The sequence below is a fragment of the Micromonospora parva genome (genome assembly GCF_040649675.1).
Taxonomy (GTDB): Bacteria; Actinomycetota; Actinomycetes; order Mycobacteriales; family Micromonosporaceae; genus Micromonospora; species Micromonospora parva.
Map to the genome: position 1 here is coordinate 170,570 of NZ_JBEZFX010000009.1, position 114,794 is coordinate 285,363.

General features: G+C 71.4%; 101 protein-coding genes, 1 tRNA gene and 3 pseudogenes (1 of these 105 cut by a window edge). 38 read left to right on the forward strand and 67 right to left on the reverse strand.

Going from position 1 to position 114,794, the window contains the following annotated elements; genetic code table 11:
- Positions 1-44: 44 nt before the first annotated feature.
- The 7 genes and pseudogenes from AB0C03_RS23160 to AB0C03_RS23190 form a co-directional block, all read right to left on the reverse strand.
- Positions 45-1,070 (reverse strand): annotated as a pseudogene (locus tag AB0C03_RS23160) (arginase family protein); the annotation flags it as partial.
- Between the two features lie 66 nt (positions 1,071-1,136).
- A complete protein-coding gene (locus tag AB0C03_RS23165; protein WP_030333248.1) occupies positions 1,137-2,060 on the reverse strand; it encodes a tetratricopeptide repeat protein in 924 nt (307 codons plus the stop codon).
- A 196-nt stretch (positions 2,061-2,256) separates the two neighbouring features.
- Positions 2,257-3,945, reverse strand: coding sequence for a coenzyme B12-dependent isobutyryl-CoA mutase large subunit (gene icmA, locus AB0C03_RS23170; RefSeq protein WP_030333245.1), 1,689 nt, complete (start codon positions 3,943-3,945; stop codon positions 2,257-2,259).
- A 122-nt stretch (positions 3,946-4,067) separates the two neighbouring features.
- The gene (locus tag AB0C03_RS23175) at positions 4,068-4,481 is read right to left on the reverse strand and encodes an Asp23/Gls24 family envelope stress response protein (RefSeq protein WP_030333243.1); all 414 of its coding nucleotides are present in this window, start codon (positions 4,479-4,481) and stop codon (positions 4,068-4,070) included.
- 161 nt (positions 4,482-4,642) lie between these two features.
- Positions 4,643-5,062 carry an Asp23/Gls24 family envelope stress response protein gene (locus AB0C03_RS23180; RefSeq protein WP_030333240.1) on the reverse strand — a complete coding sequence of 140 codons (420 nt, stop codon included), beginning with the start codon at positions 5,060-5,062 and terminating at the stop codon, positions 4,643-4,645.
- Positions 5,063-5,210: 148 nt separating this feature from the next.
- Positions 5,211-6,215: a methylmalonyl Co-A mutase-associated GTPase MeaB gene (meaB, locus tag AB0C03_RS23185; protein WP_030333239.1), complete on the reverse strand. Its 1,005-nt coding sequence runs from the start codon at positions 6,213-6,215 to the stop codon at positions 5,211-5,213.
- Positions 6,212-7,396 (reverse strand): acetyl-CoA C-acetyltransferase, encoded by a 1,185-nt coding sequence (locus tag AB0C03_RS23190; RefSeq protein ID WP_030333237.1) that lies wholly within the window; start codon positions 7,394-7,396, stop codon positions 6,212-6,214. Before AB0C03_RS23190 ends, meaB begins: the two co-directional genes overlap by 4 nt.
- A 62-nt stretch (positions 7,397-7,458) precedes the next feature.
- On the opposite strand from AB0C03_RS23190, the gene mce reads away from it, so the two are divergent.
- The 4 genes from mce (at position 7,459) to AB0C03_RS23210 (ending at position 13,630) form a co-directional block, all read left to right on the forward strand.
- Positions 7,459-7,932 carry a methylmalonyl-CoA epimerase gene (gene mce, locus AB0C03_RS23195; protein WP_030333235.1) on the forward strand — a complete coding sequence of 158 codons (474 nt, stop codon included), beginning with the start codon at positions 7,459-7,461 and terminating at the stop codon, positions 7,930-7,932.
- A 519-nt stretch (positions 7,933-8,451) separates the two neighbouring features.
- On the forward strand, positions 8,452-9,807 hold the full coding sequence (gene ccrA, locus AB0C03_RS23200; RefSeq protein ID WP_030333233.1) for a crotonyl-CoA carboxylase/reductase: 1,356 nt from the start codon (positions 8,452-8,454) through the stop codon (positions 9,805-9,807).
- Between the two features lie 277 nt (positions 9,808-10,084).
- On the forward strand, positions 10,085-11,347 hold the full coding sequence (locus AB0C03_RS23205) for a DivIVA domain-containing protein (RefSeq protein WP_357638798.1): 1,263 nt from the start codon (positions 10,085-10,087) through the stop codon (positions 11,345-11,347).
- Between the two features lie 177 nt (positions 11,348-11,524).
- Entirely contained in the window at positions 11,525-13,630 is a 2,106-nt protein-coding gene (locus AB0C03_RS23210) for a coiled-coil domain-containing protein (protein ID WP_210866393.1), read from the forward strand.
- A gap of 116 nt (positions 13,631-13,746) precedes the next feature.
- On the opposite strand, the gene AB0C03_RS23215 is transcribed toward AB0C03_RS23210, so the two are convergent.
- The gene (locus AB0C03_RS23215; RefSeq protein WP_357638800.1) at positions 13,747-14,223 is read right to left on the reverse strand and encodes a putative endonuclease domain-containing protein; all 477 of its coding nucleotides are present in this window, start codon (positions 14,221-14,223) and stop codon (positions 13,747-13,749) included.
- A 200-nt stretch (positions 14,224-14,423) separates the two neighbouring features.
- Here AB0C03_RS23215 and AB0C03_RS23220 point away from each other — a divergent pair, with 200 nt between their 5' ends.
- Together AB0C03_RS23220 and AB0C03_RS23225 are read left to right on the forward strand one after the other, a co-directional pair.
- On the forward strand, positions 14,424-14,546 hold the full coding sequence (locus AB0C03_RS23220; protein WP_256443421.1) for a hypothetical protein: 123 nt from the start codon (positions 14,424-14,426) through the stop codon (positions 14,544-14,546).
- Positions 14,547-14,836: 290 nt separating this feature from the next.
- Complete coding sequence (locus AB0C03_RS23225) at positions 14,837-15,916, forward strand: AI-2E family transporter (protein WP_357638928.1); 1,080 nt, start codon at positions 14,837-14,839, stop codon at positions 15,914-15,916.
- A gap of 325 nt (positions 15,917-16,241) precedes the next feature.
- On the opposite strand, the gene AB0C03_RS23230 is transcribed toward AB0C03_RS23225, so the two are convergent.
- From AB0C03_RS23230 to AB0C03_RS23260, 7 genes and pseudogenes are all read right to left on the reverse strand, one after another.
- Entirely contained in the window at positions 16,242-17,051 is an 810-nt protein-coding gene (locus AB0C03_RS23230; RefSeq protein WP_030333223.1) for an alpha/beta hydrolase, read from the reverse strand.
- Positions 17,052-17,153: 102 nt separating this feature from the next.
- Positions 17,154-17,477, reverse strand: coding sequence for an Rv1322 family protein (locus AB0C03_RS23235; RefSeq protein WP_244236068.1), 324 nt, complete (start codon positions 17,475-17,477; stop codon positions 17,154-17,156).
- A gap of 43 nt (positions 17,478-17,520) precedes the next feature.
- On the reverse strand, positions 17,521-18,192 hold the full coding sequence (locus tag AB0C03_RS23240) for a hypothetical protein (protein ID WP_357638803.1): 672 nt from the start codon (positions 18,190-18,192) through the stop codon (positions 17,521-17,523).
- Positions 18,129-18,401: pseudogene (locus tag AB0C03_RS23245) on the reverse strand (sigma factor); the annotation flags it as partial. The gene AB0C03_RS23240 and the pseudogene AB0C03_RS23245, both read right to left, overlap by 64 nt.
- A 31-nt stretch (positions 18,402-18,432) precedes the next feature.
- Complete coding sequence (locus tag AB0C03_RS23250) at positions 18,433-20,223, reverse strand: 3-hydroxyacyl-CoA dehydrogenase family protein (protein ID WP_210866395.1); 1,791 nt, start codon at positions 20,221-20,223, stop codon at positions 18,433-18,435.
- A gap of 150 nt (positions 20,224-20,373) precedes the next feature.
- Entirely contained in the window at positions 20,374-21,444 is a 1,071-nt protein-coding gene (locus AB0C03_RS23255; RefSeq protein ID WP_209444570.1) for an alpha/beta hydrolase, read from the reverse strand.
- Between the two features lie 80 nt (positions 21,445-21,524).
- Positions 21,525-21,941 (reverse strand): FHA domain-containing protein, encoded by a 417-nt coding sequence (locus tag AB0C03_RS23260; RefSeq protein WP_210861176.1) that lies wholly within the window; start codon positions 21,939-21,941, stop codon positions 21,525-21,527.
- Positions 21,942-22,198: 257 nt separating this feature from the next.
- Between AB0C03_RS23260 and AB0C03_RS23265 the strand changes: the two genes are divergently transcribed.
- On the forward strand, positions 22,199-23,695 hold the full coding sequence (locus AB0C03_RS23265; RefSeq protein ID WP_210861178.1) for an aldehyde dehydrogenase family protein: 1,497 nt from the start codon (positions 22,199-22,201) through the stop codon (positions 23,693-23,695).
- An 80-nt stretch (positions 23,696-23,775) separates the two neighbouring features.
- A complete protein-coding gene (locus tag AB0C03_RS23270) occupies positions 23,776-24,432 on the forward strand; it encodes a methyltransferase domain-containing protein (RefSeq protein WP_030333206.1) in 657 nt (218 codons plus the stop codon).
- Positions 24,433-24,608: 176 nt separating this feature from the next.
- On the opposite strand, the gene nucS is transcribed toward AB0C03_RS23270, so the two are convergent.
- Positions 24,609-25,268 (reverse strand): endonuclease NucS, encoded by a 660-nt coding sequence (nucS, locus tag AB0C03_RS23275; RefSeq protein ID WP_030333204.1) that lies wholly within the window; start codon positions 25,266-25,268, stop codon positions 24,609-24,611.
- A gap of 71 nt (positions 25,269-25,339) precedes the next feature.
- Between nucS and AB0C03_RS23280 the strand changes: the two genes are divergently transcribed.
- Both AB0C03_RS23280 and AB0C03_RS23285 read left to right on the forward strand, forming a co-directional pair.
- The gene (locus AB0C03_RS23280) at positions 25,340-25,957 is read left to right on the forward strand and encodes a DUF4126 domain-containing protein (RefSeq protein WP_030333202.1); all 618 of its coding nucleotides are present in this window, start codon (positions 25,340-25,342) and stop codon (positions 25,955-25,957) included.
- An 80-nt stretch (positions 25,958-26,037) separates the two neighbouring features.
- Complete coding sequence (locus AB0C03_RS23285; RefSeq protein WP_357638806.1) at positions 26,038-26,334, forward strand: DUF1540 domain-containing protein; 297 nt, start codon at positions 26,038-26,040, stop codon at positions 26,332-26,334.
- 30 nt (positions 26,335-26,364) lie between these two features.
- On the opposite strand, the gene AB0C03_RS23290 is transcribed toward AB0C03_RS23285, so the two are convergent.
- The gene (locus tag AB0C03_RS23290) at positions 26,365-28,371 is read right to left on the reverse strand and encodes a protein meaA (protein ID WP_030333199.1); all 2,007 of its coding nucleotides are present in this window, start codon (positions 28,369-28,371) and stop codon (positions 26,365-26,367) included.
- Between the two features lie 151 nt (positions 28,372-28,522).
- Here AB0C03_RS23290 and AB0C03_RS23295 point away from each other — a divergent pair, with 151 nt between their 5' ends.
- Entirely contained in the window at positions 28,523-29,374 is an 852-nt protein-coding gene (locus AB0C03_RS23295) for an ABC transporter ATP-binding protein (RefSeq protein ID WP_030333197.1), read from the forward strand.
- Positions 29,371-30,216, forward strand: coding sequence for an ABC transporter permease (locus AB0C03_RS23300; protein WP_030333195.1), 846 nt, complete (start codon positions 29,371-29,373; stop codon positions 30,214-30,216). The genes AB0C03_RS23295 and AB0C03_RS23300 overlap by 4 nt, the downstream gene beginning before the upstream one ends.
- 40 nt (positions 30,217-30,256) lie before the next feature.
- On the opposite strand, the gene AB0C03_RS23305 is transcribed toward AB0C03_RS23300, so the two are convergent.
- Together AB0C03_RS23305 and murA are read right to left on the reverse strand one after the other, a co-directional pair.
- On the reverse strand, positions 30,257-31,105 hold the full coding sequence (locus AB0C03_RS23305) for a 3-hydroxyacyl-CoA dehydrogenase family protein (protein ID WP_030333194.1): 849 nt from the start codon (positions 31,103-31,105) through the stop codon (positions 30,257-30,259).
- A 100-nt stretch (positions 31,106-31,205) separates the two neighbouring features.
- Complete coding sequence (gene murA, locus AB0C03_RS23310) at positions 31,206-32,648, reverse strand: UDP-N-acetylglucosamine 1-carboxyvinyltransferase (protein ID WP_030333192.1); 1,443 nt, start codon at positions 32,646-32,648, stop codon at positions 31,206-31,208.
- On the opposite strand from murA, the gene AB0C03_RS23315 reads away from it, so the two are divergent.
- Positions 32,647-33,219, forward strand: a complete 573-nt coding sequence (locus tag AB0C03_RS23315) for a cob(I)yrinic acid a,c-diamide adenosyltransferase (RefSeq protein ID WP_279519245.1) — start codon at positions 32,647-32,649, stop codon at positions 33,217-33,219. The genes murA and AB0C03_RS23315 overlap by 2 nt on opposite strands.
- Before the next feature lie 400 nt (positions 33,220-33,619).
- Here the strand turns inward: AB0C03_RS23315 and AB0C03_RS23320 are convergent, their stop codons facing one another.
- From AB0C03_RS23320 to glyA, 13 genes are all read right to left on the reverse strand, one after another.
- Entirely contained in the window at positions 33,620-34,075 is a 456-nt protein-coding gene (locus AB0C03_RS23320; RefSeq protein WP_030333188.1) for a DUF2550 domain-containing protein, read from the reverse strand.
- 12 nt (positions 34,076-34,087) lie between these two features.
- Positions 34,088-34,369 (reverse strand): F0F1 ATP synthase subunit epsilon, encoded by a 282-nt coding sequence (locus AB0C03_RS23325; protein WP_030333186.1) that lies wholly within the window; start codon positions 34,367-34,369, stop codon positions 34,088-34,090.
- Between the two features lie 88 nt (positions 34,370-34,457).
- Positions 34,458-35,600 (reverse strand): LCP family protein, encoded by a 1,143-nt coding sequence (locus AB0C03_RS23330; protein WP_357638810.1) that lies wholly within the window; start codon positions 35,598-35,600, stop codon positions 34,458-34,460.
- A gap of 224 nt (positions 35,601-35,824) precedes the next feature.
- On the reverse strand, positions 35,825-37,261 hold the full coding sequence (gene atpD, locus AB0C03_RS23335; protein ID WP_030333183.1) for a F0F1 ATP synthase subunit beta: 1,437 nt from the start codon (positions 37,259-37,261) through the stop codon (positions 35,825-35,827).
- Positions 37,261-38,190 (reverse strand): F0F1 ATP synthase subunit gamma, encoded by a 930-nt coding sequence (locus AB0C03_RS23340; protein WP_030333181.1) that lies wholly within the window; start codon positions 38,188-38,190, stop codon positions 37,261-37,263. Before AB0C03_RS23340 ends, atpD begins: the two co-directional genes overlap by 1 nt.
- Positions 38,191-38,194: 4 nt before the next feature.
- The gene (atpA, locus tag AB0C03_RS23345) at positions 38,195-39,847 is read right to left on the reverse strand and encodes a F0F1 ATP synthase subunit alpha (RefSeq protein ID WP_030333179.1); all 1,653 of its coding nucleotides are present in this window, start codon (positions 39,845-39,847) and stop codon (positions 38,195-38,197) included.
- A 141-nt stretch (positions 39,848-39,988) separates the two neighbouring features.
- Complete coding sequence (locus AB0C03_RS23350) at positions 39,989-40,810, reverse strand: F0F1 ATP synthase subunit delta (RefSeq protein ID WP_357638813.1); 822 nt, start codon at positions 40,808-40,810, stop codon at positions 39,989-39,991.
- The gene (locus tag AB0C03_RS23355; RefSeq protein WP_030333175.1) at positions 40,810-41,349 is read right to left on the reverse strand and encodes a F0F1 ATP synthase subunit B; all 540 of its coding nucleotides are present in this window, start codon (positions 41,347-41,349) and stop codon (positions 40,810-40,812) included. The genes AB0C03_RS23350 and AB0C03_RS23355 overlap by 1 nt, the downstream gene beginning before the upstream one ends.
- Positions 41,350-41,375: 26 nt before the next feature.
- Entirely contained in the window at positions 41,376-41,618 is a 243-nt protein-coding gene (locus AB0C03_RS23360; protein ID WP_030333173.1) for an ATP synthase subunit C-like protein, read from the reverse strand.
- A gap of 66 nt (positions 41,619-41,684) precedes the next feature.
- Positions 41,685-42,479: a F0F1 ATP synthase subunit A gene (atpB, locus tag AB0C03_RS23365; RefSeq protein ID WP_030333171.1), complete on the reverse strand. Its 795-nt coding sequence runs from the start codon at positions 42,477-42,479 to the stop codon at positions 41,685-41,687.
- 11 nt (positions 42,480-42,490) lie between these two features.
- Entirely contained in the window at positions 42,491-42,727 is a 237-nt protein-coding gene (locus AB0C03_RS23370) for an AtpZ/AtpI family protein (RefSeq protein WP_030333169.1), read from the reverse strand.
- Between the two features lie 181 nt (positions 42,728-42,908).
- A complete protein-coding gene (locus tag AB0C03_RS23375) occupies positions 42,909-43,334 on the reverse strand; it encodes a hypothetical protein (RefSeq protein WP_030333167.1) in 426 nt (141 codons plus the stop codon).
- Entirely contained in the window at positions 43,327-44,616 is a 1,290-nt protein-coding gene (glyA, locus tag AB0C03_RS23380) for a serine hydroxymethyltransferase (RefSeq protein WP_030333165.1), read from the reverse strand. Before glyA ends, AB0C03_RS23375 begins: the two co-directional genes overlap by 8 nt.
- 35 nt (positions 44,617-44,651) lie before the next feature.
- Between glyA and AB0C03_RS23385 the strand changes: the two genes are divergently transcribed.
- Positions 44,652-46,115 (forward strand): SDR family oxidoreductase, encoded by a 1,464-nt coding sequence (locus AB0C03_RS23385; protein WP_030333163.1) that lies wholly within the window; start codon positions 44,652-44,654, stop codon positions 46,113-46,115.
- Between the two features lie 121 nt (positions 46,116-46,236).
- Here the strand turns inward: AB0C03_RS23385 and AB0C03_RS23390 are convergent, their stop codons facing one another.
- From AB0C03_RS23390 to prmC, 4 genes and pseudogenes are all read right to left on the reverse strand, one after another.
- Positions 46,237-48,348, reverse strand: a complete 2,112-nt coding sequence (locus tag AB0C03_RS23390; protein ID WP_030333161.1) for a transglycosylase domain-containing protein — start codon at positions 48,346-48,348, stop codon at positions 46,237-46,239.
- A gap of 129 nt (positions 48,349-48,477) precedes the next feature.
- Positions 48,478-49,089: an arsenate reductase/protein-tyrosine-phosphatase family protein gene (locus tag AB0C03_RS23395; protein ID WP_030333159.1), complete on the reverse strand. Its 612-nt coding sequence runs from the start codon at positions 49,087-49,089 to the stop codon at positions 48,478-48,480.
- A pseudogene (locus AB0C03_RS23400) lies at positions 49,090-49,804 on the reverse strand (L-threonylcarbamoyladenylate synthase).
- Positions 49,770-50,684, reverse strand: a complete 915-nt coding sequence (prmC, locus tag AB0C03_RS23405; protein ID WP_030333155.1) for a peptide chain release factor N(5)-glutamine methyltransferase — start codon at positions 50,682-50,684, stop codon at positions 49,770-49,772. The pseudogene AB0C03_RS23400 and the gene prmC overlap by 35 nt, the downstream one beginning before the upstream one ends.
- A 73-nt stretch (positions 50,685-50,757) precedes the next feature.
- On the opposite strand from prmC, the gene AB0C03_RS23410 reads away from it, so the two are divergent.
- Entirely contained in the window at positions 50,758-52,302 is a 1,545-nt protein-coding gene (locus AB0C03_RS23410) for a GGDEF domain-containing protein (protein WP_030333154.1), read from the forward strand.
- Between the two features lie 60 nt (positions 52,303-52,362).
- Here the strand turns inward: AB0C03_RS23410 and prfA are convergent, their stop codons facing one another.
- Both prfA and rpmE read right to left on the reverse strand, forming a co-directional pair.
- The gene (gene prfA / locus AB0C03_RS23415; RefSeq protein ID WP_030333152.1) at positions 52,363-53,451 is read right to left on the reverse strand and encodes a peptide chain release factor 1; all 1,089 of its coding nucleotides are present in this window, start codon (positions 53,449-53,451) and stop codon (positions 52,363-52,365) included.
- Positions 53,452-53,584: 133 nt separating this feature from the next.
- Positions 53,585-53,809 (reverse strand): 50S ribosomal protein L31, encoded by a 225-nt coding sequence (gene rpmE, locus AB0C03_RS23420; RefSeq protein ID WP_030333150.1) that lies wholly within the window; start codon positions 53,807-53,809, stop codon positions 53,585-53,587.
- Positions 53,810-54,084: 275 nt separating this feature from the next.
- On the opposite strand from rpmE, the gene AB0C03_RS23425 reads away from it, so the two are divergent.
- Positions 54,085-54,981, forward strand: a complete 897-nt coding sequence (locus tag AB0C03_RS23425) for a phosphatase domain-containing protein (RefSeq protein WP_030333148.1) — start codon at positions 54,085-54,087, stop codon at positions 54,979-54,981.
- A gap of 45 nt (positions 54,982-55,026) precedes the next feature.
- On the opposite strand, the gene AB0C03_RS23430 is transcribed toward AB0C03_RS23425, so the two are convergent.
- The 10 genes from AB0C03_RS23430 to argS all read right to left on the reverse strand — a co-directional run bounded on the left by AB0C03_RS23430 (position 55,027) and on the right by argS (position 73,368).
- Positions 55,027-58,500, reverse strand: a complete 3,474-nt coding sequence (locus AB0C03_RS23430) for a phosphodiester glycosidase family protein (protein WP_357638821.1) — start codon at positions 58,498-58,500, stop codon at positions 55,027-55,029.
- Positions 58,501-58,658: 158 nt separating this feature from the next.
- A complete protein-coding gene (gene rho, locus AB0C03_RS23435; RefSeq protein WP_357638823.1) occupies positions 58,659-60,851 on the reverse strand; it encodes a transcription termination factor Rho in 2,193 nt (730 codons plus the stop codon).
- Positions 60,852-61,147: 296 nt separating this feature from the next.
- A complete protein-coding gene (gene thrB / locus AB0C03_RS23440; RefSeq protein ID WP_357638825.1) occupies positions 61,148-62,092 on the reverse strand; it encodes a homoserine kinase in 945 nt (314 codons plus the stop codon).
- A gap of 64 nt (positions 62,093-62,156) precedes the next feature.
- Positions 62,157-63,401 carry an MFS transporter gene (locus AB0C03_RS23445; protein WP_210866400.1) on the reverse strand — a complete coding sequence of 415 codons (1,245 nt, stop codon included), beginning with the start codon at positions 63,399-63,401 and terminating at the stop codon, positions 62,157-62,159.
- An 11-nt stretch (positions 63,402-63,412) separates the two neighbouring features.
- The gene (locus AB0C03_RS23450) at positions 63,413-64,261 is read right to left on the reverse strand and encodes a polysaccharide deacetylase family protein (RefSeq protein WP_247680972.1); all 849 of its coding nucleotides are present in this window, start codon (positions 64,259-64,261) and stop codon (positions 63,413-63,415) included.
- 126 nt (positions 64,262-64,387) lie between these two features.
- Complete coding sequence (locus AB0C03_RS23455; protein WP_210866401.1) at positions 64,388-67,675, reverse strand: efflux RND transporter permease subunit; 3,288 nt, start codon at positions 67,673-67,675, stop codon at positions 64,388-64,390.
- A gap of 129 nt (positions 67,676-67,804) precedes the next feature.
- Complete coding sequence (gene thrC / locus AB0C03_RS23460) at positions 67,805-68,854, reverse strand: threonine synthase (RefSeq protein ID WP_030333136.1); 1,050 nt, start codon at positions 68,852-68,854, stop codon at positions 67,805-67,807.
- 140 nt (positions 68,855-68,994) lie between these two features.
- Positions 68,995-70,305, reverse strand: a complete 1,311-nt coding sequence (locus AB0C03_RS23465; protein ID WP_030333133.1) for a homoserine dehydrogenase — start codon at positions 70,303-70,305, stop codon at positions 68,995-68,997.
- 8 nt (positions 70,306-70,313) lie between these two features.
- Positions 70,314-71,699: a diaminopimelate decarboxylase gene (gene lysA / locus AB0C03_RS23470; protein ID WP_210858010.1), complete on the reverse strand. Its 1,386-nt coding sequence runs from the start codon at positions 71,697-71,699 to the stop codon at positions 70,314-70,316.
- A gap of 1 nt (position 71,700) precedes the next feature.
- The gene (argS, locus tag AB0C03_RS23475; protein ID WP_030333129.1) at positions 71,701-73,368 is read right to left on the reverse strand and encodes an arginine--tRNA ligase; all 1,668 of its coding nucleotides are present in this window, start codon (positions 73,366-73,368) and stop codon (positions 71,701-71,703) included.
- A gap of 97 nt (positions 73,369-73,465) precedes the next feature.
- Between argS and AB0C03_RS23480 the strand changes: the two genes are divergently transcribed.
- The 4 genes from AB0C03_RS23480 (at position 73,466) to AB0C03_RS23495 (ending at position 76,171) form a co-directional block, all read left to right on the forward strand.
- Positions 73,466-74,275, forward strand: coding sequence for a thioredoxin-like domain-containing protein (locus AB0C03_RS23480; RefSeq protein WP_030333127.1), 810 nt, complete (start codon positions 73,466-73,468; stop codon positions 74,273-74,275).
- A gap of 8 nt (positions 74,276-74,283) precedes the next feature.
- Positions 74,284-74,958 (forward strand): DUF305 domain-containing protein, encoded by a 675-nt coding sequence (locus AB0C03_RS23485; RefSeq protein ID WP_210858012.1) that lies wholly within the window; start codon positions 74,284-74,286, stop codon positions 74,956-74,958.
- Positions 74,959-75,308: 350 nt separating this feature from the next.
- Positions 75,309-76,004 carry a winged helix-turn-helix domain-containing protein gene (locus AB0C03_RS23490; protein WP_030333124.1) on the forward strand — a complete coding sequence of 232 codons (696 nt, stop codon included), beginning with the start codon at positions 75,309-75,311 and terminating at the stop codon, positions 76,002-76,004.
- A 92-nt stretch (positions 76,005-76,096) separates the two neighbouring features.
- Positions 76,097-76,171: transfer RNA gene (locus tag AB0C03_RS23495), tRNA-Arg, on the forward strand.
- 340 nt (positions 76,172-76,511) lie between these two features.
- Here the strand turns inward: AB0C03_RS23495 and AB0C03_RS23500 are convergent.
- Positions 76,512-77,486 (reverse strand): helix-turn-helix transcriptional regulator, encoded by a 975-nt coding sequence (locus tag AB0C03_RS23500; protein ID WP_210866403.1) that lies wholly within the window; start codon positions 77,484-77,486, stop codon positions 76,512-76,514.
- Positions 77,487-77,593: 107 nt separating this feature from the next.
- Here AB0C03_RS23500 and AB0C03_RS23505 point away from each other — a divergent pair, with 107 nt between their 5' ends.
- Positions 77,594-78,019, forward strand: coding sequence for a VOC family protein (locus AB0C03_RS23505; protein ID WP_210866404.1), 426 nt, complete (start codon positions 77,594-77,596; stop codon positions 78,017-78,019).
- Positions 78,020-78,076: 57 nt separating this feature from the next.
- On the opposite strand, the gene AB0C03_RS23510 is transcribed toward AB0C03_RS23505, so the two are convergent.
- Positions 78,077-80,203 carry an ABC transporter permease gene (locus AB0C03_RS23510; RefSeq protein ID WP_210866405.1) on the reverse strand — a complete coding sequence of 709 codons (2,127 nt, stop codon included), beginning with the start codon at positions 80,201-80,203 and terminating at the stop codon, positions 78,077-78,079.
- Positions 80,204-80,325: 122 nt separating this feature from the next.
- Between AB0C03_RS23510 and AB0C03_RS23515 the strand changes: the two genes are divergently transcribed.
- A complete protein-coding gene (locus tag AB0C03_RS23515; RefSeq protein ID WP_030333116.1) occupies positions 80,326-80,952 on the forward strand; it encodes a TetR/AcrR family transcriptional regulator in 627 nt (208 codons plus the stop codon).
- A 63-nt stretch (positions 80,953-81,015) separates the two neighbouring features.
- Here the strand turns inward: AB0C03_RS23515 and AB0C03_RS23520 are convergent, their stop codons facing one another.
- The 5 genes from AB0C03_RS23520 to AB0C03_RS23540 are packed head-to-tail and all read right to left on the reverse strand — an operon-like array spanning position 81,016 to position 86,828.
- Positions 81,016-83,397: an ATP-binding cassette domain-containing protein gene (locus AB0C03_RS23520; RefSeq protein ID WP_357638832.1), complete on the reverse strand. Its 2,382-nt coding sequence runs from the start codon at positions 83,395-83,397 to the stop codon at positions 81,016-81,018.
- A 29-nt stretch (positions 83,398-83,426) separates the two neighbouring features.
- Positions 83,427-83,837, reverse strand: a complete 411-nt coding sequence (locus AB0C03_RS23525) for a VOC family protein (protein WP_030333113.1) — start codon at positions 83,835-83,837, stop codon at positions 83,427-83,429.
- Positions 83,838-83,842: 5 nt separating this feature from the next.
- Entirely contained in the window at positions 83,843-84,292 is a 450-nt protein-coding gene (locus AB0C03_RS23530) for a helix-turn-helix transcriptional regulator (protein ID WP_030333111.1), read from the reverse strand.
- A gap of 60 nt (positions 84,293-84,352) precedes the next feature.
- On the reverse strand, positions 84,353-85,312 hold the full coding sequence (gene ligD / locus AB0C03_RS23535; protein ID WP_210866407.1) for a non-homologous end-joining DNA ligase: 960 nt from the start codon (positions 85,310-85,312) through the stop codon (positions 84,353-84,355).
- 31 nt (positions 85,313-85,343) lie between these two features.
- Positions 85,344-86,828, reverse strand: coding sequence for an MFS transporter (locus AB0C03_RS23540; protein WP_307857886.1), 1,485 nt, complete (start codon positions 86,826-86,828; stop codon positions 85,344-85,346).
- Between the two features lie 122 nt (positions 86,829-86,950).
- On the opposite strand from AB0C03_RS23540, the gene AB0C03_RS23545 reads away from it, so the two are divergent.
- The 3 genes from AB0C03_RS23545 to AB0C03_RS23555 all read left to right on the forward strand — a co-directional run bounded on the left by AB0C03_RS23545 (position 86,951) and on the right by AB0C03_RS23555 (position 90,263).
- Positions 86,951-87,337 carry a winged helix-turn-helix transcriptional regulator gene (locus AB0C03_RS23545; RefSeq protein WP_051708596.1) on the forward strand — a complete coding sequence of 129 codons (387 nt, stop codon included), beginning with the start codon at positions 86,951-86,953 and terminating at the stop codon, positions 87,335-87,337.
- 101 nt (positions 87,338-87,438) lie between these two features.
- Positions 87,439-88,026: a TetR/AcrR family transcriptional regulator gene (locus tag AB0C03_RS23550; protein ID WP_051708568.1), complete on the forward strand. Its 588-nt coding sequence runs from the start codon at positions 87,439-87,441 to the stop codon at positions 88,024-88,026.
- On the forward strand, positions 88,026-90,263 hold the full coding sequence (locus tag AB0C03_RS23555; protein WP_357638836.1) for an MMPL family transporter: 2,238 nt from the start codon (positions 88,026-88,028) through the stop codon (positions 90,261-90,263). The genes AB0C03_RS23550 and AB0C03_RS23555 overlap by 1 nt, the downstream gene beginning before the upstream one ends.
- Positions 90,264-90,326: 63 nt before the next feature.
- Here AB0C03_RS23555 and AB0C03_RS23560 read toward each other — a convergent pair whose 3' ends face one another.
- The gene (locus tag AB0C03_RS23560) at positions 90,327-91,583 is read right to left on the reverse strand and encodes an erythromycin esterase family protein (protein ID WP_210860104.1); all 1,257 of its coding nucleotides are present in this window, start codon (positions 91,581-91,583) and stop codon (positions 90,327-90,329) included.
- 128 nt (positions 91,584-91,711) lie between these two features.
- On the opposite strand from AB0C03_RS23560, the gene AB0C03_RS23565 reads away from it, so the two are divergent.
- Positions 91,712-91,903, forward strand: a complete 192-nt coding sequence (locus AB0C03_RS23565) for a DUF2795 domain-containing protein (protein ID WP_030333097.1) — start codon at positions 91,712-91,714, stop codon at positions 91,901-91,903.
- Positions 91,904-92,052: 149 nt separating this feature from the next.
- Here the strand turns inward: AB0C03_RS23565 and AB0C03_RS23570 are convergent, their stop codons facing one another.
- Positions 92,053-92,952 carry a Gfo/Idh/MocA family protein gene (locus AB0C03_RS23570; protein WP_210866411.1) on the reverse strand — a complete coding sequence of 300 codons (900 nt, stop codon included), beginning with the start codon at positions 92,950-92,952 and terminating at the stop codon, positions 92,053-92,055.
- A 315-nt stretch (positions 92,953-93,267) separates the two neighbouring features.
- On the opposite strand from AB0C03_RS23570, the gene AB0C03_RS23575 reads away from it, so the two are divergent.
- From AB0C03_RS23575 to AB0C03_RS23585, 3 genes are all read left to right on the forward strand, one after another.
- Positions 93,268-93,630: a cupin domain-containing protein gene (locus AB0C03_RS23575; RefSeq protein ID WP_210866412.1), complete on the forward strand. Its 363-nt coding sequence runs from the start codon at positions 93,268-93,270 to the stop codon at positions 93,628-93,630.
- 139 nt (positions 93,631-93,769) lie between these two features.
- Complete coding sequence (locus tag AB0C03_RS23580) at positions 93,770-94,147, forward strand: hypothetical protein (RefSeq protein WP_374224321.1); 378 nt, start codon at positions 93,770-93,772, stop codon at positions 94,145-94,147.
- Positions 94,140-94,556 carry a hypothetical protein gene (locus AB0C03_RS23585; protein WP_210866413.1) on the forward strand — a complete coding sequence of 139 codons (417 nt, stop codon included), beginning with the start codon at positions 94,140-94,142 and terminating at the stop codon, positions 94,554-94,556. The genes AB0C03_RS23580 and AB0C03_RS23585 overlap by 8 nt, the downstream gene beginning before the upstream one ends.
- Positions 94,557-94,608: 52 nt before the next feature.
- On the opposite strand, the gene fabG is transcribed toward AB0C03_RS23585, so the two are convergent.
- Positions 94,609-95,367: a 3-oxoacyl-ACP reductase FabG gene (gene fabG / locus AB0C03_RS23590; RefSeq protein ID WP_210866414.1), complete on the reverse strand. Its 759-nt coding sequence runs from the start codon at positions 95,365-95,367 to the stop codon at positions 94,609-94,611.
- 105 nt (positions 95,368-95,472) lie between these two features.
- Positions 95,473-97,125 carry an alpha-amylase family protein gene (locus AB0C03_RS23595; protein WP_210866424.1) on the reverse strand — a complete coding sequence of 551 codons (1,653 nt, stop codon included), beginning with the start codon at positions 97,123-97,125 and terminating at the stop codon, positions 95,473-95,475.
- 57 nt (positions 97,126-97,182) lie between these two features.
- Here AB0C03_RS23595 and AB0C03_RS23600 point away from each other — a divergent pair, with 57 nt between their 5' ends.
- Entirely contained in the window at positions 97,183-97,797 is a 615-nt protein-coding gene (locus AB0C03_RS23600; protein WP_210866415.1) for a DUF1349 domain-containing protein, read from the forward strand.
- A 57-nt stretch (positions 97,798-97,854) separates the two neighbouring features.
- On the forward strand, positions 97,855-98,526 hold the full coding sequence (locus AB0C03_RS23605; protein ID WP_030333084.1) for a DedA family protein: 672 nt from the start codon (positions 97,855-97,857) through the stop codon (positions 98,524-98,526).
- Between the two features lie 50 nt (positions 98,527-98,576).
- On the opposite strand, the gene AB0C03_RS23610 is transcribed toward AB0C03_RS23605, so the two are convergent.
- From AB0C03_RS23610 to AB0C03_RS23625, 4 genes are all read right to left on the reverse strand, one after another.
- The gene (locus tag AB0C03_RS23610; protein ID WP_357638841.1) at positions 98,577-99,992 is read right to left on the reverse strand and encodes a chitinase; all 1,416 of its coding nucleotides are present in this window, start codon (positions 99,990-99,992) and stop codon (positions 98,577-98,579) included.
- A 148-nt stretch (positions 99,993-100,140) separates the two neighbouring features.
- Entirely contained in the window at positions 100,141-101,550 is a 1,410-nt protein-coding gene (locus tag AB0C03_RS23615) for a carbohydrate-binding protein (RefSeq protein ID WP_030333081.1), read from the reverse strand.
- A 72-nt stretch (positions 101,551-101,622) separates the two neighbouring features.
- Positions 101,623-102,375 carry a YidC/Oxa1 family membrane protein insertase gene (locus tag AB0C03_RS23620; RefSeq protein ID WP_357638843.1) on the reverse strand — a complete coding sequence of 251 codons (753 nt, stop codon included), beginning with the start codon at positions 102,373-102,375 and terminating at the stop codon, positions 101,623-101,625.
- A 102-nt stretch (positions 102,376-102,477) separates the two neighbouring features.
- The gene (locus tag AB0C03_RS23625) at positions 102,478-102,771 is read right to left on the reverse strand and encodes a DUF6412 domain-containing protein (protein WP_245233654.1); all 294 of its coding nucleotides are present in this window, start codon (positions 102,769-102,771) and stop codon (positions 102,478-102,480) included.
- A 162-nt stretch (positions 102,772-102,933) separates the two neighbouring features.
- Between AB0C03_RS23625 and AB0C03_RS23630 the strand changes: the two genes are divergently transcribed.
- From AB0C03_RS23630 to AB0C03_RS23640, 3 genes are read left to right on the forward strand one after another with little or no spacing between them, the layout of a single operon-like run.
- Entirely contained in the window at positions 102,934-104,070 is a 1,137-nt protein-coding gene (locus AB0C03_RS23630) for a carboxylate-amine ligase (RefSeq protein ID WP_209444569.1), read from the forward strand.
- A gap of 23 nt (positions 104,071-104,093) precedes the next feature.
- Entirely contained in the window at positions 104,094-105,473 is a 1,380-nt protein-coding gene (locus AB0C03_RS23635) for an FAD-dependent oxidoreductase (protein ID WP_030333073.1), read from the forward strand.
- A gap of 27 nt (positions 105,474-105,500) precedes the next feature.
- Positions 105,501-106,514 (forward strand): LacI family DNA-binding transcriptional regulator, encoded by a 1,014-nt coding sequence (locus tag AB0C03_RS23640; RefSeq protein WP_030333071.1) that lies wholly within the window; start codon positions 105,501-105,503, stop codon positions 106,512-106,514.
- 160 nt (positions 106,515-106,674) lie between these two features.
- Here AB0C03_RS23640 and AB0C03_RS23645 read toward each other — a convergent pair whose 3' ends face one another.
- From AB0C03_RS23645 to AB0C03_RS23655, 3 genes are all read right to left on the reverse strand, one after another.
- Complete coding sequence (locus AB0C03_RS23645) at positions 106,675-107,631, reverse strand: carbohydrate kinase family protein (RefSeq protein WP_357638846.1); 957 nt, start codon at positions 107,629-107,631, stop codon at positions 106,675-106,677.
- On the reverse strand, positions 107,628-108,893 hold the full coding sequence (locus AB0C03_RS23650; protein WP_357638848.1) for an AGE family epimerase/isomerase: 1,266 nt from the start codon (positions 108,891-108,893) through the stop codon (positions 107,628-107,630). Before AB0C03_RS23650 ends, AB0C03_RS23645 begins: the two co-directional genes overlap by 4 nt.
- 235 nt (positions 108,894-109,128) lie before the next feature.
- Complete coding sequence (locus AB0C03_RS23655; protein WP_030333066.1) at positions 109,129-109,554, reverse strand: nucleoside deaminase; 426 nt, start codon at positions 109,552-109,554, stop codon at positions 109,129-109,131.
- 83 nt (positions 109,555-109,637) lie between these two features.
- Here AB0C03_RS23655 and AB0C03_RS23660 point away from each other — a divergent pair, with 83 nt between their 5' ends.
- Positions 109,638-110,519: an aminoglycoside phosphotransferase family protein gene (locus tag AB0C03_RS23660; protein ID WP_210861435.1), complete on the forward strand. Its 882-nt coding sequence runs from the start codon at positions 109,638-109,640 to the stop codon at positions 110,517-110,519.
- A 26-nt stretch (positions 110,520-110,545) separates the two neighbouring features.
- Here the strand turns inward: AB0C03_RS23660 and AB0C03_RS23665 are convergent, their stop codons facing one another.
- A complete protein-coding gene (locus AB0C03_RS23665; RefSeq protein ID WP_357638850.1) occupies positions 110,546-111,355 on the reverse strand; it encodes an Fpg/Nei family DNA glycosylase in 810 nt (269 codons plus the stop codon).
- A 182-nt stretch (positions 111,356-111,537) separates the two neighbouring features.
- On the opposite strand from AB0C03_RS23665, the gene AB0C03_RS23670 reads away from it, so the two are divergent.
- The 3 genes from AB0C03_RS23670 to rocD all read left to right on the forward strand — a co-directional run.
- The gene (locus tag AB0C03_RS23670) at positions 111,538-112,434 is read left to right on the forward strand and encodes a thrombospondin (protein WP_307857887.1); all 897 of its coding nucleotides are present in this window, start codon (positions 111,538-111,540) and stop codon (positions 112,432-112,434) included.
- Between the two features lie 421 nt (positions 112,435-112,855).
- On the forward strand, positions 112,856-113,671 hold the full coding sequence (ddaH, locus tag AB0C03_RS23675) for a dimethylargininase (protein ID WP_030333058.1): 816 nt from the start codon (positions 112,856-112,858) through the stop codon (positions 113,669-113,671).
- A protein-coding gene (gene rocD, locus AB0C03_RS23680) for an ornithine--oxo-acid transaminase (RefSeq protein ID WP_357638931.1) crosses the window boundary here: on the forward strand, positions 113,671-114,794 show its 5' portion. Its footprint extends 91 nt past the window's final position; only the first 1,124 of its 1,215 coding nucleotides appear in the window; it begins with the start codon at positions 113,671-113,673; its stop codon lies off the right edge, out of view. The genes ddaH and rocD overlap by 1 nt, the downstream gene beginning before the upstream one ends.

The following is a 114,794-nucleotide window of genomic DNA, read 5'->3' on the forward strand; positions in this document are numbered from 1 at the left end:
CCATCAAGCCGCTTGGCATCATCCAGCCGCGCCACGCCGCCAAGCCGCTCGGCACCGTCCCGCCGCTCCATGCCGCCAACCCGCTCCACCCGGTCGCTGGTGCGCCGAGGGCTGGGCGTCGGCCGGGCCGACAGCAGTCGGGGCGGCACCGCTTCCGGGGCTGTCACCGGCGCCAGACCGGCGACCACCGTGTTGACGATCTCGGCCGCGTACGAGCCGTCCGGGTCGTAGTCCGGGTCGAAGACGGTCAGCTCCACGCCGAGGCAGTGCGGGGTGTCGACCAGGCCGGCGAGCAGGATCTCCAGTTCGGCGAAGGCGATCCCACCCGGGTCGGGGGCGTCCACGGCGGGCATCACCGCCGGGTCGAGCACGTCCACGTCGATGTGCACCCAGTAGCCCGCGCAGTCGGCGAGCTGCTCGTGCGCCCACTGGGCCGTCCGGGCGGCACCTTCGGCCCGCAGTGCCGGCACCGGTCGGGTGGTGATCCCGGCGGCCTGGAGGTCGAGCCGGTACTCGTCCTGGGCGCGGATGCCGAGCACCACCACGTCGATGTCGCGGAAGTAGGGCCGACGACCCTCCAGCGCGGCCAGGTCCGCCTGCCCCCGCCCAGTGACCAGGGCCAGGTCCTCACCGGCGGCGGCACCGACGTAGGAAGCGTTGCCGGGGTGCCGGAAGTCGGAGTGCCCGTCGACGAAGACCAGCCCGATCCGCCCGCCGACGGCCTCACCGAGGCGGTGCATGGCCAGGGCCGAGCCGAGCAGCACGGAGCAGTCGCCGCCCAGCACCACCGGGAACTCGCCCCGGTCGATGATCGAGCCGATGCGTTCGGCGAGGGCCAGCGAGTAGTCGGCGATCTCGCGGGCGTGACACACCCCGTCGCCGGGCCGCCAGTCGCCCGGGTCGTACCGGGCGGGGGTGACGCAGCCGGCGTCGCGGGCCCGGAGCCGGGCCAGCAGGTCGTGGTCGCGCAGCGCCCCGGGCGCCTTGGCGCAACCCGGGACCGACGTGGGCGTCGGCGGCCGTAGACCGAGATTTGTCGGCGCGTCGAGGACGGCGATCCGGCGCATCATGAGCTCCCGTCCTCGGTGGTCGGGCGGGCCGGCCGGAACGCCGGCCCGCGCTGGCGTGCTACGAACTCAGAACAGGGCGCTGGCGAGGGCCCGACGCGCCGAGGCGACCGCCGGATCGTCCGGGCCGGCGATCGAAAAGAGCGAGACCAGGTGCTGGCGGGCCGTCTCACGATCCTCACCGGCGGTGCGCCGGACCAGGGCGACGAGCCGCGCGTACGCCTGCTCGGCCAGGCCGCTGAGCACCTCGATGTCGGCGGCCAGCAGTTGGGCGGCGACATCGTCGGGGGCGCTCTCGGCGGCGGCCAGCGCGGCGGACGGGTCGGCGCCGGCCACCCGCCGGGCCACCCCGACCTGGGCCAGTCCCGCGGTGGCGGCGGCGTCCGCCGGGGCGTCGGCGAGGATCTTGCGGTACGCCTGCTCGGCGGCGTCCAGATCGCCGCTCATCAACGCGTCGTCGGCCTCGTCGAGGCGCGGGTCCTCCGGCTCGGCGACTGTCACGCCGCCGGCCTTGAGCACGGCCTGGATCCACTGCCGCAACTGCGGCTCGGGCACCACTCCGGAGAAGGCGTCGACCGGCTGACCACCGACGACCGCGTAGACCATGGGAATGCCCTGCACCCGGAACATCTGGGCGATTCGGGGATTTTCCTGCACGTCGACCCGGGCCAGCACCCAGGCGCCGCCACCCTCGGCGTTCAGCCGCTCCAGGACCGGGGCGAACTCGTCGCTCTCCGGGAAGCCGGCCGCGCCGAAGAACACGACGACGGGCGTGGTCATCGAGCGTTCGAGCACGTCGGACTGGATGGTCGCCTCGGTGACGTCCACGATGGCGGTGTCACCGCCAGCGGAGGGCGCACCGGGTGTGCCGTTGGACGGGCCGCCCTGAGGGGGCGTGCCGGGGCGGGTACCTGCTGGTGCGGGGCCACGCAGCGTGCTGAGGTCGACCGCGCCGCGGGTGAAGATCGACGAGGTGATCCGTGGGTCGCTCATGGTTACCTAGTCTCGCACGTGAGCCCCCGATCTCAGCTCACCCGCAACCCCGACGTTGCAACTCTCACGCCCCCACCCGCACCCCCGCCCTCACCCCCGCGATCTTGCACATTCTGTCGCCGATACGCCACATTCACGCCTTATGACGGCACCGAAACCGCAAGATCGACGCGGGTGAGGGAGGGAGGAGGGAGGGTTAGAAGCGTGCTGGCTCTCGGTAGGTGCCCCACTCGGCGCGCAGGGCGTCGCAGATCTCGCCCAACGTCGCCTCGGCGCGGACCGCGTCGAGCATGGCGGGGATCATGTTCTCGTCGGTACGGCTCGCCTCGATCATCCGGGTCACCGCCGCGCGGACCGCCGACTCGTCCCGCGCGCTCTTGCGCTCGGCGAGCACCCGACGCTGCTCCAGCTCCACCTCGTGCGAGATGCGCAGGATCTCCAGCTCCTTGGCGACGGTGCCGGTGTGGCAGTTGACCCCGACGATCTTCTTGTCGCCCTTTTCGAGGGCCTGCTGGTAGACGAAGGCCGACTCGGCGATGTGCCCGGTGAACCAGCCGTCCTCGATGCCGCGCAGGATGCCCGAGGTCATCGGACCGATCTGGTGCGGCCCGTCCCCGCCGAGCTGCCGGATCCGGGCGAAGATCTCCTCCGCCTCGGCCTCGATCTTGTCGGTCAGCGCCTCGACGTACCAGGAGCCGCCGAGCGGGTCGGCCACGTTGACCACACCGGTCTCCTCCATCAGCACCTGCTGGGTACGCAGGGCGATCTCGGCGGACTCGTCGGTGGGCAGCGCCAGGGTCTCGTCCAGCGCGTTGGTGTGCAGCGAGTTCGTGCCGCCGAGCACCGCCGCGAGCGCCTCGACGGCGGTGCGTACCACGTTGTTGACCGGCTGCTGGGCGGTCAGCGACACCCCGGCGGTCTGCGTGTGGAACCGCAGCCACAGGGCCTTCTCACTGGTCGCGCCGTACACGTCACGCAGCCAGCGGGCCCAGATCCGGCGGGCGGCCCGGAACTTGGCGATCTCCTCGAAGAAGTCGAGGTGCGAATCGAAGAAGAAGCTCAGCCCCGGGGCGAAGACGTTCACGTCCAGCCCGCGCGACAGACCCAGCTCGACGTAGCCGAAGCCGTCCGCCAGGGTGTACGCCAACTCCTGCGCGGCGGTCGAGCCGGCCTCGCGGATGTGGTAGCCGGAGACCGACAGCGGCTTGTAGCGCGGGATCTCCCGGGCGCAGTACTCCATCAGGTCGCCGATCAGGCGCAGGTGCGGCTCCGGGTCGAAGAGCCACTCCTTCTGCGCGATGTACTCCTTGAAGATGTCCGTCTGCAGGGTGCCGTCCAGCTTGGACAGGTCGGCGCCCTGCCGCTCGGCGGCGACCAGGTACATGCAGAACACCGGCACGGCCGGGCCGGAGATGGTCATCGAGGTGGTGACGCCGGACAGGTCGATGCCGTCGAAGAGTGCCTGCATGTCGGTGGCGGTGTCGATGGCCACGCCGCAGTGGCCGACCTCGCCGAGCGCCTGCGGGTCGTCCGAGTCGCGGCCCATCAGCGTCGGCATGTCGAACGCGACCGACAGGCCGCCGCCACCGGCGCCCAGGATCATCTTGTAACGCTCGTTGGTCTGCTGGGCGTTGCCGAAGCCGGCGAACTGCCGGATCGTCCAGGTCCGCCCGCGGTAGCCGGTCGGATACAGACCCCTGGTGTACGGGTACTCGCCCGGCCAGCCGATCCGTTCGAAGCCCGGGTACGCGCTGCCCTCGGGTGGCCCGTAGACGGGCTCCACCGGCATCCCGGAGAGCGTGGTGAAGTCCGCGTCCCGCTTGCGCGCGGCGTCGTACCGGGCCTGCCAGCGCGCCCGGCCGGCGTCGATCTCGTCGGCGTCCATGAGCAGGGCTCCTCCTCGGGTCCTCGACTGCACGTCGAGTGTAAGGCCCCCACCTGAACGATCGCTAAGTCGTGTCGTACCGGCAAGTAACACCCCGCCGCACGGGACGGCCGCAACCCGACTCAGACCGTCGGCGACCCCACGGACCCGCCCATCGCCACGTCGTCGACCCGGATGTTGACCTCGTCCACCCGCAGCCCGTACGCCTCGACCGCCTCGGTCACCTGGGCGCGTACCTGACCGGTGATCTCCGGCACCGGCCGACCTGCCTCGATCACCAACACCAGGTTGACCACGGCGGCGTCCCCTGTCACATGGGCCGAGCAACCCCGCCGGGCGTCACCCACCTGGTCCAGCCCGACCCGGTCGAGAACCGCGTTGAAGAACCGGGCGACGTCCCCGCCCAGGTCGGCCACGCCGGGCACCGCGCGGGCAGCCGCGACGGCGATCTTCTCGATCACCTCGTCCGCGACCTGGGTCGTGCCACCGGCCGGCACCGACGCCCTGGTCAGCTTCTGCGTTGCTTCCAGGTCCACAGTCGCTCCCTGCTCCTCGCACCACCGTGTCTGGGGCACGTCCTGCCCTCCGACGACGGTGGGCGGTGCGAGCCTACTGCGACGGTGCGGCCCCGGGCTGTCCCCGGTGGATGGTCAACGGACGGCCCACCAGCCGTCACCGGCCGCCGGGCAGGTACGCCTCAGGCCCCGGCAGTCGCCCCGGGCTGGTTCAGCTCGATGTCGTCCACAGTGACGTTGACCTGGGTGACAGTGAGGCCGTACTTCTCCACCGCCTCGATCACTGCGGCCCGCACCGCCTCGGTCACGTCGGTCACGACGTGCCCGGCGTCGATCACCAGGACCACGTTGATGACGACGGAGCCGCCCTTCACGTCGGCCGACACGCCCCGCCGAGCGTCGCCCACCTGGTCCAGGCCGACCTTGTCCAACACGCTGTTGAAGAACCGGGACACGTCACCACCGAGATCGGCGACACCGGGCACGGTACGAGCGGCCGCACCGGCGATCTTCTCCACGACCTCGTCGGAAACCGACGTGGCACCCCGGGCCGCGCCCGTCGCGGGCGACACCGCACCGGCGTTCTCCACCGCGTCCGTCATGATCACATCTCCCCTGGTCCCGGTGCGATGTGGACCGACCGTCTCGTCAGCCCGCCGCGCGGCGGCCGACCGCCGGCCACGCGCCGCGAGCCTACTAAAACCGGAGCCAGCTTCGCGTCCGGGCGCTCGGTGCCGGCGCGCCTGCCGGTCAGCGGGCGAGCTGGGCGAGCAACTCGTCCGCCGCCGTGTACGGGTCGGTCGCGCCCTCGGCCACCCGGGCGGCGAGAGTGGACAACTGCGTACCGTCGCGAAGGGACCCGATCCGGGCGCGGAGGGTGCCGAGCGCGATCGCCTCGATCTCGGCGGCGGCCCGCGCCTCCTGGCGGCGGCGCAGCTCGCCGTGCTCGACCAGCCAGCCCCGGTGCTTGTCGATGGCGGCGGCGATGTCGTCGATGCCCTCGCCGCGCGCGGCGACCGACCGGACCACCTGCGGCCGCCACTGCCCCGGGCCGCGCTCACCGAGAGCGATCATGCCCTGGATGTCCCGGACGGTGGCGTCGACGCCGTCCCGGTCCGCCTTGTTGACCACGAACACGTCGGCGATCTCCAGGATGCCGGCCTTGACCGCCTGGATCGCGTCACCCATCCCCGGTGCGAGCAGCACCAGCGTCGTGTCGGCCAGCGAGGCGACCTCCACCTCGGCCTGCCCGACGCCGACGGTCTCCACCAGCACCACGTCGCAGCCGGCGCCCTCCAGCACCCGGACCGCCTGCGGCGTCGCCGCTGCCAACCCGCCGAGGTGTCCCCGACTGGACATCGACCGGATGTAGACGCCCGGATCGGTGGCGTGGTCCTGCATCCGCACCCGGTCACCGAGGATCGCCCCACCCGTGAACGGGCTGGACGGGTCGACCGCCAGCACACCGACCCGGTGCCCCTGCGCCCGCAGCGCCCGGACCAGCTCGTTCGTGGTGGTCGACTTGCCCACCCCGGGTGAACCGGTCAGCCCGACCACCTGCGCCTGCCCCGCGTACGGCGCCAGCGCCGCGGCGATCGCCGGGAGCAGCTCGTCGCCGTTCTCCACCAGGGTGATCAGGCGGGCCACCGCGCGGGGGTCACCCGCGCGGGCCCGCTCGACCAGCAGCGGTACGTCCCGACTACGGCGCACCGACGTGCTGCCCGCCGCCGGGACGGGCTCGGCCGCTCCGCTCACTGGCCCGGCACGTGGATGATCAGCGCGTCGCCCTGCCCACCGCCGCCGCAGAGCGCCGCCGCGCCGGTGCCACCACCGCGCCGCTTCAGCTCCAGGGCGAGGGTGAGGACGAGACGCGCGCCGGACATGCCGATCGGGTGGCCGAGCGCGATCGCGCCACCGTTGACGTTCACCTTGTCCGGGCTGATCCCGAGGTCCCGGGTGGACTGGATGCCGACCTGGGCGAACGCCTCGTTGATCTCGATGAGGTCCAGGTCCGCGACGCTCAGGCCGCCCTTCTTCAGGGCGTGGTTGATCGCGTTGGACGGCTGCGAGTGCAGGGAGTTGTCCGGGCCCGCCACGTTGCCGTGCGCGCCGATCTCGGCCAGCCAGGTCAGCCCCAGCTCCTTCGCCTTGGCCTTGCTCATGACGAGCACCGCGGCGGCGCCGTCGGAGATCGGCGACGAGCTGCCCGCGGTGATGGTGCCGTCCTTCGCGAAGGCGGGGCGCAGCTTGGCCAGCGACTCGACGGTAGTGTCCGGGCGGATGCCCTCGTCCTCGCTGATCACCAGCGGGTCACCCTTGCGCTGCGGGATGACCACCGGGGTGATCTCGTCGGCGAAGTGGCCGTTCTTCTGCGCGGCGGCGGCCCGCTGGTGGCTGGCGGCGGCGAAGGCGTCCTGCTCCGTGCGGGAGATGCCGTGCTTGACGCCGAGCCGCTCGGTCGACTCGCCCATCGAGCAGCAGTCCCAGGCGTCGCTGAGCCCGTCGTGCGCCATGTGGTCCTTGACCACCACGTCGCCGTACTTGTAGCCGGTGCGCTGGCCCATCAGCAGGTGCGGGGCGTTGGTCATCGACTCCATGCCGCCGGCCACCACGATGTCGAACTCGCCAGCCCGGATCAGCTGGTCGGCCAGGGCGATCGCGTCCAGGCCGGAGAGGCAGACCTTGTTGATGGTCAGCGCCGGCACCGACATCGGTACGCCGGCCTCGACCGCCGCCTGCCGGGCCGGGATCTGACCGGCGCCGGCCTGCAACACCTGCCCCATGATCACGTACTGGACCTGGTCCGGGCTGACGCCGGCCCGCTCCAGCGCCGCCTTGATGGCGATCCCGCCGAGCTTGGTGGCGGGAAGGTCCTTGAGGTTGCCCAGCAGCCGGCCCATCGGGGTCCGCGCGCCGCTGACGATCACCGAAGCCATGCCTGCCTCCGAGGGGGGTGCCGAGCTGTACGCCTTAACGATTGTTCGGCCAGACTAGCGCCATGGCAGAGAACTCCCCCGTCGAGCCCGGTGCGGACTACGTCACAGACATCGGGCTTCGCAAGATTGACCACGTCGGGATAGCCGTGGCCGACCTGGACGCCGCGATCGACTTCTACCAGCGGACGTTCGGGATGCGCTGCGTACACGTGGAGACCAACGCCGAGCAGGGCGTCCGGGAAGCGATGCTGGCCGTCGGGCCGACCACCGAGGGCGGCTGCGTGCAGTTGCTCGCCCCGCTCACCCCGGAGTCGACGATCGCGAAGTTCCTGGACCGCAACGGGCCGGGCGTGCAGCAGGTCGCGTACACCGTGGTGGACATCGACGCGGCCTGCGCGGCACTGCGCGAGCGCGGCATGCGGCTTCTCTACGACGCCCCGAGGCGCGGCACTGCGGACAGCCGGATCAACTTCGTCCACCCGAAGGACGCCGGCGGCGTCCTCGTCGAACTGGTCGAGCCCGCCGCAGCCCACTAGCCCTGCGCCCCGCCCCGCCCCCTGCCGCCCCACCCCGCGCCGCACTGCTGCGCACCACGTGCGACACGGCGACACCGCACGCCGCACGCCGTGATCGCGCTGCAACAGGGATCTAGTGGTCTCCCACCGCCGTGACACCACTACATCAAGGATCGAGCACGATCTTGACGAGTCGGCGGGCCGGGGGGCGGGTCGAGGGCGGGCGCGGGTCGAGGGCGGGCGCGGGTCGAGGGCGGGCGCGGGTCGAGGGCGGGCGCGGGTCGAGGGCGGGCTGGGGATCGCGGGGGCTGCGCGCGCACGTCAGTGCGCGGTTGGCGGGGTGGCCGGACACCTTCACGCATCGGTGGATGCAGTTTTTCACAGAGGACTTCCCGGCCTAGCTACCGTTCAGTAACGTCCGGCCCCACAGGAGCGCGACCGGTGCCGGATGTGTCGAATGCCGACATGGCGGTCGTGCCCACCGGCGCCGACGATGGCAGCACCCGGGCCCGTGCGGGTGCGGACGAACCGGAGGTCACCGTGCAGGACATCCTCGAAGCGATCATGGCGGCGGAGGAATCGAACGATCCGGACCGCGAACTCGCCGGCGTCGCCGGACTGCCCGTACCGGAGAGCTACCGGGGCGTGGTCGTCCGCGCCGAGGAAGCCCGGATGTTCGACGGCATGGCCACCCGGGACAAGGACCCGCGCAAGGCACTGCACGTGCAGGAGGTGCCGACACCGCAGCTGGCGCCGGGTGAGGCGCTGATCGCGGTGATGGCCAGCGCGATCAACTACAACACGGTGTGGACAAGCATCTTCGAACCGGTGTCCACCTTCAGGTTCCTGGAGCGCTACGGCCGGGTCTCCGAGCTGACCCGCCGGCACGACCTGCCGTACCACGTGGTCGGCTCGGACGCGGCCGGCGTGGTGCTGCGCACCGGCCCCGGGGTGACCCGCTGGGCGCCCGGCGACGAGGTGGTCGCGCACTGCCTCTCCGTCGAGCTGGAGGACGCGGCCGGCCACGACGACACCATGCTCGACCCGCAGCAGCGGATCTGGGGCTTCGAGACCAACTTCGGCGGGCTCGCCGAGCTGGCCATCGTCAAGGCCAACCAGCTGATGCCCAAGCCACGGCACCTGAGCTGGGAGGAGGCGGCCAGCCCCGGGCTGGTCAACTCCACCGCGTACCGGCAGCTCGTCTCGCACCACGGCGCCAACATGAAACAGGGCGACGTGGTGCTGATCTGGGGCGCCTCCGGCGGCCTCGGCGGGTACGCCACGCAGATGGCGCTCAACGGCGGCGCGATCCCGGTCTGCGTGGTGTCCTCACCGGAGAAGGCCGAGCTGTGCCGCCGGATGGGCGCGGATCTCGTCATCGACCGGGCCGCTGAGGGCTTCCGCTTCTGGAAGGACGAGGAGACCCAGGACCCGGACGAGTGGCGGCGCTTCGGCGAGCGGATCCGCGAGCTGACCGGCGGCGAGGACCCGGACATCGTGTTCGAGCACCCGGGACGGGAGACGTTCGGCGCCAGCGTCTACGTGGCCCGACGCGGCGGGACCATCGTCACCTGCGCCTCCACGAGCGGCTTCCAGCACCAGTACGACAACCGCTACCTGTGGATGCACCTCAAGCGGATCGTCGGCAGCCACTTCGCCAACTACCACGAGGCGTGGCAGGCCAACCGCCTGGTGGCGCTCGGCAAGGTGCACCCGACGGTGTCCCGCACCTACCCGTTGGAGCAGACCGGCCAGGCCGCGTACGAGGTGCACCGCAACGCTCACCAGGGCAAGGTCGGCGTGCGCTGCCTCGCGCCCGCCGACGGGCTGGGCGTACGCGACGGGGAGCTGCGGGCCCGGCACGAGGACGCGATCAACCGGTTCCGCGGTCACTGACCGGCCGGACGGGGGAACGCGGGATGACCATTGCGATGATCGCTCATTGTTCTTCCGCCCTCATTAGCGGATAACCCGCCCGGATCGAACAAAGGGCCTCGGGGCAACCCCGGGGCCCTTTTCCGCGTCACGCTGCGTGGCGTCCGACAGGCCGGGACCTGCCAAGATCGCCGATTGGTCCGACCTCGTCGACACCAGGAGTTGACCATGTAAAGAGGGCACGAAAGCTTCCCACCGCTCTTGCGAAGCACCCTGGGGCGTCTGCCAGTATGTCCCAATGCCCCAGCAGCAGTCCTCCCCTCTCGCGTTCTTCGATAACGCGAACTCGCAGCCAGATTTCACCGTTGGCCTGCGCGGATACAACACTCATCAGGTCGACGACTTCCTCGGCCGGATGACCGCCGCGCTGACCCAGTCCGAGCAGGCCCGTGCCGAGGCCGAGCAGCGGATGAACGACGCCCAGCGTCGGCTCCGCCAGGCCGAGCAGCGCATGAGTGCGCTGGAGCAGAAGCTCACCGACACGAACAAGCAGCTCGAAGAGAACAGCCGGCCCACCCTCTCCGGGCTCGGCACCCGCGTCGAGCAGATCCTGCGGCTCGCCGAGGAGCAGGCCAACGACCACCGCAACGAGGCCAAGCGCGAGTCGGAGGGCATCCTCTCCGCCGCCCGCCTCGAGGCCCGCGAGATCACCGACAAGGCCCGCGCCGAGGCCGCTGCCATGAAGGCGAGCGCCGAGCGCGAGGCGGGCAACCTGCGCACGGCCGCCGAGCGTGAGGCCGCCGAGGTCCGGGTGCAGGCCCGCCGCGAGGCTGACACGCTGCGCGCCGACGCCGACCGTGAGACCAAGCAGCTGCGTACCGTCACCGCGCACGAGGTGGCCGAGCTGAAGTCGACTGTCGAGCGGGAGGTCGCGACCCTGCGGGCCACCGCCGAGCGGGAGATCACCCAGCAGCGGGCGAAGGCCGCCCGCGAAGCTGAGGAGAAGCGCGCCGAGGCGACTAAGCTGCTCACCGACGCGCGGGACAAGCGCGACAAGGACCTGCAGGCCCTGGAGCTTCAGCTGGCCGAGCGGCGGGAGAAGGCCGAGCGCGAGGAGTCCGAGCGCCACGCCGCCCAGGTCGCGCAGACCCAGAAGTTGGTCAGCGAGGCCGAGCAGCGGGCCCGGGCCGCGCAGGAGCGGGCCAAGGAGATCGAGCAGCGCGCCGAGGCGCGGCGGATCGAGTCGGAGCGCAACGCCGCCGAGACGATCGACAAGGCCAAGGCCCACTCGGAGAAGACCCTCAACGAGGCGAAGGCCGAGTCGCAGCGTCTGCTCACCGAGGCTCGCACCGAGGCGGAGCTGACCACGCAGGCCGCCCGCCGCGAGGTCGAGGACCTCACCCGGCAGAAGGACGCTGTCACCTCTCAGCTGGGTCAGATGCTCTCCGGGCTCGCCGGCATCGTTCCGGGAATGCCGGCGCAGGCCGCTCCGGCTGCCAAGCCGGACGCCAAGAAGAACGACGACGGTCAGGAGCGGGTGCCCGCGGAGACCGCCGGCTGACGCGAGGCGTCAGGTCGGGGCATCGACGGCGCGAGGTGACACCGGGTAACCGGTGCCACCTCGCGCCGTATGCGTTTCCCTACCCGTGGTATCCGTCAGCCGCGACGGAGTGAAGTAGCTCCCACAAGGCCCGTCCGTATCGCCCCAGCAGGGCCCGTTGCGTGTGAGGATGGGGGCATGTCGCACGGCGAGGAACTGTTCGCCCTTGGCGGGGACGTGACGACGGAGCCCAGCTTCGAGTCCGCTCTGCGGGGGTACGAGAAGAAACAGGTCGACCGTTATGTCGCGCGTGCTGAGCACGAGATAGCGACCCTCGCCTCCGAACGGGAACAGGCGTACACACAGATCCACAAGCTCGCCGGCCAGGTCGAGGTTCTGCAGCGTGACCTGACCCAGGTGCGCAAGCAGATGAACGTGGTCGACCGGGCGTCGTTCCGCCATCTCGGCCCGCGGGTCGAGTCGATCCTCACTCTCGCCGAGGAGCAGGCCGAGCAGATCCTCGCCGACGCCAACGGGGAGCTCGATGCCCGCCGCGCCGCCGCCGAGCACATCATCGAGGAGGCCCGCGAGCAGGCCGCGCGGGCGCTGAAGGACTTCGAGATCGCTCTCGCCGCCCGGCGCGCGGAGGAGGAGCGGCACAGCGCCGCCCGGCGGGCCGAGGCGGAGGAAACCCTGCGGTCGGCCAAGGACGAGTCGGCGCAGTTGCGCAAGGCGGCGCAGGACGCGCTGGCGAAGGCCCAGCAGGAGGCCACCCAGCTGCGGGATTCCGCCAAGGAGATCCACACCCGGGCCCAGCAGGAAGCCACCAAGCTGCGCGAGACGGCCCGCGAGACGCTGGCCAACGCCCGGCAGGAGGCCAGCGATCTGCGCGATGCGGCCAAGGAGGTGCATGCCAAGGCGCTCCAGGAGGCCAAACGGCTCACCGACACCGCGACCGAGGCCGGGCGGGCCACCCACGCCAAGGCGCAGCAGGAGGCCAAGCAGATCATCGACGACGCGTCGATGGCCGGGCGGGCCACCCGCGCCAAGGCGCAGCAGGAGGCCGAGCGGCTGACGACGCAGGCCACCGAGTCGGCGAAGCGCAGCCGCGCCGAGACCGAGGCGTACGTGCAGCGGATGCGCACCGAGACCGAGGCGTACGTGCAGCAGACCCGGGCGCAGACCCAGCAGGAACTGGGCGCGTGGCGGGCCGGGGTGGAACAGGAGGTCAACTCCCGTCGGGAGGCGGCCGACCGGGAGCTGGCGCAGCGACGGTCCGCGGCCGAGCAGGAGTTCGCCAAGCGCCGCGACGAGTTGGACAAGCAGCACGCGGCACGCCAGCAGGAGCTGGAAGCGGCGTTCACCAGCCGTCAGCAGGAGCTGGAGAGCGGCCTCACCACCCGCCGCGACGAGTTGGAGACGGAGTACTCCACCCGCAAGAACGAGCTGGAGACCGCGTACACCGCCCGCAAGAACGAGATCGAACAGGGTGCGGCCGGCATCCGTCAGGCGGCCGAGCAGGACGCGGCGGCGCTGCGCCAGCGGTCCGAGGCGGAGGCCACCGAGCTGCTGAGCCGGGCCGAGACCGAGGCCGGCGACAAGCGCCGCAAGGCCGACGAGCATGTCGCGGCGTCCCGGCGGCAGTTCGAGGAGTACGCGGCCACCACGCAGCAGCACCTGGCCACCACCCAGCAGCACCTGGCGGCGACGCAGCAGGAGGCGGCGGCGGGCCGGCAGCAGTTGGCCCAGGTGATGCTGGAGATCGCCCAGGCCCAGCAGCAGCTCGCGGATCTGCGGCAGGAGACCTGGAAGGCCCGGCAGGAGTCCGACGAGCTCCAGCGTCAGATGTCCGAGCTGCGGTTGCAGAGTGTCGCCGGCCCGATCGACGGCCCGACCGCACCGGACGCGGCGTCCGACGCGAGCGCGGACCTGTCCGGTGGTGGGGACGACGGCGTGAGCGTTTCCGCCGGCACCGGCGCCCGGTCGGGTCCGGGCGAGTCGGGTACGGGCACCGGGCTGAAGGCGGAGCCCGCCGACACCCGGCAGCCGGTGAACGCGAGTGCGGACGAGTCGGGGCAGCCCACGACGCGGCCGGTGGCCGAGCCGGTGACCACCGTGGACGGTGGGACGGCGAGCGCCGGGGTGGACGGGGAGCCGACAGTGGCCGCCGTTCCGGGCGAGGGTGGCCGGGGCGCCAAGCCCACCAAGATCACTAGCACCGGCGAGAACGGCAAGCGACCCAGTAAGCCGACCACCGACGAGCGCAGCGCCAAGCCCAGCAAGGTCACCCTCGACAAGGACTGACCGCCCCATCCAGGCTTCGAGATCTTGGACACTTTCCGTCAGGTGTTGACGGAAAGTGTCCAAGATTCACTTTGCCGTTGGGTGGCGCAGCGGTGGGGTGGTGGTCCAGCCGGCCGCTACGAAAGCGCGGCGGACGGTGTCGGCGACCTCGTCCGGCGGGCACGGACCAGCCAGGCCGGGAAGCGCAGGATCCGGTCGCCGCTGGTCCAGACGTCGTTCTGCCGACGCATGTCCGCCGCCCACTGCCTGGCGTCCATGTGGTGCGCCCCGTCGACCTCCACCTGCACCCGCCACTTCCGCCAGTACGCGTCCAGCCAGCGGTTGCGGCCGGCCGCGTCAACCCGGTGTTCCTGGAGATCGGGTGCGGGCAGCCAGTGCCGGCGGCACAGCCGCAGAAAATCGATCTCGGAGAGCGCCTGTGCGCCGCCCGCGATGTCGCCGACCGTCTGCCCGATCGACCGCCATCGGCCGGTGCGAATCCGGCCCCGCACCGCCCCCTCGCTGAGCAGCCCGGCGACCTGCGCGGTGGTCAGCACGCCCGCCTGCTCGAAGGCGAGCCAGTCGAGGGCGTCGGCGTCGTCGGCGGGCAGCATCCGAACAGCCTTCACCGCCGGGACGCCGCCTCACCACCAGATCTTGGACAGTTTCCGTCAGGACGTGACGGAAACTGTCCAAGATCTACGAGCCTGGTCGACGTCCGGGGTGTCGTCGGCCTTTCCGGACCGTTCAATCCGGCCGGGGGCGCTGACGGTGGTTGGGTGGGGCACATGGGGCACACCGGATTGACGGTCGCGTGGTCGATGGCGACCATGAGGTGGCTACGCTGCTGGCGCGTGGCGAGATGATCAGAAACGGTGCGTTGTCCCGCCGCCAGTCGATCGAACTGATGAAGGAAGTCGTGACCTCATGGACCTGACCGGCCCGGTGCTGGTGTTCGCGCCTGCCGCGTGGCGGGCGTTCGTGGTCGTCGCCCGTCGTCCGACGGCCTGAGCCGGGAGGTCCCTGGTGCCACAGCACGACCCGGCTGGCGACGACCCGGACGTGACCGCCGGTCCCCCGCCAGCGCAAACACCGCAGCCGGCGCAAACACCCGAGCCGGCGGAAACACCGCACCCAGCGGAAACTCCGCAGGCAGCGCAAGCACAGCGGGCGGCAAGTCCGCAGCCGGTGCAGACGCCACCGCCGGTGCCGGTTCCCGCCCCGGGGATCGACCCGGACGAGCCGCCCGCGGTCCCGTCCGGAAAGTTCGGCACGCCGGGGCGGCCACTGCGCCGCAGCAGTTTCCTGATCGGTTTCACCGGCGCGCTGGGCGTGCTGCTGGCGTACACCCTCTATCTGGGGATTCGCAATGCCGGCGGCATCCTGGTGCTGGTGGTGATCGCGCTCTTCCTCGCTGTCGGTCTCAACCCGGCGGTGGTCCGGCTGGGCCGCTGGGGTGTGCCGCACGGCCTGGCGGTGGCCGCGGTGGCGTTGACAGTGGTGTTGCTGCTCTGCGGCGGCGTGGTGGCGCTGGTCCCGCCGATCGTCACCCAGTCGGGGCAGTTCATCGATCAGATCCCGAGCCTGCTCGACGAGCTGCGCCGCAACCCGACGGTCAATGACCTGGTGGAGCGGTACGACGTGGTGGAGCGGGTGCAGAACGCCGCCAACGCCCAGACGGTCGGGCGGGCGCTCGGCGGGGTGCTGGGCGGCGCACAACTGATCTTCGGCACGGTGTTCCGGACGCTGACCGTGCTGGTGCTGACGATCTACTTCCTGGCCTATTTCGACCGGCTGCGCTCGCTGGGCTACTCGTTGGTGCCCCGGTCGCGCAGGGAACGGGTGCAGCTGATCGGTGACGAAATTTTGGCAAAGGTCGGCTCCTACATGGTCGGCGCGCTGAGCATCGCGGTGCTGGCCGGCGCGACCACCTTCGTCTTCGCGCTGATCGTCGACCTGCCGTACCCGTTCGCGCTGGCCGTGGTCGTCGCGGTGACCGACCTGATCCCGCAGATCGGCGCGACCCTCGGCGCGGTGATCGTGAGCCTGGTCGGCTTCGCCGCCGACCTGCCCACCGGCATCGCCTGCGCGATCTTCTTCCTCATCTACCAGCAGGTGGAGAACTACCTCATCTACCCGAAGGTGATGCGGCGCTCGGTGGAGGTCAACGAGGTGGCCGCCCTGCTGGCCGCGCTGCTCGGGGTGTCACTGCTGGGCGTGGTGGGCGCGCTGATCGCCATCCCCACGGTGGCCGCCCTGCAACTGATCCTGCGCGAGGTGGTGCTGCCCCGCCAGCAACGCCGCTGAGGTCGCACCCCGCGCCAGCCCGCCGCGCCCCGCGCTGCCCGCACCGCCCCGTCCCGCGCCGCCCAGGTCCCACGCCGCCCAGGTCCCGCGCCGGCCCGCGCCGCCCCGCCAAGATCGTGCTCGATCCCGGAAGTAGTGGCCTCGCCATCTTCTGATGCCACTACAACCAGGATCGAGCACGATCTCGGTGCGGGCACGCGAGGATGCGCGGGACCGGGACCGGGACCGGGACCGGGACCGGGACCGGGACCGGGACCGGGACCGGGACCGGGACCGGGACCGGGACCGGGACCGGGACCGGAAGCGGAAGCGGGAGACGTCCGGGTCAGTCGGCCTGACCGGCGGCCGGGCCGGGGACGGGCGTGTCGGCGAAGGCAGCCACCGTACGGTCGGCGTACGCGCTGACGTCGCCGGCCTCCATCGGGCCGTCCCAGGTCGTCGGCAGCGGCACCTCGACGGCCGGGTTGACCCGCCGGACGATCTCATCGAGGACCGTCTCCGCGTCGCCCACCCAGAGGTGCTTGGCACCCGGCACCCCGACCACCTCGGCCTGCGGCACGGCGGCGAACCGCTCCCCCGCCTCGGTGGGGCGCAGGTAGTCGTCGAACTCCGGCACCAGCGCCACCAGCGGCCGACCCGAACTGGCCCAGGTGGCCAGGTCCTCCGGGGCGGAGAAGCGCAGCGGCGGGGAGAGCAGGATCGCCCCGGCGATCGCCGGGTCGCAGCCGTACTTCAGCGCCAGGTCGGTGCCGAACGACCAGCCGACGAGCCAGATGTTGGGCAGTTCGGCGAACTCCGCGTACTCGATGGCGGCGGCCACGTCGTACCGCTCGCCCACCGCGCCGTCGAAGGCTCCCTCGCTGGTGCCGCGCACGCTGCTGGTGCCCCGGGTGTTGAACCGCAGCACCGCCAGGTCGGCCAGCGCGGGCAGCCGCCAGGCCGCCTTGCGGAACACATGGCTGTCCATCATTCCGCCGTGGGTGGGCAGCGGGTGCAGGCAGACCAGGGTGGCCACCGGCGGCCGGTCGGCCGGCAGGGCCAGCTCACCGACCAGCCGCAGACCGTCGGCGGTGTGCAGCTCGATGTCCTCCCGGCGGCCGGGCAGGATCGACGACGCGCGGATCGCTGTGCTCACCGCCCAAGTCTGTCGCGAAGTCGCCGCCGCCGCCCGCCCAGGCGGGAAGAGGGTGACCCAGGTCGCTCGGGCCGCACGCGCGAGGCGTCCCGGTGGGCCAGCTCAGTAGCGCGGGGTGCCCCGGCCGCGCTGCACCGCCGGGCCGCGCCGGTCCCGGGCCCGCCAGCAGCCGCTGTGCCAGTGCCGCCGGTCGGTCAGGTCACCCAGGCCGTCCGCCGGCCAGGCCACCAGGTGCGCCACCCCGGGTCGGATCTCCTGGTCACAACCGGGGCAACGGTACGTCTTGACCGACGCGCCGGCGCCGATGCCGCGTACCTGCCAGGCGCCGTCGGTCCATTGCTGCACCGAGGCGACGCCCTGCCGGACCCGGTCGGCGTCCAGGTTGGCGTTCTCGTCCCGGCGAGGGCGATTGCGACGGGGGCTCACAGTCACCAAGCGTACGTCCGGCGGGTGCGGCCGCCCGGGGCGGTCACCAGGTCGTGGGTCGGTCCAGGTGCTCGGCGACCTGCACCCCGCCCAGCACCGTCGCCGCGTCCTCCTCGGTGAAACCCTCGTTCGGCCGGCCCCAACCGGCGGTGACTTGGGCCTTCGGTACGTCGAGCAACTCCATCGTCTCGCCCTGCGGGTCGACGTAGACCGGCCGCCCGGCCGCCGTCGCGTTGGGTTCTGGGCGGTCACCGACGATGCTGTGCGGGGAGCGGAGCCGCACCTCCATCGAGCGGAACCCGCTCCCGTTGACGACCAGCGAGACGTCCAGCGCGGCCGGGAGGTTGGCCACGGTGACCTCGCATCCGGCACTCCACGCCCCGGCCGGCATCGCGGCGAGCCGCATCGGGGCGCTGCACCGGTGCGCCACATCCAGCCGCAGCGCGCTCCTGGCCGCCTTCAGCGCCGCGTCGGTGGGCGCCACCGTGCGCAGGCGGGCGAAGAGGCCGGGCACCGGCTGCCACCGCAGCACCCAGATCGGATCGGCGCCGCCCGCGGAGAGCCGCTCCAGCTGACCGTCGTAAGGCGGGTCCGCCGGTTGCGGGACGTACCTGTCGCCCTCCAGGTGGACCTCCTCGGCGACGGCGGCGCGCCCCGGTGCGCCCGCTCGGCGAAGGTGTCGACGACCAGTTCCCGGCTGGACCGTCGCCTCCACCAGGAGATGTTGGCGTTGACCAGCATCCGGCGCACGTACACGTCCGGACGGTCGGCACGGGCGATCCGGCGCCACTGCACGTACGCCTGGGACAGCACGTCCTGGGCAAGGTCCTCGGCCCGGTGCTCGTCACCGGTCAGCAGCCGGGCGAGCCGGACCAGCGCCGGACCCCGGCTGCTGACGTACTCCTCGAAGGTCGCACCCTGCAGACGCGCCCAGCGCCCACGGGCGTTGACCCGGTCAGCGGTGTGAGTGGTCGCGGAAGCCGCGGCGGGTCTTGCGGCCCAGATAGCCGGCGGTGACCAGGTGCTCCAGCAGCGGCGCGGGCGCGAAGCCCGGCTCGCGCAGCTCCAGGTACAGCTCGCGCTGGATGGCCAGCGAGACGTCCAGCCCCACCACGTCGAGCAGCTCGAACGGGCCCATCGGGTAGCCGCAGCCCAGCTTCATGGCGTGGTCGATGTCGTCGGCCGTGGAGTAGCTGGCCTCCAGCATCTTCACCGCGTCGTTCAGGTACGGGAAGAGCAGCGCGTTGACGATGAACCCGGACCGGTCGCCGCAGACCACGCCGGTCTTGCCGAGGGCGGCGCAGACGGCGCGGGCGGTGGCGGTGGCCTCCGGGGAGGTGCGGATGGTGCGGACGACCTCGACCAGCGGCATGACCGGCGCCGGGTTGAAGAAGTGCAGCCCCACCACGTCGGCCGGCCGCTGGGTGGCCATCGCCACGTCGATCACCGGCAGCGACGAGGTGGTGGTGGCCAGCACGACGCCCGGCTTGCAGATCTCGTCGAGGCTGGCGAAGAGGGCCTTCTTGACGCTCAACTCCTCGACGACCGCCTCGACCACCAGGTCGACGTCGGCGAGGTGGTCGAGCGTGGCGGACCAGCTGATCCGGCCCAGCGCGGCGTCCCGGTCGGCCTCGGCGAGCTTGCCGCGCACCACGCCCTTGTTCAGCGAGGTCTTCACCGCCTCGCAGACCTTCGCGGACTTCTCCGCGCCGCGGGTGACCGAGACGACCTCGTAGCCGGCCTTCGCGAACACCTCGATGATCCCGGTGGCCATCGTCCCGGAACCCACCACGCCCACCTTCGCGATGGCGCGAGCCCCGTCGGCGAGCGCCGACTCCGTGGCCAGCGGCGTCGCCTCATCCGGTACGACCACCGGGGAGCCGGGCCGCTCGTAGGTGTAGAAGCCCCGGCCGGACTTCCGGCCGAGCAGTCCCGCCGTCACCATCTGCTTGAGCAGCGGCACCGGGGCGTGCCGGCGGTCCCGCCCGCCGCGCCGGTACATGGTGTCGAGGATCTCGTACGCGGTGTCCAGACCGATGAGGTCCATCAGCGCCAGCGGGCCCATCGGCAGGCCGCAGCCGAGCTTCATCGCGGCGTCGATGTCCTCCCGGGTCGCGTAGTGCGACTCGAACATGCCGACGGCGTGGTTGAGGTAGCCGAAGAGCAGCGCGTTGGCGATGAAGCCGGCCCGGTCGTTGATGGTGACGTCGACCTTGCCGAGCCGGGCGCAGAGCGCCTCCACGTCGGCGACCACCTCGGGCGCGGTGACGACGGTGCGGACCACCTCGACCAGCTTCATCACCGGGGCCGGGTTGAAGAAGTGGATGCCGATCACCTGGTTGGGTCGGCTGGTGGCCACCGAGATCTCGGTGACGCTCAGCGACGAGGTGTTGGTGGCGAGGATCGTGTCGGGGCGGCAGACCCGGTCCAGCTCCGCGAAGATCCGCTGCTTGAGGTCCAGGTGCTCGGGCACCGCCTCGATGACCAGGTCGACGGAGTGCAGCGCGTCCAGCCCGACCGCGAAGTGCACCCGCTCGTGCAGGGCGTCGCGGTCCGCCTCGGCGAGCTTGCCCTTGGCGACCGCCCGGTCGGTGGAGCCCTTCAGGGTGGCCCGGCCGCGTTCCAGGGCGGGTGCGGAGATCTCCACGGCCACCACGTCGATGCCGTTGCGGGCGAAGACCTCGACGATGCCGGCACCCATGGTGCCCAGCCCGACCACGCCTACGGTGCTGAACTCGCGCGCCACGACCGGCCTCCCCAGAGACTCCGCACGACCACTGAACGGCCGCTAAGGTTATGCGCGCGAGTCTGCCACGTGACGGTGAGTTGTCGAGACGCCGTGGCATATTTCACCCACGGCACGGCGCTGCTTTCCGGCCGACCGTCGGGCCGTCGGTCAGGCGGTCGACCCGCTGGTCAGGGCCAACAACTCGGCGACGAACTCCGCCGGGCGCTCCAGGTGCGGGCTGTGTCCGCAGGCGGGCAGCACCACCTCGTGGTACGCCCCGCCGGCCGCCGCGTACCGGTCGAGCACCGCCCGGGTCTGGCCGACCATCGGCTGCGGCGGGCAGGCGTCCGCGCCGGGCCAGCCGGGCACCAGGTCCAGCGACCCGAGGTACGCCAGGTCGAACAGCGAGGTGTCCGAGACGATGACGTCGGCGTCGCCGCGTACCCAGGTGACCGGCGGTTTCTCGGCGACGGCCACCAGGTCGTCGGCGAGCCGGAACCAGGTCGGCGCGAGCGCGTTGAGCACGCCGCGCTCCCCCGGCGCGGTGCCCGGCCAGTTCTCCGACGACACTGCCGTGCCCGGGTAGTTGTCGTCCCCGGTCGCTGTGGAGAGCACGGTGTCCAGCAGCAGTTCCTCGTCCGCGCCGAGCGAGGCGGGATCGGCCACATAGGTGCTTCGCAGGACGGCGCGCGGGCTGGCCGGCGCGTCGGCGCTCCGGTCACGGGCGGCGAGTCGGGCCACGAAATCCCGGTTCGCGGTGCCCGCGCCGGTGCCGGCGAAGTCGGGGGTGGTCGGCGTGCCGGTCAGGTCGCGGGTGCCGCCGAAGCCGTACGGGGAGACCGGCGCGGCGAGCAGCAACGCCCCCACCCGGTGCGGGTGGTCGACCAGCAGGCTCATCGCCACCCCGCCGCCGAGGGAGTGCCCGACCACCACCGGGCGCGCGTCGGCGGCGAAGAGCGTGGGGTCGGCCAGCAGGGCGGCGACGTCGTCGGCGAAGTCCCGCAGGCCCCGGGTGGCGTCCACCGGAGCGGTCGCGGAGTCGCCGTACCCCCGCAGGTCGGGGGCGACCACCCGTAGCGTCGATGGCAGCCGGCGGACCAGCGGCTCCCAGAACAGCGCGGACGAGCAGTTGCCGTGGATCAGCAGCACCGGCGCGCCGTCCGGCGGACCGGCCACCCGTACCGCCTGGGTGATGCCGTTCGCCGTCACGATCCGCTGCTCGGTTTCCATCCGCGGCATGCTGCCACGGGTGTTCGCGCCGGTCCAGGTGTCGGACCGCCATCCAGCGCGGCAGCCCGGTGTGGCTGACCGCCAGGCGGTCAGCGGCGGGTGCCCGGCGGTGTGGCCAGGGGCAGCGGCACTGTCGGCCGGACGTCGCGCCGGGACGGGCCGAAGCTGAGCCCCACCGGGTCGGTGAGCGCCACCCCGGGGTCGAACAGGCGCAGTTCGGTACGGCCCAGCCGGATCACGTCACCGTCGGAGAGTCGTTCCACCTCGGTGATCCGCCGGTCGTTGAGCCAGGTGCCGTTTGTCGAGCCGAGGTCCCGCAGGGACGGCCCTTCCGGCGCCAGCCACACCTCGGCGTGGCGACGGCTCAGGTGCGGGTCGTTGATGACCACCTGGCCGGTCGGCGCTCGGCCGATCACCTGTATCTCGGCTCGCATACGAAAACTCGCGCCGCGCATCGGCCCACCCGCGACCGTCAACAGCGGCATCAGTTCCGGATGTTCCTCCATGGACAGTCAGCCCTCCACCCCACACCGTCACTCCGCGCGTCAGCTTGCCATCAGACGGTAGTCGTCAATACCGACCGGCCGGTCAGCCTCTCGTCACCTCCCGGCCACCTGCCGTTCGACGATTCGGGCGGGCCGCGTTCGCCACCACCACGCTGACCTGCACTGATCAACGATCGGCCGGGTTGGTGCGACGCCGGCCCCCCGGCCCCGAATCGGCGACCCTACCGGTGAGTAATCCTCGGGTCTAGACTTCCGCCATGACGGCAGTGCATATCCCGGGCGTTCCGGTCATCGAAGCGGGTCAGTTGGTCTCCACCAGCCCGGCGACCGGCGTCGAGGCCGGTCGCTTCCCGGTCGCCACCGACGCCGACGTACGGCAGGCCGTCGCCCGCACCCGCGCCGCCGGCGAGTGGTGGGCCAGCCTGGGCTTCACCGGCCGCCGTCAGCGGATGCTGCGCTGGCGCGCCCTGCTCGCCACGCGCATCGAGCAGTTGGCCGAGTTGGTGCACGTCGAGGGCGGAAAGCCGGTCGCCGACGCCATCGTCGAGATCGTCACCGCGATCGAGCACATCGACTGGGCCGCCCGTAACGCCGGGCGCGTGCTCGGCCCACGCCGGGTGCGGTCCCGGCTCATCCTCGCCGAGTTCTCCGGGCACCTCGAGTACCAGCCGTACGGGGTGGTCGGCGTCATCGGGCCGTGGAACTATCCGGTCTTCACGCCCATCGGCTCCGCCGCGTACGCCCTCGCCGCCGGTAACGGCGTGGTGCTCAAGCCGAGCGAGTACACCCCGGCCGTCGGCCAGTGGCTGGTGGACAGCTTCGCCGAGGTGGTGCCCGAGCAGCCGGTGTTCACCGCCGTGCACGGGCAGGGCGACGTGGGCGCCGCGTTGTGCCGCTCCGGCGTCGACAAGCTGGCCTTCACCGGCTCCACCGCCACCGCCCGCAAGGTGATGGCCGCCTGCGCCGAGTCGCTGACCCCGGTGCTCATCGAGGGCGGCGGCAAGGACGCCATGATCGTCGACAGCGACGCCGACCTGGACGCCGCCGCCGAGGCGTGCGTCTGGGGCGGCATGACCAACGCGGGGCAGACCTGCATCGGCATCGAGCGGGTGTACGCGGTCGACGCCGTCTTCGACACCTTCGTCGACAAGGTGGTGGCCCGCGCCGGTCGGCTTACGGTCGGGCCGCAGGGCACCGACATCGGCCCGATCACCATGCCCCAGCAGATCGACGTGATCCGTCGGCACATCGACGCCGCGATCACGTCCGGTGGGCGCGCCGTGCTCGGCGGCCCGAGCGCCGTGCAGCCGCCGTACGTCCACCCCACAGTGCTGGTGGACGTCCCGGAGGACTCGGCCGCGGTCCGCGAGGAGACCTTCGGCCCCACGCTGACCATCAGCCGGGTCCGCGACGCCGACGAGGCCGTCACCCGCGCCAACGCCCTGTCGTACGGCCTCGGTGGTTCGGTCTTCGGCCGGCGGCGCGCGGTGTCCATCGCCCGGCGGCTGCGCTCCGGGATGGCGTCGATCAACTCCACGCTGACCTTCGCCGGCATGTCCACCCTGCCGTTCGGCGGTGTCGGTGACTCCGGTTTCGGCCGGATCCACGGGGAGGACGGCCTGCGTGAGTTCGGTCGGACCAAGGCGATCACCCGACGCCGCGCCCGGTCGCTGCTGCCGTCGATGACCTTCGACCGCACCCCCACCGACGTGGCCCGGCTCGTCAAGGCCATCAAGGTCATGTACGGGAGGTAAGTGTCGGATAACCGATCATCAAGAAGGATCGGCGTATCCACATGTTTATACGCCGTGGTCGCGGCGGTACATTGCGTTAAATGGGCCCCAATCGATTGCGCTACCGCCTTGTCGACAGTGACCAGTCGTGGAGCGCCCGACGGCGTCGGCACCGCTCGGACTGGCTGGCGCGCACCTTCCCGGACATCGGCGACATGCACGTCGTCGATCTCGGTGGCCGGCTCGGCACCTGGCACCGTGCCACCGTCCGGCCGGCCCGCGTGACAGTCGTCAACCTGGAGTCGCCGCCCACCGTCGTCCCGGACTGGGCCCACGTCGAGCAGGCCGACGCCTGCGACCTGCCCCCGCACCTCGTCAAGGGCAGCTACGACCTGGTCTTCTCGAACTCCGTGCTGGAGCACGTGGGCGGGCACGAACGCCGGATCCGCTTCGCCGCCGCCGCCCGCTCCCTTGCCGACCGGCACTGGGTGCAGACGCCCTACCGCTACTTCCCCATCGAGCCACACTGGATCGCGCCGGGCATGCAGTTCCTGCCGGTCCGGCTGCGCACCGCGTTCGCCCGCCGCTGGCCGTTGGGGCACAAGCCCACCCGCAGCCACGACGCCGCCATCCACCAGGTGCTCTGGACCGAGTTGTTGGACCGCTCGCAGATGCGGCACTACTTCCCCGACTCCACCATGCTGGTGGAGCGGGTGTTCGGCCTGCCGAAGTCGCTGATCGCGGTGCGCAACGGGTAGGGCCTGTTTCGTAGGGGCGGTCGAGCCGAGGCGGAGTCCGGGCGGCGATCCGGCAAGGCGGGGTTTCGTCCGGATACCGGTGTTGTATCCGGACGAAACCGCAACGCCGCCGGTCGTCGTCCGGGCCCGCCGCAGGCCGGCCAGTTCCTACGAAACAGGCCCTAAGGCGCCGAGGGTCAGAAGAGGGTCAGCTCGTCCTTCACGATGCCGCGCAGCTTGTCGTAGTCCACCACCACACAGCGGATGCCCCGGTCGGTGGCGAGCACCCGGGCCTGCGGCTTGATCTCCTGAGCGGCGAAGACCCCGACGACCGGGCTGAGCAGCGGGTCGCGGTTCATCAACTCCAGATAGCGGGTCAGCTGCTCCACCCCGTCGATGTCGCCACGCCGCTTGACCTCGACGGCCACCGAACCGGAGTTGGCGTCCCGGCAGAGCAGGTCCACCGGGCCGATCGCCGTCATGTACTCGCGGCGGACCAGGGTGAACCCCTCACCCAGGGCACTCGGGTTGGCGGCCAGCAACTCCTGCAGGTGCGCCTCCACCCCGTCCTTGCGCAGACCCGGATCCACCCCCAACTCGTACGAGGTGTCCTGGAAGATCTCCTCCAGGGTGATCCGCAGTTCCTCGCCGGCCTTGTTGACGACCCGCCACACCCCGGGGGCCTCCTCCAGCCGGCAGGGTGGGCTCATCCAGTTCAACGGCTTGTACGCCCGGTCGTCGGCGTGAATGGACACCGACCCGTCCGCCTTCACCATCAGCAACCGGGTGGCCAGCGGCAGGTGAGCCGAGAGCCGTCCGACGTAGTCCACCGAGCACTTCGCAATGACCAACCGCACCCGACGAGGGTAGCCGAGCACCCACCGGTCGCCAGCGAGCGGCACTGGCGCGTCGATGCGATGCTGAGATCGTGTTCGAAGTCCTCACCGGCACCGGTCTCGCCGCCTCGGCGGGGCTGAACGCCTACATACCCCTGCTCATCCTCGGTCTGCTCGGCCGCTACACCGACCTGATCGACCTGCCCAGCGGCTGGACCTGGCTCGGCAACGGCTGGGTCATCGTCATCATGGCCGTACTGCTCGCCGTGGAGGTGGTGGCGGACAAGGTGCCAGTGGTCGACCACATCAACGACGTGGTGCAGACAGTGGTCCGACCCACCGCCGGTGGCCTGGCCTTCGGTGCCGGCTCCTCGTCGGAGACGGTGACGGTCAGCGACCCGGGCAGCTTCTTCTCGTCCCACCAGTGGGTGCCGGTCGTCACGGGCGTACTGCTGGCGCTGGGCGTGCACCTGCTCAAGTCGGCGGCCCGGCCCGTCGTCAACGCGGCCACCGCCGGTTTCGGCGCCCCGGTGGCCAGCACCGCCGAGGACGCCACCAGTGTGGTGGTTTCCCTGGTGGCGATCATCCTGCCGGTGCTGGTGCTCGTCTTCCTGGTCGGCCTGGCCTTCTTCATCTTCTGGTTCATCCGCCGACGTGGCGAACGACGTCGTGAACGGGAGGCTGCCCGCGCCGCCGGCTTCCGCGTCTGACGGCGGGCGGGCTCGCCGTACCGGGGTTCGCCAGGCCGACAAAAGCCTAGTATCGGGGCAGGAGCCCAGAGGAGGTCGGCATGACCGCAGCGTTGGAGATGCCCCGAGTCCAGGAATGCGTGGTCGCCGCCTGCGCGTACAACAGGTCAGGTGACTGCCACGCCTTCGCGATCACGATCGGCAGCATGGATCACGCGCACTGCCACACCTTCGTCGAGTCGCCGGTGCAGGGCGGTGTGGAGAGCCTGATCGCGCAGGTCGGCGCCTGCCAGCGCGCCGACTGCCGGCACAACGAGCAGTTGGAGTGCCACGCGGCGTCGATCAGGGTCGGCCCGGACAACGACATGGCCGACTGCATGACGTACGCCGGCCGCTGACCCGCGCCGGCCCGCCGGGGTGACGAGTGATCAGGGCAGGTCGTTGGCGCGACGGATGACCGTCACCAGGTCGTCGATGATGCCGGTGAGGGCGAAGTCCTTCGGCGTGAAGACCCGGGCGACCCCGGCCGCCCGCAGGGTGTCCGCGTCACCGGCCGGGATGATGCCGCCCACCACCACCGGCAGGTCCGCCCGTCCGGCGGCGCGCAGCCCGTCGAGCACCGCGGGCACGGCGGCCAGGTGCGACCCGGAGAGCACGGAGAGCCCGACCAGGTCGACGTCCTCCTCCACCGCGGCGGCCACAATCTGCCCCGCGGTCAACCGGATGCCCTGGTAGACCACCTCGAAGCCGGCGTCGCGGGCACGTACCGCGATCTGTTCCGCACCGTTGGAGTGCCCGTCCAGACCGGGCTTGCCGACCAGCAGCCGCAGCCGGCCGCTGCCCAGCTCCCGAGCAGTGGCGGTGACCCGCTCACGGACCGCCGCGAGACCCGGCTCCCCGCCGCCACCGGTCGCACCGGCCAGGCCGGTCGGTGCCCGGTACTCGCCGAAGACCTGGCGCAGCGCGCCGGCCCACTCGCCGGTGGTCACCCCGGCCCGCACGCACTCCACTGTCGCCGGCATCAGGTTGGCGGTGGTCGCGGCGTCCGCGCGGAGCCGGGTCAGCGCCGCGTCGACCACTGCCGCCTCCCGGTCGGCCCGCCACCGGCGTACGCCATCCACGGCGGCCGCCTCGACGGCGGGATCGACCTGTTCGACGGCGCCCGCACCAGCGGCGGTCAGCGGCGAGGGTTCGGTCTCGGTGTACCTGTTGACCCCGACCACCACGTCGGCGCCGGACTCCATCCGGCGACGACGGTCGGCCAGCGAGGCGACCAGCGCGCTCTTGAGGTAGCCGGTCTCCACGGCGGCGACGACACCGCCCAGTTCCAGCACCTTGTCCAGCTCGGTCCGCGCCCCGGTGACGATGTCGTCGACCAGCGCGGTCATCACGTGCGAGCCGGCGAAGAGGTCGGGATATTCGAGCAGATCCGACTCGTACGCCAGGACCTGCTGCATCCGCAGCGACCACTGCTGGTCCCAGGGGCGGGGCAGGCCGAGCGCCTCGTTCCAGGCGGGCAGTTGGACCGCCCGGGCCCGGGCGTCACGGGACATCGTCACGCCGAGCATCTCCAGCACGATGCGCTGGATGTTGTTCTCCGGCTGCGCCTCGGTGAGGCCGAGCGAGTTGACCTGCACGCCGTAGCGGAACCGCCGCTGTCGGGCGTCGGTGACCCCGTACCGGTCCCGGGTGATCTCGTCCCAGAGCACGCCGAACGCGCGCATCTTGGCGATCTCCTCGACGAAGCGCACCCCGGCGTTGACGAAGAACGAGATCCGCTGGACCACGTCGCCCATCCGTTCGGCGGGCACCTGGCCGGAGTCGCGAACCGCGTCGAGCACGGCGACCGCGGTGGCCAGCGCGAAGCCGACCTCCTGCACGGGCGTGGCGCCGGCCTCCTGCAGGTGGTACGAGCAGATGTTGACCGGGTTCCACCGGGGCATCTCGCGCAGCGTGTACGCCACCACGTCGGCGGTGAGCCGCAGCGACGCCGCCGGCGGAAAGATGTAGGTGCCCCGGGACAGGTACTCCTTGATGATGTCGTTCTGGGTGGTGCCGGCGCAGCGGGTCAGGTCGGCGCCCTGCTCCAGCCCGACGGTGCCGTACAGGGCGAGCAGCCACATCGCCGGGGCGTTGATGGTCATCGAGGTGTTCGTGTCGGCGAGCGGGAGACCGTCGAAGAGCGCCCGCATGTCGCCGAGGTGGGCCACCGGCACACCGACCCGTCCGACCTCACCGGCGGCGAGTTCGTGGTCCGGGTCGTACCCGGTCTGGGTGGGCAGGTCGAAGGCGACCGAGAGCCCGGTCTGCCCCTTCGCCAGGTTGCGGCGGAAGAGGGCGTTGGTCGCCGCTGCCGACGAGTGGCCGGCGTAGGTGCGCATCACCCACGGGCGGTCCCGCTCGGGCAGCCGCCCCGGGAATGCCGTCTCATCCATGGCCGGAGTCTAAGTTACCGTTCAGTAAAAAGGGCTGTGCAAAACCACACAGGTCCATGTCGGGGACGTCCGGGTGTCAAGTTCCCGCAGTGGCGCGGACCGCCACACCCCGGGCACCATGCGGGCCGGGTCAGGACGCACACTGGACGGCATGGATGACGAGCTGGCCATCTCCGTACGTGGGCTGCGCAAGGCGTACGGCGACAACGTAGCGGTGGCGGGCGTGGATCTCGACGTGCACCGCGGCGAGGTGTTCGCGTTGCTCGGCCCGAACGGCGCCGGCAAGACCACCACCGTGGAGATCCTGGAGGGTTACCGGCACCGGGATGCCGGCGAGGTCTCCGTGCTCGGCGCGGACCCGGCCCACCCGGACATCGACTGGCGCTCCCGGGTCGGCATCGTGCTCCAGGGCACCGGCGAGTTCGACGAGCTGACAGTGGCCGAGGTGATTCGGCACTTCTCCGGCTTCTATGCCGACGCCGACGACCCGGCGAAGGTGATCGAGCGGGTCGGGTTGGCCGGCAAGGCGAAGGCCCGGACGCACACCCTCTCCGGCGGGCAGAAGCGCCGCCTGGACGTGGCGCTGGGCATCATCGGCCGACCGGAGCTGCTCTTCCTCGACGAGCCGACCACCGGCTTCGACCCGGAGGCCCGCCGCGAGTTCTGGGAGCTGATCCGCGACCTCGCCGCCGCCGGCACCACCATCGTGCTCACCACCCACTACCTGGACGAGGCCGAGGCCCTCGCCGACCGGGTCGGCGTGATCGCCGGCGGTCGACTGGTGGAGGTGGCCGCTCCCAACCGGCTGGGCAATCGACAGGAGGCCCTCGCCACGGTCTCCTGGCGTACCCCAGAAGGGACAGTGGAGAGCGCGCAGACCGCGACGCCGACGGCCTTCGTGGCCGACCTCGCCGCGCGCCACGGCGGTGAGGTCCCCGGTCTCACGGTGACCCGGCCGACCCTGGAGGACGTCTACCTCACGATGATCGGACACTCGCGATGACGACCACGACGAAGCCGGCGACGCCGGTCACCGCGACCCGCGGCCGGCGGCCGGGCGCCGGCGCGCTCGCCCTGCGCCAGGGCCGACTGGAGATCACCCAGTTCCTGCGCAGCCGGGAGTCCGTCGTCTTCACGATGGGGTTCCCGGTCATCATGATCCTGATCTTCGCGTCGATCTTCGACGGGACGATCGGCGGCGGAGTGAAGTTCACCCAGTACTTCATCACCGGCATGATCGCGACCGGCCTGATGACGGTGAGCTTCCAGAACCTCGGTATCTGGATCCCCGTCGAACGGGATCGGGGCGTGCTCAAGCGCTACCGGGGCACGCCGATGCCGAAGTGGGTCTGGTTCGCCGGCAAGGTGATCATGGTGATCGTGATCGGCATCGCCGAGACGGCGCTGCTGCTGGCCTTCGCGGTGGCGCTGTTCGACCTCGACCTGCCGGGCACCGCCGGGAAGTGGCTTACCTTCGGCTGGGTCGCCGTGCTCGGGGTGACCGCGTGCACCCTGTCCGGCATCGCCATCTCGTCGCTGGCCCGCACCGCCCGCAGCGGCTCGGCGGTGGTCACCCCGGTCTCGCTGATCCTTCAGTTCATCTCCGGGGTGTTCTTCGTCTTCACCGACCTGCCCACCTGGATGCAGCAGGTGGCGGCGCTCTTCCCGCTCAAGTGGATGTGCCAGGGGCTGCGGGCGGTCTTCCTGCCGGAAAGCTTCGGCGCCCAGGAGCCGGGCGGGTCGTTCGAGCTGGGCCGGGTGGCGCTGGTGCTCGCCCTGTGGTGCGTGATCGGCCTGGTGGTCTGCCTGACCACCTTCCGCTGGACCACCAAGCGCGACGGCTGAGCGGCCGGCCGGGGCGGTTGACCGCCCCGGCCGCCACACCTCAGTACGTGTAGAAGCCCTTGCCGGTCTTGCGGCCCAGGTCGCCGGCGGTGACCATCCGCTGGAGCAGCTCCGGCGGGAAGAACTTCTCGTCGGCCGTGTCGGTGTAGATGTTCTTCGAGGCGTGCAGCAGCACGTCCACGCCGGTCAGGTCGGTGGTGGCCAGCGGACCCATGGCGTGCCCGAAGCCCAGCCGGCAGGCGGTGTCCAGGTCCTCCGCCGACACCACGCCGGACTCGACCAGCTTGACCGCCTCCATCACCAGGGCGGAGATCAGCCGGGTGGTGACGAAACCGGCGATGTCCCGGTTGACCACCACGACCGTCTTGCCGATCTCCTCGGCGAAGGCCCGCGCGGTGTCCAGGGTGGCGTCGGTGGTCTTGTAGCCGCGAACCAGCTCGCAGAGCTGCATCATCGGCACCGGGGAGAAGAAGTGGGTGCCGACGACCGCCTCGGGCCGCTCGGTCACCGCGGCGATCTGGGTGACCGGAATGGCCGACGTGTTGGTGGCGAGCACCGCGTCCGACTTGCAGATCTTGTCCAGGGCGCGGAACACCTCGTGCTTGATCTCCAGGCGCTCGAAGACCGCCTCGACCACGATGTCCGCGTCCGCCGCCGCCTCCAGGTCGGTGGTCGGGGTGATCCGCGCCAGCGTCGCCTCGACCTCGGACGCCTCGATCTTGCCCTTCTCGGCGAACTTCTCCAGTGACTTCCGAATGCCGCCCAGACCCCGGGTGGTGGCCGCGTCGTCCAGGTCGCGCAGCGTCACCTGCCAGCCCGCCTGCGCCGCCACCTGGGCGATGCCGGAACCCATCAACCCGGCCCCGACGACCGCGAGTCGACCCGCCATCTGTTTCTCCCTCGCTGCGATTGAGTGCCTGCCTGCACCCTAGTCGGCGAGCCTGAACGATGGCTAAGTGGCGGTCGGGACGGGTCGCTGAGAGCCGACCTCAGATCTCCAGCGCCGGCTCCTCCGGCGTGGTGCCCCGCTCGACAGCCACCCCGAGCGCCCGCAGGTCGGCCACGAAGTCCGGGTAGCCCCGGTCGACGTGATGCACGTGGGAGACCTCGGTGACCCCGTCCGCGCAGAGCCCGGCGATGATCAGCCCCGCGCCGGCACGGATGTCGGTGGCCCGCACCGGGGCGCCGGAGAGCCGGTCCCGTCCCCGGACCACGGCGTGATGCCCGTCGGTCTTGATGTCCGCGCCGAGCCGCATCATCTCGTTGGCGAACATGAACCGGCCGTCGAAGATGTTCTCGGTGATCAGCGACGCGCCGTCACTGACCGCCGCCAGCCCGATCGCCATCGGCAGCAGGTCGGTGGCGAAGCCGGGGTACGGCAGCGTCACCACGTCCACCGCCCGGGGCCGCTCGTCCATCCGTACCCGGAAGCCGTCCCCCCGCGTCTCCACCAGCCCGCCGGCGGCGACCACCTTGTCCAGCGCGACCTCCAGGAAGGCCGGGTCCAGCCCGGTCACCGTCACGTCGCCCCGGGTCATCGCCGCGCCGAACGCCCAGGTGCCGGCAACGATCCGGTCCCCCACCGTGGCGTGGCGCACCGGGCGCAGACCGGGCACACCGGTGATCCGCAACGTGGACGTGCCCGCGCCGGCGATGCGCGCGCCCATCTGGTTGAGCATCGTGCAGATGTCGACGATCTCCGGCTCCCGCGCCGCGTTGTCGATCATCGTGGTGCCCTGGGCCAGCACCGCCGCCATCACCAGGTTCTCGGTGGCGCCGACGCTGGGAAAGTCCAGCATGATGTCCGCGCCACGCAGCCCGTGCGGGGCGGACGCGATGACGAACCCGTGCTCACCGGAGATCTCGGCGCCCATCCGGGTCAGCCCGGAGATGTGCATGTCCAACCCCCGCGACCCGATCGCGTCGCCGCCGGGATGGGCCACCCGCACGTACCCCCGGCGCGCCAGCAGCGGGCCGAGCACGCAGATCGACGCGCGCAACCGGCGGACCAGGTCGTAGTCGGCCTCCGCGCCCGGCTGCTCGGGTACGTCGATCGTCACCGACCGGGACCGGGCCACGCCACCACGAGCGACCATCGGGTCGACCGGGTCGTCCGCGTCGAACTGGACGTCGCAGCCCAGTCGGCGCAGCACCTCCCCCATGATCGCGATGTCGGTGATCCGGGGCACGTTGGTGATCACGCTGCGGCCGGGGGCGAGCAGCGCCGCCGCCATCAGCTTCAACGCCGAGTTCTTGGCACCGACCACGTGCACGGTGCCGGCCAGTCGGGCGTCACCGCGGACCCGGATGACGTCGACGTCGTTGACCGCCGGATCGCCGGCGTCGCCGGGGCCCACCACCACCGGCCAGCCGGCGGTGCTGTCCGGCCGCGCCGGGATCGTCAGGTCGGGTATCCGTAGGCTGTGCGTCATGGCCGTCCACCTCACGCGCATCTACACCAAGGCCGGCGATGCCGGCATGACCAGGCTGAGCAACAACGAGCAGGTGCCGAAGACCGATCCGCGGATCGCCGCGTACGCGGATGTCGACGAGTGCAACGCGGCGATCGGCGTCGCGCTCGCGCTGGGAAACCTCGACGAGGAGCTTCGCGGCGTGCTGGGGTCGGTGCAGAACGACCTGTTCGACGTCGGCGCCGACCTGTCCACCCCGGTCGAGCCGGAGCCGAAGTACCCGCCGCTGCGGGTGACCGAGGAGTACGTCGAGCGCCTGGAGGGCTGGTGCGACGAGTACAACGCGCGCCTGAGCAAGCTCGACTCCTTCATCCTCCCCGGCGGCACCGCAGGCGCGGCGCTGCTGCACGTGGCGCGGACCGTCGCCCGGCGTGCCGAACGGGCGGCGTGGGCGCTGGTCGCCCACGATCCGGACCGAACCAGCACGCTCCCGGCAAAGTATCTCAACCGGCTCTCCGATCTGCTCTTTATCCTGTCAAGAACGGCAAATCCGGCAGGAGATGTGCTATGGGTGCCGGGCGGCAAGCGCTGAACGTCGGCACTCCGCACCACGTCAAGAGGGGGATTCCCCGATCTGACCGCTGCCACGCGTCGCCAAGGCCGACTCGTCCTCCGGCGCCCCGCCACGGCCAGGGCTGACCTCCTGACGGTTCAGTGTCTAGATCGACTCGGGTTCCATGAAGTCGGGCCATCCTGGCCACCAGGACACCACGGTTTCAAGAAACCCGAGTCGATCACCGCGCCCGGCCACTGAACAGGCGAGACTCGACTTTCTCAGGCAACGGCAGGGGATTGATAACCACGCCGGAACGACGCACGGCGTGGCGGACGGGTTTCCGGGGCAGCCCGCCCGGCGCAGGGATCAAGCCTGACCGCCCGGAGCCGGGCGGGCTGCCCCGGAAACCCGAAAGAGCAACCGGCCGAAGAGCAGCTCAGGCAGCAGGCCAGTCCTGGGAGGCCATACGCGGCGAGACCGCCCCCGGAGGGGCGGCCTCGAGCCAAGAGAGAAAACCGGTAACTGTCGATCGCGCCATGGCAATCTCCACCGGTGCGTGGTGACTGGTACAGCGGAGAATCACCCAGTCGGCCGGCATGGAGAACCGTTCCTGACCTTCGGGCAACCGGCGGCGCTCCACGGCCAGCCCTTTACGGGAGAGCACCCGCTTGGGCCGGATGGCGAAGCTGAACATGCGGTACCAGCGCAGCTCGTCACCGACGAACCGACCGAAGCCGGGCGACCAGCCACGGCCGTCGAGCATGGTGGAGACCCGGACGCTGAGCCGGATGATGCCACCGCTGCGGGTGACCAGAGCTCGCCGGACGAAGAGGATCAGAAGCGCGCCGAGGATGACGACAACGCCGATTCCGAAACCTTCGACGATCTCCATCCCCGGTGTGGCTCAGCGGCTCTGCGCGGAGACCGGGGTTGCGCTCTCGGCCAACACGGTGACACCGTCGGCGCTCACCGAGAGGAAGCCACCGGCCACCTCGTAGGCGACCTGCTCACCGCCGGCGAGCTTGATGCGCACCTGGCCGGGCTCGGCGAGCTGGCCGAGAAGCGGCGCGTGCCCCGGCAGGACACCGAGCTCGCCCTCGGTCGTCCGGGCGACGACCATCTCGGCGTCACCGGACCAGACCTTCTCCTCGACGGCGACGAGCTCGACGTGAAGCTGCTGTGCCACGCTGTCTCCTTGCTGCGGCTACGGATTGCCGAAAGTCTAGCCTGACGGCGCGGCGCGCCCAACGCGGGTGGGGACAACGACGCCGGGACTACTTGGCCTTGTTGACGAATTCCGGGTGCTCGAGCAGGAACGGGTCGAGTTGCTCGTTGTGCAGGGCGGTGAAGAAGTCCGGGACCCCTTCCTTGAACTGCTCACCCAGGTACTTCTTACCGTCGAAGACGCCACCACCGGGCAGCTTGATCATCTCGATGGTGTTCGGGCGGATGTCCTTCAGGGCGATCCCGAAGTCGACCACGCTGTTTCCCCGACCGTTGAAGATCAGCGACTGCCCGGCGGCGCGGAGCACCTTGTCCAGCTTGATGGGATTGGACACCACGTCGGCGCTGAACGCCTGGCCGACCATGGCCTTGACGAACTGCTGCTGGTGGCGCTGCCGCCCGTAGTCGGAGTCCGGAACGCCGTTCTTCGGGTAGCGCTGCCGGACGTAGTCCAACGCCTGCCACCCACTCAGGTGCTGGTTGCCCTTCTTGTAGACCGCCTGCGGGCCGACGTAGCCCTCACCACGGGTGTTGCCCGGACGCGGCGTGCCGTCCGGCTTCTTGTGCTCGGACCTCACGTCGCGCTCGATGTACATGTCGACGCCACCCATGGCGTCGACGATCTTCTGGAAGCCGGTGAAGTTGATGATCGCGCCAGCGTCGAAGCGCTTGATGCCGGTCACCTTCTGCACTGTGGTGGCCAGCAGCTCGAAACCCCGTGCCGCGTCGGGGTTGGCCCCCGGCACCCTGCTGCCGAACGACATGGCAGCGTTGATCTTCGTGGTCTCGCCCGGGAACTCGGCCTTCTTGAACGCTGGGATCTGCACGTAGAGGTCGCGCGGCAGCGAGAACAGGTAGGCCCGGTCCATCGACGCCGGCACGTGCAGCACCATGATCGAGTCGGCCAGTGGCGCGGCCGTCGGCGTACGCGGGTCGATGCCGACGAGCAGGATGTTGAGCGGACCCTTGATCTCGCTCTTCTTCGCCTGGGCACCCGCCGCCTGGTCGCCGAACAGGTCGGCCTTGCCGACGGCCCCCTCGTAGCGGGCCATGAGCACCTCGGTGCCAACCAGCACCGCACCGCTGAGCACTGTCAGCACGGCGCCGAACACCGTGCAGATCCTGGCCCACCGTGGCACACCTCGCCAGATGGACGGCTTGCGGCCACTCTTGCCGGCCTTACCCACGAGCATCTCCGTTCGTTACGCCCACGACGAGAAAGACGGGCGCACGTCCTCGAAAGGTTGCAAAGATCAACGCTCGTTCAGGTGAGCGCGCGGAACGAACCGTAGCTCGGCAGTCGCGGAAGTGCCGACCATGAGTAACGGACCGCGACGATGGTAGGACGCGAACATGAACAAAAGACTGCCCCGGCATTGCCGGGGCAGTCTTTTTGTTGCGGATCAGATGGGGCTGGTCAGCCCTTCATCAGCTCCTCAGCCTTCTTCTCCAGGTCGTCGAGACCGCCGCACATGAAGAACGCCTGCTCGGGGAAGTGATCGTACTCACCCTCGCTGATCTTGCGGAACGCCTCGATGGTCTCCTTGATCGGGACCGTCGAGCCCGGCACGCCGGTGAACTGCTCCGCCGCGTACGTGTTCTGCGACAGGAAGCGCTCGATCCGCCGGGCCCGGGCCACGGTGATCTTGTCTTCCTCGGAGAGCTCCTCGATACCGAGGATGGCGATGATGTCCTGCAGGTCCTTGTAGCGCTGCAGGATCCGCTTCACCTCGGTGGCGACCTGGAAGTGCTCCTGGCCGACGAACTCCGGGGCGAGGATCCGGGACGAGGACGCCAGCGGGTCCACTGCCGGGTAGATGCCCTTGTCGGAGATCGACCGCTCCAGGTTGGTGGTCGCGTCCAGGTGGGCGAACGTGGTGGCCGGGGCGGGGTCGGTGTAGTCGTCCGCCGGCACGTAGATCGCCTGCATCGAGGTGATGGCCTGGCCCCGGACGGAGGTGATCCGCTCCTGGAGCTCGCCCATCTCGTCGGCCAGGGTCGGCTGGTAACCGACGGCGCTCGGCATCCGGCCGAGCAGGGTGGACACCTCCGAACCGGCCTGGGTGAAGCGGAAGATGTTGTCGATGAAGAGCAGCACCTCCTGCTTCTTCACGTCCCGGAAGTACTCCGCCATGGTCAGCGCGGAGAGCGCCACCCGCAGACGGGTGCCCGGCGGCTCGTCCATCTGGCCGTAGACCAGCGCGGTCTTGTCGATGACGCCGGACTCGGTCATCTCGGCGATGAGGTCGTTGCCCTCACGGGTGCGCTCACCCACGCCGGCGAAGACCGAGGTACCACCGAAGTTACGGGCAACACGGGTGATCATCTCCTGGATGAGCACCGTCTTGCCCACGCCCGCGCCGCCGAACAGGCCGATCTTGCCGCCCTTGACGTACGGGGCGAGCAGGTCGATCACCTTGATGCCGGTCTCCAGCATCTCGGTCTTCGGCTCCAGGTCCGCGAAGGCCGGGGCCTTGCGGTGGATACCCCAGCGGTCGTCCGGGGTGAGGGTCTCGCCCTCCTTGAGGTTGAGCACCTCGCCGATCGCGTTGAACACGTGGCCCTTGACCGCGTCGCCCACCGGAACGGTGATCGGCTCGCCGCGGTCACGAACCTCCGCGCCGCGGACCAGGCCGTCCGTCGGCTGCATCGAGATGGCGCGGACCAGGTTGTCACCCAGGTGCTGGGCGACCTCCAGGGTCAGCGTCTTCTCACCGCCGGACAGGTCCACGGTGACGTTCAGGGCGTTGAACAGGGCAGGCATGGCGTCGCGCGGGAACTCGGCGTCGACGACCGGGCCGATGACCCGGACCACGCGACCCGTGGCCGTCTTGGTCTCTACTGGGGCAGTCATCACACTTCACTTCCCGACGCGGCCAGCGCGTTGGCGCCGCCGACGATCTCGCTGATCTCCTGGGTGATCCCGGCCTGGCGAGCCGAGTTCATCTCACGCGTGTACTTCTCGATCATGTCTTCGGCGTTGTCGGTGGCGCTCTTCATCGCCCGCCGCCGTGCCGCCGACTCACTCGCCGCCGACTCGATCAACGCCGCGTAGATCCGCGTGTTGATGTACCTCGGCAGGAGCGCGTCGAGCAGCGCCTCCGCCTCCGGCTCGAACTCGTACGCCGGCAGCAGCCCCTCGGAGCGCGGCCGGTCCTCCACCTGCATCGGACCAATGATCTTGGTAACCGGGTTCTGCGTCATGAGCGAGTGGAACTCGGTGTAGACGATGTGCAACTCGTCGACGCCGAGCACCCCGTCCGCACCGGCACCGCCGTCGACGTCGTCCGCACCGGCGGTGAACGCCTTGATCAGCGTCTCACCCACGGCGCGGGCGTCCTCGAACGACGGCTGTTCGCTGAACCCGGTCCAGTTCGCCTCGATCGGCCGGTCGCGGAACCGGTAGAACCCGACGCCCTTACGCCCGATGACGTAGAGCACGGGCTCCTTGCCGTCCGCCTTGAGGCGTGCGATCAGCGACTCGGCCATCCTGATCGCGTTGGAGCTGTAACCACCGGCCAGGCCACGGTCGCTGGTGACCAACAGGACGCCGGCCCGCCGCACCCGCTCGCGCGGGGTGAGCAGCGGGTGGTCGATCCGCGCGTTGGACGCCAGCGCCGTGAGCACACCGGTGATGGCCTGGGCGTACGGCAGGGACGCCTGCACCCGGGCCTGAGCCTTGGCGATCCGGCTCGTCGCCACGAGCTCCATCGCCTTGGTGATCTTCTTCATCGACTTCGCCGAGCGGATCCGTTGACGAAGAACGCGTACCTGGGCCGCCATCAGATCAGCTCTCGGCCGGGCGGTCGGTCGCGCCGTCGCGGAAGCGGGTCACCGTCTCGCGGTTCTCGTCGCCCTCAAGCGGGGCGGCCGGCGCGTCGTTGACCCGACGCTCCTCGTCCTTGTTGAGGAAGACCTGCTTGAACTCGGTGATCGCCGTGTCCAGCGAGCTGACGATGTCGTCGCCCCACTGGTTGTCGGCGATCCCGGCCAGCACACCCTCGTGCTTGTGCCGCAGGTACTGGAGGAACTCGGCCTCGAAGCGCCGGATGTCACCCACCGGGATGTCGTCCAGCTTGCCCTCGGTGCCGGCCCAGACCGAGACGACCTCTTCCTGCACCGGGTACGGCGAGTAGTTCGGCTGCTTGAGCAGCTCGACCAGCCGGACACCGCGGTCCAGCTGGGCCCGGGAGGCCCTGTCCAGGTCGGAGGCGAAGGCGGCGAACGCCTCCAGCTCGCGGTACTGGGCCAGGTTGAGCCGCAGCGAGCCGGCGACCTTGCGCATCGGCTTCACCTGGGCGGCGCCGCCGACCCGGGAGACCGAGGTGCCGACGTTGATCGCCGGACGAACGCCCTGGTTGAACAGGTCGGTCTCCAGGAAGATCTGGCCGTCGGTGATCGAGATGACGTTGGTCGGGATGAAGGCCGAGATGTCGTTGGCCTTCGTCTCGATGATCGGCAGACCGGTCATCGAGCCGCCACCCAGCTCGTCGGAGAGCTTCGCGCAGCGCTCCAGCAGGCGGGAGTGCAGGTAGAAGACGTCACCCGGGTACGCCTCACGGCCCGGCGGGCGACGCAGCAGCAGCGACACGGCCCGGTACGCCTCGGCCTGCTTGCTCAGGTCGTCGAAGACGATCAGGACGTGCTTGCCGCCGTACATCCAGTGCTGTCCGATGGACGAGCCGGTGTACGGGGCGAGGTACTTGAAGCCGGCCGGGTCGGACGCCGGCGAGGCGACGATGGTGGTGTATTCCAGCGCGCCCGCCTCCTCCAGCTGCCCCTTGATCGAGGCGATGGTGGAGGCCTTCTGGCCGATGGCGACGTAGATGCAGCGAACCTGCTTCTTCGGGTCGCCGGTGCGCCAGTTGTCGCGCTGGTTGAGGATGGCGTCCAGGGCGACGGTGGTCTTGCCCGTCTTCCGGTCACCGATGATCAGCTGCCGCTGGCCCCGACCGATCGGGGTCATCGCGTCGATCGCCTTGATGCCGGTCTGCAGCGGCTCGAACACCGACTGCCGGGACATCACGTTCGGAGCCTGCAGCTCCAGCTCGCGGTAGCCCTCGTCGGCGATGTCGCCGAGCCCGTCGATCGGCTGGCCGAGCGCGTTGACCACGCGGCCGAGGAAGGCGTCACCGACCGGAACCGAGAGCACCCGGTTGGTGCGCTTGACCCGCTGCCCCTCCTCCAGCTTGGCGGAGTCACCGAGGACGACGACGCCGATCTCCCGCACGTCGAGGTTCAACGCCACGCCGAGCGTGCCGTCCTCGAACTCCAGGAGCTCGTTGGTCTTGGTCGAGGGCAGGCCCTCGACGTGGGCGATGCCGTCACCGGTGTCGGCGACGGTGCCGACCTCCTCGCGGGAGACGTCGGACGTGTAGGAGGAGACGTAGCGCTCCAGGGCGCCGCGGATCTCCTCCGTCGAGATGGTCAGCTCGGCCATCCTCTGCTTCCTTAAAATTCAGGGGCCCGGGATACCTAGTACCAACCGGTCCGAATGGCGTCTGTCAATCCGGGCGCTGGGCGGCGAAGCCGCTCAGTCGCTGGGCGGCTGAGCCGCTCAGCCGCGGGGCGGCGAAGCCGTTCAGCGCTTCGCGAGCGCGTTGCGGGTCTCGTTGAGGCGGCGCAGGATGGTGCCGTCGTACAGGTCGGAGCCGACCCGGACGCTCACGCCACCGAGGACGGCGGGGTCGACCGTCTGCTTGACGGACACCTCTCGACCGTATATCGCGGTGAGGCTCGCACCCAGCCGACGCTCGTCCTCGTCACTCAACGGGGCCGCGACGGTCACGTACGCCACCTGCCGGTCACGCCGGTCGGCGGCCAGCTCGACCAGCCGGGTGAGCGCTCCGCTGAAGGAGCGTCCCCCGAACCCGCCGAGCGCCGCCTCGACGAGGCGGACGGTGACCGGACGGGCCTTGTCGGCGAGCAGCTCGCGGGCCAGGGTGGCCCGCTGCTCGATCGGGGCGACCGGGTCGGCGAGCGCGTTGCTCAGCGCCGGCTGACCGGCCACGACCTGGCCGAAGCGGAACAGCTCGTCCTCGACCTCGCCCAGCTCGCCGGCGGAGTCGGCGCTGGCGAGCAGCGCCTCCACGCCGAGGCGCTCGGTGCCGTCGAGCAACTCCGACGGTGCCGACCAACGGCCGGAGACCAGCGAGACGAGCAGGTCGAGCGCGTCGGCGCCGATCCGCCCACCCAGCATGTCGCCGAGCAGCGCGCCGCGGTCCGCACCGGAACGGGCCGGCTCGGACAGCGCCCGACGCAGCCGCGGCTCCCGCCGCAGCAGGGACGCCACGGAGAGGATGGCGTCGGCGGTGGAGGCCACCGCCGACGGCTCCGCGCCGCGGACGTACTCGTCGAGGCGCTCGGCCGCGATCTTGTACGACTCCCGGCTGGCGGCCTGCATCAGCGGGCCCCCGTGCTCTCGAGACCGCTCAGGAACCGGTCGACGGTGCCCTTGCGCCGTGCCTCGTCAGCGAGCGACTCGCCGACGATCTTGCTGGCCAGGTCCACCGCGATGGTGCCGACCTCCGCGCGCAGCTCGCGCACGATGGTGGCCCGCTCGGCGGCGAGCGCGTCCTTGCCGGCCTGGATGACCCGGTCGGACTCCTCCCGCGCCTTGGCGAGGATGTCCTGCCGGATGCCCTCGGCGTCGGCCCGCGCGTCGTCACGGATCTTGGCGGCGTCGGTCCGGGCCTCAGCGAGCTGGGCACGGTACTGCTCGAGCAGCTGGTTCGCCTCGGCCTGGGCGGCCTCGGCGCGCTTGATGCCGCCCTCGATCGCGTCGACCCGAGCCTGGAACGTCTGCTCCATGCGCGGGAAGACGAACTTCATCAACACGAAGCAGAGCACGGCGAAGGCCACCGAACCGACCACGACCTCCTGCCAGAGCGGGATGATCGGGTTGTGGGCGGACTCACCACCCTCAGCGGCGAGGAAGTACATGATTGCCTCCCGGTCTAGGGGCGGGATCAGGAAGCCGAACCGGCCCAGATGAAGCCGAAGGCGATGCCCAGCAGCGCCAGCGCCTCGATGACGGCGAAGCCGATCCAGACGTACGGCAGGGTCATCCGGGACGACTCCGGCTGGCGGGCGGTCGACTGGATGTAGGCGGCGAAGACCAGGCCGACGCCGATGCCGGGGCCGATGGCGGCGAGGCCGTAGCCGATGGCAGCGGTGCTACCGGTGACCTCGGCGAGAACGCTAGCGTCCATTGGTGTGGTTCCTCCTGGTTATCACGCGTGACTCTCACGCGGGACGACAACGGTTGGTGCGGTGGATCAGTGCTCGTCGGCGAGCGCGCCCTGCACGTAGCTGGCGGTGAGGACGGTGAAGACGTATGCCTGCAGGCAGATCACCAGGAACTCGAGGAAGGTGAGCGCGATGGTCATCACCCAGGAGAGCACCGAGACCGGAGCCAGCCAGGCGTTGGCGCTCAGCATCGCGAAACCGCCGAGCGTGAAGACCAGCAGGAGCATGTGACCGGCGAACATGTTCGCGAAGAGACGAACCGCGAGCGAGAACGGCCGGACGATGAAGGTCGAGAAGAGCTCGATCGGGATCAGCAGCGGCAGGATGTACCACGGTGCCGGCGGGATCAGCGAGTTCTTGAAGTATTTGACGAAGCCGTGCTTCTTGATGCCGATGTAGTTGAACAGCACGTAGCTGATGATCGCGAGGATCGCCGGGAAGGCGATGTGCGAGTTCGGCGAGATCTGGAAGAACGGGATGATCGCGAACGCGTTCGTCAGCAGCACGAAGCAGAACAGGGTCGTGAAGTACGGGGCGAACCGCACCCCCTGGTGACCGATCATGTCGACGGCGATGTTGTTGCGCACGAAGCCGTAGATCGACTCGGCGAACCACTGCTTCTTCGTCGGCACCAGCTGCGGGTTCCGGTAGGTCGCCAGGAAGAAGATGATCAGGACGCCGACCGCGATCCAGACCATCGCCGTGATCTTGGTGAACCAGATTGAGTCCTGACCCCAGGGCAGGATGCTGGGCAGGTAGAAGTCGTCCACCGTGGGTGGGAATCCCGCCTGGCCCGCTGCCAGAACGTTCGCCTGTCCGAACACCGCGTCCCTTCCTAAGTTGGCGTGCCGAGCCGGCGAACGACCAGGATGATCCCCCCGGCCATACCGAGCACGACTCCGATGCCGGTGGCGACGCCACCGGTGTCGAGCCACTGGTCAACCAACCAGCCGATGAAACCCCACACGAGCATGCCTCCGACGAGGTAGCTGAGCGCGGTCCAACCCTGACCGGCGCCGGACGGATAATCGTCCGGTTCACCGGCGGGACGGGGGGTTTGGTCACCAGCCATGACGGGGCGAACGATATCAGCCGGGAAGACGAGGCTGTGCCTCACCCCCCGCACAACCGTCGTTGTGTGGGCTTCTCGTGGGCGCCGTCGTCTGTGGGCACGCTACTCCCCTTCCGCCCGTCGGAAAATGACCGGAGGCCGACACATTGCGGCGCGTCCGAAAAGTGGGACGACCGTCAGGTCAGCTGTGCGCCCGACGAGCGTGCACCGTGGTCAGCCACCAGATGTGTACCGCCGTCCACACTGCCACCCCGGCGACGATGCCGAGGCAAAGCGGGATCAACCCGGACCAGCCGGTCGACGCCACCGCCACCAGGACCCCACCCAGCAGGCTGAACTTCAGCACGTACAGCCCCACGCCGAGCGGCAGCAGCAACTGCGGGTTGATCTGGTCGGCCCGGGCCAGCACCACAGTGGTCAGGGTGTAGCTGAACACCGTGACACCCACGCCGGCCGCCGCGCCGAGCGCCCCGGTCAGACCGCCGGTCACCCCGCCCACCAGCGCGGCGACCGCGGCCAGCACCGCCGACGCGGCCAGCAGCACCGGCAGGTGCCGCAGCCGCCACCGCCGGTCGGTGTCCGGCTCGACCACCCCGGGCTCAGCCACGGGGGTACGCCGGGAACGTCGCGACCAGCTCGGCCACCTCGGCGCCGAGCCGGGTCAGCTGGTCAGCCCCGCCCGGAGTGCCGGGATCGGTGCGCACCGCGCGGGCGATCATCGTCGCCACCTGGCGCAGCTCCCCCTCGCGCATCCCCTGCGTGGTCACGCTCGGTGTGCCGACCCGGATGCCGGAGGCCACCATCGGCGGCTGCGGGTCGTACGGGATCGCGTTCTTGTTCAGGGTGATCGAGGCGGCGTCGCAGCGACGCTCGGCCTCGGTGCCGGTCACCCCCAGCTCCCGCAGGTCGATCAGGGCGAGGTGGGTGTCGGTGCCACCGGACACCGGGCGCATCCCCTCGTCGGCCAGCCCGGCGGCGAGCGCCTGGGCGTTGCTGACCACCTGCCGGGCGTACGTCTGGAACTCGGGCTGGGCGGCCTCGCGCAGCGCGACCGCCTTGGCCGCGACCGCGTGCATCAGCGGGCCGCCCTGGGTGAACGGGAAGACCGCCTTGTCGATCCGCTGCGCCAACGACTCGCGGCACAGGATCATGCCGCCGCGCGGGCCACGCAGCACCTTGTGGGTGGTGGCGCAGACGACGTCGGCGTACGGCACCGGCGACGGGATCGCCCGGCCGGCGACCAGGCCGATGAAGTGCGCCGCGTCCACCATCAGGTACGCGCCGACCTCGTCGGCGATCTCCCGGAACCGGGCGAAGTCGATCAGGCGCGGGTAGGCGGTGGCCCCACAGATGATCAACTTCGGTCGGTGCGCCCGTGCCAGGTCCCGTACCTCGTCGTAGTCGATCAGCTCGGTGTCCGGCCGGACCGGATAGCCGACCGGGTGGAACCACTTGCCGGAGAAGTTCACCCGGCTGCCGTGGGTGAGGTGCCCGCCGTGCGGCAGGTCCATCGCCAGCACCGTGTCCCCCGGCTGCACCAGCGCGGCGTACGCGGCCAGGTTGGCGCTCGCCCCGGAGTGCGGCTGGAGGTTGGCGTGCTCGGCCCCGAAGAGCTCCTTGGCCCGGGCGATGCCGATCTCCTCCGCCCGGTCCACCTCGGCGCAGCCGCCGTAGTAGCGCCGGCCCGGGTAGCCCTCGGCGTACTTGTTGGTCAGCGTCGAACCGAGCGCCGCCAGCACCGCGGGCGAGGTCAGATTCTCGCTGGCGATCAGCTGCAGGCCGCCCCGCAACCGGTCCAACTCGCCGAGGACCACCCCGGCGATCTCCGGATCGGTGGCCCTGAGCTGGGCGAAATCCGGCCCCCAGAAGGTGCTCGTCTCGGTCTCCACAGCAAACGAGTCTAGGGGGCAGCAGACTGGGACCCGTGAGATGCCTCGTCACCGGAGCGACCGGCTACATCGGCGGGCGGCTGACGCCGCTGCTGCTCGCCAACGGGCACACCGTGCGCTGCCTCGCCCGTAAGGCGGTACGGCTGCGCGACGTCCCCTGGGCCTCGGCGGCCGAGATCGTCGAGGGCGACCTGAGCCGACCGGAGACGCTGGCCGCCGCGTTCGCCGACGTGGACGTCGCGTACTTCCTGGTGCACTCGCTGGGCCGGTCCGACTTCGAGGCGGCCGACCGGGCGGCGGCGACCAACTTCGCGGCGGCGGCGCGGGCGGCCGGCGTCCGGCGGATCGTCTACCTGGGCGGCCCGGAACCGGCCTCCGATGCTGAGGTGCCGTCCCCGCACCTGCGTTCCCGCGCAGAGGTGGGCCGGATCCTGCTGGCCAGCGGAGTGCCCACGGCGGTGCTCCGGGCCGCGGTGATCATCGGGTCCGGCTCGGCGTCGTTCGAGATGCTGCGCTACCTGACCGAGCGACTGCCCGTCATGGTCACTCCGCGTTGGGTGCACAACCGGATCCAACCGATAGCGGTCCGCGACGTGCTGCGCTACCTGGCCGGCTGCGCCGATCTGCCGGCCGAGGTCAACCGGGGCTTCGACGTCGGCGGGCCGGACGTGCTGACCTTCCGCGAGATGATGCAGCGCTACGCGCGGGTGGCCGAGCTGCGCCGACGCGTCATCGTGCCGGTCCGTCCGCTCACCCCGTCGCTCTCGTCGCACTGGGTCGGTCTGGTCACCCCGGTGCCGAACAAAATCGCCCGCCCGCTGGTGGAGAGCCTGATCCACGAGGCGGTCGCCCACGAACACGACATCGCCCGCTACGTCCCGGACCCGCCCGACGGCCTGACCGGGTTCGACCAGGCGGTGGCGCTGGCGCTGGCCAAGGTACGCGACGCCCAGGTGGAGACCCGCTGGTCGACGGCGAGCGGCCCGGACGCGCCCGCCGAGCCGCTGCCCAGCGACCCGGACTGGTCCGGCGGCACCGCCTACACCGACGTCCGGGAGCGGGTGGTGGACGCCCCACCGGCGGCGCTCTGGCGGGTCGTCGAGGGCGTCGGCGGCGAACACGGCTGGTACTCCTTCCCCCTCGCCTGGTCGATCCGGGGCTGGCTGGACCGGCTGGTCGGTGGGGTCGGGCTGCGGCGGGGTCGACGCGACCCGCACCGCCTCCAGGTCGGTGAGGCGCTGGACTTCTGGCGGGTCGAGGAGATCGTCCCGGGCGAGTTGCTGCGACTGCGTGCCGAGATGCGCCTGCCCGGCCGGGCCTGGCTGGAGATGCGGGTGCTACCCACCGACGACGGCCGCAGCCGCTACCAGCAACGCGCTGTCTTCCTGCCACGCGGCCTCGCCGGGCACGCCTACTGGGGATCGGTGGCCCCGTTCCACGCTGTGGTCTTCGGCGGAATGGCCCGCAACATCGCCCGCAACGCCGAACAACCCCGCTGACGTCGCCCGCCCCGCCCCCCTACCCGGCGATCTTGCACTTCCTGTCGTCGAATCACGAACTTTCGCGCCTTTTGTCTGGGCAGAAAGTGCAAGATCGCGGGGGTGACAGGTGCGGGGGGGGTTAGTTGCCGGCTTGGGGCTGGGTTTGGAAGGCCGTTCGCTCGCTCGGCGGGACGAAGTCGCGGACCGGTTCGTCGCGCAGGGCGTAGGACAGCACCGCACCGACCGCGTTCACCATCTGGGCCTGCACCGCCTGACCGACCGCGTCGCGGGGATCGTCCGGGTTGGCGGCCATCGAGGCGACCGCGAGCTGCGGCGTGAACGCCACCACCGTCTCCGTCTCGTACCGTTCCGAGCTGCCGGTCTTGCCGGCCACCGGGCGGCCGAGCTTCGCCCGCAGCCCCGGTGCGGTGGCACCGTCGCAGCGCCCGTACATCGACTGGTCCCCGACCGGGCAGCGAGCCGCGTCGGTGGCCGCCCGCGCCACGTCGGCGTCGAGCACCTGCCGGCAGTCCGGCTTGGCGGCGTCGACCGGCCGGCCGTTCGAGTCGGCGATCGAGACCACCGGCAGCGGCGCACACGAGGTCCCCTCGGCCGCCACCGTGGCGTACGCGCTGGCCAGGTCCAGCGGGGTGGTCGCGGCCACGCCCAGGGTGAACGGACCCCAGTCCTTCGCGCCGTAGCGGGCCAGCTCGGCGTCGGACTTGGCCCGCAGCACGATGCCGAGCCGCTCGGCCATCTCCACCACCCGGTCGGCACCAACCTTCTCGGTGAGCCAGGCGAAGTACGTGTTCACCGAGCGGCCGAACGCGCTCCACATGGTGCGGGGGCCGTCCATCGACGACGGGCTGGCGTTCGCCGGGCACCAGCGGCCGTCGCAACTCGCCGCCCCGGTCACCGGGAAGCGGGTGAGCAGCTGGGTCGGCGCCACGAACTCGGTCGACAGCGGCAGGCCGGACTCCAACGCCGCCAGCAGGGTGAAGAGCTTGAACGTCGAACCGCCCTGGTATCCCTCGATCGCGCCACCGCCGGCGATCAACTGGTTGACGGTGTTCGGGTGGTTCTTCTGCCCGACCGGGTTGTCCGCCACGCTGTACGCGCGGTTCACCGACATCGCCAGCACCCGCCCGGTGCCCGGTTGCACGACGGCGGTGGGCACCGCCTCGGCCCGGCTCATGGGATAGATCTTCAACACCTGCTCGGTGGTGGCCCGCTGCACTCCCGGGTCCAGCGACGAGACGATGGAGAACCCGCCCCGGCGCAGCGCGCGCTGCCGCTCGTCGGCGGTCGCCCCGAACGCGGACTGGCTGCTCCACCAGCGGGTGAACCAGTCGCAGAAGAAGCCCCAGTCGTTGTGCGCGTCGGGCACCCCGGTGCAGTCGTTCGGGGTCTCGCTGGGCCGCAGCTGCAGGGGTTCGGCGCGCGCCGCCGCTGCCGCGTCCGCCGGCACCTGCCCCGACTCCACCAGCCGTTCCAGGACGTACGACCGCCGGGCCACCGCGCTGTCGGCGTCGCCGTTGATCGGGTCGTCGCTGTCCGGCGAGCGCACCAGGCCGGCGAGCAGCGCCGCCTGGGCCAGGGTCAACTCGGCCGGGGACCGGGAGAAGTACCGCTTGCTGGCCGCCGCGATGCCGTACGCCCCGGCGCCGAAGTAGGCGATGTTGAGGTAGCGGGTCAGGATCTCGTCCTTGTCGAGCTCCCGTTCCAGGGCGAGCGCGTACCGCATCTCCTGGAGCTTGCGGACGGTGGTGAGTTCGGTGGCGGCTTCCCGTTGGGCCTCGGTGAGTCGGGGGTCGTTGCTGAGCACGTTGCGCACGTACTGCATGGTCAGCGTGGAGGCGCCCTGCCGGGTCTGGCCGTCGCGTTTGTTGACGGTGAACGCGCGCACCACGCCCCGCAGGTCGACCCCGCTGTGCTGGTAGAACCGGACGTCCTCGGCGGCCACTATCGCCTGGCGCATCACCGGGGCCACCTCGTGCAGTGGCACGTCCACCCGGTCCTCCTGGTAGAAGGAGGTGATCAGGGTGGTGCCGTCGTTGGCGTAGAGGTTGGACCGCTGCGCGGTGGGCGGCGTACGGAGTGTGTTCGGCAGCTCCGAGTACGGCGTCGACAGGGCGCTGAAGCCGATCCCGAAGACCAGGGCGACGGGCAGGGCGGCGGCGGCCAGCACCAGCCCGGCCAGCACGCCGGCGATCACCACGGTCAGCAGTTTGTCGAGTTGGGCCCGGATCATCAGCTCTCCCCGCAGGAGCCGGTCACGCTAGGACCCGTTCAGAATGACCCGGAACACCCCTTTAGCCCCGGGTTTTCCCCAAACCCGGAGGAAACTCGCACCACGCCCGGGCGGCAGCGCGCACCACGCTCAGGGCAGCAGTACGCCGGCCAGCGGGTGGACCGTCTCCTCGATCTCGTCGGCGACCCGGCTGAAGCACTGGTCGCCACGACCCCACGGGTCGTCCAGGTCATCGGTGGGCAGCGCCGAAGTACCCAGCCGCGCGTCGTGGGCCGCCGCCACCACTGCCACGCCCCGGGCGTACACGGCCTCCGGGGTGGCGTCGCCCGGCGGCAGCGCGGCGGCGTCCACCGCCGCCAGCAGCCGACTGAACTCGCCGAGCACGAACGTGCGGGCCGCCGCGTCCGGGCGGAGCGCCACCACGTACTCCTGCTGGTCGGCGGTGGCGGTCAGGACCAGGTCGGCGGCGTCGATGTGGTCCGAGCGCAGCTTGCGCGCCGCGAACCCGGCCACGTCCCCGCCACGGCCGGTGACCTGCCGTGCCGCCGGCGGGTTCATCTCCTCGCCCGCGTGCCAGCCACCCGTGCCGGCGCTGTGGCTGTGCACCAGCTCCTCGGCCTGGGCCGGGTCCTGCCCACGGCGGGTCAGGCGCTCCCGCACCGCCAGGGCGAGCAGCCGCTCCGCCATCGGCGAGCGGCAGATGTTGCCCATGCACACGTGCAGAACCGTGAACGGGGGCACTCAGACCGCCCGACCGTCGACGAGATCCGGAACCACGTCGCGCAGCTTCTCCAGAGGGATCGCCCCGGCCCGCAACAGCTGCGGCACCTCACCGGTCAGATCCACGATCGTGGAGGGCACCGGGTCCGGGCACGGCCCGGCCTCCAGATAGGCCCGCACCGAGTAGCTGAGCTGATCACGCGCCTCGTTGGCGGTGACAGCGGCCGGCTGGCCGGTCTTGTTCGCCGACGACACCGCCATCGGGCCGGTCTCGCGCAGCACCTCCAACGCCACCGGGTGCAGCGGCATCCGCACCGCCACCGTGCCGGTCTTGTCGCCCAGGTCCCACTGCAGGCTCGGCGAGTGCTCGACCACGATCGTCAACGCACCCGGCCAGAACGCCTCCACCAGGTCCCGGGCGGCGGTGGGCAGCGAGAAGACCAACCCGTCGAGGGTGTGCCGCGAGCCGATCAGCACCGGCGGCGGCATCTGCCGACCCCGGCCCTTGGCATCCAGCAGCGCCTTCACCGCGTACGGGGTGAACGCGTCCGCGCCGATCCCGTACACCGTGTCGGTCGGAAGAACAACCAGCTCGCCGTTCTTGACCGCCTCGATCGCCGCAGCGATGCCGCGGTCCCGATCGGCGGGCGACCGGCAGTCGTAGAGCATCACGAGGAGTCAGTCTGCCACGCCGCCCCGATCTAGGCCCGCTGGCCGTCCGCCCGTCGGGACGCAGTCGCGAAGCGGGGACGCCCGGTGAGGTCCGGATGCTCCGCCACGGCGGTGAAGCCGCCGTCCTCGGCGAGCAGCCCGGGCACCGCCACCCCGTGGGTGTCGTCGTGCTCGACGCCGAGCACGCCTCCAGGGCGCAACAGCACCGCCGCCCGGGCGACGACCGGCCGGATCACCACCAGACCGTCCGCGCCACCGAAGACCGCCTCCGCCGGGTCGTGCCCGGCCACCTCGGGCGGGACCACCACGTCGTCCGGCACGTACGGCGGGTTGCACAGCAGCACGTCCACCCGGCCCACCAGCTCGGCCAGCAGGTCCGGCGCGGTCACGTCGGCCTCGACCACCTCGATCGGCCGGTCCCCCGCGGCCGCCCGCTCCGCCGCGTTGCGCCGCAGCCAGGTCAGCGCCGCCGGGGACCGTTCCACAGCGATCACCCGCGCCGCCGGCAACTCCTGGGCCACCGCCAGGGCGATCGCGCCCGAGCCGCTGCACAGGTCCACCACCAGCGGCTCCGGCCGACCCTGGGCCTGCTCGATGCCCCAGCCGGCCAGCAGCTCGGTCTCCGGCCGGGGCACGAAGACACCCGGGCCGACCGACAGCTCCAGGTGCCGGAACCCGGCCCGACCGGTCAGGTGCTGCAACGGCTCACGCGCCGCGCGGCGGCGGGTCAGCTCGTCGAGCCGCACCAGCTGGTCGCCGCTGAGGTCGTCGGCGAGCGCCAGCCGGCCCCGGGGAACCCCCAGCACGTACGCCGCCAACAACTCGGCCTCCACCCGGGCGGAGCCGACCCCGGCGGCGGCGAGCGAGCGGGCCGCCCGGGCCACCGCGGCGGACGGCCGGACCGGGCCTGTCCCTTCGGGGGGGTGTTGCGGCAAAGTACTCACGACATAATCATGAAGCGTCGCGGGCGACGTGACGAACAGGTGCGCCCTGGCGCGCACGACAGGAGGTTGGCGGGTGGGCTGGCTCGACCGGGTCGAGGACCAGGTTGACGCCCTCACGCACGCCCGGGCGTTGCAGGAGGCCAGCCGCTCCGCGGAGTCGTACGTCCTGCTGGAGCGGGTGATCCGCACCACCAACGACCCGGCGGCGCGAGCGGACGCCATGGTGCAGCGCCTCTCCGCGCTGATCAATCTCGGTCGAACCGCGGAGTTCACCAGGGCCATCGAGGAGGCGTCGGCGGCCGTCCGCGACCTCGCCGAGCCGTACCTGCACGGTCACCTCAACGCGCTGGCCGCGCTCGCCGCGCACCACCAGGGAGCGCTGGACCGCTGCGTCATGCACCTCGTCCGAGCGGCCCGCGCGCTGGGCGCCGTCGCCGACCCGGACCGGGACACCGCCTGGGGCTGGCACGACCTGGCCATGGCCTACAGCTACCTGAGCTTCCACGGGTACGCGCTGGGCGCCATCGAGCGGGCCCGGCAGCTCGGGCTGACCGCCGGGATCCCGGAGGAGACGTTCGCCGCACCGGGCATCCGGCTGCGCAACGCCGTGGCCCTGGACCACAACGGCGACAGCGACGGTTGTCTGCGGGTGCTGCGGGACGTGGCGGCCGACCTGGCCCGCTTCGTTCGCGCCGGGCGGGCCGGGCAGCTGCGCCCGAGCAGCCTCGCCGCGTACGGCTACGCGGCCGCCCGACAGGCCGCGCTCGGCGACCAGGTGGCGACCGAGGGCACCGAGCCAGCCCGGTTGATCAGCCACGGTGGGGACAGCGCCCGTGCCCGCGACCTGCGTCAACTGGGGCAGGTGTGCCTCGCGGTCGCCGACGGTCGACCGATCGAAGCGGTCACCCGACTGGACACCGTCCAGGTGTCCAACGAGACGCTCGGGGCGGCCGAGCCGGCCCGACTGCGCAGCATCGCGCTGACCCGCGCCGGGGACCACCTGGCCGCGCACCGGGCCGACCGGCTGGCGTTCCGGCTCGCCGCGCAGCGCAACGACCGGCTGCGCGACGTGTACATCGACGGCATCGCCGCCCGCATCGACCACGAGGAGATGCGCCGCGAGGCGGCGCGCTTCGAGGGCGAGGCGTTGACCGACCCGCTCACTGGGCTGCCCAACCGCCGCCGGCTGGAGCGCTACATCACCGCTGTGGTCACCCGCGGCGACCGGGTGGTGATCGGCGTCTGCGACCTGGACGGCTTCAAGGCGGTCAACACCCGGCACGGGCACCACTCCGGCGACCTGGTGCTCCAACGCATCGCCGGCGTGATCAACCGGGTGATGCGCCGGGGCGATTTCGTGGCCCGCTACGGCGGTGACGAATTCGTGGTGGTGCTGCCGGACACCGGCATGGCCGAGGCCGCCGAGGTGGCCCGCCGGATCGAGGCAGCGGTCCGACTGGAGGACTGGGAATCGTTGGTGCCGGGCACCCCGGTCGGGGTGAGCATCGGCTTCGCCGAGGTCTCCGGTGGCAGCGGGCTGCGCGACGCGCTCAGCGTCGCGTTCGAGCAGGCCGACCGCGAGATGCTCCGCGCCAAGACCCGCCCCCGAGCGAGCTGACCGCCCGGCCCGCCCCGATCAGCGGCGGGTCGAGCGCCGCGACCAGGTCGAGCGCCGTGGTCAGCGGCGGGTCAGCTCGGTGTCGCCGGCGAGCCGGGCGGCACGGTCGGCCTCGGTGAGGGCGTCCAGCACCCCGTCCAGCTCGCCGCCGAGCGCCAGGTCCAGGTTGTACGCGGTGTAGCCGATCCGGTGATCGGTGATCCGGTTCTGCGGGAAGTTGTAGGTGCGGATCCGCTCCGAGCGGTCCACAGTGCGTACCTGCGCCTTGCGCGCGTCCGAGGCGGCGGCGTCGGCCTGCTCCTGCGCGGCGGCGAGCAGCCGGGCCCGCAGGATCCGCATCGCCTGCTCCCGGTTCTGCAACTGGGACTTCTCGTTCTGGCAGGAGACCACGATGCCGGTCGGCAGGTGGGTGATCCGCACCGCCGAGTCGGTGGTGTTGACCGACTGGCCGCCCGGGCCGGACGAGCGGAACACGTCGATGCGCAGGTCGTTCTGGTCGATGGTGACGTCGACGTCCTCGGCCTCCGGCAGCACCAGCACCCCGGCGGCGCTGGTGTGGATCCGGCCCTGCGACTCGGTCACCGGGACGCGCTGCACCCGGTGTACGCCGCCCTCCCACTTGAGCCGCGACCAGACGCCGTTGCCGCCCTCCGGCACACCCTTGGTCTTGATCGACAGGGAGACGTCCTTGACCCCGCCCAGGTCGGAATCCTGCGCGTCGATCACCTCGGTGACCCAACCGTGCCGCTCGGCGTAGCGGGTGTACATCCGCAGCAGGTCACCGGCGAACAGCGCCGACTCCTCGCCACCCTCGCCGGCCTTGATCTCGACGATCACGTCCTTGGCGTCGTGCGGGTCGCGCGGAATGAGCAGCTCGGCGAGGCGCTCCTCCAGCACCGGCAGGGACTCGGCGATGGACTCCGCCTCACCCGCGAAGGACGGGTCCTCGGCGGCCAGCTCGCGAGCCGCGGCCAGATCGGCGCGGGCCTGCTCCAACTCGTCGGCGGCCTTGTGCAGCGGCACCAGCTCGGCGTACCGGCGGCCGACCCTGCGCGCGGTGGCCTGGTCGGCGTGGATGGCCGGGTCGGCCAACCGCTTCTCCAGCTGCGCGTACTCGTCGAGAAGGCCGGCCAGACGCTCGCTGCTCATGCTGCGGATGCTCCTTCGACGGTGCGCGACGACCGGGCCGGGCCGGGGGGCCAGCGGCCGGGCGGAAAACTGAGGGAAATGCGGACGGCGCCCGCGTCCGGCGGAAAACCGGACGCGGGCGCCGAACGAGGAGCTACTTGGCCTTCTTGGCCTGAACCTTGGCGTACTTCTGCTGGAACTTCGCGACCCGGCCGGCGGTGTCGAGAACGCGCTGCTTACCGGTGTAGAACGGGTGGCAGGCGCTGCAGGTCTCGGCGTGGATCGCCCCGCCCTTGGCGGTGCTGCGGGTCGTGAACGTGTTGCCACAGGAGCAGCTGACCTCGGTGGTCACGTACTCCGGGTGGATGTTTGCCTTCATCTCGCCTCGGTCCTCTCGTTGGTGGTCGCCGGGTCGCCGTCATCGCTCGTCGCGCCGTACGCGACGGGCTCGGGCGTGAACCGGAACCGGTGGCCGATTGACCAGTGTGCCATGGGCCTGAGCCGACCCGGTAATCGGGCCGCACACCTCGTCCGGCATCGTCAACACGTGCCTACCCGTCCGCATTCCCACCGCCCGACGGGGCATTCGCGCACCCGGCGGACCGCCGCCAGGTACCCCGGCCGGGGTACGCCCGTCGAGCCGGAGGTGCGTCGATGACCCGCCTGATCGCCACCCGGGGACTGCCCGCCTCGGGCAAGACGACCTTCGCCCGCACGCTCCAGCCGTCCGTCGCGCGGGTCAACCGGGACGATCTGCGCCGGATGCTGCACGGCGAACGGTTGTTCACCCAGTGGGCCGAGGCGCAGGTGACCGCCGTGCAGCAGGCTCAGGTCGAGGCGCTGCTGCGGGCCCGCGCGGACGTCTGCGTGGACGACACCAACCTGCGCTCGCGGACCCTGCGGGGCTGGGCCGACCTGGCCGCCCGGCACGGCGCGCAGTTCGAGGTGCACGACTTCACCGACGTCCCGCTGGACGAGTGCCTGCGCCGCGACGCCGCCCGTCCGGCCGCCGACCAGGTGGGTGCGGACGCGATCCGCCGGCTGCACGAGCGGTACCTGCGGGGGCGCACCCTGCCGTTGCCGGTGCCACAGGCACGTACCGGACGCCCCGGCACCGTGCACCCGTCGTCGACCGAGCCACCGGAGATCGTTCTGGTGGACATCGACGGCACCGTCGCGCTGGCCGTCTCCCGCAGCCCGTACGACATGACCCGGGTGGGCGAGGACCAGCCGAACCCGGCGGTGATCGCGGCGGTCCGGGCGATGCACGCCGCCGGGTACGGGGTGGTCTTCTGCTCGGGGCGGGACGCCTCCGCCCGCGCGGCCACCGAGGCCTGGCTGGCCCGGCACGTACGAGTGCCCTACCTGGGTCTGCACCTGCGGGCGGTCGGTGACTCCCGCAAGGACTCGATCGTCAAGCGGGAGATCTACGACCGGGAGATCCGGGACCGTTACCGGGTGGCCGGCGTCTTCGACGACCGCGTCCAGGTGGTCCAGATGTGGCGGGCCCTCGGCCTCACCGTCTTCCAGGTGGCCGAGGGCGACTTCTGAGCCCCGGGCGGGGGCCCTCCGCGCCGGAAGGGCCCCGCCCGCTGCTCACCGGGTGAGGGCGATGGTGGCCTCGGCGCTGAGGCCGTTGACAGTGACAGTCAGGCGTATCGGCGCGCCGGACCGCAGTGCCGTCAGGGTGCCGGTGGCCGGGTCGAAGCGGGCGGTGTGCCACTGGCGCACCCCGGCCGCCGAGCCGATGTGCACCTGCGGCGACCCGGACCAGTCGGCGCTGACCGGCGCGGCCACCGGGACCGTACGCCCGCCGGGCTGGGTCAGCGTGGCGCTGACCGACACCGGGGTGCCCACCGCGACGCTGGCCGGGGCGGTCACCGTGAGCCGGTCGGCGTGCGCGTGGAACTCCGCGTCCACCCAGGCCGGCCCCTCGGCGAGCGGGTTCCGGCGGGCGCGCTCGGCCTCGGCCGGGGTGACCGGGTCCACGCCGAACTCCGTCCAGCCGGTGAAGCCGCCCTGGTCGGCGGGGGTGGATGGCGTCTTGCCGGCGTTGCCGTTGATGACGTAGGGCACCCCGTCCACCCGGTCGGCGTGGAACGTGCCGACGTGCCCGCCCACGAACAGCGCGCCCTTTCCGGTGCGGTGCTGGAAGTCGGCCATCCACTGCTCCAGCAGCGCCGCCTCCTTGCGGTCACCGAGCTGGCTGGCCTGCGCCGGGCTGGGGTCGCGCGCCGGGTGGTGGTGCAGCACGACGACCGAACCCACGCGTCGGTCGGTGGCCGCCGCGTCCAGCGTCTCGCGCAGCATCCGTACCTGGTCGAAGCCTCCGCCGCGCAGCGTCCCGGTGGACGAGTTCAGCGTGACGAACCGGGTGCCGTTGTGGTCGAACACCCGTGAGGTGGCACCGAAGGCGGCCTCGAAGTTGCTGATCGGCGCGCCCATGATCTCGTGGTTGCCGGGCACGTAGTACCAGGGCAGGGCGTCGCCCAGTTCCTCGGCGAGGATGCGCTTGGCCAGCGCGAAGTCGGCCGGGTAGGCGGTGTCCACGAAGTCACCGTTGATCAGCAGGAAGTCCGGCCTGGCGGCCTTGACCTCGCGCAGCGTCCGGCGGGCCTGGGCGACCAGGTCACTGTCCGGGTCGGCGGCGACGAACTGGGCGTCGGAGAGCACCGCGAACCGCCACGGCGCGCCGTCCACGGTGCCGTCGCGGACCACCACCCGATCGGTACGCGGCGGCACCGCCGGCACGTCGACGGTCGGGGGCACCTTCGCCACCAGGTCGTCGATGATCACCTCGCTGGTGTACTGCGCCGCGGCGTTCGTCTCGGCCACGTAGAACCGGCGCACCCGCACCGGGTACTGCACCCCGGCCGGCACCGCGAACTCCACGTACCGCCAGCCGGTCCAGGTGATCAGCGGGCCGCGCAGCACGTGCTGGGTGTCCTGGGCGTCGTGCAGGTGCAGGCTCGGCCACTCCCCGGTGCCGTTGCCGTGGATCCACATGCCGAACGCCTGCGGCTGGCCGGGCACCTCGATCCAGGCCGGCGGGTCGGCGTACGCGGCCCGCGTGCCGGTGGACTGGCTGAAGTCGTACGTCATCCGCAGGCCCGTGCCGGTGTGTCCCGGCGCCGGCGCTACCGACCCGCTGGCGCGGGCCTGGCTGAACCGCCAGGATCCGGCGTCGTCGAAGCCGGCCACCGGCACGTCGGTCAGCCCGACGGTGACCGGCAGGACGGTGCTGCTCCGTCCGACGTGCACGGTGACCAGGGCGGAGCCGGTGTCCCGCAGCGCGCTGACCGCGAGGTTGCCGTCCGCGGTCGGAGTGATCCGTAGCAGGTCCCTGTCGTAGTCGAGGGTCAGGTCGGCCGGCTCGATCGGCGCGGTGTTGCCGTCGCCGTCGTACCCGACCACGCCGACCACCGCGTTGCCGTCCCGCCCGGTCAGCCCGACGCGCGGCACGGTGGCGCCGATCCGGGTCAGCGGGCCGAGCACGGTGAGACCCAGCGAGCCGGTGGCCCGGCCACGTGCCGCGGTGACCGTGCTGGCCCCCGGTGTGCCGGCGTGGAACACCCCGTCACCGCCGACCCGGCCGCGTACCGCCGGGGTCACCCGCCAGCTGGGGGCGCCGGCCGCCGGGCCGTACGTCTCGTCGTAACCAGCGGCGGTGAGGACGCGGGTCAGACCGGGAAAGACCCGGTCGGGCCGGCCACCACGCACCGGCGAGATGCCCGGGGCGGCGGTGGGGTCGCTGGCCGTCTCGACCCAGTAGCCGGTGAGCCGGCCGCTGCCCTTCGGCGCGTAGATGGCCAGGCCGTTGGGCACGGCCCGCTCGGTCCCGTCCGACGGGCCGTTCTCCACCTGCACAGCCGGTGCGCCCGGCTCCCGGGCCAGCAGCGTGGACGAGCCGCCACCGTCGAGGTTGAGCGCGTGATGGGCACCGAGTTCGGCCATCATCCGGCCCATCTCGGTCTGCGTCACGCCGCGGCTGTCGACCTGCCGGCCGTCCACCGTCAACATGATCATCTTTCGCCCGTCGGCGCTGAAGCCGACGGAGGTGCGCGGAGCCAGCGTCGGGTCGGCGATGCTCTGGACGACGCCGTCGCGGACCAGCACGTTGCCGCCTCCGACGGCAGCGTGCAGGCTGCTGCCGTCGGACGGCTTCGGACGCCAGGCCACCGTCACCGGGTCACCGGGGCGAAGACCGGCGAGGGCGTCCGCACCGGCGTCCCGGCCGAGCAGCACGGTGCTGCCGGCGGCGATCGGTCCGCTGCCGGCCACAGCGCTCACCCCGGTCACCCGACCGCCGGAGACGGTGACCTCGACCACCCGGGCCGCGCCCTCCACCGCCCGCTGCCGGGAGTACGTCCCCCAGAGTTCGGTGAACGCGCCGATGCCGTCGGCCTGCACCATGTTGTTGAACTGGGTCAGCGGCACCGGCCCGGTGGGCAGGGTGGCGCTGCCGTCGAAGTTCACCTCGATCACCCGGCCGAGCCCGCTCGTGGTGACCGCCACCGCGTTGTGGTGGCCGCCGACCGCCGACTGGATCAGCTCGCCGTCGCGGATGCCGACGCCCTGGGCGGCACCGGAGTTGTTGATGTCGAAGAAGTCACCGTTGACGGCGGCGACAGCCCGCGTGGCGTCCGCCGCCGTGCGCAGGGGCTCGGCCCGGCTGACCGCCCCGGAGTTGACGTAGTCGACGGTGGACCCACCGGCGAGGTCGGTGGTGAGGGCGTCGGCGCGCAGCCAGCCGTCGGCGTCGTACCGGTCGAAGGAGGTGAGCTGCACGCCCGGGGCGACCGGTCGGGTGGTCTTCGTGGTCTCCAGTCCGCCGGCCGGCTCCAGACCGTCGGTGGCCGAGGTCGAGGCGGTCGCGGCGGGGTCGGTGACCAGCCCGACGGAACCGAACGGCCACGACGACGCGGACGGCGCGTCCTCGGCGAGGGTGGACGGGGCGACGGTGGACGGGGCCGGCGGGGCGGCGGTGGCCGGCAGCGGCGCGGCCAGCGAGAGCAGTGGCGTCAGCAGCAGGACGCCGGTGCGGCGGGCGGATCGTCTGCGGGTACGCATGGACGACAGTCAACCCGGTCCTGAATAGAAGTTTCAAGACCCCTGGACTGAAGCGAAGGAAAACTCCACAATGACATCATCGGGGGGATCGGGCTGGGGACATGACGAAGGGGCACGACCACAACGGCCGTGCCCCTTCGTCGGTCAGCGCAGGAGGGTCACTCCCCCGGCGTCGACTTCGCGATCTGCATCAGGAACTCGATGTTCGTGCGGGACTGCTTGAGCCGGTCCAGCAGGAGATCCATCGCCGCCTGCGAATCCAGCGAGTGCAGCACCTTCCGGAGCTTGTGGATGATGGCCAGCTCTTCCGGTGCGAGCAGGACCTCTTCCTTACGCGTACCGGACGGGTTGATGTCGATGGCCGGGAAGGTCCGCTTGTCGGCGATCTTCCGGTCCAGCTTCAACTCGGCGTTGCCCGTGCCCTTGAACTCCTCGAAGATGACCGTGTCCGCCATGGAACCGGTCTCCACCAGCGCCGTGGCGATGATGGTCAGCGACCCGCCGTTCTCGATGTTGCGGGCCGCGCCGAGGAAGCGCTTCGGCGGGTACAGCGCGGTGGAGTCGATACCACCCGACATGATCCGGCCGCTGGCCGGTGCCGCCAGGTTGTACGACCGACCGAGCCGGGTCACCGAGTCGAGCAGCACGACGACGTCGTGCCCCAGCTCGACGAGGCGCTTGGCCCGCTCGATGGCCAGCTCCGCCACCGTGGTGTGGTCCTGCGGCGGACGGTCGAACGTGGCCGCGATGACCTCGCCCTTGATCGACCGCTGCATGTCGGTGACCTCTTCGGGCCGCTCGTCGACCAGCACCACCATCAGGTGGCACTCCGGGTTGTTGCGGGTGATCGCGTTCGCGATCGCCTGCAGCACCATCGTCTTACCCGCCTTGGGCGGAGACTGGATGAGTGCCCGCTGGCCCTTGCCGATCGGCATGACCAGGTCGATGACCCGGGTGGTCAGGATGTGCGGCTCGGTCTCCAACCGCAGGCGCTCCTGCGGGTAGAGCGGAGTGAGCTTGTAGAACTCCGGACGACGCCGCGCCTCCTCCGGCTCCATCCCGTTGATCGTGTCCAGCCGCATCAGCGGGTTGTACTTGTCGCGCCGCTGGTCACCGCTGTTGCCACCCTCACGGGCCGCCCGCACCGCACCGGTGATCGCGTCACCACGGCGCAGGCCGTACTTCTTGATCTGGGACATCGAGACGTACACGTCGTTCGGGCCGGCCAGGTAACCGGTCGTCCGCACGAAGGCGTAGTTGTCGAGCACGTCGATGATGCCGGCCACCGGGACGAGCACGTCGTCCTCGCTGACCTGCGGCTCACGCCCGCCGGTGTCGGCACCGGTCTCGGCGCGCTCGCCGCGCCCGCGGCGACGGTCCCGGAAACGACTGCGCCGGCCGCGCCGGCCGCCGCCCTCGCCGTCGTCGTCGTCGCTGTCCCGCTCGGCCCGCTGACCACGGTCGTTGCGGTCGTTGCGGTCACCGCGGTCTTGGCGGTCGTTGCGCTCGGCCCGCTCACCCCGGTCGGCACGCTCACCACGATCGTTGCGCTCGCCCCGGTCGGTACGCTCGGCCCGCTCGCTCCGGTCGTTGCGCTCGCCCCGGTCGGCCCGCTCGCCCCGGTCGACACGCTCACCGCGCTCGGCACGCTCACCGCGCTCGGCACGCTCGCCCCGGTCGGCACGCTCGCCCCGGTCGGCACGCTCACCGCGCTCGGCACGCTCGCCCCGGTCGGCACGCTCACCGCGCTCGGCACGCTCACCGCGCTCCGGACGCTCGGCCCGGTCGCGACGGGTCTCGCCGCGGTCGGCACGCTCGCCGGCTTCCGCCTCGTCGCCACGGGTTTCGGTCGCCCGCGCCTCGGTCGCCCGCGCCTCAGCGGGACGTGCCTCGGTCGCCCGCGCCTCGGCGGGGCGCGCCTCGGTGGCACGGGCCTCCGCCGCCGCGGTCCGGCTGCGCCGGGTGCGACTACGGCCCTCGGTCTCGGCGGCCGGCTCGGCCGGCGCCTCTTCGGCACCGCGTCGACCCTCGGCTGCCGGCCGGTCGGCGGTCTCCCGCACCTCGGCCCGCACCCCCTCACGGGTCGGCGCGGCTGCGGCCGCGACCTCGGCCCGTGGTCGAGGGGTCCCGGCGGCGTTGCCGCCCTGCCGCTCGGAAATCGCGGCGATCAGCTCGCCCTTGCGCATGCGAGCCGTGCCGGAGATGCCGAGCGACGCAGCCAGGCTCTGCAGCTCTGGCAGCAGCATCGCCGACAGACCGGTGCCGCTACGCCGACGACGGGCGGGAGCGGCGGCGGTGGCATCGCCAGCGACGTTGGAAACATCCGACGTCACGTCGGTGGTGTCGCTCAATGGATTCCTTCCCTCGATAGGCCGGGACTGCCCGGAGTCGGAACTCAGGTGGCCGGGCGGCCTCGGTGCACCCGCCTCGCAAGGACGCGTCGCGGGAGTCTGTGACACAGCAGCCGGTCGGTATCCCGACTCACCAACGTCGGTGAGCAGGTCTCGCCGTCTGCGGCGACCTGTGGAAACTGCGGCGCGGCGTGGGCCTTGGGCAGGGGTAGACGGGCTGACCGCCGAGAGCTTCGGGGGTGCGCCGCCCCGCAGGAGATCGCGTGCTTCGCGGCTGTGCTAGGTCTAGAGCGTAATCAACTCTTCCGACCTGCGGCAACAGGGTCCCGCTCGGCGTGTCCAAGTGTACCCCGGGCGACCCGCGCGCCGCTGACGTCTATCGGTAACTGCCAGATCTCCCAGTCTGTTCCCAGCGGGAAGTCCGCTGGCGGCTCGCTGAGCGCCAGGACAGTCGGCCCCGCCCCACTGACCACAGCTGCCACACCCGCCGCGCGCAACGCGTTGACCAGCGAAGACGTGCCCTGCATCCCGGCTGCGCGATAGTCCTGGTGGAGCCGGTCGACGGTGGCCGGCAGCAGCAGGGCCGGGTCCGTGGTGAGCGCGTGCACCAGCAGGGCCGCCCGCCCCGCCGTCAACGCGGCGTCACCATGCGGCACGGTGGCCGGCAGGGCCGCCCGCGCGGTCGCTGTCAGTCCGCGTTCCGCCGGGACGAAAACAGTGGGCCGCACCGCGTCGGCGACCGGCAGGGACACCGCCCGGGCACCGCCCGGCTCGGACCAGGCCACCGTGAAACCGCCGAGCAGGCACGGTGCCACGTTGTCGGGGTGACCCTCGATCTCGGCGGCCAGCCGCAGCGTGCCGGCGTCGTCGAGGCGGTGCTCCCCGTCGACGACGAGGGCCCGGGCCAGCAGCACCCCGGCGACGATCGCGGCGGACGAGGAGCCCAGCCCACGCGCCTGCGGGATCCGGTTGACGCACTGCACGCTCAGCCCGCCGGGTTGGGCCCCCAGCACGTCGAACGCGGCGCGCATGGCCCGCACCACCAGGTGTCTGTCGTCGTCGGGCAGCTCACCGGCGCCCTGCCCGGTCACTGTCACCCGGACACCGCTCGGCGCGACCTCGGCGGCCAGGTCGTCGTAGAGCCTGAGGGCGAGGCCCAGCGCGTCGAAGCCCGGGCCCAGGTTGGCGCTGGTCGCCGGGACGCGGACCCGGACCGACTCGGCGGTGAAGTTCGTCGGCACGCGCTCATGCTAGGGCCCGGGACCGACGAACCGGGCCCGCGCCCGCTGCCTGGGATCGCCGAGCTCAGCCGGCCGGGTCCGGGACCGGCTCGGCGGCCGGATCGGTGAGCGAGAGCCGGCGGGTGGCGATCCGCCAACCGACCGCGTACACGAGGGTGATCAGACCGCAGCCGGCGAGCACCACCCGTTCGTCGACCACGTCCACCACCAGGGCCACCGCCAGTTGGCTCACCGAGATCGCCAACGTCGCCAGCATCATGTCGGTGGCGAAGACGCGGCCCCGCAGCCGGTCCGGGACCTCGCCCTGCAGGGCGAAGTTCGACATCACCCAGTTACTGCCACCCGCGAAGTGCGCCACGAAGACCAGCAACAGCACCAACGGAAACCAGCGCACGACGGAGGTGCCCAGGTAGGACAGGCCGTACAGCGACATGGACAACGCCAGCCCGGGCAGCAGCCAGGCCCGGTTGGTCAGCACCCGGCGCATCAGGATCGGCCCCACCAACGCTCCCGCGCCGCGTACCGCGAAGAGCAGGCCGGCGCCGAGCGGGCCGACACCGTAGACACCGGCCAACAGCGGGAACACGGTCAGCACGCCGTTGCCCAGGCCCACCGCCGACTTCACGGTGACCAGCGCCAGCACCCGGGGGCGGTGACCGATGTAGCCGAGTGCCTCGCGGACGGCGGACCAGGTCCGCTGGGGCGGTTGGTCGGCGTCCCGGGGCACCTGCAACGGCCGGCGGATCCGGGTGGCGAGGGCCGCGGCGACCGCCAGGCCCGCCGCCGCCACCCAGAAGCAGACGTACGGGCCGGCAGCGGTGCTCAGCACGCCGCCGAGCGAGGCACCGACCACGGTCATGGTGCCCCAGGCCGAGCCGGCGACGGCGTTGCCGGCAGCGAGTTCGTGCGGCTCCAGCACGTTGGGCAGCGCGGCCTGGGCCGCCGGCGAGTAGAACGCCTTGGCCACCGCCACCGCGCCGATCGCCACCAGCGCCAGCCACGCCGTTGCCGCGTTGCGCACGCCGAGCAGCAGCAGCACGCCCGCCAGCGCCGCCACGTTCGCGGCGATCATGATCTTCCGGCGGTCGAAGCGGTCGGCGATCGTGCCGGTGTACGGCAGCAGCAGCGCCACGATGCCGGTGTCCACCGCCAACACCAGCGCGCCCCAGACGCCGCTGCCGGTCAGCTGCGGCAGCAGCACCAACAGCGGCACCATGACGAACCAGTCGGCGCCGAAGACCACCAACTCGGCGAGGAAGAGGTTGCGGAAGCTCCGATTGCCGGTCAGAACGGAGAGGGTGGACGCCACGGAGCGCGACCCTACCTGGTCGGTGGCGGCGCGACACCCGCTCCCAGCAGCGCCGAGACCGTGACGAAGGTGTAGCCGCGCGACCGTAACCCGTTGATCATGTCGGTCAGGCCCCGCAGTGCGACAAGCCGCCGCCGCGCCCCCACGTCGTGGCCGAGCACGATCGTTCCCGGCCGGACGCCCGCCACGATCCGCCGGGCGTGGCCAGCCGGATCGTCGGGGAACTCACGCTCCACCATCTGCAGCGACCAGAGCACCAGTCGGTAGTCCAGTCGGGCCGCCGCGTGCAGCACCGCACCGCCCAGGTGGCCGTACGGCGGACGGAGCAGCACCGGCGGCGACCCGGTCAGCTCGGCGATCACGTCGTGGCTGCGGCGCAGGTCGTCGTACGCCTCGTCGGCGTCCAGTTCGGCCAGGTCCCGGTGCTGCCAGCTGTGGTTGCCCACCTCGTGCCCGCCGAGCCGGTCGCGGACGACGTCGGCGTGCCGATGGACCTGCGCCCCGACCATGAAGAAGGTGGCCGGAACCCGGTGCTCGGCCAGGGTGTCGAGCACCATCGGAGTCCACTGTGGTGCGGGGCCGTCGTCGAAGGTGAGCGCCACCAGGCGCTGGTTGGTCGGTGCCGACCAGATGACCTCCAGCGCGCCGGAGCCGACATCCTGCTGACCGTTGCCGAGGGTGGCGCTGGCGGGGCCACCGGCGATCGGCAGTTTGCGATGGCCGCTCCACCACGCCTCGGACGTCCCCGCGCCGACGGCCACACCGCTCACCACCAGCAGGCCACGGCGCAGCAGGTCGCGTCGCCCCCACCCGCGCGCGTCCTCGGCCATCCGCCCGCCCCGCTCCACCCACACCCCCATCCATCTACGAGGAGTATGCAAGAAGTTACACAAAGTGCGGAGCGGTCGGGTCGGAGTGTTTCGGCTCAAACAACTGGAACGCCCCCGGCAGAAATCCACCGGGGGCGTTCCGAACCTCGCTGCGACCTACTCGGTCGGCTCCGCCGGGGGCAGCGGCGAGGTGCGGCTACGGGGCAGCCGCAGCACCTCGAACTGGTCCGTGCCCTCCACCAGCGCGGCCGACGGCGCCGGTCGCCCGGCCGGCTGCGCACCTTCGGCGGTGGCCGGGGCCGGGGCCGGCGCGGGCGCGCCGCTCGGCACCGCGACCTGGTTCGGGGCTGGCGACTCGTCCGCCTCCACGGTGGTCACCGCCGACCCCCCGGAGCGCCGCCGTGCGCGCCGAGCGCGCAGCGACTCCTTGGTGTGCTCCACCATCGTGTACAGCGTCGGCACCAGGATCAGCGTGAGCAACGTCGAGCTGAGCAGACCACCGATCACCACGACCGCCAGCGGCTGGGAGATGAAGCCGCCCTCACCGGTCAACCCGAGCGCCATCGGCAGCAGCGCGAAGATGGTCGCCACCGCCGTCATCAGGATCGGGCGCAGCCGGCGACGGCCACCTTCGACCACCGCCTCCTGAACCCCCATGCCCTGCGCCCGGTACTGGTTGATCAGGTCGAGCAACACGATCGCGTTGGTCACCACGATGCCGACCAGCATCAGCACACCGATCAGCGCCGGCACGCCGAGCGGCGTTCCGGTGACCAACAGCAGGCCGATCGCACCGGTCGCCGCGAACGGGATGGAGATCAGCAGGATCAGCGACTGGGTCAGGCTGCGGAACGTCGCCACCATGATCAGGAAGACGATTGCGATCGCGGCCAGCACCGCCAGGCCCAGGTCCGCGAAGGCGTCCGCCTGATCCGCGCTGACACCACCGATGGTGAAGCTCGCACCCGGCACGTTGATGCCGTCCAACCGCTTCTGCAACTCAGTGCTGGTCGCGCCCAGGTTCGAGCCGGTCGCCGAGCCGGTCACCGACACGCTGCGCTCACCGTCGATCCGACTGACCTGCTGCGGCCCCTCGCCCTGGGTGACCTTCGCGATGTCGCCCAAGGTGACCGGACCCACCGGCAGCGCCCGCAGCGCCTCCACCGTCGTCGGCGGCTGCGTGCCCAGCCGCAGCACCACGTTCTGCTGCCGGCCGTCGAGCGTGACCTGCCCCAGCGGCGCTCCCCGGAACGCCTGCGACACCAACTGCCCCACGGCGGCCTCGGTGAGCCCGACCCGACCGGCGGCGACCCGGTCGACCGTCACGTCGACTCGCGGCACCTGCGCGGCCAGGCTGGTGGTGACGTCCTCGACGTCCGGCACCCCGGCCATCGCCGTGCGGGCCTCCTCGGCGGCCCGGGCCAGCACCTCCGGGTCGCTGGCCTGGACGATCACCTCCAGCTGGCTGGTCGACGCCTCCTGCCCGCCACCGAAGCTGATCTCGCCCAGCCCGCTGCCGAGCTTGTCGAACTCCTCGCGCAGCACCTCACGCATCTGCTTCGCGTCGGTGTCACCGTCGAGCGCCAACGACCAGTTGGCGACGTTGTTGCCGCCACCCCCGAACGGGTTGTCCCCGCCGCCGGCGGTCACCTGGTACGTCTTGACGCCCTTGGTGCGGGACAGCACCGACTCGATCTGCTTGGCCGCCGCGTCGGTGGCCGCCAGACCACTGCCGGCCGGCAGCTCCTGGCTCATGTTGAGGGTGTCCTGGCCGGAGTCGTCCAGGAAGTTGGTCTCCAACTTCTGCGACAGGCCGAAGGTGCCGAAGAGCACCAGCAGGCCGAGCCCGACGGTGATCCAGCGGGTGGACCGCTTGCGGGTGGCGAAGCCGATCACCGGCAGGTAGCCCCGCTGCAACGGGTTGCGCAGCTCCTTCTCCTCCGCGCCGCGCCGTACCGCCTCGTCGTCGGCGGTGCCGCTGGGCGGCTTGAGGAACCAGTACGCGAGGACCGGGATCACGGTCAGCGACACCAGCAGCGAGGCGACCAGGGCCACCGTCACGGTGATCGCGAACGGCGCGAAGAGCTGGCCCACGAACCCGCCGACCAGCGCGATGGGCGCGAACACCGCCACCGTGGTGAGGGTGGACGCGGTCACCGCACCGGCCACCTCCCGGACCCCGGTGATGATGGCGTGCCGCTTCTCCTCGCCGTACTCCAGGTGTCGTTTGATGTTCTCCAACACCACGATCGAGTCGTCGACCACCCGACCGACAGCGATTGTCAACGCGCCGAGGGTGAGCAGGTTGAGCGAGTAGTCACCGATCCACAGGGCGATCAGCGCCACCAGCACGGAGAGCGGGATGGAGACCGCGGTGACCACCGTCGAGCGCACCGACAGCAGGAAGACCAGGATGACGATGACCGCCATCACCAGGCCCAGCAGGCCCTCGGTGGTCAGCGACTCGATCGACTTCTCGACGAACGGCGCCTGGTCGAAGACCACCGTCAGCTCCGCGCCGGAGGCGTCCTTCAGGTCGTCGAGCCGGTCACGGATCTCGTGCGAGATCTGCACGGCGTTGCCGTCCGGGGCCGCGGTGATCGCGACACCGAGGCTGTCCTTGCCGTTGGTACGGGTGATCGCGGTGGCCGGAGCGAGCTGCTGCTCGACGGTCGCCACGTCACCGAGTCGCACCGGTGCCGCCGCCGGGGCGATCACGATGCCGCGCAGCTCCTCCAGGGTGGCGATCGGCGTACCGACCTGCACCGGGAGGGCCAGTGTGCCGTCGGTCACCGCGCCGGCCGGCACCGCCACGCCGTTGGTCTTCAGCGCCGCGCCGATCGCCGTCGGTTGGATCTTCGCGGCGGCCAGCTTCGCCGGGTCCGGGGTGACCACCACCACGTCGTCCCGGTCGCCGGTCACCTCGACGGTGCGTACCCCCTCGATGCCCTCCAGCTCCGGCACCACTGTGGCGCGCAGTTTCTCGGCGAGCGCCCGCTCGTCCCCGGTGCCGGCCGCGGCCAGCACCACCGCCGGGAGGTCGTCGGTGCTACCCGCGATGACCTGCGGGTCCACGCCCTCCGGCAGCTGGGCGTCGATGCGGCTCAACGCGGTCTGCATCTTGTTGACCACGTCGTCCAGGTCGGTGCCGAACTCGTACATCACCTGGACGGTGGCCGCCCCCTCGCGGGACGTGGAGGTGATCTTGTCCAGCCCGGGGATGCCCTGCAGGGCGTTCTCGATCGGCTCGGTCACCTGGGACTCGACGATCTCGGGGCCGGCGCCGGGGTAGGGGGCCACGATGAACGCGGCCGGGAACTCGAGCGACGGCAGCAGTTGCTGCTTCAGCGACGGCACGGCGAACGCTCCGAACACCGTGGTCACCACCGCGATGAGGGCGATCAGCCCTCGGTTGGCGAGGCTGAATCTGGCGAGCAGCGACATCGGCCTGGCTCACTCCTGAACGAGAATGCGGGCGGGGATACCCGAAAGTGTGCCGGACTCGCCTACCTCGACCCCCGCCGCCCCCGGGCCGCCCGCCCGCCGTCGATCACCACCAGGACGGTGGCGCGCTCAGGCGAGGTCGAGGGCGCGAGCCGCCGCCAGCGGGTCGTTCCCGATGGTCACCGGCGCCGGTGCGGTGGAAATCGCCCATTCCGGGTCCTTCAACCCGTGACCGGTCACCGTGCACACGACAGTGGAACCGGGCGGCACCGCGCCCGCCGCACCCTGCTGGAGCAGACCGGCCACGCTGGCCGCGCTGCCCAGCTCGACGAAGACCCCCACCTCGCGGGCGAGCAGGCGGTACGCGGACAGGATCTCGCGGTCGGTCACCGACGCGATCAGGCCACCGGAGGCGTCCCGGGCATCCAACGCCTTGGTCCAGCTCGCCGGGTTGCCGATCCGGATCGCGGTGGCGATCGTCGACGGCTCCGGCACCACCTGGCCGGTCACGATCGGGGCCGCCCCGGCGGCCTGGAAGCCGTACATCTTCGGCGTCCGGGTGGTGGCACCGGCCGCCGTCTCCTCCGAATATCCCATCCAGTACGCGGAGATGTTGCCGGCGTTGCCGACCGGCAGGCAGTGGATGTCGGGCGCGTCACCGAGCGCCTCGACGATCTCGAAGGCGGCGGTCTTCTGCCCGTGCAGACGGTCGATGTTGACCGAGTTGACCAGCGCGACCGGGTAGTCCTGGGCGAGCTTGGCGGCCGTCGCGAGGCAGTCGTCGAAGTTGCCGTTGACCTGCAACAGCTTCGCGCCGTGCACCAGCGCCTGGGCCAACTTGCCCAACGCGATCTTGCCCTGCGGCACCAGCACGGCACAGGTCAACCCGGCCCGAGCCGCGTACGCCGCGGCGGAGGCGCTGGTGTTGCCGGTGGAGGCGCAGATGATGGCCTTGTTGCCGGCCTCGACCGCCTTGGACACCGCGAGGGTCATCCCCCGGTCCTTGAAGGAGCCGGTCGGGTTGGCACCCTCCACCTTCAGGTACACGTCGCAACCGAGCCGGGCGGACAGCACCGGCGCCGGCAACAACGGGGTGTTCCCCTCGTGCAGCGTGACGACCGGCGTGGCCGCGGTGACCGGCAGCCGATCCCGGTACGCCTCGATCAGACCCCGCCACATGTCGTTTCTCCTCGCCTCTACCGCCGCGCCCACCCGAGCGTCACGGCCACCTTGGACCAGCCTGCCGGAGCGGTCGATGGCACACCCCGGCGTACCCACCTGACGGGACGCGCGAGCCGTGCCGTCGATGATGCAACGACTCAGGCGTCGCCCTCGACCCGCAGCACGCTGGTCACCGACCGGACGATGTCCAGCCCGCGCAGCTCGCCGACGGTCGCCGCGAGCGCGGCGTCCGGGGCCACATGCGTGACGATGACCAACTCGGCGTCGCCGTCGCGGCCCGCCGGTCCGCCGGCCGAGCCCTGCCGCACCGTCGCGATCGACACGTCGTGCCGGGCGAACACGCTCGCCACCGACGCCAGCACACCCGGGCGGTCGGCCACGTCGAGGCTCACGTGGTAGCGGGTCAACGCCTCACCCATCGGCCGGACCGCCAGGTCCGCGTACGCGCTCTCGCTGGCCGCGCGCACCCCGGCGAGCCGGTTACGGGACACCGCGACCACGTCGCCGAGCACCGCGCTGGCGGTGGGCGCTCCGCCGGCGCCCCGACCGTAGAACATCAGCTGCCCGGCGGCGTCCGCCTCCACGAAGACCGCGTTGAACGCGTCACCGACGCTGGCCAGCGGGTGGCTGCGGGGGATCATCGCCGGGTGCACCCGGACGCTGACCGTCTCCCGGCCGGTGGGGTCCACGCCCCGGGCCGCGATGCAGAGCAGCTTGATCGTGCAGCCCATCGCCTGGGCGCTGGCCATGTCCGCGGCGGTCACCTCGGTGATGCCCTCGCGATGCACGTCGGCGGCGCCGACCCGGGTGTGGAACGCCAACGAGGCGAGGATCGCCGCCTTCGCCGCCGCGTCGAAGCCCTCCACGTCGGCGGTCGGGTCAGCCTCCGCGTACCCCAGGGCGGTGGCCTCGTCGAGGGCCTCGGCGAAGCCGGCGCCGGTCGCGTCCATCGCGGAGAGGATGAAGTTGGTGGTGCCGTTGACGATGCCGGTGACCCGGTTGATCCGGTCGCCGTGCAGCGACTCGCGCAGCGGGCGCAGCAGCGGGATGGCCCCGGCCACCGACGCCTCGTAGTAGAGGTCGCCGCCGCCCTCGGCGGCCGCCTCGTGCAGGGCCACCCCGTCCTCGGCGAGCAGCGCCTTGTTGGCGGTGACCACGCTCTTGCCGGCGCGCAGCGCCTCGACCAGCCAGCTGCGGGCCGGCTCGATGCCACCGACCACCTCGACCACCACGTCGACGTCGTCGCGCTTGATCAGGCCGAGCGCGTCGGTGGTGAACAGGTCCTCGGCGACCGGCAGGTCACCCCGGTCGCGGCCGAGCCGGCGGACGGCGATGCCGGCGATCTCCAGCGGAGCGCCGATCCGCGCGGCCAGGTCGGCCGACTGCTCGTGCAGCAGCCGGACCACCTCCTGGCCGACAGTGCCACAGCCGAGCAGCGCCAAGCGCACAGGTGACGTCATCCAACATCCAATGCGAGCAGGTCCTCTTCGGTTTCCCGCCGGACGATCAGGCGCGCCTGGCCGTCGCGCACCGCGACCACCGGTGGCCGGGGCACATGGTTGTAGTTGCTGGCCATGCTTCGGCAGTACGCACCGGTGCCGGGCACTGCGACAAGATCTCCGGGCTGCACGTCGGCGGGCAGGAATTCATCCTTCACCACGATGTCCCCGGACTCACAGTGCTTTCCCACCACGCGGGCGAGCAACGGCTGCGCGGTCGAGGCGCGCGAGGCCAGCGTCGCCGAGTAGGACGCGTCGTACAGGGCGGTGCGGATGTTGTCGCTCATCCCCCCGTCGACGCTGACGTACGTCCGGAGGCCGTCGAGATCCTTGACCGTGCCGACCTCGTAGAGGGTGAACACGGCCGGCCCGACGATGGCCCGGCCCGGCTCGATCGACAGGTGCGGCACTGCCAGGTTCTCCACCGCGCACTCCGAATCGACGATCTTGCGAAGTCGCTTGGCCAGATCCTGCGGTGTCGCCGGGTCGTCCTGGGTGGTGTACGCGATGCCGAACCCGCCGCCGAGGTCCAGCTCGGGAAGCTCCACCCCGCGCGCGTCGCGGATCTGGGCCTGCAGGGCGAGCACCCGACGGGCCGAGACCTCGAAGCCGCTGGCGTCGAAGATCTGCGAGCCGATGTGCGAGTGCAGACCGCGCAGCTCCAGCACACCCTCGTCGAGGATCTTGAACGCGGCGTTGGCGGCGGCCCCGCCAGCCAGCGAGAAGCCGAACTTCTGGTCCTCGTGGGCGGTGGCGATGAACTCGTGGGTGTGCGCCTCGACACCCACGGTGACACGGACCAGCACCCGGGGCCGGACCCCGCGCTCGCGGGCCAGCGCGGTGAGCCGGTCGATCTCGGTGAACGAGTCGACGATGATGCGGCCCACCCCGGCGTCCAGCGCCCGGCCCAGCTCGGCGACCGACTTGTTGTTGCCGTGGAAGCCGATCCGCTCCGGCGGCATCCCGGCCGACAGCGCGGTGGCCAGCTCGCCGCCGGTGCAGACGTCCAGGTGCAGACCCTCCTCGGCGATCATCCGGACCACCGCCCGGCAGAGGAACGCCTTGCCGGCGTAGTAGACGTCCTCGGTCGGGAAGGCCGCCCGGAAGTCGCGGCAGCGCGAGCGCAGGTCGGCCTCGTCCAGGACGTACACCGGGGTGCCGAACTCGGCAGCGATGTCGCGGACGCTCAGGCCCGCGACGGCGACAGCGCCGTCCGCGCCACGCGTCACCGACCTCGGCCACAGCGCCGGCACGAGGGCGTTGACGTCGGCAGGGGTACGCAGCCAGGCCGGCCCCTGGTTGCTGATGTCCGCGTGCAGCGCACCAGCCTCATGAGCGCGCATGTCACATCCTCTCGGGGGCGGAGACGCCGAGCAGGTGCAGACCGTTGGCGATCACCGTGCGGGTGGCGTTGTTGAGCCAGAGCCGGGCGCGGTGCAGGTCGGTGACCTCCTCGTCGCCCAGCGGCAGCACCCGGCAGTTGTCGTAGAACCGGTGGTAGGAGGCAGCGACGTTCTCCTCCAGGTAGCGGGCCACCCGGTGCGGCTCGCGCAGCTCGGCGGCGGTGGCCACCACCGCCGGGAACTCGGCGAGCGCCTTGAGCAGCTCGTTCTCCTTCTCGTGGTCGAGCAGCTCGGGGCGGAACGCCTCGGCGTCACCCGGAACCAGCCCCACCTCGGCGGCGTTGCGGGCCACGCCCGCCGTCCGGGCGGCCACGTACTGCACGTAGTAGACCGGGTTGTCACGGGTCGCCCGGGTCCACAGCTCGATGTCGATGTCGATCGGCGAGTCGCTGGAGTAACGGGCCAACGCGTACCGGGCGGCGTCCACGCCGATCGCCTCGACCAGGTCCTCCAGGGTGATCACCGTGCCGGCCCGCTTGCTCATCCGCATCGGGGCGCCGTCGCGCAGCAGGTTGACCAGCTGCCCGATGAGGATCTCCAGGTTGCGCTCCGGGTCGTCGCCGAAGCAGGCGGACATCGCCTTCATCCGGCCGATGTAGCCGTGGTGGTCGGCACCCAGCATGATCACGACCCGCTCGAAGCCGCGCTCGCGCTTGTCCAGGTAGTAGGCGCAGTCCGCGGCGAAGTACGTCCACTCGCCGTTGGACTTGCGCAGTACCCGGTCCTTGTCGTCGCCGAATTCGGTGGTGCGGAGCCAGGTGGCGCCCTCGGACTCGTACAGGTGCCCCTGCTGGCGCAGCCGGGCCAGGGCGAGGTCCAACTCACCCCGGTCGTGCAGGTCCTTCTCGTTGAAGTAGGTGTCGAACTCCACCCCGAAGTCGCGCAGCGAGCTGCGGATCTCGTCGAACATCAGCGCGACGCCCTCGACCCGGAAGATCTCCTGGGCGGCGTCGTCGTCGAGCGAGCGCGCCTCCGGCCGGCGGGCCTGCACCTCGCTGGCGATCTCGGCGATGTACGCCCCGCCGTAACCGTCCTCCGGAGCAGGCTCGCCCTTGGCCGCGGCGAGCAGCGACCGGGCGAACCGGTCGATCTGCGAACCGGCGTCGTTGAAGTAGTACTCCGTGCCGACCTGCGCGCCGGTGGCCCGCAGCAGCCGGCTCAGCGCGTCACCGACGGCCGCCCAACGGACCCCGCCGATGTGCACCGGCCCGGTCGGGTTGGCCGAGACGAACTCCAGGTTGATCTTCTCGCCGGCGAGCCGGTCGCTGTGGCCGTACTCCGAGCCGGCCTCGACGATCATCCGCGCGAGTTGACCGGCGGCAGCGGCGTCGAGCCGGATGTTCAGGAAGCCCGGCCCGGCGATTTCCACCGATTTCACACCCGCCGCCCGACCCAGCTCGTCGGCCAGGGCCGTCGCCAACTCCCGGGGCGGGACGCCCACCTTCTTGCTCAACTGCAGCGCGAGCGTCGAGGCGTAGTCGCCGTGCTCGGGGTTGCGCGGTCGCTCCACCACCGTGCTCGCCGGCAACGCGGCGCGGTCGAGGCCACGCTGGTCGAAGACGGCGTGGGCGGCGGCAAGGACGACCGAGGCTAGTTCTGCAGGAGTCACCCATCCATGTTATCGGGGGTAGACTCGGGCACTCGGCGGCTCCCCTGCGCGTCATCCGGCCCGCCACTCCCCTGACCGACCGACTTGACGAGGCACGATGAGCATCAGCACCCCGGGTGGCCCTGAGCGCCGCCCGACCGTGGTCAGCACCGGCAAGAAGCCGGCCGCAGGCCGGCCGGCGTCCGGCGCCAAGGCCGGCTCCGGCAAGCCGACGGGCAAGCCGGCAGGCTCTCCCCGGGCCGGCGGCAAGGGCCCGCGCAAGCCGGTCACCCCGGTCAAGGTGAGCCAGGGCCGCGCCTGGGGTCCGATCGCGCTCTTCGTCGCGGTGGGCGTGCTCTTCGTGGCGATCGTCGGGTACGGCGCCTGGGCGACCTTCCAGGGCTCCAAGCCGTGGGACAAGCGGGCCAACGCCATCGACGGCATCGTCAACATCCGCAAGTCCGACCCGGACAGCCTGAAGTACGAGTCGCACAAGTCGGGTCCGCTGACCTGGAACTACTCGCCTCCGGTGGGTGGGGTGCACAACGCCGCCTGGCAGAACTGCATGGGCGACGTGTACGACGCCCCGATCGCCAACGAGCACGCGGTGCACAGCCTGGAGCACGGCGCGGTGTGGATCACCTACCGCCCCGACCTGCCGAAGGACCAGGTCGACAAGCTCGCCGGCAAGGTGCGCGGCGTCGAGAAGACCTTCATGAGCCCGTACGAGGGCCTGGACAAGCCGATCTCGCTGCAGGCCTGGGGCTACCAGCTCAAGGTCGACAACGCCGACGACTCGCGGATCGACGAGTTCATCAAGGACCTGCGGGTGAACGCCTCCGTCGAGGGCCCGACGGCGCTCTGCAACACCGGCATCACCGCCACCGGCACCACGCCGCGTGAGCTTCAGCAGCAGCCCACCCAGTAAGGACCGCAATGACCGCTCCGGCGACCACCGACAGCGAGCACGACGACGACATCCCGGCCACCCCGGACGAGGGTGGCCGGGCCCCGGCGTCGCGCTACGGCGTGCTGGCGCTCGCCGTCATGCTGGTGGTGGGGCTCCTCCTCGGGTACGCGGGCGGCCTGCTCACCCCGCGACTCACCCAACCCGGTGACGCCTCGGTCGAGGCGGGCTTCGCCCGGGACATGACCACCCACCACGCGCAGGCGGTGGAGATGAGCCTGATCGCGTACCGGTCGGCGACCCTCCCCGAGGTGCGGCAGATCGCTGTCGACATCGCCACCGGGCAGCAGGGCGAGATCGGCGCCATGCAGACCTGGCTGCGCGAGTGGGGTCTCAGCCCGACCGGGTCGAAGCCGCCGATGTCGTGGATGTCCGACGGTGCCACCGTCACCGACGGTCTGATGCCCGGCATGGCCTCGCCGCAACAGATGACCGCCCTGCGCGAGGCTCAGGGCATCGATGTCGACCGGCAGTTCCTGGCCCTGATGTACGACCACCACCTGGGCGGCATCCACATGATCGACGCGGCGCTCGGCGCTACCGACAACGACGAGGTGCTGCGGGTGGCGAACACCATGAAGGCCACCCAGCAGACCGAACTGAACAACCTCCGGCAACTCCAGGCGCAGGCAGCCAAGGGCTGACCGACCCACGGGCACACACCGGGCCCGCGTCTCCGCCACACGATGGCGGGACGCGGGCCCGACCCGTACCACCCATACCTGCCCATACTCGGCCCATTGCCCACGCCCAACCCATGCCCAGCCCCGCCCATGATCGACTCGGGTTTCAGGAAACTGGGGTGTCGTCGTGAGCGGGACACCACGACTTCTTGAAACCCGAGTCGATCAAGGCGCACACGCGGTGGCTTGCGCCCCAAAAGATACTCTTTGTCCCTTGTGGGGCTATCGCGAGGCACGGGCGATTACGTTGCTTAGAGAGTTTTCTCCCCACATATCGTGACCAGTTGCGATTCGGGCTCGTTGCCCAAGACGTGGGGGTTGCACTCAGAGACGCACGGCGTTCGGTCACCAGTTGGTGCCGACGCCACACCATCGGTGGTGACGGGGCGGTGGCAGCCGTCCGTCGCGGACAGCGGCAGGGCGAGCCGGGAATGCTCAGCCGCGAACAGGAACTCGAGTTGATCGACACGCTGCGGGGCGTCCACCCCGACGAGTTCGGCCTGGACGAGGAGCTGTGGACGCGGCAGAGCCTCACCACGCTCATCCAGCGGCGCTTCGACCTGCCGTTGGACCCTGGTGCGGTCGGGGCGTACCTGCGGGCCTGGGGGTTGGGTCCGCGCGAGCCGCGCGAGCGCGCCTGCGGGCTCTGCGTCAGTGCGGTCGAGCGGTGGGTCCGCAGTGACTACCCGGCGATCACCCGGGCCGCTCAGGAGCACCTCGCGGAGGTGTACTGGATCGGGCGGGTCCGACTGCGTGGCACCATGCCGGCAGCGGACGTGATCTCCGCGGTCTCGTCCCGTGGCCGGGTGCGCTTCATGATCACCACGCCGACGGTGGACCCGCCGCTTCCCCGCGACTTCGTGCTGCGGCTCAGCGGCGAGGAGCAGCGCACCGTGCACCTGATCGTGGACGGCTCCTGGCCGCGCAACGAGTGGCCACGTCGGCTTCCCCGGCGGATCGTCCTGCACCCGCTGCCCAGTTGCGGGCGGGCGATCGCGGCGGCCTGAGCACCGGGTGAGCCGGTTGCCGACACGATCGGCTCACCCGATACCGATTCGGCGTACGCGGAAGAGGTTTGCTAGTCTTCTCCAGTCGCTGAGCCCCCGTAGCTCAGGGGATAGAGCACCGCCCTCCGGAGGCGGGGGCGCAGGTTCGAATCCTGCCGGGGGCACCAGGAAACAGTTTTACCCGACACTGCCGGGCGCAGGGGCACACAGCCTCCACGCGCCCGGTTTTGCGTTTCCGCTCGCCGAAGCCCGGAACGGGTCGCCTGGGTGGACCTGAGCCCGTGCGTCGGTGCAGCTGCCACGCCTGACCAGGGGAAGCACCGCATCGGCCAGCTCCACGCTTCCGGTTCGCCGCTCCGCCCTCCCGTACCGCTCCGCTTCGAGTGTCACCTCAGCGGTAGCGGCGCGTCCGTCACCTCATCCGTGCCCGGGTACGTCAGGGCTGATCACCGCCAGCTGTGGGGTCGTCGCCGCCGCGACGACACAACGCGCACGGCCGCCGAGCGTCTAGCTCGGACGGGCCGCGTCGGCGTAGCGGCGGGCGAGTCCCCCGAAGGCGGCCTTGAGCTCTGCGGGCCCGATCACCTCGATGTCCGCGTCGAACCTGCCGAGCGCGGCGGCGAGGCCGACCCAGGACCAGGAGCCCTGTACGAGCTTGCAGCGGTCGGGGCCGAGTTCTTCGACAAGCCCGTCGCGGGTGTACGCGGCGACGGCGGCGGCGGGAAGGCCGAGGATGACCTCCCCCACGCAGGGCCACGCCGAGGTGTCGGTGGAACCTCGGAAGCGGCCCGTGACGTACGTGGCCACGTCTCCCCTGGGCAGTCGTCGTGGGGTGAAGCGTGGCCCGGTCGGGGTACGCGGGCTGACCCGGTCACAGCGGAAGGTTCGCCAGTCGTCTCGGTCGAGGTCCCAGGCGACGAGATACCAGCGCCCCTTCCAGGTGACGAGGTGGTGGGGCTCCACGCGGCGGGGCGGCGCGTCGGTGGTGGCGCTCGTCGAGCCGTAGTCGAAGCGCAGAACCTCGTGGGCGTGGACGGCCGCGCCGAGGGCTGTCAGCACGGTGCGGTCGACCGGGGAGTCCGACCCGGTGGCGGGTTGTCCGACGGCGGTGACCTGGAGGGCGTCGATGCGGTGCCGCAGTCGGCTGGGCATGACCTGCCGCATGGTGTTCAGCGCTCGCGTCGCGCCCTCCTGGATGTCCGCGCCGGAGAGGGCTGCCACCTGGAGTGCGACGGCGATCGCGACGGCCTGCTCGTCGTCGAACAGCAGCGGTGGCAGTCGGGCGCCGGCGTCGAGCCGGTACCCGCCGTCCGGCCCCTTGAAGGCTCTGATCGGGTAGCCGAGCTCGCGCAGCCGGTCGACATCGCGTCGCACCGTTCGCGGGCTCACGTCCAGCCTCTCGGCCAGGAGGCCGCCCGGCCAGTCACGTCGGGCCTGGAGGAGCGAGAGCAGCGACAGCAGTCTCGCGGAGGTCGTGGCCATGCATCCGAGTCTGCTCCAGGTAGCGGCCACAACCTGACCGCTACCCCTGCCATCGTCGGCGTCACGCCCGGGCAACAGCCACGGGCGACGTCACACGAGGAGCAGCAATGAGCATCAACACCGTCGCGCACATCAACCTTCGGGGCAACGCGCGGGCCGCCCTCGGTTTCTACCGGTCCGTCTTCGGCGGGGACCTCGCAGCGGTGACCTACGCCGACGCCCACAACGTGCAGAACCCGGACGAGGCCGACCAGATCATGTGGGGTCAGGTCACGTCCGCCGAGGGCTTCCAGATCATGGCGTACGACGTGCCGTCGGCGCGGCCGTGGAGCCAGGGCGAGAGCCCGTTCTTCGTCTCGGTCCGGGGCAGCGACGCCGACGAGATCACCGGCTACTGGAAGAAGCTGAGTGAGGGCTCGACTGTCCTGGTCGACCTCGCACCCGCTGGCTGGGCTCCCCTCTACGGCATGCTCACCGATCCGTTCGGCGTCACCTGGGTGCTCGATGTCGCCGTCGAGTACGACCCCGCCTGACCAGAAGGAGCAGCCCACCGCCGATCGCGAGGGATCGGCGGTGGGCCTCGGTGCCGCTCAGTGTGCCTCGGCCGGCACCAACCTCGGGTGCGCCTCGGGTGTCGTACCCGCGTCCGGGCCGCCGGAGTCCGAGCGGCGCTTGAGCCAGCGGTCGATCACGAGGTTCAGGACCAGCCCGACAGCGCCCCAGATGGCGATGACCAGCAGGTTCTGTCCGACGCCGACGCCGTCGAAGTACCGCAGCGAGCGGGCGATGTCGACCGCCGCGGGCAGCGGCAGCACGTCCTGGAGAGGGCGGAACACCTCGGGCACCAGGTACACCGACATGCCACCGCCGGAGGCGGGTACGCCGGCCATCATCAGCACCACCATCATCGGGATGATGCCCGCCAGGCCGACGGTGCGGGTGAGCACTCCGGTGGCCAGGGAGACCGAGAAGATGGTCAGGGCTCCGTAGGCGATCATCTCCAGGGCGTTGCCGGTGATCGCGCCGATGAGGACGTCGAAGAGGAACCACAGCCAGACGGACATGCCGATCGCCCAGCCGCCCAGCAGCGGCAGGAACTGGGGCAGGCGCCGCACGTGCGGGGCACCGCCGCGCAGGACGGCCAGGAACAGGAAGCCGGCCATGATCCAGGACATGCCGACGTACATGCTGTTACTGCCGCCGGTGTCGGTCTCGCTCAGGGGTTGCACGTCGGTCAGCGTGAGCGGGAGGCCCTGGGCTGCGGTGATCGGCTGGAAGATCGCGCGGATCGCGGACTGCTGGCTGGCGTTGGCGGCGGACGCCGAGTACAGCGTCGCGGGAGTGTCCGGTGCCGACGGGAGGACGAAGGCGGCGACCACGTCGCGGGAGCGGATCTGCTCGGTGGCTTCGTCCACGGTGTCGGCGACTGTGACGTCGAGGATGCCGTCAAGCTGTGCGTTAAGACCGGCGGCGGTCTGCTGAGCCTGCCCGGGGGCGGCGGCGACCACGACGACCGGGATGTCGTGCGGTTGCGGTTTGTGCATGGAGAACCCCATGGCGCCCACGACGACCACGAGGATGGCCAGCGGGAAGCCGGCCGCGGCCACGTACCGGAATCGCTTGGAGCGCGCAGGCCCGCCGGCCAGAGCGGGGGCCTTCGAGTCGGGGTCGGTGATCGGGGGGACGCCGGGGATCATGTTGCCGCTCGCGCTGCGCTCCTTGAGCAGGCAGAGCGCGAGGGCGGCCACGATCCACACGGCCAGGACGATCAGGTGGGTGCCCAGGCCGTTGCCGTCGAAGTACAGGACCGAGCGCAGCGCCTCACCGGCCGCCGGGAGCGGCAGCACGCCATGCAGGAACTGGAAGAACCCGGGCATGTTGTGAACGGAGAGGGCCAGGTTCGACGCGGGCATGCCGAACACGACCCAGAGCAGCATGCCGGGCAGCACCGCGAGGGGCCCGATCAGTTTGGAGAGCAGCAGCTGGGCCAGGCCGACGGCTGCGGTGGCGAGCATGCCGACGCCGAGGAAGGTGAGGTAGTGGCCCTCGACGGCACCCACGACCGGCCCGAGGATGAGCCAGATGATCGAGCTGGTGAGCGCGGACCAGCCGGCCAGCACGGGCAGGAACCGTCGCAGCCGCAGCAGGTGGGGGACGCCCATCACCATGATGCTCAGTGGCACGTAACCGGCCAGCATCATGCCCATCGCGGCGAACAGGACCGCGATGCCGGCCGAGTCACCGGAGGGTAGCGGCGCGACGTCCTCGGTGGCGGTCTGCCAGCTGTTCTGGACGGCCACGGGCGCGAGCAACTGCTGGACGGTGGCGTTCTGTGAGGCCCCGGCCGCCGAGGCGGTGAGGATGGTCGCGCTGGCACCGCCGTCGGTGGGCAGGACGAGCGCTCCGGCGGCGTCCTGGTCGTGCAGCAGGGCGACGGCGTCGTCGCGGGTGGCCACCAGGGTGGCTTCGGTGCTGTCACCGGCGTTGAGCCCGTCGACGACCGCCTGCGCCGTGGCGCCGCTGCCGACGACCGCGACCGGCATGTCCCGGGGGTGCGGTGAGTGCATTGTCGACATGTAGGTCGCGAACATCATCGTGACCATGAGGAACGGCATCACGAACAGGGCGACCATACGGATGATCTGTTCCTTGCGGTCCGCGCCGGGCGGGCGGCCGTCCACCACGTCGGCAGCCTCGATCACGGCTTCGGTATCCATGCACGCTCCAGATCAGTTTGTACGCCAGTTGACTTACAAACTGTAGGCGGCGGATGTCGGGACCGGGAATCCGGCTAGGTTGACCTGAGTCACATCCGGGCGAGGACACGAGGGGGCCGGTCATGAGGCGGTCCGACGCGGCACGCACCGCGCTGCTGGACGCCGCGGAGCGGCTGTTCGCCGAGTCGGGTGTCGCCGAGGTCTCCGACCGCAGGGTGGCCGAGGCGGCTGGCAACACCAATCACTCGGCGGTGCGCTACTACTTCGGCGGGCGCGAGGGCCTGTTGAAGGCGCTCATGGCCCGCCACGTGCACGACGTGGCGGAACAACGCGAGGGGATGCCCCCACCCGAGGACTCCGTCCTCGGCGACATCCGCGGCCTCGTGGAGCCGAGCATGCGGGTTCTCGACCGGCTGCCGCGCCCGAGCTGGCGGGCCCGGTTCCTGGAACACATGCTGCACAACCCCACCACTTTGCCGATCATGCAGGAAGTCCAGGACACCACGCCACAGGCACTGGAGCTGCGCGAGTCACTGGCCGCGCGGCTACGGCACCTCGACCCGGAGGTGGTCGCCGGCCGGGCGCTCCTGATCACCCGCATCGTCAGCACCACGACGGCCGAGGTCGAGGCACGCGCCGAACGCAACGGCGAAGACCCGCGATGGCCCGAGGTCGGCGACTTCCTCGTCGACGCCATCACCGGAATGCTCAGCGCCCCGATCAGCCGGCCACGCCGAGCGGAGCGCTGATCACCGGTCCCGGTCGCCGGTAGCCCGGAGAGGCCGACCGTTGCCGCGTCGCCCCCCGCGGGCTCACCTGCCGACGTACGCCGCCAGGTGCTCGCCGGTGAGGGTGGAGCGGGCGGCGACCAGGTCGGCCGGTGTGCCCTCGAAGACGACCCGGCCGCCGTCGTGGCCGGCGCCGGGGCCGAGATCGATGATCCAGTCGGCGTGCGCCATGACCGCCTGGTGATGCTCGATGACGATCACCGACTTGCCGGCGTCGACGAGGCGGTCGAGCAGGCCGAGCAGGTGCTCGACGTCGGCCAGGTGCAGGCCGGTGGTCGGTTCGTCGAGGACGTAGACGCCGCCCTTCTCGGCCATGTGGGTGGCCAGCTTGAGCCGTTGCCGCTCGCCGCCGGAGAGGGTGGTGAGCGGCTGGCCCAGGCTCAGGTAGCCGAGCCCGACGTCGGCGAGCCGGTCGAGGATGGCGTGCGCGGCCGGCGTACGGGCGTCGCCGGCGCCGAAGAACTTCTCGGCTTCCGTCACCGACATCGCGAGCACCTCGCTGATGTCGCGCCCGCCGAGCCGGTATTCCAGCACCGACGCCTGGAACCGCTTGCCCTCGCAGTCCTCGCAGGGCGCGGCGACGCCGGCCATCATCCCCAGGTCGGTGTAGATGACGCCGGCGCCGTTGCAGCTCGGGCAGGCGCCCTCGGAGTTGGCGCTGAACAGCGCCGGCTTCACCCCGTTGGCCTTCGCGAACGCCTTGCGGATCGGGTCGAGCAACCCGGTGTAGGTGGCCGGGTTGCTGCGCCGTGAGCCGCGGATGGCCCCCTGGTCGATCGACACCACGCCGGCGCCGGCCGGGACCGACCCGTGCACGAGCGAACTCTTGCCGGAGCCGGCGACGCCGGTCACGACGACGAGCACCCCGAGGGGCACGTCGACGCTGACGTCCTGGAGGTTGTTGGCGGTGGCGCCCCGGATCTCCAGCTTGCCGGTGGGCGTGCGCACCGTCTCCTTGAGCGTCGCCCGGTCGTCGAAGTGGCGGCCGGTGATGGTGCCACTGGCCCGCAGGCCCGCCACGGTGCCCTCGTAGCAGACCGTGCCGCCGTCGGTGCCGGCTCCGGGCCCGAGATCGACGACGTGGTCGGCGATGGCGATGGCCTCCGGCTTGTGCTCCACGACCAGCACGGTGTTGCCCTTGTCGCGCAGTTGGAGCAGCAGCTCGTTCATCCGTTGGATGTCGTGCGGGTGCAGCCCGATGGTCGGCTCGTCGAAGACGTAGGTGACGTCGGTGAGGGAGGAGCCGAGGTGGCGGATCATCTTGGTGCGTTGCGCCTCGCCGCCGGAGAGGGTGCCCGACGGCCGGTCGAGCGACAGGTAGCCCAGCCCGATCTCCTCGAACGAGTCGAGGAGGTGTTGCAGGCCCGCCAGCAGCGGGGCCACCGACGGTTCCTCGATCTCGCGTACCCAGGCGGCCAGGTCGCTGATCTGCATGGCGCACGCGTCGGCGATGTTCTTTCCGTTGATCTTCGACGACCGGGCCTCCGCGCTGAGCCGGGTGCCGGCGCACTCGGGACAGGTCGTGAAGGTCACCGCGCGTTCCACGAAGGCGCGGATGTGCGGCTGCAACGCGTCGATGTCCTTGGCGAGGAAGGACTTCTGGATCGACGGGATCAGGCCCGCGTACGTCAGGTTGATCCCGTCGATTTTGATCTTGGTTGGCTCCCGGTGGAGCAGGTCGTGCAGCTCCCGCTTGCTGAACTTGGCGATCGGCTTGTCCGGGTCGAAGTAGCCGCAGCCCCGGAAGATCCGGCCGTACCAGCCCTCCATGCTGTAGCCCGGGATGGTGATCGCGCCCTCGTTGAGCGAGAGGTTGTCGTCGTAGAGCGCCGACAGGTCGATGTCGGTCACCGCGCCCATGCCCTCGCACCGCGGGCACATGCCGCCGAGACGGTTGAAGGTCGCCTTCTCGGTCTTCGTCTTGCCGGCACCGCGTTCGACGGTGATCGCACCGGTCGCCTTCACCGACGGGACGTTGAAGGAGTACGCGTTGGGCGGGCCGATGTGCGGCTGCCCGAGCCGGCTGAACAGGATGCGCAGCATCGCGTTGGCATCGGTGGCCGTGCCGACGGTGGAGCGGGAGTTGGCGCCCATCCGCTCCTGGTCCACGATGATCGCGGTGGTCAGGCCGTCCAGCAGGTCGACCTCGGGCCGGGCCAGCGTCGGCATGAAGCCCTGCACGAAGGCGCTGTAGGTCTCGTTGATCATCCGCTGCGACTCGGCCGCGATGGTGCCGAACACCAGCGAGCTCTTGCCGGAGCCGGAGACCCCGGTGAACACGGTCAGCCGGCGCTTCGGGATCTCGACGCTGACGTCCTTGAGGTTGTTCACCCGCGCGCCCTGCACGCGAATCAGGTCGTGACTGTCGGCGACGTGCGGCGCGGACGGCTGGCTGGCCGTGCTCATCGTGTCTCCATCTGTCGAGGGCGCGGGACTCAGCGCGCTTCCTGGATGCGGATCATATTGCCCGCCGGGTCGCGGAAGGCACAGTCGCGCACGCCGTACGGCTGCTCGGTCGGCTCCTGGACCACTTCGGCGTCGCTGGCCTCCAGCTTGGCGAAGGTGGCGTCGAGGTCGGTGGTGGCCAGGTTGACGCCGAAGTAGCTGCCCTTGGCCATCAGTTCGAGGATGGTCTGCCGCTCGTCGTCGGTGATGCCCGGGTTGGCGGTGGGCGGGTGCAGGACGATGGCGGTGCTGGGCTGACCGACCGGCCCGACCGTGATCCACCGCATCCCCTCGTACCCGACGTCGAGGCGGACCTCGAAGCCGAGGACGTCGCGGTAGAAGGCCAGGGAGGCCTCCGGGTCGGTGTGCGGAAGGAAGCTGGAGTGAATGGTGATGTCCATGCTGGTCACGCTAGTTGCGGCTCGGTGGCGCGCGCTTCTCGATTCCTGACCGGTCGGGTCACCTGCTTGGCCACGCACGACGGCATCCCGGCCGTCGCCTGTGCCGCCCGCCGCCGGTAGACGCTCGGCGGCACGCCGACCAGCTCGGTGAAACGGGTGCTGAAGGTGCCCAGCGAGGAGCAACCGACAGCGAAACAGACGTCGGTGACGCTCAGGTCGCCACGGCGCAACAGGGCCATCGCCCGCTCGATGCGTCGGGTCATGAGGTAGCTGTACGGGGATTCGCCATAGGCGAGGCGGAACTCGCGGCTCAGGTGGCCGGCCGACATGTGCGCGCCACGAGCGAGCGCCTCCACGTTCAGCGGCTGCGCGTACTCCCGGTCGATCCGGTCGCGGACCTTGCGCAGCCGCGCGAGGTCGTCGAGTCGCTGCGTCGCGTCGGATTTGCTGCTCACCAGGAAAATCGTGCCACAGCCCACCGACAAGCGGCCGCCGCCGCCACGCGGGCGAGCCGGTCAGCCGGCCTCGCGGCGGGCGCGCGCCCGGCGCTTCCCCTCGTGCATGGCCTGCACCCGGGCCACCGGGATGGTCCGACCCTCGGTGACCAGGTCGGCGGGGAGCGCTTGCGGGGCGGGCATCAGCGCGGCCCACGGGTCGCCGTCGGCGAGCAGTGCGGGCGCGCTGCGGATGGTGAAGTCGGCGGGCCTCACGTCGGGCAGGTCGGCCCAGTCGACCGGAAACGAGACCGGCATCCCGGGGCGCAACCGGGGGCTGTACGCGGCGGCCACTGTCGCCCCGCCCGCCCGGGTGGCGTCCACGAAGACCCGGCCACCCCGGTCCTCCCTGATGTACGCCGTGGTGGCCAGCGCCGGATCGAGCCGCTCGGCGCGGACGGCGAGCGCCCTGGTGGCGGCCGCCAACTCCTCGGCCGTTGGCTCGTCGGTCACCGGCACGAAGACGTGCACCCCCTTGGCGCCGCTGGTCTTGACGGCACCGGCCAGGCCGGCGTCGGCGAGCGCCTGGCGCACCAGCAGGGCCGCGTCGACAGCCGCGCGGAACCCGTCGCCGTCCGGCGGGTCGAGGTCGAGGACCAGGTGGGTCGGGCGGTGCAGATCCGCCGTGGTGGCCAGCGTCGGGTGGAACTCCACCGCCCGCTGGTTGGCGAACCAGAGCAGGGTGCGGCGGTCGTCGCAGAGGGCGTACGAGATCTCCCGGTGCGACGCCTCCGCCCAGACCGCTGCCCGGCGGACCCAGTCCGGGGTGTACCGGGGCAGGTTCTTCTGCATGAACGGCGGCTGGCCGGGGCGGACCCTGATCACCGACAGCGGCCGGCCCCGCAGGTGCGGGAGGATCCGGTCCGCGACCGCGTCGAGGTAGTCGACAAGGTCACGCTTTGTCGCGTCGTCGCGGTCGGACAGCGGCTGGTCCAGGTTGGTCAGGGCCACCCCGTCCCGGGTCTCGTCAGCCTCGCTCACCCGACCACCCTCCCGGCCGGACCGCCGCCGGTCAACCGGACGCGGCGCTTCGGTACGGATCGGTTCCGGTACCCGCCGCGGCGCGGTCGGACGGATCGGCGGCCGACGACGGCCCGGCCGACGGTCGGGGCACCGCGGTCAGCGCCACCAGCCACGCGGCGAGAACGAGACCGGCGGCCACGGTGAACGCGGTCCGGTAGCCGCCGGCGAGCGCGGCGGCCTCGGCCCAGCCGGCCGCCCGCAGCCCGTCGCTGCGGGCGGCGGCCAGTGTGGCCAGCGCGGCCAGACCGACCGCGCCGCCGACCTGTTGGGTGGTGTTGGCCAGGCCGGAGGCGAGCCCGGCGTCCGTGTCGGTGGCGCCGGCCATGGCCAGTGTGGTGACCGCCGGCAGGGTCAGGCCGCCGGCCACGCCGAAGAACAGCATCGCGGGGAGTACGTCGGCGACGTAGCCGCCGTCGACGGGCAGCCGGGCGAGCAGGAGGAAGCCGACGGTCGCCAGGACGAGCCCGACCAGCAGGACCCTGCGGGCACCCCAGTGCGCGATCAGCCGACCGGCCAGACCGAGCGAGACCACGGCGATCACGACCGGGGTGGGCAGGAAGGCCCAGCCGGTCGCGGCGGCGTCCAGCCCCAGCACCAGTTGCAGCTCCACGGCGAGCAGGAACTGGAATCCGAAGTACGCGCAGACCATCAGGAACTGCACCGCGTTCGCCGCCACCAGACCCCTGACCCGCAGCACCCGGGGCGGCACCAGCGGGGTCGGCGCCACCCGTTGCCGCAGCGCGAACCCGCCGAGCAGCAGCGCCGCGAGGGCCACCGCGCCGAGCGTCCGAGGGCTGGTCCAGCCGTGCTCGCCCGTCCCCACGATGCCCAGCACGGCGGCCATCAGACCGGCGGTGGCGAGCAGCGCGCCGGGCACGTCCAGGCCGGCCCGCAGGCCGATCCCCCGCTCGGCCGGGAGCCGGCGGAGGGCAGCGATGAGGATGACCGCCCCGATCGGCACGTTGACCAGGAAGATCGTCCGCCACCCGGCGGCCTGGGTGAGCACCCCTCCGGCGACGGTGCCGACCGACGCGCCGGCCGCGCCGGTGAAGCTGAAGATGGCGATGGCCCGGGCCCGTTCGGCCGGTTCGGGGTAGAGCCGGACGATCATGCCGAGGCTGACCGCCATGGCCAGGGCGCCGCCGACGCCCTGCCCGAACCGCGCGCCGACCAGCAGGGTCGGCCCGGTGGCGACGGCGCAGGCCAGCGAGGCCGCTGTGAACAGCGCGACGCCGGCCAGGAAGACCCGCCGTCGGCCCAGCAGGTCGCCGAGCCGGCCGGCGAGCAGCAGCAGTCCGCCGAACGCGACCAGGTAGGCGTTGACCACCCAGGCCAGGCCGGCGGCGGTGAAGCCCAGGTCGCGTTGCACGGCGGGCAGCGCCACCGCGACGACTGTGCCATCCAGAATGATCATCAGGCTGCCGGCGCAGAGCACCAGCAGCGCCGGCCAACGGGCTGGGACGACACGTTCCACGAGAACCTCCTTGGTGCACGGTTTGTTACCGAGGTCATCGTCTGTGACCATGAACCGGAGCGGAAGGAGGCACTGTTGTGTCCCAGAGGAACAGCGATGTGTCCGCGCAGGTCGAGGCCGAGTTGACCTGCGCACCCCAGAACGTGCCGTTCACCGAGGGGCAGGCCCGCGCCTGCACCGTCCGCGAGGTGCTCGACCGGGTCGGCGGCAAATGGAGCATCAGCATCCTGGTGTCCGCCTCGCACGGCCCGGTGCGTTTCACCGAACTGGAGCGGCACATCGAGGGCATCAGCCGCCGGATGCTCACGCTCACACTGCGTAACCTCGAACGGGACGGCCTGCTGCACCGCACCGTCCACCCGACCGTCCCGCCCAAGGTCGAATACGTCGCCACCCCGATGGCGCTGGAGCTCTACGAGTCACTGGTCGCGCTGACCAACTGGGCCGAGCGGCACCGCCGGGCCATCGCCGAGGCGCGGACCAGGTACGACGCCCAGCACACCGGATAAACCCGCAGGGGGTGTGGTGAACGCCACCGCCTCAGTCTGACCGATCGGTCAGGGGCTGACCGATCGGTCAGGCATGCTGGGTTGCGGGAGGTGGACCGGGCATGGCCAGAGCGGTACCCGACACGCACGGTGAGATTCTCGCCGCGGCGGCGCGGCAGTTCACGGTGACCGGCTACCGGGGCACCTCCCTGCAGGACATCGCCCGTGAGGTCGGCTGCTCCAAGGCCACCGTGCTCTACCACTTCGCCAACAAGGAAGCCCTTCTCGCCGAGCTGATGGCTCCGGCGATCGGCGTGCTGCGGGACCTCGACGACCGGCTCACCGGCCTGACCGGAACGGCCGCCCAGGAGGTCGCCGCAGAGGGCTTCGTCGACCTCGCGGTCCGGTTCCGGCGGGAGATCGCCGTGCTCCGCGGCGAGTTCCCGGAGTTGCTGTGCCAGCCGGCCTTCGCGCACATCCAGCAGATCTCCGACCGGCTGCGCGACGCGTTGGCCGGTCACTCCGACCGGCCGGGCGCGCGGATCGCCGCGCTGGTGCTGCTCGCCGGGATCTCCGAGGCGTGCGGCGAGTTCGCCGACATCACCGACGACGACCTGCGCTCCGCCCTGCTCACCCTCGTCCGACGGGCCGTCGAACCCGTCGACGCGGCCCTGCCCCAACAACCCACGACCGAGGACAAGGACTCCTGATGGCCACCCTGCTCTACCGGCTCGGCCGGGGCGCGTTGCGCCGGCGACGGCTCGTCGTCGCGCTCTGGCTCGTCGTACTCGTCGTCGCCGGCCTGGCCGCGGCGACCCTGCGCGGCCCGACGGCGAGCAACTTCACCATGCCCGGCACCGAGAGCCAGCGCGCGCTCGACCTGCTCAGCGAGCAGTTCCCCGCGGCCAGCGGCGCCACCGGCACCATCGCGGTCAAGGCCCCGGCCGACGGTCAACTGGGCACCCCCGAGGGCCAGGCCGTGGTGCAGGAACTGGTCCAGGAGGCCTCGGCGCTGCCCGGCGTGGTCGGCGCGGTCAACCCGCTCCAGGTCGGCGCGGTCTCACCCAACGGCCGGTACGCGCTGGTCCAGGTCCAGTTCGCCACCGGCGGCGACGAGGTGACCGACGAGCAGCGCACCGCGTACGAGGAGGTCGGTGCCGCCGTCGAGGCCAAGGGTTGGCAGGTCGCCCCGGGTGGCGAGGTGCTCGGCGGCGAGCCGGAGATCGGCTCCACCGAGGCGATCGGCGTACTGGTCGCCGCGATCGTCCTGATCATCACGTTCGGCTCCCTGGTGGCCGCCGGGATGACCATGCTCAACGCGCTGATCGGCGTGGGCGTCGGCATGGCCGGGCTGTTCGCGCTGAGCGGTGTCATCGAGTTGACCAGCACCGCGCCGATCCTGGCGCTGATGCTCGGCCTCGCCGTCGGCATCGACTACTCGTTGTTCATCACCTCCCGGCACCGACAGAACCTGCTCGAAGGGATGTCCCCCGAGGAGGCGGTCGGCCGGGCCGTGGGCACCGCCGGCTCCGCGGTGGTCTTCGCCGGCGCCACTGTTGTCATCGCCCTCGCCGGCCTGGCCGTGGTGAACATTCCGTTCCTGACCGTGATGGGTCTCGCCGCCGCCGCGACGGTCACCATCGCCGTGCTCGTGGCGATCACCCTCCAGCCCGCGCTGCTCGGCTTCGCCGGCCACCGGGTGCTCCCGCGCCGGCTGCGTGCCGTGCCCACCGCGACCGTGGCCGACGGCGTCGGCACCGACGAGGACGACACGGACGTCACCGACCGGCCGGCCGCGACCACGACCCCGATCGAGGACCGCACCGGGTTCGGCTTCCGCTGGGCGCGACTGGTCACCCGGTTCCGGGTGCCGGTCATCCTGGTCTCGCTGCTCGGCCTGGGCCTGCTCGCACTGCCCACGCCGGACATGCGGCTGGCCCTGCCCGACGCCAGTACGGCGACGGAGGGCTCACCGGCCCGGGTGGCGAGTGACCTGACCACCGAGGGCTTCGGTCCGGGCTTCACCGGCCGGCTCGCGGTGGTCGTGGCGGGCGACGACGCGCAGGCGACCGCCGCCGCCGTGCCGCAGGTGACCGCGATGATCCAGCGCACCGAGAACGTCCTCGCGGTGGCGCCGCCGCAGCTGAGCCCGGACGGTCGGACCGCCCTGCTCGGCGTGGTACCGAAGACCGGCCCGACCGACGAGGCCACCGAGACCCTGGTGCACGACGTCCGCGACGCGGTCGGCGGGGTGCAGGGCGCCGACGTGCTGCTCACCGGCGCGACCGCCATCGGTATCGACGTCTCGGAAAAGCTCTCCGACGCGCTGCCGATCTACCTGCTGCTGGTCGTCGGGCTCTCGGTGCTGCTGCTGATGCTGGTGTTCCGCTCGCTGCTGGTGCCACTGAAGGCGGCGCTGGGCTTCCTGCTCACCGTGGCCGCCACGTTCGGCATCACGGTGGCGATCTTCCAGCAGGGTCACCTAGCGAGCCTGGTTGGCCTGGACACCCCGGCCCCGCTGGTCAGCTTCCTGCCCATCCTGCTGATCGGCATCCTGTTCGGGCTGGCGATGGACTACGAGGTGTTCCTGGTCTCCCGGATGCGGGAGGACTTCGTACACGGCGACACCGCGCGTGAGGCCACGATCAGCGGCATGGGCCACGGCGCCCGGGTGGTCACCGCCGCCGCGCTGATCATGATCTCCGTCTTCGGCGGTTTCGTGTTCCTCGACGATCCGATCATCAAGTCGATGGGCTTCGCGCTCGCCATCGGTGTCGCCATCGACGCGTTCGTGGTCCGGATGACCATCGTCCCGGCGGTGATGTCGCTCCTCGGCGACCGCGCCTGGTGGCTGCCCCGCTGGCTCAACCGCGCCCTGCCGAACGTGGACATCGAGGGCGAAGGCCTGCGCACCCACCTCGGGGAGCGCACGCCGACGCACGTCTGACCCACCGATGGTGGAGGTGTGGTGCCCGACGGGCACCACACCTCCACTGCGTTGACCGCCTGCTCACACGCCCGCCGGATAGGTCTCCATCTCACCGGGGACCGCCGGCACCGGTAGCGGGTGCAGGGCGCTGGTGTCGTCGCACCAGATGAACGCGTCGTAGCGTTCACCGATCCGGGTCGGCACGTAGTTGCCCCAGGACTCGAACGACGGGTCGTAGACGACACCGATCGCCCGGTGGTCCACGGTGTCGGTGACCCAGCCCGGCTGGTCGTCGCCGCCGAAGATCAACACGGCCCGCTCCGGCATCAACTCGTGCAGCCGCCGCTCGATCGACCCCTCCCGGGCCGGCGGCACCACCATCGCCTCGGCCGGCGAACCCCAACGGGGTGCGGCGATCGCCGTGCCCCGGTACGTGCCGAAGCCGATCAGGACGACCGCGTCCTCGCCGTGCCGCTCCCGAGCCAACTGACCGATGTTGACCATCCCGTCGGCGGTCATGTCGGTGGCCCGCGCGTCCCCGACGTGCGTGTTGTGCGCCCAGACGATGCCCCGGGAGTCCGGGCCGTACCGGTCCAGCAGCCGGTCCAGGGTGTCCTGCATGTGGGTGTCGCGGATGTTCCACGAGTCCGGCCCGCCGGCCACCATTGCCCGGTAGTAGCGCTCCGCGCCGGCCACCACCTCCGCGTTCTGCCAGGCCGAGAAGCGGTCCGGGCCGTCGGAGAGGGCGTGTTCGCGGGTCCGGGCGAGCAACCGGACGACCTCCTCCTCGCAGCGGGCCGAGACGAACCGGCTGGCCGCGCCGTACTCCTCGACCCTCTTGCCGTACGGCTCGAAGCACCGGTACGCGTCCTGCGCCGCCTCCAGCGACTTCGGGTCCTCCTCCCCCAGGTAGTCGAAGATCGCCTGCATCGACTCCCAGAGGCTGTACACGTCGAGCCCGTGGAACCCGGCCCGTTGCTCCTCCGGCCGCTCCACGTTCCAGGCCCGCAGCCAGCTGGCGAACCGGGCCACCTCGGCATTGGCCCACATCCAGGTCGGCCATCGCTCGAACTCGGCGAGCGCGAGCTGCGGTTCGAGCGCGCCGCCCGGCGCGGCAGTCACCGACCGGTGCACCCGATCACAGTCGGGCCAGTCACCCTCCACGGCGACGAAGGAGAACCCGCACTCCGCGATCAGCCGGCGGGTGAGCTGCTCACGCAACCGGTAGTAGTCGTAACTGCCGTGGGTGGACTCACCGATCATCACCACCCGGGCGTTGCGAACGCGCTCCAGCAACGGGTCGAAATCGCTCGGCGCGCCGAGCCGCTGAACCAGCATGCCAGCGGCTACCCGGCCGCCGCTGCGGCAAACCGTGGGCGCGTCGCGGGCCGACACGCCGGCCGCCGGGCCGTGGTGGGTGCCAACCACACCGGTGTACGACCATCGCGATCGGGTAGCCGGCCGACATGACCGTCACCGGCGTGCAGTTGCAGGAGTACCTGGCCGGGCTCGACTACCCGGTCTCGCGGGAGGACCTGATCCGCTGGGGTCAGGAGAACGGCGCCAGCACGGCCCTGCTGCAGATGCTGCAGGCGCTGCCCCCAGAGCAGTTCAACTCCCCCGACGAACTGAACGCCGCCCTACCCACCCCCACCTAACCCCCCATCCACCCACCGACCTCCCACCCCACCGACCTCGGTGATCAAGAGGTTTGCGTCATGCCGTACCGCGTGTCGTGACGCAAACCTCTTGATCAACAGGGGTGGGGCAAGGGCAGGGCAAGGGCGGGGTTCGGGTTCGGGTTCGGTTAGGGGATCTGGATGGTGCGGGATTCGGTGCGGGCGGTTTCGGCGGCGGCGAGGATGGTCACGACCTCGCGGCCGAAGCGGACGTCGCAGCGGTGGTCCCGGGTGCCGGCGCGCACCTGTTCAATCAGTTGGTCGATGGCGACGCCGAACGCGGTGGCGGGGTCGTTCTCCCCGGACGGGACGTTCTCGATGCCGTTCTCGCCGTAGAACACGAACTCCCGGGCCATCGACTCGGTCGGGGCATCCAGCGAGAGCGAGGCGCTGCTGGTGGCACCGCCCTCGTGGGTGAGCAGCAGGTGCACCATCCCGCTCGGTCCGTTCATCGCCGCCACCTGCGTCACCCGACCCAGCACCGGCAGGAGGATCGACAGGGCGTGCGGGGCGATGTCCCAGAGCGCTCCGTGCTCCCGACGCCACAACGAGCCGCCGTACGGGCTGCCGTCCTGGAAGATCGAGGCGAATGCGGTGGTCCGACCGTGCTGCCAGCCCCCGGCGGCGGCGGTGGCGGCGAGGAACGCTGTCACGTTCGGCTGGAACCGCTGGGTGAAGAAGACGACCGAGGCGACCCCGGACTCCTCGGCGGCGGCCACGACACGGTCGGCGTCGGCCACGCTGAGCGCCAGCGGCTTGTCCAGCAGCAGGTGCCGGCCGGCGCGGGCCGCCCGGACCGCGATGTCGGCCTGGATGTCGGGCGGCAGGGCGACGGCGATCGCCTCGCACTGCTCGATCAGCGCGTCGACGTCGGCGTAGGCGGGCACCCCGTACCGTTCGGCCAGCGCGGAGGCCCGCTCCGGGTTGCGACCCCACACCCCGACCAACTCCGCGTCGGGATGGGCGTGCAGTGCCTTCCCGTGCGTCTCGATCGCCCAGTGACCGGTGCCGAACAAACCGAACCGCACGTGTACCTCCGCTGTTTCCCCGCACCGCGGCAACGCCACGGACGTGATCCACGCTAGTCGCCCCGGCGGCCATGCCGGCGGCGGGTTCGACCAATCGAAGCAGCCCACCTTCGTTTCGGGGACGCCGTCGCGCCAACCGCCGGCTGACGGCAGACGCCGGTGCACCGACAACGCCGGTGGCCTGACGGCACCGTCCGCGCGATCCCGGACGCCCCCGCCCGCGCGCTCCCGGACGACACCGTCCGCGCGCTCTCGCCGACGTCAGGTCCGATTGCCGCCAGACACCCCGGGGGGTGGCGCGGCAGTGTCGACGACATGCCAACGACGAATCCAGCGGCGACCAGCGGCGCCGTGACGTTTGCCCACTGGTACGACTTCGCCGAGGGCGGCCCCGTGCACCGCGCGCTGCTGCCGTTCCCGTCGACGGCGCCCGCGCCGTTCGAGGTCGCGCGCTGGTCGGTGGCCCCGAACACGTCCAACGACCTCGATGTCCATCGGTCCCGCGAGGTGTGGATCATCGTGTCCGGAACCGGGACGTTGACGTTCGCCGACCAGACGGCGGTGCTGCGGGCCGGGGACGTCACGGCGTTCGAGAGCAGGGTGCCGCACCAGATTCGCAACGACGGACCGGACCCGCTCGTCGCCGTCTCCGTCTACTGGCTGCCGGCCGGCGACTGACGCCCACCGGAAGGCGGGGGAACACGAACCGGGAAGACGCCTCGACGGGCCCTCGTCACACGCGGAGAGGCAGAGCACCCGCTTACTACGACGGTTAGTAGGCTGTGCCGGTGACCGAGGCAACGACCGGGTGGATCCGGTGAATTCGCCGGTGGACGGGCTCGTCGCGACCGTACCGATCGTGCTGTCGCTGCTCGTCGCGGTGTGGGCGCTGGTGGCGGCGGTACGCCACCGGCCGCCGGACCGGGTGCAGTTCGTCGGTCTGGCCGTACTCGAAGTGGCGTTGCTGGTGTTGACAGTGCTGGCGCTCGTCGCGGTCGGTGGCGGGGAGCGGCCCGGCGAGCCCGGCGCCTTCTTCGGCTACCTGGTCACGCTGGTGTGCCTGCCGCCACTGGCCTGGGTGCTGGCCCGGATGGAACCGACCCGCTGGGGCTCGGCGATCGTGTGTGCGGTCTGCCTGGTGGCCCCGGTGGTGGTGGTCCGGTTGCAGCAGACCTGGGAGGTGCTCGGTGGTTGAGACGGAGCAGGCCCCCCGGCGTACGAACTCCGGCCCGGGTCGGCTGTTGATCGCGGTCTACCTGCTCTTCGCGATCGCGGCGACGAGTCGGGCCGGCCTGCAGATCGCCACCAAGTTCGACGAGGCCCCGGTGGCGTACCTGCTCTCCGGGGTGGCCGCGCTCATCTACATCGTGGCGGCGATGGGATTGGCCCGCGCCGGGCACGCCGGCCGGCGGGTCGCGCTGGCATGCTGCTCCGTGGAACTGGTCGGGGTGGTCGCGGTCGGCATTCTGAGCCTGGTCGACAGGGAGCTGTTCCCGGACGAGACGGTCTGGTCGGGGTTCGGCAGCGGGTACGGCTACATCCCGCTGGTGCTGCCGGTGCTCGGCCTGCTCTGGCTCTGGCGCACCCGCCGCGCGCCGGCCTGACCCGGCGACGAGGGCGTCCCGCCGAGCGGAGCGCCCTCGTCGGCAGCGCGGGTCAGTCCCGGGGGCCGCCCGCGACGTAGATGACCTGACCGGAGACGAAGCCGGCACCCTCGCTCGCCAGGAACGAGATGGTGTGCGCGACGTCCTCCGGCCGACCCGGGCGACGGACCGGGATCTCGGCGGCGGCGTGCTTCTGGAAGTCGTCGAAGTCGACCTTCATCCGGGCGGCGGTGGCGGCGGTCATGTCGGTGACGATGAAACCGGGTGCTACCGCGTTCACTGTCACCCCGAACGGACCCAGTTCGATGGCGAGCGTCTTGGTGAAGCCCTGCAGACCCGCCTTGGCGGCGGCGTAGTTCGCCTGGCCCCGGTTGCCCAGCGCGGAGGTGCTGGAGAGGTTGACGATCCGCCCCCACCTGCGGTCCACCATGTGCTTCTGGGCGGCCTGGCTGAACAGGAACGCGCCGCGCAGGTGCACTCCCATCACCGTGTCCCAGTCGGCGTTGGTCATCTTGAACAGCAGGTTGTCGCGCAGCACTCCGGCGTTGTTGACCAGCACGGTGGGCGCGCCCAGCTCGGCGGCGATCCGGGCCACCGCCGCCTCGACCTGGTCGCGGTCGGAGACGTCGGCGCCCACCCCGAGCGCCCGGCCGCCGGCGGCGGCGATGGCGTCCACCGTCTCCTTGGTGGCGGCCTCCTCGATGTCGACCACGGCGACGGCCATTCCGTCGGCGGCCAGCCGCCGGGCGGTGGCCGCGCCGATGCCGCGTGCGGCTCCGGTGACGATGGCGACGCGGGGCTCCTCCGACATGATTACCTCCCGGTAACGTGGGGTCGATCGAAGGAGCTTAACCTTCCACTGCTAGTTATCGGTGACGACCATGGCCGGATCCACGACACACCGGATCGCCGTGCCTCAGAAGCCCCGGCCCCGGCAGAGCCGGATCCACCGGTATCCGTGGCCGGAGACCTTCACCGCGCCGAGCTTGCCCAGCTCGCCGTAGCCACGGTCGGCGAGCACGTCGGTCGGCTGGTCCGCCTCCGGCTCGAGACTGCTGAGGTCGACCTCCACGTCGTCGGTGCCCAGGTTGTGCACGAAGACCATCGTGCCCGTCGACCCGTCGGCCCGGTGCGCGAGCACTCCGGGCGGCATCGCCACGTCGATGTGGGTCGTCGAGCCGGAGCCGATCTCCGGAGCCTCCCGCAGCGTACGGATCATGCGCTCGAACCAGCCGAGCAGCGACTTCGGGTCGCCCCGCTGGGCGGTGACGTTGACGTTCTGGTAGCCGAACTCACCCTTGTCGATCACCGGACGGACCAGCTTCTCCGGGTCCGCCGTGGAGAAGCCGGCATTCGGCTGGAACGACCACTGCATCGGGGTACGGATCGCCTCCCGACCGGGCAGCGACAGGTCCTCGCCCATCCCGATCTCCTCGCCGTAGCGCAGCACCGGCGTGCCGCGCATCGAGAACTGCAGGGCGTACGCCAGCTCGATGCGCCGCCGGTCGTTACCGAGCATCGGGGCGAACCGGCGACGGATGCCCCGGTCGTAGATGCGCATGTTCTCGTCCGGGCCGAACTGCGCGTACACCTGGTTGCGTTGTTCGGTGGTGAGCCGGGACAGGTCGATCTCGTCGTGGTTACGCAGGAAGGTGGCCCACTGCCCGCCGACCGGCAACTTCGGGGTGTCGCGCAACGCCTCGATCAGCGACTCCGGGTCCTGCCGGGCGAGGGCGAGCATGAGTCGGCCGTTGAGCATGAAGTCGAAGAGCATGTGGATCCGGTTGCCGGAGCCGCTGGCGTCGCCGAAGAACGTCGGTAGCTGGTCCGGCTCGACGTTCGCCTCGGCCAGCAGGACGGCGTCACCGCGACGCCACTGGACGTGCTGGCGCAGCTCGGTGAGGAACTCGAAGTCCTTCGGTGAGTTCGCGTTGCCGGGCTCGGTCAGCTCGATGATGAACGGCACCGCGTCCATTCGGAAGCCGGAGACACCGAGCTGGAGCCAGAACGACATGATCTTCTTGACCTCGGCCCGGACCTGCGGGTTGGCGAAGTTGAGGTCGGGCTGGAACTTGTAGAACCGGTGGTAGAACCACGCCTTGGCGGTGCGGTCGTAGCTCCAGGTCTCCTTCTGCTCGCCGGGGAAGACCATGCCCTGGTGCCGGTCGTCCGGTTCGGTGTCGGACCAGACGAACCAGTCCCGGTACGGCGAGTCCGGCGACGAGCGGGCGGACTGGAACCACGGGTGCTCGTCGGAGGTGTGGTTGACCACCAGATCGATGATCACCCGGATGCCCCGGTTCTGCGCCTGGTGCAGCAGCTCGGCGAAGTCGCCGAGGGTGCCGAAGCGCGGGTCCACGTTGTAGAAGTCGGTGACGTCGTAGCCGTCGTCGCGGTTCGGTGACGGGTGGATCGGGTGCAACCACAGGCAGGTGACCCCGAGCCGGGCCAGGTAATCCAGCCTCCCGATCAACCCACGGATGTCACCGACCCCGTCGCCGTCCGAGTCGGCGTACGTGTCGATGTCGAGGCAGTAGACGACGGCTTCGGAATACCAACGGTCACCCATGCCGGAGAAACATCTCCGATCGATCACCGCGGCAAACCCTTGGTTATCGTGCCTGTCATGGGAAACGACCTGGTACCGCCGAGCGAACCGTTGGACTGGTCCCGGGGTGCCTGGCTGCACCCGCCGGTACGCGTCGAGGAGGGCCCGGCCGGTGAGCTGCTCGTCGAGCCGGCGGCGGACAGCGACTTCTGGCGCAGGACCAGCTACGGCTTCGTCCACGACAACGGACCGGCCCTGCTGGCACCGCTGCCGGTGGACACCGCCATGGAGGTGAGCTTCCGGCTCGACTTCTCGGCGCAGTTCGACCAGGCCGGTGCGTTCGTCCGCGTTGACGAGCGCACCTGGACCAAGGCCGGCGTCGAGATCAGCGACGGGGAGGTGCAGCTCGGCGCGGTGGTGACCAGGGAGTTCTCCGACTGGTCGGTGGGGCCGGTGCCGGAGTGGGCGGGTCGGGAGGTGACCGTCCGGGTCAGCCGGGCCGGCGACGCGCTAACCGTCCGCGCCCGGGTCGACGACGAGCCGTGGCGACTGGTCCGGCTCGTCCCGCTGGATCCGGCGGCGGACGCGGTGGCCGGGCCCTTCTGCTGCGCCCCGTCGCGCGCCGGGCTGACAGTGGTGTTCACCGGCTGGCGGCAGGGGCCGGCGGACACCGCCCTGCACCCCGAGGTGTAACGACCGCTCCGGTGGGTATGACCGTACGATCCCGAGCACCGACGCGGAAGGACGACAATGGCGTACGCCCAGGCTGGCGACCCGTCCGAGTTCACCGGGTTGACCGGCTGGGTGGCTTCGGTGATCGAGGCGATGGGCCCGGTCGGCGTGGCGCTGCTGGTGGCGTTGGAGAGCATCGTCCCGCCGATCCCCAGCGAGGTCGTGCTGGCGCTCGCCGGTTTCCTGGCGCACGAGGGTCAGTTCAACGTCGTGGTGGTGGTGCTGGCCGCGACGGTCGGCTCGCTGGTCGGCGCGTTGGTGCTCTACTGGCTGGGCGCGGCGCTCGGCGAGGATCGACTCAAGCGCTGGTTGGACCGCATCCCGTTGGTGGACAGCGACGACCTGGAGCGGGCCGACAGGTGGTTCGAGCGGCACGGTCGGTGGGCGGTGCTGATCGGCCGGGTGGTGCCGGTGGTCCGCAGCCTGGTCTCCGTGCCGGCCGGGGCCAACCGGATGCCGCTGGGCGAATTCATCCTGCTCACCACCATCGGCAGCGGGGTGTGGAACGGTCTCATCGTGGGCGCCGGTTACGCGCTCGGGAGCCGCTGGCAGGACGTCGCGCGCTACAGCGACTGGTTCAACTACGCGATCGGCGCCGTCTTCGTCGTCATGGTGGTCAGTTGGGTGATCCGTAAGGTCCGCAAGCGTCGGGAGCGCGGCGACCGGCGGTCGGTGACCGCCGGCCGCTGATCCGAGCTACCGGTTACCGCTGACTTGTGAACAAGCGTCAGCCTGGGCTGTCAGGGCAGAGTGTCCAGGTGTGGGCCCACCGTGTTGGCGAAGCCGTTGCCGTTGCTGACGTCCCAGTTCACCGACCAGGTCATCGCGCCCCGGATGCCGGGGTAGGTGCGCGGCGGGCGGAAGCTGCCGCAGTTGGTGCCCCGGGCCAGGCAGTCCAGGGCGGCGTTGACGACGCTGGGCGCGACGATGCCGCCGCCGGCGGCACCCGCTCCGGCCGGCAGGCCGAGGCCGACCTGGTCGGGGCGGAGCCCGGCCTCCAACTGGATGCAGGCCAGCGCGACGATGAAGTTGACAGTGCCCTGGCCGTACGCGGCGTTCTGGTCGCAGCCGAGCATCGCCCCGGAGTTGTAGAACTGGGTGTTGACGACGGTGAGGATGTCCTTGATGTCGAGCGCCAGCTTGAAGTAGCCGCCGGCCGGGTTCTGCATGTCGATGGTCTGCGGGGCCATCGCGATGATCAAGCTCGACCCGACCTTGGCTCGCAGCGCGCGCAGCGCCTGCGCCATGTACGTCGGGTTGAGGCCGTTCTCCAGGTCGATGTCGATCCCGTCGAAGCCGTACCGGGCGATCAGCGCAGCGGCCGTGTCGGCGAACACGGTGGCTGACGCGGCGTCGTTCACGGTGACCCGGCCGGTCTCACCGCCGACCGAGAGGATCACCCGCTTGCCCCGGCTGTGCAGGGTGCGGACGTCGTTGGTGAAGTCCGCGTCGGTGTAGCCGCCGAGCGACGCGGCGAGCCCGGGGTCGATGCCGAAGGTGAGCGCGCCGGGTGTCGACGTGGCCTCGGCGAAGGCGACGGCCACCAGGTCGTACTCGGCGGGCACGTCGCGCAGCCGCAGCTCGACGGCCGGGTTGTCGAAGTTGTGCCAGTAGCCGGTGAGCAGGTGCTTGGGCAGGTCACCGGTGGGCGGGTCGGTCGGCGGCGGGGTCGTCGGAGGCGGCGTGGTGGGCGGTGGGGTGGTGGGCGGCGGCGTGGTGGGCGGCGGCGTGGTGGGCGGCGGCGTGGTGGGCGGGGTGCCGCCGCCGCAGGCCGCGCCGTTGAGCTGGCAGCCGCTCGGCGAGCCGGAGCCGCTGGCCAGGAAACCGAAGGAGACCGAGGCACCCGGGGCGATGACGCCGTTCCAGGACCGGTTGGTGAAGGTGTGCCGCTGGCCCGCGGAGGTGAGCAACGCGTCCCAGTAGCTGCCGAGTGTGGTGCCGGACGGCAGGTCGAAGGTGAGGCTCCAGCCGTTGATGGTCGAGCCGCCGCCGTTGGTGATGGTGTACTTCCCCTCCCAACCGGAGCCCCAGTCGGCGGTCTTGACGAAGCTGGCGGTGACTCCGGCGGCGTACGCGGGCAGCGCCACCCAGGCCGCGCCGAGTGCCGCCACCAGGGTGGCGACGAGGGACAGGACAAGGGTTCTGGAGCGTTTCATGCGACCCTCCGGGCCCGGGCAGGCATTTATGGACGTCAACGTTGGCGCTAATTATTAAGACAGTTAACTGTTTCTGTCCAGGGGTCGACACGGATGCGCGGGCCGCCCGTCGCGTGACCATCGCGACGGGCGGCCCGGGACACCCCGGTCAGCGGCGGAAGGTGAACCAGTTGACGTTGACGAAGTCGTTCGGCTGGCCACTGGTGAAGGTCAGGTACACGGAGTGCCGACCGGTCACTGCTCCCACGTTGCCGGGCACCGAGCGCCAGCTCTGCCAGCCGCCGGTGTTGCCGATCGCGAAGCTGCCGATCGGCGTGGCAGTCGGGCTGTCCAGCCGTACCTCCACCAGGCCACTCACCCCGCTGCCCGCGCCGGAGGCCACCCGCGCCACGAAGTCCCGCGCCGAGGTGGAGCCGAACTCGACGTTGTCGTAGCGAACCCAGTCCCCGTTACGCAGCGCCCCGATGTTCTGCCCGCCTTCGGAGCACGCCTCCACGATCACGCCGTTCTGCGCATTGAACGACTCGGCCTGGATCTGCGCGTACGCGTCCCTCGTGCCGCCGGGTGGCGGCGTGGTGGGCGGCGGGGTGCTGCCGCCGCCGCGCTGGTACACCGCCACGTAGTCGACGAGCATCGGCCGCCCTGGGACGGTGGCAGGGGTCGGCGTGCCGCTGCCGGCCACGCCGTTCGGGAAGGCCCCACCCATCGCGACGTTGAGCAGCAGGAAGTAGCCCGCGTGCGAGGTCATCTGCGACCAGGCGGACGCACCGACCTGGCTGGACGTGACGGTGTGGTAGAGCTGCCCGTCGACGTACCAGCGCAGTTGTTGCGGGCTGATCGAGGCGTCCCACTCGAACCGATAGGTGTGGAACGCGGACTGGCAGCTCGCGCCCGGGCAGGCCCGGGACGCGCCGAGGCCGTTGGACTCGTTGCACGGCCCGCCCGGTGCGACGCCGCAGTGCAGCACGCCCCAGACCGAGTTGATGCCGTTGACGTTCTCCATCACGTCGAACTCACCGATGCCCGGCCAGTTCTGGTAGTTGCCCCGGTAGGGCGCGCCGAGCGCCCAGAACGCCGGCCAGTAGCCCGCAGCTGCGGCACCGGTGACGTTCGGCATCTGGATTCGGCCCTCGATGGCCAGCACGCCGCCGGCCGGGGCCTTGAAGTCGCTGCGCACGGTCTCGATCCGGGCGGAGGTCCAGCCGCCACCGCTGTCGCGCAGCGGCGTGATCCGCAGGTTGCCGCCACCGTCGTGGCTGACGTTGGCGGTGCTGGCGGTGTAGTTCTGGATCTCGCCGGTGCCCCAGTTGCCCGGGCCACCGGGATAGCTGTGACCGGTGTCGATGATCCAGTTGGCGGACGACGGCAGGCTGCCGGCCGCGCCGGTGAAGTCGTCGCTCCAGACCGTGCTCCAGCCGGCCGGGGGTGGCGGCACGGCCGCCTGCGCGGTGACGGTGGCGGCGGCCAGGACGGTGGTGGTGGCGACGAGCAGGACGGAGGCCAGCCGCAGCCGACGCCGGACGAGTGGGGCGGCGGGGGCCGCTGAGGGAGGTGGCATGGACGTGCCTCTCTGCGGGGGACGGATCGAGAGAGCGCTCTCTCAGAGTTGTACGTCCCGTCCACACAGTTGTCAACGTCGATCTATGTCGGCAGTCGGAGTTGCCTGCGGGCGGCGGAGCACCGCCTGCTCGATGGCCGACCAGACGCTGGTGGTCACCAGGTAGATCACCGCGGCGAGCGGCAGCACCAGCGCCACCAGCACCGTCGTGAACGGCAGCAGGGGCAGCAACCGGCCGAGCGCGGCCGCACCCGGCCCCTCGGTCGGCGTACCGGCCACCGTGCCCACCGCCGCCGACGCCCGGCGGGCCCGCCGCGACGACCACCAGGCCACCGCCAGCAACACCACGAGCAGTACGCCGAACAGCGGCCCGGCCGCCCCGGTCAGCCCGTCGCTGAGATGGTGACCCAGCCGCACCCCGGCAAACCGCTCGTCCAGCAACCCGGTGCCACCCTCGCTGGTGCTGAACAACCGGTACAACACCAGCAGGAACGGCGCCTGGAGGAGCAACGGCAGGCAGCCGGCGATCGGGTTCGCGCCGGCCTCGCGGTACAACGTGAACACCTCGCGCTGAAGCGTCGCCGGGTCGTCGGCGTACCGCTGCTGAAGGTCGCGCACCTGCGGGGCGAGCGCCGCGCGACGCCGCTCGCCGCGGACCTGCGCGACGGTCAGCGGCGAGATCAGCAGCCGGACGGCGATGGTGAAGAGCACGATGGCGGCGGCGGTCGCCGCGCCGCCGGCCAACGGTTCTAGCAGCTCGGTGAGCCGGGACAGCGCGCTGCCGGCAGCGCCGACAACGTCGTGCAGTGGTGCGAAGGCAAGCATGGGAAACCCCTCGGTCCGATTCCGGTGAGGCCCTCCCCCGGGCGGCGTCCGCTCAGCGAGGGGGGCCGGTGACGGCGGGATCGGCCGCGCGGCGGCGGGGCGCTACGCGGCCGAGGGGTGCCCCGGAGCACGGGGACGAGGGCGACCGGCGGCGTCCGGGTCGATCTGGCGGGGCATTCGGCGACTTCGGGAGCGGGCCCGCAGACCAGCCCACCGTGGCCCGGCACCGGACGCGCCCGCCCGGTCCCGCACCCGGGCCGCCAGCACCACCGCGAGCAGCACCAGGGCGGTCAACGCGGCACCGGCGAGCAGGTCGGCCGGGCGGCCCGCGAGCAGGGTGAGCTGGGCGAACGCGGACATCCACGCGACCCCGACAAAGCCCAGCAGCACCGGCACGGGCTCAGCATAGGACCCGCTGTCACGTCGCCCAGCCGAATCCGGCGGCCCGACCCCAGTACGACGTGTCGCCGCCACGTTTCCCGGCATCGCCACGTTGGGTAACCAACGGCGGACCGACGCGGACGGACCGCGAACGGTGGAAACGGACGGGTGATGTCGATGACCGGTCAGGTGGCCGAGGTGCCCAGCGACATGGCTGCGGCGACCGGATTGCTCACCGTGGGTGTCGAGGAGGAGTTCCTGCTCGTCGACCCGCACACCGGGGCTGCGGTTCCGGCCGTGGACCTGGTCATGGAGCAGGTTCCGGCCGAACTCCGCGGGCAGGTGGAGCGGGAGTTCCAGACCAGTCAGATCGAGATCGGCAGCCCGCCCGGTCTGGAGCTCTCGTCGATCCGGCACTCCCTGGGCGTCCTGCGTCGGGCGCTCTCCGACGCCGCCGAACGGGCCGGCGTACGCCTGCTCGCCATCGGCACCGGCCCGGTGGACGGCCCGGTGCCACCGGTGGTGGACAAGCCCCGCTTCGACCGGATGATCGAGCGGTTCCGGCTGCTCGTTCCCGGCCCCGGCAACAACGGGATGCACGTGCACGTGGGGGTGCCCGACCCGGACACCGGCGTGCAGGTGCTCAACCACGTCCGGCCGTGGCTGCCGATGCTGCAGGCGGTGACCACCAACTCGCCGTTCGCCCGGGGCGAGGACACCGGCTACGCCAGTTGGCGCTCGGTGGAGTGGGAGCGCTGGCCGTCGGTGGCGCCGACGCCGTTCCTGGAGTCGCATGAGCACTACCAGCGGCTGATCCGCCAGTTGATCTCCACCGGGGTGATGCTGGACGAGGGGATGCTCTACTGGTACGCCCGGCTGTCGGCGAAGTACCCGACGGTGGAGCTGCGCATCGGCGACGTCTGCCCGTCGGTGGACGACGCGGTGCTGGTCGCCGCCCTGGTCCGGGCGCTGGTGGCCACCGCGATGGCGGATGTCGAGGCCGGCCGCCCGGCGTTGCGGACCGACCACCACCTGCTGGTCGGCGCGCACTGGCGGGCCGCCCACGACGGCCTCGAGGGTGAGGGCGTCGACGTCACCACGGGCGAGCTGGCCCCGGCCTGGGAGCTGCTGGACCGGTTCGTCGAGCGGATGCGGCCGGCGCTGGAGGAGCACGGCGACTGGGCCGAGGTGACCGACCTGCTGGCTGGGCTGCGCCGGCACGGCAGCGGCGCGGCACGGCAGCGCGCCGTGTTCGAGCGCACCGGCCAACTCACCGACGTGGTGCAGGACGTCGCGCGGCAGACCCGCGGCTGATCGTCGCGTGACAGGATGAACTCGTGGCCCAACGGCTGATCGTCATCGGCGGGGACGCCGCCGGAATGTCGGCGGCGTCCCAGGCCCGACGCCGCCGTGGTCGCGACGACCTGGAGATCGTGGTCTTCGAGCGCGGCCACTTCACCTCCTACTCGGCGTGCGGCATCCCGTACTGGATCAGCGGGCTGGTGCCCGACCCCGAGGCGCTGATCGCCCGCGATCCGGAGGTCTTCCGCCGGGAGCACGCGATGGACGTCCGCATGCGCCACGAGGTCACGACCATCGACCTGGAGCGCCGCGAGGTGGTGGCCCAGAACCTGGAGGACGGCGGCGAGGTCCGTGAACGCTTCGACGACCTGATGTACGCCACCGGCGCGGTGCCGGTGAAGCCACCGTGGGCGGTCACCGACGCGCACGGGGTGTTCGGCATGCAGACCCTCGACGACGGGGCGGCGCTGCGCGACTGGCTCGACGCCGACCCTCAGCCGCGCCGGGCGGTGGTGATCGGCGGCGGATACATCGGCGTCGAGATCGCCGAGGCCATGATCCAACGCGGCCTCTCGGTGACCCTGGTGGAGGCGGGCGAGCAGCCCATGTCGACGGTGGACAGCGACATGGGCGAGCTGGTCGCCGACGCGATGCGCGGCCTCGGCATCACGATCCGGGGCAGCCTGCCGGTGACCGGCCTGGAGGAGCACAACGGCCGGGTGTCCGCCGTGGTCACCGAAGAGGGGTCGATCCCGGCCGACGTCGTCGTCCTGGGTCTCGGCGTACGCCCCAACACCGCGCTCGCCGAGGCGGCCGGGCTGCCTCTCGGGCCGACCGGAGCGATCCGGGTCGACCGCCGGATGCGGGTGCCCGGGCTCCCCGGGATCTGGGCGGCCGGCGACTGCGTGGAGACCCTGCACCGGGTCAGCGGGCTGCCGGTGCACGTGCCGCTCGGCACGCACGCCAACAAGCAGGGCCGGGTCGCCGGGATCAACATCGGCGGCGAGTACGCCACCTTCACGGGCGTGATCGGCACGGCGGTGACCAAGGTCTGCGACCTGGAGGTCGGTCGGACGGGTCTGCGCGAACGCGACGCCAAGGCTGCCGGCTTCGAGTTCGTCTCGGTGATCGCCGAGTCGACCAATCGGGCCGGCTACTACCCCGGTTCCCGGCCGATGACGGTCAAGCTGATCGCCGAGCGTCCCAGCGGCCGGTTGCTCGGCGCGCAGATCGTCGGTTGGTCCGAGGCGGCCAAACGGATCGACACGCTGGCCGTGGCGCTGTGGAACGGCATGACGGTGGACGATATGACGCAGCTGGACCTGGGCTACGCTCCGCCGTACGCGCCGGTGTGGGATCCGGTGCTCATCGCCGCCCGAAAAGCGGTCGACGCGCTCGCCGCGCTCGACCGTTGACCCGCGCCCGCCGTGGAGGACCACCCCGTGACCCAGACCCCGACCCGGCCGACGACGCGTCGGCGCCCCACCATGGTCGACGTGGCCCGGCGGGCCGACGTCAGCCTGAAGACGGTCTCCCGGGTCGTCAACGACGAGCCGGTGGGGCAGGAGTTGGTCGGCCGGGTGCTGGCCGCCATCGCCGAGCTGGGCTTCCGGCGCAACGACATCGCTCGTAACCTGCGCTCCCGGCAGCTCAACGCCACCGTCGGGCTGCTGATCGAGGAAATCGCCAACCCGTTCTACGCGACCATCGCCAGCGTCGCCGCCGAGATCGCCGCCGCCCACGGCACCATGCTGATCACCGCGTCCTCCGAGGAGGACCCGGAGCGGGAACGCGCCCTGCTCCAGGACTTCACCCAACGCCGGGTCGACGGTCTGCTGGTGGTGCCGGCGGGCCTCGACCACTCGTTCCTGCGGCGTGAGGTCGAGCTGGGCATGCCGGTGGTGTTCCTGGACCGGCCGCCGCAGGGGCTGCAAGCCGACGCCGTGCTGTTGGACAACCGGGGCGGCAGTCAGGCCGGGGTCAACGCGCTGCTCGACGAGGGGCACCGGCGGGTCGGGCTGCTGCTCGGCGCGCCGAGTGTGCCCACCATGCGTGAGCGGCTGACCGGGGCCCGGGCGGCGCTGGACGCCGCCGGAGTCGAGCCGGACGATTCGCTGGTCCGCGAACGGCTCATCGCTCCCGAGGAGGCCGGGCGGGCGGTCGCCGCGCTCCTCGACCTCCCGGAGCCGCCCACCGCGTTCTTCTGCGCCAACAACCGGCTCACCGTCGGTGCGCTCCAGGAGTTGCACCGACGGGGCAGTGACGCCGCGCTGGTCGGCTTCGACGACTTCGAACTGGCCCACCTGATGCCCCGGCCGCTGACCGTCGTCGCGTACGACACCCGGGAGCTGGCGAGGGTCGCCACCGAGCGACTGTTCCAACGGATAGCCGGCGACGACACCCCGCCCTCCACAACGGTCCTCCCCACCACCCTGCTGAAGCGCGGCCTCCCCTAACCCCCTCCCTCCCCCGGCCCCGCACCCACACCCCACCCCACCCCACCCCACCGCACGCGCGATCTTGCGGTTTCTGTTGTCGCTTTGTCGGCATATCGCCCGCTCTGCCGGGACAGAAAGCGCAAGATCGCGGAGGTGGGGAGGGGCGGCGCGGGCAGGGTCAGGCGGGGTTGGTGGTGAGGAGGGCTTCGACCTCGGCGCGGGTGGGCGGGTTGGCGCCGCGGCGGGCGCAGGTCAACGCGGCCACCGTGGCGGCCTGCCGGAGGACCACACCCCACTGCGGCCCGGTCACCGCGGCGAGCCGGTCGGCCGGCCGGTCACCGAGCGCGTCGAGGTCGGCCAGCGCGGCCAGCAGGCCACCGGTGAACGAGTCGCCGGCACCGACGGTGTCGACAACAGTGGTCCGCACCGCCGGCTCCTCGTGCAGCGAGCCGTCGGGCGCGAGCAGCCAGGCACCCTCGCCGCCCCGGGTCACCACGGCGCAGGACACCCCGGCCGCCCGCCACTCGGTCATCACGTCGGCCAGCGACCGGTCCGGGTAGAGCCAGGCCAGATCCTCGTCGCTGGCCTTGACCAGGTGCGCGAGGCGGATCTGCCGGCGTACCCGCTCCTGCTCCGCCGCCCGGTCCGTGACGATGCTCGGCCGCAGGTTGAGGTCGATGGAGACGGTGAGCCCGTCCCGCTGGCGTTCCCGGGCGAGCAGGCCCTCCAGCACTTCCGCACCGGGGGCCAGCGCGAGCGCGAGGGATCCGGTGTGCAACGCGACCGCCGGTGTTCCGGCCAGTTCGGGCAGCTCGCGCGGCGTCCACTGCCAGTCCGCCGCACCGGCCAGCCGGAATTCGTAGCTGGCCTGCCCGGCGGCGTTCAGCGTGGCCACCGCCACCGACGTGGGCTCCTCGGCGTGCACCGCCCACCCCAGGTCCACCCGGTTGGCGCTCAGGTGCTCGACGAGCTGCCGACCGTACTCGTCGTCGGCGAGCCGGGCCAGCAGTCGTACCGGCTGGTCGAGCCGGGCCAGTGTGACAGCGACGTTCGCCGGGGAGCCACCCGGCACCGCCCGCTGACCCTCGGCGGTGACGACCAGGTCGATCAGTGCCTCACCCGCGACGACGATCACGCGGTCACCTCCCCCGGTGCGAGCGGGCCGGGGCCACCGAGCCCGTCGGCCGCGCGGGACAGCAGTACCGCCTGGTAGGCGTGGTAGACGTCCGGTCGGCCGTGCCAGACCGTGCCGGCGGGCCGGTTCTGCGCGTCCAACTCGTGCCGCCATCCGGTCTGGTCGATGAGACTGCGGCGGGCGTACGCCCAGAAGGCCCGGTACCAGTCGAGGTAGACCGCGTCCCCGGTGCGCCGGTGCAGGGTGATCGCCGCACCGACGGCCTCGGCGAGCACCCAGTGCATCCGGGAGCGCACCACCGGCCGGTCGTCCCAGTCGATCGTGTAGACGAAGCCGTCCGCGCCGTCGACGGCCCAGCCGCGACGCACGGCGGCGGCGAACAGGGCGCGGGCGTCGGCGAGCAGCCAGCGGGGTGGCTGCGGCAGCACCGCCTCCAGCTCCAGCAGCAGCCGAGCCCACTCCAGCCAGTGCCCGATGGTGGAGCCGTACGGCCGGAACGGGTCGGCGGGCTGGTCCCGGTTGTAGTCGGGCAGCGGCGACCAGTCGGTGGTGAAGTGTTCGGGCAGCCGCCAGTCGTGCCGGGCCGCCTCACCGTGCACGAGGTGGGTGGCGATCCGCAGGGCCCGGTCGGCCCAGCTCGCGTCGCCGGTGGCGGCGGTAGCACCGAGGAACGCCTCGACCATGTGCATGCTGCTGTTGGCGCCCCGGTAGTCCTCGGTGACCGTCCAGTCGCGGTTCCACGACTCGCGGACCGCCCCGGCGTCCTCGTCCCAGAACCGGTCCCGCACGACGGCCAGCACGTCCGCGAGCAAGCGGTCCGCGCCGGGCCGTCCGGCGCGCGCCGCGCTGGAGGCGGCGAGCAGCACGAACGCGTGGTCGTAGCCGGCCTTGCGGTCGTTGACGGGTGCGCCCTGCTGGTCCACCGCGCTGAACCAGCCGCCGTACCGGTCGTCGCGCAGCAGCGTGCTGAGCGCGGCGACCCCGTGGTCGACCAGGGCGGCGGCGTCCGGGTCGCCGTTGCGATGGGCGAGGGCTGCCACGTGGGTCATCCGGCAGGTGATCCAGGTGTGGATCGGTTCGCCCCGATCCGGGGTGCGGTCGTCGGTCAACCACCAGAAGCCGCCCTCGGCCCGTACCGAGCGGCGGGCGGTGTCGAGCAAGGTCCGGGTCTGGTCGGCGAGGAAGTCGTCCAGATCGGGCAGGTCTGTCGACCCCGCCGGAGCGGGGGTCGTTGCGGCGTCGGATCGGGGCACGTCGGTCATCTCAGCTGGTCACCGTTGGGTAGGAAAGGGACATACGGCCAGGATCGGCGGACAGACCGGGTCCGCGCCGGGAAACCGTCAAGGGGACACCGCGAACCGGGTGCGGCAGGGAGAGGATCATGCACACAATCCCTTCCCTTTTGTCCGTTGACATCGTTGTCACCGGTCAACCCTGCTCCGGCAGCCGGCCGACTGTCAATTCCGGCTGCGTCACACCACAGCAGGACAGCTTCGGTCAGTAGTAGTCGTCGATCGGCCGACGTGCCTCCTCGAACAGCGCCGGCCCCTCGTACCGGACCGGGGGCAGCGCCGGGGTGGGCGGCTTGACCTCCTCGAACTGCTCGCTGGACAGCGCGTACACCACCCGGCCGAGGCCAGACCGCTCGATCGCTGTCGCACACATCCCGCAGGGCTGGCAACTGGTGAACATGGTGGTGCCGGCAGCCACCTCGGGCGGAAGCTCCCGGGCCGCCCAGACGGCCAGCTTCAACTCCGGATGCGCGCTGATGTCCGCGTCGGAGACCACCGTGTTGTGGTCCTCGACCAGGACCACGCCGGCCGCGTCGACAAGCAGCGAGCCGAACGGCCGTTCGCCGGACGCCCCAGCCCGCCTGGCGATCTCCACGGCCTGGCGGAGAAACTTCTCGTCGTCGGGGGTCATCGATCCTCCTCGCCAATCTGCACCCGTCCACGCTAGCCACTGTGGACCGGCACAGGAACGCCGTGACAGCCCAGGAGGACCAGATGGATCTGCCCGAGGGACTTGACTGGGTACGCGGATCACCCGCCGGTCGCGCCTGGCTGGCCACCCTCCCGACGTGGCTGGCGGAGTGCGCGCAGCAGTGGTCGCTGCGACTCGACCCACCCTTCCGGTACGCGTACGCCTCGCTGGCGCTCCCCGCTCAGCTGCCCGACGGCACGGCGGCGGTGCTGAAGCTCCAGTACCCCGACGAGGAGAGCCGGCACGAGGCCGACGCGTTGGCCCACTGGGACGGTGACGCGGCGATCCGCCTGCTCGCCCACGACCCCGGGCGGCGCGCCCTGCTGCTGGAACGCTGCCAGCCCGGCACTCCCCTGCACGACCTTCCGCCGGACCGGGCGCTCGACGCGGTGATCGGGCTGCTCCCCCGGCTCTGGCGACCGGCCGGCGCGCCGTTCACCCCGCTGGCGCAGGAGGCCGCCGGCTGGATCGACCGGATGCCCCGGGCCTGGGAACGGACCGGCCGGCCGTACCAGCGGCGGCTGCTCGACGCGGCGCTCGACCTGCTCGGCGGTCTGGCGTCGAGCCAGGGCGAGCAGGTGCTGGTCAATCAGGACCTGCACGCCGGCAACGTGCTCGCCGCCGACGCGCTCCCCGGCGACCGGGGGCCGTGGCTGGCGATCGACCCGAAACCGCTGACCGGGGAACGGGAATTCTCGGTGGTGCCGATGGTGCGCGGCCAGGAGTTGGGGCACTCACCGGCCGCCGTCCGGCACCGACTGGACCGGCTCTGTGCCGAGCTGGGGCTGGACCGGGAGCGGGCTCGGGGTTGGACGATCGGGCACACGCTGGCCTGGAGCGTCGCCGACGACGTTGTCTTTGCGCAGAATATCGAGGTGGTCCGCTGGCTGCTCGACGCCGACTGAAGCCGCTCAGCGTCAGGGCGACCGGCTCAATCCACCTGACAGGTACGACACCAGTAGAGGTTGCGCCCGGCAAGCTCACCACGGCTGATCTCGGTGCCGCAGACGTGGCAGGGCGCCCCGGGGCGGCGGTAGACGTACACCTCGCCACCGTGCCGGTCCACCCGGGCCGGTCGGCCCATCGCCTCGGGCAGGTGCGAATCGCGGACCGTGTCGATGCGGCCGTGCTCCACGGCGAGCCGCATCAGCCCGACCAGGTCCGCCCAGAGCGCGTCCCAACCGGCTCCGGTCAGCTGCCGGCCGGGCATCGTAGGCGACAGCCCGGCCCGGAACAGCGCCTCGGTCACGAAGATCAAGCCGGTGCCGGCCACCACCGACTGGTCCAGCAGCAGCGCGGCGAGAGGTGTGGCACTGCGCGAGATCCGGGCGTACGCCCGCTCCGGGTCGGCGTCGCCGCGTAACGGATCCGGCCCGAGGCGGTCCCGCAGTGCCGCCACCTCGGGCGGAGTGAGCAGCTCGCAGGCCGTGGGGCCACGCAGGTCGAGCCAGTGCCGGTCGCTGGCCAGCCGCAGCCGCACCTGGCCGACCGGCTCCGGCGGCTCCCCCGGCCCGTCGGCGAACTTGCCGTACAGCCCGAGGTGTACGTGCAGGGTCAGCTCACCGGCGTAGTGGTGCAGCAGGTGCTTGCCGTACGCCTCGGTGCCGTCCAGCACGGTCCCGGAGAGCCGGGCCGCACCCTCGGCGAAACGACCCTGCGGGCTCGCGGCGTGCAGCTTGTCCCCGGCGAACAGCTCGGCGTGCCGGGCCGCCAGGCGGTGGATCGTGTGTCCCTCTGGCACGGGTGCCAAGGATAGCCAGTCCCGCCCGACCGGGCCGCGCGCCGATCAGGGCCCGCATCAGCCGGGCTCGGGGCTCGTACCCAGGATTGGTGTCAGGAAACGCCCAGGTGGGTATTTGAGGTGCGACACCGCGTGGGTGCCACCCTTCCGTCGGCCACCACGCATTCATCAGGAGGTGTGTAGTGGTCAGGATTCCTTCGCTGTCCCGCCGGTCCGAGCCGGCACCGACGCGGGACGAGAACCTCGACGGCCGCGTGGACGGCCGCGACACCGCGGTCACCGGGACCGGCCCGACCGGTGACAACGCCGGCCGGCCGGTGGTCACCGACCGCGACGCCGACCAGACGACGTACCGCAGCGCGGGCGCCACCGACGGCCAGACCAGTGAGGCCGAGCGGCGGGCCAACGAGCGGGCGGCGGTTGCCCGCGCCGCCACCGCGCGGCCGGTGGAGCCCGAGCCCCGGGCCGGCACCGCTCGCCCGGTCGCGCCCGAACCGTCCAACGGCGCCACCCGTCCCGTCGCACCCGAGCCCGTGTCCGGCACGACCCACCCGGGCGCCTCCCAGGCCCGCACCGGCACCGCAGAGACTGCGGAGACCGACGCCCGGCCCACCGTCACCCCGAGCACGGCACGCACCGCCGAGCGCGACAGCGTCACCCGGCGGCCCGACACCACCGACCGGGCCACCACGGACCGCCCCGTCGACCCGACTCCGGGCGTCACCACGCCCGAGCCGCCGGTGACGCGGGGCCCGAAGCCGCGGGCCAGCCTGCTCGCCACGCTCGGCCTGATCGTCTCGGTCGCCGGCGCGATGTTCGTGCTGACCGGCACCCTGGCCGGGTACGGCATCGGCCTCGGCGCGTTCGGTGCGGTGCTCGCGGTGCTCGGCCTGATGGCCACCCGCCGTCGGCACGTCGCCGGCACTACCGACGCGCTCTTCGGCGTGCTGATCGGGTTGGCCGCGGTCGTGATCGGGGTGCTCGCGATGACCGGCCAGTTCGACTGGCCGACCACCGACGGCGACTGGGTGCAGCGCTTCCGCGAGTGGCTTGACTCACAGTTTGTCGATCGTTTCTAGCGGGCACTGTTCCGCTCGCCGGTGATGCACCGGCGAACAGCCGGCGGTTCGCCGGCAGCCCGACCAGTCCGGTGGTTCACCGGCCGGGCGACACCCTTTCAGGGGCGGCGGTTCGCCGCCCCTGAAGTGTGTCCGGGGGTTGACAGTCCCTCGACAGGGACGACGACGACTTCCCCGGCGCAGCGACGCCGCCGGATGGGCGAGCGGCCCGTCGCCGGGTGGCCGGAAGCGCGATTTCCGACGGACGCCGCCGTGACGCAACGAATCACATCCGGGAACCGCCCAGACGCAACGAATCTTCGGTCTGCGCAACTCTCGGTGGTGGATCCTGCCGCTGACGCCGCATAACGTTGAGTCACGGCGCCAGCCCGTGGGCCACGGTGGCCGGGCGCGCCCGACCCCTGGGAGCAGGACAATGACGATGGACGCCACCAGCCAGCGCCTGTTGATGTGCCGGCCGACGTACTTCGCCGTCGACTACGCCATCAACCCCTGGATGGACCCGAGCGCGCCGGTCGACGCGGCGCTGGCCGTCCGGCAGTGGGAGCAGCTGCGCCAGACGTACCGTGACCTGGGCCACACCGTCGAGGAGATCACTCCGGTGCCCGGCCTGCCCGACATGGTCTTCGCCGCCAACGGCGGCACCGTGATCGACGGCAAGGCGATGGCGGTGCAGTTCCGTGACCCGCAGCGCGCCGACGAGGCGCCGGCGTACCGGGCCTGGTTCGAGGCCGCCGGCTTCGAGATGTACGACCCGAAGCACGTCAACGAGGGCGAGGGCGACGTCCTGCTGGCCGGTGACCACCTGCTCGCCGGCACCGGCTTCCGCACGGCACACGCCGCACACGCCCAGTTGCAGGAGGTCTTCGGCTACCCGGTGATCACCATGCAACTGGTCGACCCGCGCTTCTACCACCTGGACACCGCGCTGACGGTGCTCGACGAGCGGACCGTGGCGTACCTGCCCGAGGCGTTCTCCCCGGGCAGCCGGGCGGTGCTGCGCCGGCTCTTCCCCGACGCGGTGCACGCCACCATGGCCGACGCCGAGGTGCTGGGGCTGAACGCGGTCAGCGACGGGCGGCACGTGGTGCTGCCCGCGCAGGCCACCGACCTGGCCGCCAAGCTGCGCGACCGGGGCTACGAAACCATCGGTGTCGACCTGTCCGAGCTGCGTAAGGCCGGCGGCGGACCGAAGTGCTGCACGCTGCGACTCCGTCAGGGAAAGGCAAGCAAGTGATAGTGGATGACATCCTGCGGACGCCGGGAGCGGTCCGGGACGCCGAGCGCTGGACGGCGCACAACTACCACCCGCTGCCGGTGGTGATCTCGTCCGCCGAGGGCGCGTGGCTCACCGACGTGGACGGCAAGCGCTACCTGGACTGCCTGGCCGGCTACTCCGCGCTGAACTTCGGTCACCGGCATCCGCAGCTGATCGCCGCCGCGCACGCCCAGCTGGACCGGCTCACGCTGACCAGCCGGGCGTTCATCCACGACCAGTTCGCCGACTTCTGCCGGGAGCTGGCCGAGCTGTGCGGCAAGGACCTCGTGCTGCCGATGAACACCGGCGCCGAGGCGGTGGAGACCGGCATCAAGGTGGCCCGCAAGTGGGGCTACCAGGTCAAGGGCGTGGCCCTCGGGCAGGCCAACATCGTGGTCGCCGAGGGCAACTTCCATGGGCGGACCACCACCATCGTCAGCTTCTCCACCGACGAGGACGCCCGCGCCGACTTCGGGCCGTACACCCCGGGCTTCACTGTCGTGCCGTACGGCGACCTGGACGCGCTGACCGCCGCGATCGACGAGAACACGGTGGCAGTGCTGCTGGAGCCGATCCAGGGTGAGCAGGGTGTGGTGGTGCCGCCGGAGGGCTACCTGCCCGGCGTACGGCAGGTCTGCACCGAGCGCGACGTGCTGTTCATCGCCGACGAGATCCAGTCCGGTCTGGGGCGTACCGGCGCGACCTTCGCCTGTGACCACGAGGGCGTCGTGCCCGACATGTACCTGCTGGGCAAGGCGCTGGGCGGCGGCATCGTGCCGGTGTCCGCGGTGGCCGCGAACGCGGACGTGCTCGGCGTGCTCAAGCCGGGCCAGCACGGCTCCACCTTCGGCGGCAACCCGCTCGCCTGCGCGGTGGCGGTCGAGGTGGTCCGGCTGCTGGCCACCGGCGAGTTCCAGCGCCGCTCGGCCGAGCTGGGTGAGCGGTTGCGGGCCGGCCTGGAAGGGCTGGTCGGCAAGGGCCTGGTCGGGGTACGCGTCCGTGGCCTGTGGGCCGGTCTGGACATCGACCCGGCGCTGATGAGCGGACGCGAGGCGTGCGAGCGCCTGATGGAGCGCGGGGTGCTGGCCAAGGACACCCACGG

Coding starts and splice junctions, on each gene's coding strand:
- AB0C03_RS23205 (WP_357638798.1), top strand. CDS start 10,085: ATGCCCCAGCAGCAGTCCTCCCCTCTCGCGTTCTTCGATAACGCGAAC.
- AB0C03_RS23300 (WP_030333195.1), top strand. CDS start 29,371: ATGACGACCACGACGAAGCCGGCGACGCCGGTCACCGCGACCCGCGGC.
- AB0C03_RS23215 (WP_357638800.1), bottom strand. CDS start 14,223: ATGCTGCCCGCCGACGACGCCGACGCCCTCGACTGGCTCGCCTTCGAG.
- AB0C03_RS23190 (WP_030333237.1), bottom strand. CDS start 7,396: ATGGCTTCGGTGATCGTCAGCGGCGCGCGGACCCCGATGGGCCGGCTG.
- AB0C03_RS23295 (WP_030333197.1), top strand. CDS start 28,523: ATGGATGACGAGCTGGCCATCTCCGTACGTGGGCTGCGCAAGGCGTAC.
- AB0C03_RS23285 (WP_357638806.1), top strand. CDS start 26,038: ATGACCGCAGCGTTGGAGATGCCCCGAGTCCAGGAATGCGTGGTCGCC.
- AB0C03_RS23265 (WP_210861178.1), top strand. CDS start 22,199: ATGACGGCAGTGCATATCCCGGGCGTTCCGGTCATCGAAGCGGGTCAG.
- AB0C03_RS23555 (WP_357638836.1), top strand. CDS start 88,026: ATGGCCACCCTGCTCTACCGGCTCGGCCGGGGCGCGTTGCGCCGGCGA.
- AB0C03_RS23560 (WP_210860104.1), bottom strand. CDS start 91,583: ATGCTGGTTCAGCGGCTCGGCGCGCCGAGCGATTTCGACCCGTTGCTG.
- AB0C03_RS23210 (WP_210866393.1), top strand. CDS start 11,525: ATGTCGCACGGCGAGGAACTGTTCGCCCTTGGCGGGGACGTGACGACG.
- murA (WP_030333192.1), bottom strand. CDS start 32,648: ATGACGCACAGCCTACGGATACCCGACCTGACGATCCCGGCGCGGCCG.
- AB0C03_RS23355 (WP_030333175.1), bottom strand. CDS start 41,349: ATGTACTTCCTCGCCGCTGAGGGTGGTGAGTCCGCCCACAACCCGATC.
- AB0C03_RS23520 (WP_357638832.1), bottom strand. CDS start 83,397: ATGAGCACGGCCAGCCAGCCGTCCGCGCCGCACGTCGCCGACAGTCAC.
- AB0C03_RS23500 (WP_210866403.1), bottom strand. CDS start 77,486: ATGGCCACGACCTCCGCGAGACTGCTGTCGCTGCTCTCGCTCCTCCAG.
- AB0C03_RS23315 (WP_279519245.1), top strand. CDS start 32,647: ATGGCCGTCCACCTCACGCGCATCTACACCAAGGCCGGCGATGCCGGC.
- thrC (WP_030333136.1), bottom strand. CDS start 68,854: ATGTGGCGGGGTCTGATCGAGGCGTACCGGGATCGGCTGCCGGTCACC.
- AB0C03_RS23610 (WP_357638841.1), bottom strand. CDS start 99,992: ATGAAACGCTCCAGAACCCTTGTCCTGTCCCTCGTCGCCACCCTGGTG.
- AB0C03_RS23510 (WP_210866405.1), bottom strand. CDS start 80,203: ATGGATACCGAAGCCGTGATCGAGGCTGCCGACGTGGTGGACGGCCGC.
- AB0C03_RS23430 (WP_357638821.1), bottom strand. CDS start 58,500: ATGCGTACCCGCAGACGATCCGCCCGCCGCACCGGCGTCCTGCTGCTG.
- AB0C03_RS23165 (WP_030333248.1), bottom strand. CDS start 2,060: ATGAGCGACCCACGGATCACCTCGTCGATCTTCACCCGCGGCGCGGTC.
- AB0C03_RS23505 (WP_210866404.1), top strand. CDS start 77,594: ATGAGCATCAACACCGTCGCGCACATCAACCTTCGGGGCAACGCGCGG.
- atpD (WP_030333183.1), bottom strand. CDS start 37,261: ATGACTGCCCCAGTAGAGACCAAGACGGCCACGGGTCGCGTGGTCCGG.
- AB0C03_RS23180 (WP_030333240.1), bottom strand. CDS start 5,062: ATGACGGACGCGGTGGAGAACGCCGGTGCGGTGTCGCCCGCGACGGGC.
- AB0C03_RS23600 (WP_210866415.1), top strand. CDS start 97,183: ATGGGAAACGACCTGGTACCGCCGAGCGAACCGTTGGACTGGTCCCGG.
- AB0C03_RS23605 (WP_030333084.1), top strand. CDS start 97,855: ATGGCGTACGCCCAGGCTGGCGACCCGTCCGAGTTCACCGGGTTGACC.
- AB0C03_RS23390 (WP_030333161.1), bottom strand. CDS start 48,348: ATGATCCGGGCCCAACTCGACAAACTGCTGACCGTGGTGATCGCCGGC.
- AB0C03_RS23565 (WP_030333097.1), top strand. CDS start 91,712: ATGACCGTCACCGGCGTGCAGTTGCAGGAGTACCTGGCCGGGCTCGAC.
- AB0C03_RS23660 (WP_210861435.1), top strand. CDS start 109,638: ATGGATCTGCCCGAGGGACTTGACTGGGTACGCGGATCACCCGCCGGT.
- AB0C03_RS23620 (WP_357638843.1), bottom strand. CDS start 102,375: ATGCTTGCCTTCGCACCACTGCACGACGTTGTCGGCGCTGCCGGCAGC.
- AB0C03_RS23655 (WP_030333066.1), bottom strand. CDS start 109,554: ATGACCCCCGACGACGAGAAGTTTCTCCGCCAGGCCGTGGAGATCGCC.
- AB0C03_RS23550 (WP_051708568.1), top strand. CDS start 87,439: ATGGCCAGAGCGGTACCCGACACGCACGGTGAGATTCTCGCCGCGGCG.
- AB0C03_RS23575 (WP_210866412.1), top strand. CDS start 93,268: ATGCCAACGACGAATCCAGCGGCGACCAGCGGCGCCGTGACGTTTGCC.
- rpmE (WP_030333150.1), bottom strand. CDS start 53,809: ATGAAGGCAAACATCCACCCGGAGTACGTGACCACCGAGGTCAGCTGC.
- AB0C03_RS23515 (WP_030333116.1), top strand. CDS start 80,326: ATGAGGCGGTCCGACGCGGCACGCACCGCGCTGCTGGACGCCGCGGAG.
- lysA (WP_210858010.1), bottom strand. CDS start 71,699: ATGCGCGCTCATGAGGCTGGTGCGCTGCACGCGGACATCAGCAACCAG.
- AB0C03_RS23485 (WP_210858012.1), top strand. CDS start 74,284: ATGACCGCTCCGGCGACCACCGACAGCGAGCACGACGACGACATCCCG.
- AB0C03_RS23455 (WP_210866401.1), bottom strand. CDS start 67,675: ATGTCGCTGCTCGCCAGATTCAGCCTCGCCAACCGAGGGCTGATCGCC.
- AB0C03_RS23330 (WP_357638810.1), bottom strand. CDS start 35,600: ATGCTCGTGGGTAAGGCCGGCAAGAGTGGCCGCAAGCCGTCCATCTGG.
- AB0C03_RS23630 (WP_209444569.1), top strand. CDS start 102,934: ATGACCGGTCAGGTGGCCGAGGTGCCCAGCGACATGGCTGCGGCGACC.
- AB0C03_RS23595 (WP_210866424.1), bottom strand. CDS start 97,125: ATGGGTGACCGTTGGTATTCCGAAGCCGTCGTCTACTGCCTCGACATC.
- AB0C03_RS23320 (WP_030333188.1), bottom strand. CDS start 34,075: ATGGAGATCGTCGAAGGTTTCGGAATCGGCGTTGTCGTCATCCTCGGC.
- AB0C03_RS23255 (WP_209444570.1), bottom strand. CDS start 21,444: ATGCCGCGGATGGAAACCGAGCAGCGGATCGTGACGGCGAACGGCATC.
- AB0C03_RS23360 (WP_030333173.1), bottom strand. CDS start 41,618: ATGGACGCTAGCGTTCTCGCCGAGGTCACCGGTAGCACCGCTGCCATC.
- AB0C03_RS23480 (WP_030333127.1), top strand. CDS start 73,466: ATGAGCATCAGCACCCCGGGTGGCCCTGAGCGCCGCCCGACCGTGGTC.
- AB0C03_RS23260 (WP_210861176.1), bottom strand. CDS start 21,941: ATGGAGGAACATCCGGAACTGATGCCGCTGTTGACGGTCGCGGGTGGG.
- AB0C03_RS23525 (WP_030333113.1), bottom strand. CDS start 83,837: ATGGACATCACCATTCACTCCAGCTTCCTTCCGCACACCGACCCGGAG.
- AB0C03_RS23425 (WP_030333148.1), top strand. CDS start 54,085: ATGACCCGCCTGATCGCCACCCGGGGACTGCCCGCCTCGGGCAAGACG.
- AB0C03_RS23290 (WP_030333199.1), bottom strand. CDS start 28,371: ATGGATGAGACGGCATTCCCGGGGCGGCTGCCCGAGCGGGACCGCCCG.
- AB0C03_RS23450 (WP_247680972.1), bottom strand. CDS start 64,261: ATGGGGGTGTGGGTGGAGCGGGGCGGGCGGATGGCCGAGGACGCGCGC.
- atpA (WP_030333179.1), bottom strand. CDS start 39,847: ATGGCCGAGCTGACCATCTCGACGGAGGAGATCCGCGGCGCCCTGGAG.
- fabG (WP_210866414.1), bottom strand. CDS start 95,367: ATGTCGGAGGAGCCCCGCGTCGCCATCGTCACCGGAGCCGCACGCGGC.
- icmA (WP_030333245.1), bottom strand. CDS start 3,945: ATGGACGCCGACGAGATCGACGCCGGCCGGGCGCGCTGGCAGGCCCGG.
- AB0C03_RS23650 (WP_357638848.1), bottom strand. CDS start 108,893: ATGACCGACGTGCCCCGATCCGACGCCGCAACGACCCCCGCTCCGGCG.
- AB0C03_RS23615 (WP_030333081.1), bottom strand. CDS start 101,550: ATGCCACCTCCCTCAGCGGCCCCCGCCGCCCCACTCGTCCGGCGTCGG.
- AB0C03_RS23340 (WP_030333181.1), bottom strand. CDS start 38,190: ATGGCGGCCCAGGTACGCGTTCTTCGTCAACGGATCCGCTCGGCGAAG.
- mce (WP_030333235.1), top strand. CDS start 7,459: ATGGCAGAGAACTCCCCCGTCGAGCCCGGTGCGGACTACGTCACAGAC.
- prfA (WP_030333152.1), bottom strand. CDS start 53,451: ATGAGCAGCGAGCGTCTGGCCGGCCTTCTCGACGAGTACGCGCAGCTG.
- AB0C03_RS23350 (WP_357638813.1), bottom strand. CDS start 40,810: ATGCAGGCCGCCAGCCGGGAGTCGTACAAGATCGCGGCCGAGCGCCTC.
- AB0C03_RS23305 (WP_030333194.1), bottom strand. CDS start 31,105: ATGGCGGGTCGACTCGCGGTCGTCGGGGCCGGGTTGATGGGTTCCGGC.
- AB0C03_RS23370 (WP_030333169.1), bottom strand. CDS start 42,727: ATGGCTGGTGACCAAACCCCCCGTCCCGCCGGTGAACCGGACGATTAT.
- AB0C03_RS23270 (WP_030333206.1), top strand. CDS start 23,776: ATGGGCCCCAATCGATTGCGCTACCGCCTTGTCGACAGTGACCAGTCG.
- ddaH (WP_030333058.1), top strand. CDS start 112,856: ATGGACGCCACCAGCCAGCGCCTGTTGATGTGCCGGCCGACGTACTTC.